The sequence below is a fragment of the Maribacter sp. BPC-D8 genome (assembly GCF_035207705.1).
Lineage (GTDB): Bacteria > Bacteroidota > Bacteroidia > Flavobacteriales > Flavobacteriaceae > Maribacter.
In genome coordinates this window covers 115,344-230,686 of the sequence record NZ_CP128187.1, presented here as the reverse complement: position 1 = coordinate 230,686, position 115,343 = coordinate 115,344, and the positions used below count along the sequence as shown (strand labels likewise).

At 35.3% G+C, this 115,343-nt stretch carries 90 protein-coding genes and 5 tRNA genes (1 of these 95 only partly in view); 44 read left to right on the top strand and 51 right to left on the bottom strand.

Annotation, left to right across the window (positions count from 1 at the left end):
- The 8 genes from QSV08_RS00920 to QSV08_RS00885 form a co-directional block, all read left to right on the top strand.
- Positions 1–125 carry the end of a transglycosylase domain-containing protein gene (locus QSV08_RS00920; RefSeq protein WP_324025750.1) on the top strand. Its footprint begins 2,134 nt before the window's first position, so 125 of the gene's 2,259 nt are visible here — the last part of the coding sequence; its start codon lies beyond the left edge, outside the window; the stop codon is at positions 123–125.
- Positions 126–211: 86 nt separating this feature from the next.
- Complete coding sequence (locus tag QSV08_RS00915) at positions 212–1,063, top strand: SPFH domain-containing protein (RefSeq protein ID WP_324025749.1); 852 nt, start codon at positions 212–214, stop codon at positions 1,061–1,063.
- 32 nt (positions 1,064–1,095) lie between these two features.
- On the top strand, positions 1,096–1,263 hold the full coding sequence (locus tag QSV08_RS00910) for an Arc family DNA-binding protein (protein WP_073245861.1): 168 nt from the start codon (positions 1,096–1,098) through the stop codon (positions 1,261–1,263).
- Positions 1,264–1,325: 62 nt separating this feature from the next.
- The gene (locus QSV08_RS00905; protein ID WP_324025748.1) at positions 1,326–3,524 is read left to right on the top strand and encodes a DUF5916 domain-containing protein; all 2,199 of its coding nucleotides are present in this window, start codon (positions 1,326–1,328) and stop codon (positions 3,522–3,524) included.
- Position 3,525: 1 nt separating this feature from the next.
- A complete protein-coding gene (locus QSV08_RS00900; protein WP_324025747.1) occupies positions 3,526–4,329 on the top strand; it encodes a Cof-type HAD-IIB family hydrolase in 804 nt (267 codons plus the stop codon).
- A gap of 34 nt (positions 4,330–4,363) precedes the next feature.
- Positions 4,364–5,638 (top strand): DUF819 domain-containing protein, encoded by a 1,275-nt coding sequence (locus tag QSV08_RS00895; RefSeq protein WP_324025746.1) that lies wholly within the window; start codon positions 4,364–4,366, stop codon positions 5,636–5,638.
- 25 nt (positions 5,639–5,663) lie between these two features.
- A complete protein-coding gene (locus QSV08_RS00890; protein ID WP_324025745.1) occupies positions 5,664–6,242 on the top strand; it encodes a hypothetical protein in 579 nt (192 codons plus the stop codon).
- 240 nt (positions 6,243–6,482) lie between these two features.
- Positions 6,483–7,178 (top strand): DUF4369 domain-containing protein, encoded by a 696-nt coding sequence (locus QSV08_RS00885; protein ID WP_324025744.1) that lies wholly within the window; start codon positions 6,483–6,485, stop codon positions 7,176–7,178.
- Positions 7,179–7,257: 79 nt separating this feature from the next.
- Here QSV08_RS00885 and QSV08_RS00880 read toward each other — a convergent pair whose 3' ends face one another.
- From QSV08_RS00880 to QSV08_RS00820, 13 genes are all read right to left on the bottom strand, one after another.
- A complete protein-coding gene (locus QSV08_RS00880) occupies positions 7,258–7,527 on the bottom strand; it encodes a hypothetical protein (RefSeq protein WP_324025743.1) in 270 nt (89 codons plus the stop codon).
- Positions 7,528–7,586: 59 nt separating this feature from the next.
- Complete coding sequence (locus tag QSV08_RS00875) at positions 7,587–8,549, bottom strand: type I phosphomannose isomerase catalytic subunit (protein WP_324028338.1); 963 nt, start codon at positions 8,547–8,549, stop codon at positions 7,587–7,589.
- Between the two features lie 81 nt (positions 8,550–8,630).
- Positions 8,631–9,038, bottom strand: coding sequence for a 6-pyruvoyl trahydropterin synthase family protein (locus QSV08_RS00870; RefSeq protein WP_324025742.1), 408 nt, complete (start codon positions 9,036–9,038; stop codon positions 8,631–8,633).
- Entirely contained in the window at positions 9,038–9,568 is a 531-nt protein-coding gene (gene idi, locus QSV08_RS00865) for an isopentenyl-diphosphate Delta-isomerase (protein ID WP_324025741.1), read from the bottom strand. Before idi ends, QSV08_RS00870 begins: the two co-directional genes overlap by 1 nt.
- A gap of 60 nt (positions 9,569–9,628) precedes the next feature.
- Positions 9,629–10,582 (bottom strand): type IX secretion system membrane protein PorP/SprF, encoded by a 954-nt coding sequence (locus QSV08_RS00860; protein ID WP_324025740.1) that lies wholly within the window; start codon positions 10,580–10,582, stop codon positions 9,629–9,631.
- 5 nt (positions 10,583–10,587) lie between these two features.
- Complete coding sequence (locus QSV08_RS00855; RefSeq protein WP_324025739.1) at positions 10,588–12,609, bottom strand: gliding motility-associated C-terminal domain-containing protein; 2,022 nt, start codon at positions 12,607–12,609, stop codon at positions 10,588–10,590.
- A gap of 32 nt (positions 12,610–12,641) precedes the next feature.
- Positions 12,642–22,940, bottom strand: coding sequence for a beta strand repeat-containing protein (locus QSV08_RS00850; RefSeq protein WP_324025738.1), 10,299 nt, complete (start codon positions 22,938–22,940; stop codon positions 12,642–12,644).
- Positions 22,941–23,393: 453 nt separating this feature from the next.
- Positions 23,394–27,605, bottom strand: coding sequence for an FG-GAP-like repeat-containing protein (locus QSV08_RS00845; RefSeq protein WP_324025737.1), 4,212 nt, complete (start codon positions 27,603–27,605; stop codon positions 23,394–23,396).
- Between the two features lie 237 nt (positions 27,606–27,842).
- Positions 27,843–32,225: a Calx-beta domain-containing protein gene (locus QSV08_RS00840; RefSeq protein WP_324025736.1), complete on the bottom strand. Its 4,383-nt coding sequence runs from the start codon at positions 32,223–32,225 to the stop codon at positions 27,843–27,845.
- Between the two features lie 405 nt (positions 32,226–32,630).
- Positions 32,631–38,198, bottom strand: a complete 5,568-nt coding sequence (locus QSV08_RS00835) for a hypothetical protein (RefSeq protein ID WP_324025735.1) — start codon at positions 38,196–38,198, stop codon at positions 32,631–32,633.
- A 281-nt stretch (positions 38,199–38,479) separates the two neighbouring features.
- Positions 38,480–40,420, bottom strand: a complete 1,941-nt coding sequence (locus QSV08_RS00830) for an OmpA family protein (protein WP_324025734.1) — start codon at positions 40,418–40,420, stop codon at positions 38,480–38,482.
- A 15-nt stretch (positions 40,421–40,435) separates the two neighbouring features.
- On the bottom strand, positions 40,436–41,389 hold the full coding sequence (locus QSV08_RS00825) for a type IX secretion system membrane protein PorP/SprF (protein WP_324025733.1): 954 nt from the start codon (positions 41,387–41,389) through the stop codon (positions 40,436–40,438).
- 13 nt (positions 41,390–41,402) lie between these two features.
- Positions 41,403–44,972 (bottom strand): Ig-like domain-containing protein, encoded by a 3,570-nt coding sequence (locus QSV08_RS00820; protein ID WP_324025732.1) that lies wholly within the window; start codon positions 44,970–44,972, stop codon positions 41,403–41,405.
- 378 nt (positions 44,973–45,350) lie between these two features.
- Between QSV08_RS00820 and QSV08_RS00815 the strand changes: the two genes are divergently transcribed.
- On the top strand, positions 45,351–46,940 hold the full coding sequence (locus QSV08_RS00815; protein ID WP_324025731.1) for a peptide chain release factor 3: 1,590 nt from the start codon (positions 45,351–45,353) through the stop codon (positions 46,938–46,940).
- 32 nt (positions 46,941–46,972) lie between these two features.
- On the opposite strand, the gene QSV08_RS00810 is transcribed toward QSV08_RS00815, so the two are convergent.
- From QSV08_RS00810 to QSV08_RS00690, 25 genes are all read right to left on the bottom strand, one after another.
- The gene (locus tag QSV08_RS00810) at positions 46,973–47,287 is read right to left on the bottom strand and encodes a DUF3467 domain-containing protein (protein WP_073247363.1); all 315 of its coding nucleotides are present in this window, start codon (positions 47,285–47,287) and stop codon (positions 46,973–46,975) included.
- 56 nt (positions 47,288–47,343) lie between these two features.
- Positions 47,344–51,642, bottom strand: a complete 4,299-nt coding sequence (gene rpoC, locus QSV08_RS00805; RefSeq protein WP_324025730.1) for a DNA-directed RNA polymerase subunit beta' — start codon at positions 51,640–51,642, stop codon at positions 47,344–47,346.
- A 63-nt stretch (positions 51,643–51,705) separates the two neighbouring features.
- Entirely contained in the window at positions 51,706–55,515 is a 3,810-nt protein-coding gene (gene rpoB, locus QSV08_RS00800; protein ID WP_324025729.1) for a DNA-directed RNA polymerase subunit beta, read from the bottom strand.
- Between the two features lie 132 nt (positions 55,516–55,647).
- Positions 55,648–56,025 (bottom strand): 50S ribosomal protein L7/L12, encoded by a 378-nt coding sequence (rplL, locus tag QSV08_RS00795; protein WP_324025728.1) that lies wholly within the window; start codon positions 56,023–56,025, stop codon positions 55,648–55,650.
- Positions 56,026–56,076: 51 nt separating this feature from the next.
- Positions 56,077–56,592, bottom strand: a complete 516-nt coding sequence (gene rplJ / locus QSV08_RS00790) for a 50S ribosomal protein L10 (RefSeq protein WP_073247354.1) — start codon at positions 56,590–56,592, stop codon at positions 56,077–56,079.
- A gap of 25 nt (positions 56,593–56,617) precedes the next feature.
- Positions 56,618–57,307 (bottom strand): 50S ribosomal protein L1, encoded by a 690-nt coding sequence (gene rplA / locus QSV08_RS00785; protein WP_324025727.1) that lies wholly within the window; start codon positions 57,305–57,307, stop codon positions 56,618–56,620.
- Between the two features lie 18 nt (positions 57,308–57,325).
- Positions 57,326–57,763: a 50S ribosomal protein L11 gene (gene rplK / locus QSV08_RS00780; RefSeq protein ID WP_027067854.1), complete on the bottom strand. Its 438-nt coding sequence runs from the start codon at positions 57,761–57,763 to the stop codon at positions 57,326–57,328.
- A 78-nt stretch (positions 57,764–57,841) separates the two neighbouring features.
- Positions 57,842–58,393 carry a transcription termination/antitermination protein NusG gene (gene nusG, locus QSV08_RS00775; RefSeq protein WP_073247351.1) on the bottom strand — a complete coding sequence of 184 codons (552 nt, stop codon included), beginning with the start codon at positions 58,391–58,393 and terminating at the stop codon, positions 57,842–57,844.
- A gap of 8 nt (positions 58,394–58,401) precedes the next feature.
- Positions 58,402–58,590 (bottom strand): preprotein translocase subunit SecE, encoded by a 189-nt coding sequence (secE, locus tag QSV08_RS00770; protein WP_036155945.1) that lies wholly within the window; start codon positions 58,588–58,590, stop codon positions 58,402–58,404.
- A gap of 55 nt (positions 58,591–58,645) precedes the next feature.
- Positions 58,646–58,721: transfer RNA gene (locus QSV08_RS00765), tRNA-Trp, on the bottom strand.
- 99 nt (positions 58,722–58,820) lie between these two features.
- Positions 58,821–60,008, bottom strand: a complete 1,188-nt coding sequence (gene tuf, locus QSV08_RS00760; protein ID WP_324025726.1) for an elongation factor Tu — start codon at positions 60,006–60,008, stop codon at positions 58,821–58,823.
- A 55-nt stretch (positions 60,009–60,063) separates the two neighbouring features.
- Positions 60,064–60,135, bottom strand: a tRNA-Thr gene (locus tag QSV08_RS00755).
- 71 nt (positions 60,136–60,206) lie between these two features.
- Positions 60,207–60,279, bottom strand: a tRNA-Gly gene (locus QSV08_RS00750).
- Positions 60,280–60,326: 47 nt separating this feature from the next.
- A tRNA-Tyr gene (locus tag QSV08_RS00745) sits at positions 60,327–60,408 on the bottom strand.
- Positions 60,409–60,435: 27 nt separating this feature from the next.
- Positions 60,436–60,509, bottom strand: a tRNA-Thr gene (locus QSV08_RS00740).
- A 104-nt stretch (positions 60,510–60,613) separates the two neighbouring features.
- Positions 60,614–60,916, bottom strand: a complete 303-nt coding sequence (gene hpf / locus QSV08_RS00735; protein ID WP_324025725.1) for a ribosome hibernation-promoting factor, HPF/YfiA family — start codon at positions 60,914–60,916, stop codon at positions 60,614–60,616.
- Between the two features lie 47 nt (positions 60,917–60,963).
- The gene (locus QSV08_RS00730) at positions 60,964–61,857 is read right to left on the bottom strand and encodes a tyrosine-type recombinase/integrase (protein ID WP_416382044.1); all 894 of its coding nucleotides are present in this window, start codon (positions 61,855–61,857) and stop codon (positions 60,964–60,966) included.
- An 86-nt stretch (positions 61,858–61,943) separates the two neighbouring features.
- On the bottom strand, positions 61,944–62,138 hold the full coding sequence (gene rpsU, locus QSV08_RS00725) for a 30S ribosomal protein S21 (protein WP_027067859.1): 195 nt from the start codon (positions 62,136–62,138) through the stop codon (positions 61,944–61,946).
- Positions 62,139–62,238: 100 nt separating this feature from the next.
- Entirely contained in the window at positions 62,239–63,408 is a 1,170-nt protein-coding gene (locus QSV08_RS00720; RefSeq protein WP_324025724.1) for an acyl-CoA dehydrogenase family protein, read from the bottom strand.
- Positions 63,409–63,418: 10 nt separating this feature from the next.
- Entirely contained in the window at positions 63,419–64,288 is an 870-nt protein-coding gene (locus tag QSV08_RS00715) for a ComEA family DNA-binding protein (protein ID WP_324025723.1), read from the bottom strand.
- Between the two features lie 8 nt (positions 64,289–64,296).
- The gene (locus QSV08_RS00710) at positions 64,297–65,985 is read right to left on the bottom strand and encodes an alanine/glycine:cation symporter family protein (RefSeq protein ID WP_324025722.1); all 1,689 of its coding nucleotides are present in this window, start codon (positions 65,983–65,985) and stop codon (positions 64,297–64,299) included.
- A gap of 89 nt (positions 65,986–66,074) precedes the next feature.
- Positions 66,075–67,082: a potassium channel family protein gene (locus tag QSV08_RS00705; protein WP_303600436.1), complete on the bottom strand. Its 1,008-nt coding sequence runs from the start codon at positions 67,080–67,082 to the stop codon at positions 66,075–66,077.
- Between the two features lie 3 nt (positions 67,083–67,085).
- Entirely contained in the window at positions 67,086–67,313 is a 228-nt protein-coding gene (locus QSV08_RS00700; RefSeq protein WP_073247339.1) for a PspC domain-containing protein, read from the bottom strand.
- Positions 67,314–67,324: 11 nt separating this feature from the next.
- Positions 67,325–68,602: a DUF2851 family protein gene (locus QSV08_RS00695; protein ID WP_324025721.1), complete on the bottom strand. Its 1,278-nt coding sequence runs from the start codon at positions 68,600–68,602 to the stop codon at positions 67,325–67,327.
- A gap of 56 nt (positions 68,603–68,658) precedes the next feature.
- A complete protein-coding gene (locus QSV08_RS00690) occupies positions 68,659–68,967 on the bottom strand; it encodes a rhodanese-like domain-containing protein (protein ID WP_324025720.1) in 309 nt (102 codons plus the stop codon).
- 139 nt (positions 68,968–69,106) lie between these two features.
- Between QSV08_RS00690 and QSV08_RS00685 the strand changes: the two genes are divergently transcribed.
- From QSV08_RS00685 to QSV08_RS00620, 14 genes are all read left to right on the top strand, one after another.
- Positions 69,107–69,553 (top strand): MarR family winged helix-turn-helix transcriptional regulator, encoded by a 447-nt coding sequence (locus QSV08_RS00685; RefSeq protein WP_324025719.1) that lies wholly within the window; start codon positions 69,107–69,109, stop codon positions 69,551–69,553.
- Between the two features lie 9 nt (positions 69,554–69,562).
- Positions 69,563–70,195, top strand: coding sequence for an NAD(P)H-dependent oxidoreductase (locus QSV08_RS00680; RefSeq protein WP_324025718.1), 633 nt, complete (start codon positions 69,563–69,565; stop codon positions 70,193–70,195).
- A 29-nt stretch (positions 70,196–70,224) separates the two neighbouring features.
- On the top strand, positions 70,225–70,806 hold the full coding sequence (locus QSV08_RS00675; protein WP_324025717.1) for a YceI family protein: 582 nt from the start codon (positions 70,225–70,227) through the stop codon (positions 70,804–70,806).
- 252 nt (positions 70,807–71,058) lie between these two features.
- The gene (locus QSV08_RS00670; protein WP_324025716.1) at positions 71,059–72,456 is read left to right on the top strand and encodes an anthranilate synthase component I family protein; all 1,398 of its coding nucleotides are present in this window, start codon (positions 71,059–71,061) and stop codon (positions 72,454–72,456) included.
- Between the two features lies 1 nt (position 72,457).
- A complete protein-coding gene (locus tag QSV08_RS00665; RefSeq protein WP_324025715.1) occupies positions 72,458–73,027 on the top strand; it encodes an anthranilate synthase component II in 570 nt (189 codons plus the stop codon).
- Between the two features lie 74 nt (positions 73,028–73,101).
- Positions 73,102–74,097 (top strand): anthranilate phosphoribosyltransferase, encoded by a 996-nt coding sequence (gene trpD / locus QSV08_RS00660; RefSeq protein WP_324025714.1) that lies wholly within the window; start codon positions 73,102–73,104, stop codon positions 74,095–74,097.
- A 49-nt stretch (positions 74,098–74,146) separates the two neighbouring features.
- Positions 74,147–74,932: an indole-3-glycerol phosphate synthase TrpC gene (gene trpC, locus QSV08_RS00655; RefSeq protein ID WP_324025713.1), complete on the top strand. Its 786-nt coding sequence runs from the start codon at positions 74,147–74,149 to the stop codon at positions 74,930–74,932.
- Positions 74,932–75,558, top strand: a complete 627-nt coding sequence (locus QSV08_RS00650; protein ID WP_324025712.1) for a phosphoribosylanthranilate isomerase — start codon at positions 74,932–74,934, stop codon at positions 75,556–75,558. Before trpC ends, QSV08_RS00650 begins: the two co-directional genes overlap by 1 nt.
- A complete protein-coding gene (gene trpB, locus QSV08_RS00645; protein WP_324025711.1) occupies positions 75,555–76,739 on the top strand; it encodes a tryptophan synthase subunit beta in 1,185 nt (394 codons plus the stop codon). The genes QSV08_RS00650 and trpB overlap by 4 nt, the downstream gene beginning before the upstream one ends.
- Before the next feature lie 6 nt (positions 76,740–76,745).
- Positions 76,746–77,510, top strand: coding sequence for a tryptophan synthase subunit alpha (gene trpA, locus QSV08_RS00640; RefSeq protein ID WP_324025710.1), 765 nt, complete (start codon positions 76,746–76,748; stop codon positions 77,508–77,510).
- A gap of 1 nt (position 77,511) precedes the next feature.
- Positions 77,512–77,742, top strand: coding sequence for a hypothetical protein (locus QSV08_RS00635; protein WP_324025709.1), 231 nt, complete (start codon positions 77,512–77,514; stop codon positions 77,740–77,742).
- 298 nt (positions 77,743–78,040) lie between these two features.
- Positions 78,041–79,534, top strand: coding sequence for a M20/M25/M40 family metallo-hydrolase (locus QSV08_RS00630; protein ID WP_324025708.1), 1,494 nt, complete (start codon positions 78,041–78,043; stop codon positions 79,532–79,534).
- 106 nt (positions 79,535–79,640) lie between these two features.
- Positions 79,641–80,081 (top strand): hypothetical protein, encoded by a 441-nt coding sequence (locus QSV08_RS00625; protein WP_324025707.1) that lies wholly within the window; start codon positions 79,641–79,643, stop codon positions 80,079–80,081.
- A 187-nt stretch (positions 80,082–80,268) separates the two neighbouring features.
- Positions 80,269–82,353 carry a hypothetical protein gene (locus tag QSV08_RS00620; protein ID WP_324025706.1) on the top strand — a complete coding sequence of 695 codons (2,085 nt, stop codon included), beginning with the start codon at positions 80,269–80,271 and terminating at the stop codon, positions 82,351–82,353.
- A 74-nt stretch (positions 82,354–82,427) separates the two neighbouring features.
- On the opposite strand, the gene QSV08_RS00615 is transcribed toward QSV08_RS00620, so the two are convergent.
- Both QSV08_RS00615 and QSV08_RS00610 read right to left on the bottom strand, forming a co-directional pair.
- Positions 82,428–84,974, bottom strand: a complete 2,547-nt coding sequence (locus QSV08_RS00615; protein WP_324025705.1) for a phosphoenolpyruvate carboxylase — start codon at positions 84,972–84,974, stop codon at positions 82,428–82,430.
- A 297-nt stretch (positions 84,975–85,271) separates the two neighbouring features.
- Positions 85,272–85,940, bottom strand: a complete 669-nt coding sequence (locus QSV08_RS00610) for a uracil-DNA glycosylase family protein (protein ID WP_324025704.1) — start codon at positions 85,938–85,940, stop codon at positions 85,272–85,274.
- A gap of 83 nt (positions 85,941–86,023) precedes the next feature.
- Here QSV08_RS00610 and QSV08_RS00605 point away from each other — a divergent pair, with 83 nt between their 5' ends.
- Positions 86,024–86,152, top strand: a complete 129-nt coding sequence (locus QSV08_RS00605) for a 30S ribosomal protein THX (protein WP_081819477.1) — start codon at positions 86,024–86,026, stop codon at positions 86,150–86,152.
- Between the two features lie 2 nt (positions 86,153–86,154).
- On the opposite strand, the gene QSV08_RS00600 is transcribed toward QSV08_RS00605, so the two are convergent.
- From QSV08_RS00600 to QSV08_RS00585, 4 genes are all read right to left on the bottom strand, one after another.
- Positions 86,155–86,520: a hypothetical protein gene (locus tag QSV08_RS00600; protein WP_324025703.1), complete on the bottom strand. Its 366-nt coding sequence runs from the start codon at positions 86,518–86,520 to the stop codon at positions 86,155–86,157.
- Positions 86,521–86,565: 45 nt separating this feature from the next.
- Positions 86,566–87,327: a peroxide stress protein YaaA gene (gene yaaA / locus QSV08_RS00595; protein ID WP_324025702.1), complete on the bottom strand. Its 762-nt coding sequence runs from the start codon at positions 87,325–87,327 to the stop codon at positions 86,566–86,568.
- A gap of 90 nt (positions 87,328–87,417) precedes the next feature.
- Positions 87,418–88,449: an RluA family pseudouridine synthase gene (locus QSV08_RS00590; RefSeq protein WP_324025701.1), complete on the bottom strand. Its 1,032-nt coding sequence runs from the start codon at positions 88,447–88,449 to the stop codon at positions 87,418–87,420.
- A complete protein-coding gene (locus QSV08_RS00585) occupies positions 88,450–89,040 on the bottom strand; it encodes a PASTA domain-containing protein (RefSeq protein WP_324025700.1) in 591 nt (196 codons plus the stop codon). It lies immediately after the preceding gene.
- 175 nt (positions 89,041–89,215) lie between these two features.
- Between QSV08_RS00585 and QSV08_RS00580 the strand changes: the two genes are divergently transcribed.
- The 6 genes from QSV08_RS00580 to QSV08_RS00555 all read left to right on the top strand — a co-directional run bounded on the left by QSV08_RS00580 (position 89,216) and on the right by QSV08_RS00555 (position 96,808).
- On the top strand, positions 89,216–90,190 hold the full coding sequence (locus tag QSV08_RS00580) for a D-alanine--D-alanine ligase (protein ID WP_324025699.1): 975 nt from the start codon (positions 89,216–89,218) through the stop codon (positions 90,188–90,190).
- A 31-nt stretch (positions 90,191–90,221) separates the two neighbouring features.
- Entirely contained in the window at positions 90,222–90,674 is a 453-nt protein-coding gene (gene coaD, locus QSV08_RS00575; protein WP_324025698.1) for a pantetheine-phosphate adenylyltransferase, read from the top strand.
- A gap of 123 nt (positions 90,675–90,797) precedes the next feature.
- Entirely contained in the window at positions 90,798–92,639 is a 1,842-nt protein-coding gene (locus QSV08_RS00570) for an ATP-binding protein (protein ID WP_324025697.1), read from the top strand.
- Positions 92,640–92,753: 114 nt separating this feature from the next.
- Complete coding sequence (locus tag QSV08_RS00565) at positions 92,754–94,607, top strand: PAS domain S-box protein (protein ID WP_324025696.1); 1,854 nt, start codon at positions 92,754–92,756, stop codon at positions 94,605–94,607.
- Positions 94,594–94,998: a response regulator gene (locus tag QSV08_RS00560; protein ID WP_324025695.1), complete on the top strand. Its 405-nt coding sequence runs from the start codon at positions 94,594–94,596 to the stop codon at positions 94,996–94,998. The genes QSV08_RS00565 and QSV08_RS00560 overlap by 14 nt, the downstream gene beginning before the upstream one ends.
- A gap of 67 nt (positions 94,999–95,065) precedes the next feature.
- Positions 95,066–96,808 carry a M14 family metallopeptidase gene (locus tag QSV08_RS00555; RefSeq protein WP_324025694.1) on the top strand — a complete coding sequence of 581 codons (1,743 nt, stop codon included), beginning with the start codon at positions 95,066–95,068 and terminating at the stop codon, positions 96,806–96,808.
- 3 nt (positions 96,809–96,811) lie between these two features.
- Here the strand turns inward: QSV08_RS00555 and QSV08_RS00550 are convergent, their stop codons facing one another.
- Positions 96,812–97,402 (bottom strand): NUDIX hydrolase, encoded by a 591-nt coding sequence (locus QSV08_RS00550; RefSeq protein WP_324025693.1) that lies wholly within the window; start codon positions 97,400–97,402, stop codon positions 96,812–96,814.
- 7 nt (positions 97,403–97,409) lie between these two features.
- On the opposite strand from QSV08_RS00550, the gene pyrE reads away from it, so the two are divergent.
- Entirely contained in the window at positions 97,410–98,054 is a 645-nt protein-coding gene (pyrE, locus tag QSV08_RS00545) for an orotate phosphoribosyltransferase (RefSeq protein ID WP_073247283.1), read from the top strand.
- A gap of 2 nt (positions 98,055–98,056) precedes the next feature.
- A complete protein-coding gene (locus QSV08_RS00540; RefSeq protein WP_324025692.1) occupies positions 98,057–98,449 on the top strand; it encodes an SRPBCC family protein in 393 nt (130 codons plus the stop codon).
- Here the strand turns inward: QSV08_RS00540 and QSV08_RS00535 are convergent.
- Positions 98,446–99,177 (bottom strand): biotin--[acetyl-CoA-carboxylase] ligase, encoded by a 732-nt coding sequence (locus tag QSV08_RS00535; RefSeq protein ID WP_324025691.1) that lies wholly within the window; start codon positions 99,175–99,177, stop codon positions 98,446–98,448. The two genes, QSV08_RS00540 and QSV08_RS00535, sit on opposite strands and share 4 nt — an antisense overlap.
- Positions 99,178–99,270: 93 nt before the next feature.
- Between QSV08_RS00535 and rsfS the strand changes: the two genes are divergently transcribed.
- The 7 genes from rsfS (at position 99,271) to QSV08_RS00500 (ending at position 104,608) form a co-directional block, all read left to right on the top strand.
- A complete protein-coding gene (gene rsfS, locus QSV08_RS00530; RefSeq protein WP_324025690.1) occupies positions 99,271–99,645 on the top strand; it encodes a ribosome silencing factor in 375 nt (124 codons plus the stop codon).
- Between the two features lie 12 nt (positions 99,646–99,657).
- The gene (gene ftsH, locus QSV08_RS00525) at positions 99,658–101,694 is read left to right on the top strand and encodes an ATP-dependent zinc metalloprotease FtsH (protein ID WP_324025689.1); all 2,037 of its coding nucleotides are present in this window, start codon (positions 99,658–99,660) and stop codon (positions 101,692–101,694) included.
- Positions 101,695–101,735: 41 nt separating this feature from the next.
- Positions 101,736–102,347 (top strand): LUD domain-containing protein, encoded by a 612-nt coding sequence (locus QSV08_RS00520; RefSeq protein WP_324025688.1) that lies wholly within the window; start codon positions 101,736–101,738, stop codon positions 102,345–102,347.
- 1 nt (position 102,348) lies between these two features.
- The gene (locus QSV08_RS00515) at positions 102,349–103,152 is read left to right on the top strand and encodes a phosphatidate cytidylyltransferase (RefSeq protein WP_324025687.1); all 804 of its coding nucleotides are present in this window, start codon (positions 102,349–102,351) and stop codon (positions 103,150–103,152) included.
- Positions 103,142–103,825, top strand: a complete 684-nt coding sequence (locus tag QSV08_RS00510) for a phosphatidylserine decarboxylase family protein (RefSeq protein WP_299325769.1) — start codon at positions 103,142–103,144, stop codon at positions 103,823–103,825. The genes QSV08_RS00515 and QSV08_RS00510 overlap by 11 nt, the downstream gene beginning before the upstream one ends.
- Positions 103,806–104,057, top strand: coding sequence for an acyl-CoA-binding protein (locus QSV08_RS00505; protein ID WP_324025686.1), 252 nt, complete (start codon positions 103,806–103,808; stop codon positions 104,055–104,057). Before QSV08_RS00510 ends, QSV08_RS00505 begins: the two co-directional genes overlap by 20 nt.
- 80 nt (positions 104,058–104,137) lie before the next feature.
- Positions 104,138–104,608 carry a doxx family protein gene (locus QSV08_RS00500; RefSeq protein ID WP_324025685.1) on the top strand — a complete coding sequence of 157 codons (471 nt, stop codon included), beginning with the start codon at positions 104,138–104,140 and terminating at the stop codon, positions 104,606–104,608.
- Here the strand turns inward: QSV08_RS00500 and QSV08_RS00495 are convergent.
- From QSV08_RS00495 to QSV08_RS00480, 4 genes are all read right to left on the bottom strand, one after another.
- Entirely contained in the window at positions 104,605–105,369 is a 765-nt protein-coding gene (locus QSV08_RS00495; RefSeq protein WP_324025684.1) for a creatininase family protein, read from the bottom strand. The genes QSV08_RS00500 and QSV08_RS00495 overlap by 4 nt on opposite strands.
- Positions 105,370–105,461: 92 nt before the next feature.
- Positions 105,462–105,629: a lmo0937 family membrane protein gene (locus QSV08_RS00490; RefSeq protein WP_027067903.1), complete on the bottom strand. Its 168-nt coding sequence runs from the start codon at positions 105,627–105,629 to the stop codon at positions 105,462–105,464.
- A 141-nt stretch (positions 105,630–105,770) separates the two neighbouring features.
- Positions 105,771–106,655 (bottom strand): dienelactone hydrolase family protein, encoded by an 885-nt coding sequence (locus QSV08_RS00485; protein WP_324025683.1) that lies wholly within the window; start codon positions 106,653–106,655, stop codon positions 105,771–105,773.
- Positions 106,656–106,784: 129 nt separating this feature from the next.
- A complete protein-coding gene (locus tag QSV08_RS00480; RefSeq protein WP_324025682.1) occupies positions 106,785–109,415 on the bottom strand; it encodes a valine--tRNA ligase in 2,631 nt (876 codons plus the stop codon).
- Positions 109,416–109,609: 194 nt separating this feature from the next.
- Between QSV08_RS00480 and QSV08_RS00475 the strand changes: the two genes are divergently transcribed.
- Entirely contained in the window at positions 109,610–110,002 is a 393-nt protein-coding gene (locus QSV08_RS00475; protein ID WP_348353160.1) for a DUF1573 domain-containing protein, read from the top strand.
- Between the two features lie 56 nt (positions 110,003–110,058).
- On the opposite strand, the gene QSV08_RS00470 is transcribed toward QSV08_RS00475, so the two are convergent.
- Positions 110,059–111,396, bottom strand: a complete 1,338-nt coding sequence (locus tag QSV08_RS00470) for an aspartyl protease family protein (protein ID WP_324025681.1) — start codon at positions 111,394–111,396, stop codon at positions 110,059–110,061.
- 148 nt (positions 111,397–111,544) lie between these two features.
- Here QSV08_RS00470 and QSV08_RS00465 point away from each other — a divergent pair, with 148 nt between their 5' ends.
- The 4 genes from QSV08_RS00465 (at position 111,545) to QSV08_RS00450 (ending at position 115,273) form a co-directional block, all read left to right on the top strand.
- Positions 111,545–112,735, top strand: coding sequence for a pyridoxal phosphate-dependent aminotransferase (locus QSV08_RS00465; RefSeq protein WP_324025680.1), 1,191 nt, complete (start codon positions 111,545–111,547; stop codon positions 112,733–112,735).
- The gene (gene murB, locus QSV08_RS00460; RefSeq protein WP_324025679.1) at positions 112,735–113,751 is read left to right on the top strand and encodes a UDP-N-acetylmuramate dehydrogenase; all 1,017 of its coding nucleotides are present in this window, start codon (positions 112,735–112,737) and stop codon (positions 113,749–113,751) included. Before QSV08_RS00465 ends, murB begins: the two co-directional genes overlap by 1 nt.
- 203 nt (positions 113,752–113,954) lie before the next feature.
- Complete coding sequence (locus QSV08_RS00455; RefSeq protein WP_324025678.1) at positions 113,955–114,518, top strand: RNA polymerase sigma factor; 564 nt, start codon at positions 113,955–113,957, stop codon at positions 114,516–114,518.
- On the top strand, positions 114,515–115,273 hold the full coding sequence (locus tag QSV08_RS00450) for an anti-sigma factor domain-containing protein (RefSeq protein ID WP_324025677.1): 759 nt from the start codon (positions 114,515–114,517) through the stop codon (positions 115,271–115,273). Before QSV08_RS00455 ends, QSV08_RS00450 begins: the two co-directional genes overlap by 4 nt.
- Positions 115,274–115,343 lie beyond the last annotated feature (70 nt).

Here is a 115,343-nt window from a genome sequence, read left to right as displayed (position 1 = left end):
ATTTTCCGAAACCTTCTGCTTCCGTATTAGAGGCATTGAATTGCGACCCTGTTAAACGTGACGGATTCTTTAAACGTCTCTTTAAAAATCCGAATAAAAAGAAGAACAAAAAGTTTAATGGATAATCGATTTTTCAGTCAAATTTTACCTCAATCGTAATTGGTGTTATTTATTTTGATATATTTATGATATCATTTTAATATCATAAATTATGAAAGTAGAGAAAATTCACAAAGCACAAAATGGCTACATAATGCTTTTTGTCGCCTTAGTACTGTTAGTTGGGGGTATTGCACTTCTTAGAATCTATGTTGGTGCCTTTATGATTTTTGCCGCATTATTTATGTGTGCAGGGTTTGTACTGGTGAATCCGAATAGCTCAAGAGTTTTACTTCTATTTGGTAAGTACGTAGGTACAATTAAAGAGAATGGTCTGTTTTGGGCGAATCCTTTATACACTAAAAAAAGAATTTCATTAAGAGCTAGCAATTTTGATAGCGAACGATTAAAGGTTAATGACAAGCTGGGTAACCCAGTAATGATCAGTACCATTCTTGTTTGGCGAGTTACCAACACCTATAAAGCTGCTTTCGATGTTGATGATTATCAAAATTTTGTACGTGTACAGACCGATGCCGCAGTTCGAAAACTAGCAAGTATGTACCCTTATGATAATTTTGCAGATGAAGGACTTGATGAAGATATTACACTAAGATCTAGCGTTAACGAAGTAAGTGAAGCGCTTGAGAAAGAACTTCAAGAGCGCCTTTCTATGGCAGGTTTAGAAGTACTTGAAGCACGCATCGGGTATTTGGCATATGCACAAGAAATTGCAAATGCCATGCTGCGAAGACAACAGGCCACAGCCATTGTTGCTGCAAGACATAAAATAGTTGAAGGTGCCGTAAGTATGGTAGAAATGGCTTTAGAAGAATTGAGTAAAAAGAATTTGGTAGATTTAGATGACGAAAGAAAATCTGCAATGGTCAGCAACCTAATGGTCGTTCTATGTTCAGATAAAGATGTTTCACCTATTGTAAATACCGGTACCTTAAATCATTAGACTAGGGCTACAATTCATATTTTTGTTATTAGATGAGTAAGAAAAAACCTTTTGCACTACGTGTCAACGAAGAAATGCTGCAGGCTATTGAAAAATGGGCTGCAGATGAGTTTCGTAGTACCAATGGGCAAATTGAGTGGATCTTAATGAAGGCTTTAAAAGAAGCTAAAAGAGAACCCAAATCAAATAAACCAAAATGAGTTTGGCATTTATTTAACAAAACAAAATCTTAAATTTGGTCATCTACCAAACCATGACCAAAATGACCAAATACTTAGGTACCCTAGTACTTATACTTTTTTGCTATTCTTTACATGCGCAAATTTCAGATAAATCATTTGTAGTAAAAGAAACAAATGATAAAATTACCCCAGACGGAATTTTAGATGAACCAAGTTGGGAAACTGCTGATCAAGCAAACGAGTTTTGGCAATATTTCCCCTTAGACACGGTACAGTCAAAAAAGCAGACCGATATAAAGATGATGTATGACAACAACAATCTTTATGTGGGTATTACTGTATACACAGCTGGTAACGACTATTCCATTCAATCTTTAAAACGAGATTTTAGAGCTGGCAATAGTGACAATATCACTTTGCTTTTTGATACGTTCAACGATGGTAACAATGCATTCCTTTTTGGTATCAATCCGTATGGAGTTCGGCGTGAAGGTCTAGTTTCTGGTGGCGGTCTAAATCTAAACGGATTTACCATTTCATGGGATGTTAAGTGGCGCGGAGATTCTAAAATTTATGATGGTTACTACACCGCAGAAATGGTCATCCCCTTAACCGCATTCAAATTTAAAGAAGGGGAAACCAAATGGCGTTTCAATAGCTATAGATTCGACACACAATCTAACGAAAATAGTACGTGGACAAATATTCCGCAAAATCAGAACATATACGGACTCACCTTTATGGGTGATATGATTTTTGAGAAACCGTTAGGTAAATACAGTACTCCCCTAACTATTATCCCTTATGTAAATATGGGTTCTCAAAAAGACTTTGAACTAAACGAGGGCAACACGAAAGTTAATGTCGGTGGCGATGCCAAAATTGCTATAGGTAATAGTATGAATTTAGATGTTACGGTAAATCCAGATTTCTCTCAAGTTGAAGTTGACAATCAGGTAACCAACTTAACTCGTTTTGAAGTTTCATTACCAGAAAAAAGACAATTTTTTATTGACAACAGCGATTTATTCGGCAGTTTTGGTGGTGGTAGAGATGCTAATCCGTTTTTCTCTAGACGAATAGGTATCGCCAAAGATACTGCTGACAATTCTATCGAAAATAAAATTATTGGTGGTGTTCGTTTAAGTGGTAAAGTAAATAAAGGACTTAGACTAGGCTTTCTAACTCTACAGACTGCTGAAGACCTAGATGAAAAGATAGCCTCCAATAATAATACAATGTTGGCATTACAACAAAATGTATTCGGGCGATCTAACATTGGTATGTTCTTTATCAATAGACAAACTTTTGAAGATTACGAATTTCAAGATCCTGATGACCGCTATAATAGAGTTGCAGGTATAGATTACAACCTTATTTCTGATAACAATGTCTGGAACGGTAAATTCTATTTACATAAATCTTTTGCCCACAATGCCGGGAAAGCAAATCTTTCTTCGGGTGCATTTATGCAGTATAATTCAAGAAACTGGAACTTTTTTGAAGATGTGGTTTACATCGGTGAAGATTTTAGGTCTGACCTTGGCTTTATTCGTAGAACAGATATTTTTAAATCGGCAACAATGATCGAGCGTGTTTTCTGGCCAGAAGATAGCGCCTTGCAAAGCCATAGTTTTCAGTTCTTCCCGGTTATGACATGGAGCCCCGAAAATGATTTTCTTCATACAGATTATGATTTAATGGGTGCTTGGGAATCGAAATTTAACGACCAATCAGAAATTAATGTTTCTTATACGCATTCATATACCTATCTTTTTGATGAATTTGACCCAACCGATTTAGATGATGCCATTCCCCTACCCAATGAAGTTGGCTATCATTACAACTATGTTTCATTAGAATATCAATCTGATAGCAGAAAGCGATTTGCATATTCTATATCACCAACAATGGGTAGCTTTTTCAATGGTGATAGATTCTCTGTAGGGGCAGAAATGTACTTGAGGTTTCAACCCAAGGTATTTTTATCGTTAGCAATGAACTATGATAAAATATCGCTACCAGAACCGTATTCAAGCACCGATATTTGGCTTATTAGCCCTAAAATAGACGTTACTTTTAGTAAATCTATTTTTTGGTCAACCCTGGTTCAGTATAGTAATCAACGTGATAATCTCGGTTTTAATTCTAGATTACAATGGCGTTTTGCTCCTTTGTCTGATTTATTTATTGTTTATAACGATAATTACTTTGTCAACTCTTTCGAACCAAAATATAGATCTATCAATCTTAAACTTACCTACTGGTTAAATATCTAATATGAAGTATAAAATTTTGTGTTCAGATTTAGATGGCACACTACTTTCAACAAAAAGTGATGTTTCGCTAAATGCTATCGAACAAATACGTAAAATAAAAAATGAAACCAAAATCATACTTGTTTCTGCAAGAATGCCCAGTGCCATGTGGTACATACAAGAAGACCTAGGTATTACAGACCAACCCATCATTTGCTATAATGGGGCGTTGGTTTTATCAGGTAATAAAGAACTTAATTCGGTGTTTATCCCAATTGATATTTTAAATACGATTTACGAGTTGTGCGCGGAACTAGAAGCTGATTTAGGGTTGTACTATAGTAATGAATGGTATGTACCAAAAACCTCTTTACGAGTAGAAAAAGAAATCAAATACACAAAATCTAACCCTGTATTTCAAGATACCGAGCAAACATTACAAAATTGGCAAGAGCGTAAAATCGGTGCTCACAAAATCATGTTGATGTGTACAAAAACAAGTGCAGATTTATTAATGCCAATTCTACAAGAAAAACTAGGTGATTCGCTCAACCTATACCGTTCTAATGATACCCTTATCGAAATTGCACCAGAATCGGTATCGAAACTTTCTGCAATTAAACTACTCATGCAAGAGCATGAATTGCTATCAGACATCATTGCCTTTGGTGATAATTACAATGATATTGAAATGCTTGAAAATGTAGGTTGCGGTGTTGCCGTTGCTAATGCACGAGATGAAGTCAAAGCGATTTCAAATTATATAACATTAGAGAATACAGCAGACGGAGTAGCACATTACATAGCCAATAACTTGGTTTATTAACTATATTTGAAACTAGCAACGTATCATACTATTTATGCCATATCTTTTTGCACAACCTTTAATTACTAACGATACCGTAGTATTCGGATTATTGGCGCTATGCCTAGGTTTCATCTTTTACACCTCAAGTTTAAAAACCGGGTTTTGGAGTAAGTTCTACTCTATTGTGCCGGCTGTACTGATGTGTTATCTATTACCAGCAATATTGACCAGCACCGGTATTGTCTCTGATGAGATTTCAAATTTATACTTTATGGCAAGTAGGTATTTACTACCTGCAGCACTTGTTTTGATGACTTTAAGTATAGACATTAAAGCAATTTCCAATTTAGGATCAAAAGCTATTATTATGTTTTTGACCGGTAGCGCAGGTATCATTATCGGCGGGCCAATTGCTATTCTTATTGTTTCTATATTTTCTCCCGATACCGTTGGTGGCAATGATTTTGATGCTATTTGGAGGGGTTTATCTACTATCGCAGGTAGTTGGATCGGTGGTGGTGCCAACCAAGCTGCTATGTTAGAAATTTTTCAATACAATCCTGAAAAATATGGAGGGATGGTATTGATTGATATCGTTGTTGCCAATGTGTGGATGGCTATTGTTCTTTTAGGTGTTGGTAAGACCAAACAGATTGACAAATGGTTAAAGGCGGATACTTCTGCTATTGAAACATTAAAAATAAAAGTAACGGAGTTTACCGAGAAAATTACTCGTGTACCTACTCTAAACGATTACATAATCATGCTATCGTTAGCCTTTACAGCAGTTGGTCTAGCACATTTTTTCGGAGACAATATCAGTTCCTTTCTTACCAAGAATTTTGAATCTGTAAGCGACCAAAAAAGTTTTCTTTCGTTCTTAGGCTCTGCTTTCTTTTGGATGGTGGTTATTGCCACCGGTTTAGGTATAGCGCTATCATTTACCAAAGCAAAAAATTACGAAGGTGCAGGTGCCAGTAAAATTGGCAGTGTGTTTATTTATATATTGGTAGCTACCATCGGTATGAAAATGGATTTAAACAAAGTACTTGAAAACCCAGGATTGATTGCTGTTGGTTTTATTTGGATTACAATTCATGCCGGATTAATGATATTGGTTGCAAAACTCATAAGAGCTCCATATTTCTTTTTAGCGGTAGGTAGTCAAGCGAATGTTGGCGGTGCGGCATCTGCACCTGTAGTAGCTGCTGAATTTCACCCGTCATTAACTTCTGTAGGTGTTCTATTAGCAGTTTTAGGGTATGTTGTAGGTACAGGTGGCGCTTTACTTTGTGCCTATTTAATGGAGGTAGCATCTAGCTTATAGGTAAGTTTTACTTAATACAAAAAAAATGAAATTCATAGGAAAATTTATTATTCTGATTTTAGTTTTTTCTTGTTCATCCAAAGAAAATAGTTTGGAACAATATGCAAATCACCCAGTGAAATTTGCTAAGCAGAAAATTGATTATCCTAATAATGATTTTTCAATATTTATTCCAAAAAATTGGGAATGGATAGCCCCATATAAAGAGAATGATAATGATTTACTAGGACTTTTTGCAAATTCAAAACCAAATAAAAATGGTATCAAAAGTATTATTCTTGTTAAAAAATATAAAAGCAGTCAGAAAAGCAAGGATTTGAAATCCGAATTTGAATATTTGTCCAAACAGATTCAAAATCATTCACAAATTAAAGAAATCGTGGATTTTGGTCCTACAGATATATTTAATCAAGAATCTTATTTTTTTCACACAAAGTCTAAGAGTGATAATAATGGAGATTCAGAGGTTTTAAATTTCTTAATAAATGGAAATAAAGAAGGAATTTACTATAATTTAACTTTATCCACACCAAAAGCAAAAGACTTCAATACTGACATGGCTATGTTAGTACAATCTCTAAGAACATTTGAGATATTAAAATAACTAGGAATTTAAAAAGATATAATTCGTGTGTGTGTGTGTGTGTGTGTTTATTGAACATTAACTAGTCTTTTCATTTGAGTCTATAGCAAAATTTAAAAAATGAGCTTATGTCCAATCCGAAATTATACACTTATTTATTTTTGTACTTCATATAATCGAATTGCTATATTTAATAACAAAATAAAGGTTGGCGTCCTTTATTATCAAATTTTATAGATATTTGCGCCCTAAATAATAAGAATGAAGAAAATACTATTCGTTATTACCGCACTATTGGCATTAAGCTCATGTGGCGATAACCCAGAAGAGACGATGATCGTAAACGGTAAAATAAAAGGACTAAAAAAAGGGACTCTTTATTTACAACATGTACCTGACTCTGTTCTAGTTACTGTTGATTCGGTTGCCATAAACGGAGATGGAAATTTTTCTTTCAAGACCAAATTAATGAGTCCTGAGATATTCTACTTATACCTAGATAAAAAGGACAATAACGACATTAACGACCGTATTACTTTCTTTGCTGAACCAGGCACAACTACTATCAATACAGACTGGAACACCTTTGATACTACTGCTAAAATAACAGGTTCTGAATCTCAAGAAAAATTTGAAGAATACAAGCAGACCATGACAGGCATCAATAAAAGGAATGTTGAAATAATGATGAAGGCTGCCCAACCAGAAAATCAAACTAGCCAATTAAGCATAGATTCTTTGGCGAATATTAGCAATAGAAATACGCAAAGAGGTTATGCGTTTGCGATTAACTTTGCCTTAAACAATAAATCGTCGTTTATAGCGCCTTACATAGCGTTAAAAGAAATACCCGATGCAAATATCAAATACTTAGATTCTATCTACAGCGTGCTTTCACCAGAGGTTGCTGAATCGAAATATGGTAAAGAATTGGCTGAAGCATTGAAAAAAAACTAAATTGAACAAACTAACTTAGTACAAATAAAAAAGCATCCTAAATTATTAGGATGCTTTTTTATTTTAAGGAAGAGGTAAACTATACTAACTTGTTAAGGTCATCGACCAATTTAGTTGCTTTTGTTTCCAAATCTTTTCTTACTTCTTTGAAATGTGCCTTCTTGTTCTCAACATCATTTTGGTTGACTTTAGCAACCAACTCATCAAAAGATGAAATTGCATTATCTATAATTGCAGAACCTTCTTTTGAATGCGTAGTTCCATTAGCAGCCTCAACTATATAAACACCTTCTATAATGTCACCAAGAACATTATTAATATCTTTCTTTAAATTTTTAATACTTGCCATCTCTAATTATTTTTTTTGCAAAAATACAATATTTGAACTGCCGTACAGTTAATTAGACCTTAAATAGTAACTTCTAATAGTTTTGCACCGGTAGACTTTAAAGAAATCTTCTGTGTTGAAGCAGGTAATAATGCCGTTTCTCCACTTTTTATAGAGACTTCTCCTTCAGCAGTACTGATTTTAGCCTCACCACCAACACACATAAATATTGTAAATGAATCTCTTTGTGTAGTGTCTAAATCTAAATTCTCTGTAAGCTCTATGAAGTTAGTTTTGAAATAAGGACAATCTACCATGGTATTCACCTCATTCTTTTCATGACCGTAAGAAACTTTAAAATCGTCTTTCTTCTCGTAATCAACGGCATCTAGTGCTAGTTCTGTATGTAATTCTCGAAGGTTACCATCTTTATCTTTTCTATTAAAATCAAAAACACGATAGGTAACATCAGATGTTTGTTGAATTTCTGCCAACATCACCCCTGCCCCAATAGCATGAATTTTACCTGTATTTATAAAAAAGGTATCACCTTCTTTAACTTCCTCATAATTAAGAAGATCAAGCAAGGTATCATTATCAATACTTTCAGCGTATTCTTCTTTGGTAACATCTTTGTTAAAACCAACAATTAGTTCTGCTTTAGGGTCAGCATCCATAATGTACCACATCTCAGTCTTACCGAAAGAATTATGACGTTCTTTCGCCAAGGCATCATTTGGGTGCAGTTGAATAGACAAATCTTGTTTGGCGTCGATAAACTTTATCAGAATAGGAAATTCTTTTCCGAAGCGTTCTACAACACTTTTACCCAAAAGCTCTTCTGCATTCGATTCTATAAGATCTTGAAGTGACTTGCCTGCTAAGCTGCCATTGGCAACAACAGAAATATCACCTTTAACCGTAGACAACTCCCAACTTTCGCCGGTAATATCACTTTCTATAGGTTTACCAAAAACTTCTTTAAGCTTGGTACCGCCCCAAAGTCTTTCTTTTAAAATTGGTCTAAATTTCAGAGGATGTATCATTGTATATCTTATTTGTTGGTCAATTAATTCAGGTTTATAACGATAATTAAGGATTTTTCTTACATTTTGCTATTTGAATTATCCAGAGAAGGTTACAAAATTTCTTGGCGTTTCATAAAGCACCACTTCTAAATCGTGTGATTTTTGAATATGTGGTCTTAACTTCTGCCATATGATTACCGAAATGTTTTCTGCTGTTGGATTTAAAGTTTTAAACTCGGGTACTTCAATATTTAAATTCTTATGGTCTAAATAGTCTTCAATCTCTACTTTGATCAGATCTTTTAACACCTTCATATCCATAACAAAACCGGTTTCAGCATCTATCTCACCAGTAACGCTTACAACTAGTTCATAATTGTGTCCGTGGAAATTAGGGTTATTACATTTACCAAAAATTTCAGTGTTCTTATTGTCGTCCCAATCTTTTCTATATAAACGATGGGCTGCGTTAAAATGTGCTTTTCTACTTACTTTTACTTTCATTATTTCGCTGGCATTTTAAATAAATGTTCGTAAAACTTATCAAAGATAATCTTAAACCAAGCCGTGTATTCCTTAGGATTATTAGAGATATCTTCTTTTATAGCCTCAGGTGACATCCATTTCCATGCCTCTACTTCATCAGGATTAATGTTTGGTTCTGCATTATAACTACCGATCATTACATGATCTAATTCATGTTCGGTTAAACCATTATCGAAAGGAGCTTTATAAATGAAGGAAAATAATTCTTTTAATTCTGCCTGAAACCCCATTTCTTCTTGAAGTCTACGTTTACCTGCTTCAATATTAGTTTCACCTACACGTTGATGACTACAACATGTATTTGTCCATAATAACGGAGAATGATATTTAGATGCCGCTCGTTGTTGCAGCATAATTTCACCGTTATCATTTGTAATAAATACTGAGAATGCCCTATGCAAAACTGCCTTTTCATGGGCTTCCATTTTGGCCATAGTGCCTATTTGCTCGTTATTTTCGTTTACGAGAATTACCTGTTCTTCCTTCATTAGGTAAAAATAAGGCGTTTTAGGTATTTTACGTAATGATGAATATATAAAAAGAAAAATCTAGAAGAAACGAGGAGATTTTAAGTTGTTCTTGGTCATAATGAAATCGTATCTGAAAATGATTTCAAAAGAGCCATCATTGAAAGCAGTATTACCAAGGTCTGTAGTTTCCTTATCATACGCTAAACCAATTAAGAATTTATTAGATACATTGAAACCTACCATACCACTAAATGCGGCATCCCATCTGTAGGCAGCTCCTAAAATAAACTTTTCGTTAAACATAAAGTTTGCCGATAAATCTAATTGTAAGGGTGCTCCTTGTACCACCTTGGTAAGCAATGCCGGTTTAAACTTTACAGACTCATTCAAATCCCAAACATAACCAGTTATTAAATAAAGGTTCATTTGTTCTTTAGCCGTAGAAAGGTTGGTTTCTTGAAAATGTGATGTTTCTAAAAATCGAGGTACGGATAAACCTGCATAGAATCTTTCGGTATGATAATAAATACCCGCTCCAATATTTGGTGAAAGTCTATTATCGATATCTTGTTGTAAGGTTGGATCTGTTGTATACTGGTTTAATTCTGAAAACCTAACATCTAATAAGTTAGCGCTGGCTTTCAATCCGAAACTTAATCTACCTTCTTCCGATGTCCATACCGTATATGAGAAATCAATATCAAAATTAGTTTCTGAAGTGGGCCCTATTTCGTCATTAACTATCGACAAGCCTAAACCTACACCTCTATACCCAATAGGTGAATGCACATTAATAGTTTGCGTAGTTGGCGCACCATCTAAACCTACCCATTGAGAACGATGCAAAGCACCCATACTAATATGCCCTCTAGAACCCGCGTATGCAGGGTTTACACTTATAGTATTATACATATACTGTGTATACTGTGCATCTTGCTGCCCATAAGAAAATACTCCAAAACAAACTGCCACTATAGCAACAGCTCGTTTTAGAAAATTCTTTTTAAGTATGGTTATATATGTGTTCAACATTCTTATTATCTATTTATATATATGTAACCAGACAAGGTTTTTGTTTCTCCGTTCGGTAATTCATAATCTAGAATATAGAAATATGTACCTACTGGTAATTTACTGTCCATATCAACGGTTACCCTACCTTCAGACGTTCCATCAAAGACATTACCTTCGGTATCATATGCTTTTGTCATATACACCGCAATACCCCATCTGTTATAGACTTTCAATGTATTGTTCGGGTAATTCTGTAAACCGTCTATTCTAAGAACATCATGAATGCCATCACCATTAGGTGTAATAACGTTGAAAATTTCAATTTCTTCTTCTAGCTGACCTAAATCTGAATCTAAGTAGTTTGGTATACCATCATCGTCAGAATCATCATCAACGTAATCTCCATTAAGGTTGACGTCTTCATCTCTTGTTTCGATACCATCATCGTCATCATCGGTATCTCTATAATCTGATTCTTCATCACTATCTGTATTTGGCAATTGTGCGTATGGATCATCTATTTCATCATTGACGTCAATATCAACTGAAATTGCACCTTCATAGCCATCATCTAGACCGTCATTGTCCTTATCTGAACCAATCATAACAACATCTGCAATACCATCATGATCATAGTCATGAGCTTCGATTGCATCTAACACATTATCGTTATCACTATCCTCATCTAAATAATCAGGTAGATTATCTCCATCTGTATCCACAGGGAATAATCCAGTTAAACCATTAGCTTCATACGCATCATCTAACCCGTTGGTATTCGCGTCGATCCCTGAAGGCGGAATGTAATCTGCCGTCGCTTGAGCTTCAACATTATCTGGTATACCATCACCATCTGCATCGATATCTAAATAATCTGGGAAGCCGTCACCATCAGAATCTGTTGGATCGGTAGATGGGTCATTATCGCCATCTAAATTAAGATCTTCAAAGCTATCAACGATACCATCATCATCACTATCCATATCAACACCTAAAGGATTGATAAGAATTGTTATGGTCGATGTACTACAGTTGCCAACAGCATCACAAACAGTATAATCAAAAGCATCTGTGCCTAAGTAATTATTATTCGGGAAGTATGTCGGAATATCATCGGATGGATCATTCGGTGTACCATTATCATCAACAGTTACCGAACCATTCGTTGGTTGCGTTACGCTAAACGTACCATCTGTAGGTAAATCATTATCGTTTACCTGCCAAGTATCTATAGCTGTAATTGCATTGATATCAATAGCGATAGAATCATCGTTAGTATCTAATATTGGCAATACCTCTATGGTTACCGTAGCGGTACTACAATCACCATAAGCATTACAAATTGTATAATCGAAAGTGTCTGTACCGTTAAAATCTTCATCAGGAGTATAAGTAACAATATCATCCAACGGATTGTTTGGTGTACCACCATCATCAATTGTTACCGTACCATTTGCCGGATCTGTGGTTGTTAAAGCACCTACATCTGGTAAATCGGCATCATTGCCATAAATATCTATAATAACCGGTACTTCTTCATCTGTAGTTACCAAGTCATCTTCTAAATCTGCAGCTTCAGGTAAACACACTACCGTGAAATTTGGTAGACTAAAAGTATTACCTGCTTTTGTAACCATTGCCGTATATCTTACCACAGCATCGGTAGCAATAACCATGGGGCTTAATTGATCACCAGGTAATGGCGGACTCCAACTTACCGAAGCAGTGCTTGGTACGTTAGAAGTAATATCCATCGTTACTTCATTATCTGGATTATTACAATCGGTTACAATAAAGTAACCTGTTGCATTAGAACCACATAAGGTACCATCGTATGTTGCAAAGTAAATACCTGGTTGGGTTACTTCGTAAAAAGAATCTGTACCTAGTACCGTTGCCGTATCTGAAGCTTCATACCAACGAAAGTTATTTTGATCACTATCCGTAGGTGCCTGAAGTAAGAACTGGGCATTAGATACCAATACCCCCAGTATCGTAGTAACGATACTGAGAAATATGGTTTTATATATATGCGTTTTTTTCAAATCGATTTGGAATCTATGCTTTAATTAGCTAATTATTTAACTACAAATACCACATTTATTAATGTATTATAGTCAGTAGGCGCTGCAATAACATCATATTGCATAATACCTGTTGCACTAACTGTTACATTGGCAAATACTGTAGTATCATAATACGTAACATAGTAGTATAACTCAGTGTTTGTATACGTTGGTATTGCTCCCGGTGCACCTGCACTACTAACTGCTGGAGTACCATATTGACTAATATATTCATCATGTAAATCTATTGTTCTTCCCGTACCTGTTGTTGCTACATCAACTTCTATAGAAGGTGGATAAAATATACGTGCCGCTTTAGATGTTATAGGTGCAATTGCTTGAATTACTTCTTCTACCGTAGTTTCATTGGTAGGAGATGCTACACCACCCTCATCAACATCAATTGGAGTCCTCAATAATACTTCATCATCAAATTGATCATCTGTATTCGCCAATGAAGCCAAACTAACCGTTTGAGAAGAACCATCTTCTATACCTACCGTCAATGTTGTGCCCGATAAACCTAAGTTTTTGATGCTTTGATTATCTGCTAGTGCTGCTAAACTTACCGTATCAGAACTACCGTCTTCAATACCTACCGTTAAAGTATTACCTGAAAATGTTAGATTTCTAATACTTTGGTTATCAGTCCCTGAATTATCTAAATGAGATAGATTAACAGTTTGACTATTACCATCTTCAATACCAACCGTAAGCACATTTGAACTTGTATTTATTGCAAGGTTTTCAATATTTTGATTATCGCTACTCGCTGGGAAATTAACTTCTAAGTCGTAATCATTTCCTGAAGGTGTTAAAGTAATAGAACCATCACTAGACGTTAAAGTCTGAATCTCGTTCGTTGCATTTGAATCGGCATCATTTACATTTAAAGTAATTGCATTACCTCCAGTAATTGATATTTGACCAGCTGTACCTGTTGTTGCTAATGTTTGATCATCAGTTGCAGGATCACCTGCTGGACCTGTTGCGCCTGGTGCGCCATTAGTACCATTCGTTCCGTTTGTTCCATCTGCTCCGTCTGCTCCCGGCGCACCTGTTGCCCCATCGGCACCGTTCGTTCCATTAGTCCCATCTGCTCCCGGAGCACCTGTTGCCCCATCGGCACCGTTCGTTCCGTTTATTCCATCGGCTCCATCTGCTCCCGGAGCACCTGTCGCCCCATCGGCACCGTTCGTTCCATTAGTCCCATCTGCTCCCGGAGCACCTGTTGCCCCATCGGCACCGTTCGTTCCGTTTATTCCATCGGCTCCATCTGCTCCCGGAGCACCTGTCGCCCCATCGGCACCGTTCGTTCCATTAGTCCCATCTGCTCCCGGAGCACCTGTTGCCCCATCGGCACCGTTCGTTCCATTAGTCCCATCTGCTCCCGGAGCACCTGTCGCCCCATCGGCACCGTTCGTTCCGTTTGTTCCATCTGCTCCCGGAGCACCTGTTGCCCCATCGGCACCGTTCGTTCCGTTTATTCCATCGGCTCCGTCTGCTCCCGGAGCACCTGTTGCCCCATCGGCACCGTTCGTTCCGTTTGTTCCATCGGCTCCGTCTGCTCCCGGAGCACCTGTTGCCCCATCGGCACCGTTCGTTCCGTTTGTTCCATCGGCTCCGTCTGCTCCCGGCGCACCTGTTGCCCCATCGGCACCGTTTGTTCCGTTTATTCCATCGGCTCCGTCTGCTCCCGGAGCACCTGTTGCCCCATCGGCACCGTTTGTTCCGTTTATTCCATCGGCTCCGTCTGCTCCCGGCGCACCTGTTGCCCCATCGGCACCGTTTGTTCCATCCGCTCCCGGAGCACCTGTTGCCCCATCGGTACCGTTTGTTCCGTTTATTCCATCGGCTCCGTCTGCTCCCGGCGCACCTGTTGCCCCATCGGCACCGTTTGTTCCATCCGCTCCCGGAGCACCTGTTGCCCCATCGGTACCGTTCGTTCCATCTGCTCCCGGAGCACCTGTTGCCCCATCGGCACCGTTCGTTCCGTTTGTTCCATCGGCTCCGTCTGCTCCCGGCGCACCTGTTGCCCCATCGGCACCGTTCGTTCCGTTCGTTCCATCGGCTCCGTCTACTCCCGGAGCACCTGTTGCCCCATCGGCACCGTTCGTTCCGTTTATTCCATCGGCTCCCGGAGCACCTGTTGCCCCATCGGCACCGTTCGTTCCGTTCGTTCCGTTTGTTCCATTCGTACCGTTTGTTCCTGCAGTTCCCTGAGGTCCTGTTAAGTCGGATGTTGTAAATGTGGAACCGTCATCGTAAGTCAATGTAAATGTTCCATCTCCATTATCCAAAGTAGAAGCTATTCCGTTCCCATCATCGCCATCTGTACCGTTCGTACCATTGGTTCCTGCAGTTCCCTGTGGACCTGTATCTGCATCAACCCATGTATATGTTCCCGAACCGTCTGTGGACAAAACTTGTCCGTTAGTACCACCTATTGGTAATTCTATTTCGTTAAATGGATTGTTATCTGCATCGTCTACATTATCGATTCCATCATTATCTAAAATGATAGATCCTCCATCTGCTAATGCAACCGTTGATGTTCCATCACCATTATTTGTTATTGTTGATGCTTGGAATGATACAGGTGCTCCGCTTTCATTTGTATACGTAAAGCTACCATCTCCATTATCCGCAAGGGTTGTTACAGTTTCTGATATTGTTACAGAAGCTACATTTAAATACAATGCACCATCTGTACCAAAGGCTAAATCGTTATTAGCATTAGTACTGATAAGATTAACCGATTCAGTTCCGCCACCATCGGTAATTTCTAAACTACCGTCTGTAATAGCACTTCCTGTGTTGTATTCGTTTCCGATTTCTGAATCCGCATCATCAACATTATCTACTCCGTCGTTATCTACAGTGATTGTTCCTCCATCGGCTAAAACAATTGTGGATGTTCCATCTAAATTATCGGTAATTGTTGACGCTCTAAACAATACTGGAGTACCGCTTTCATTTGTATAGGTAAAACTACCATCACCATTATCTACCAATGTAGTTACCGTATTGTTGGTATCTACTACTGCTGAGTTTCCTGAGTCATCTGTGATTGTAAATGTTCCATCACCGTTATCTAAAACCGTAGAACGTTTAGCGTCAAATGTAGTTACTACTCCGTCTTCATTTGTATAGGTAAATGTTCCGTCTGCATTATCTACTAAAGTCGATAATGTTTCCGTAAATGTCGTTACTGTACCATCTTCTGATGTGTACGTGAAACTACCATCACCATTATTAACTAAGGTTGTTACTGTATTGTTGGTATCTACGGTTGCTGAGTTTCCTGAGTCATCTGTGATTGTAAATGTACCATCACCATTATCTAATACTGTTGAACGTTTAGCGTCAAATGTAGTTACTACTCCGTCTTCATTTGTATAGGTAAATGTTCCGTCTGCATTATCTACTAAAGTCGATAATGTTTCCGTAAATGTCGTTACTGTACCATCTTCTGATGTGTACGTGAAACTACCATCACCATTATTTACCAATGTAGTTACCGTATTGTTGGTATCTACTATTGCCGAGTTACCTGAATCATCTGTGATTGTAAATGTTCCATCTCCATTATCTAATACCGTAGAACGTTTTGCATCAAATGCCGTTACTACACCATCTTCATTTGTGTATGTAAATGTTCCGTCTGCATTATCTACTAGTGTAGATAGTGTCTCTGTAAATGTTGTTACCGTACCATCTTCTGATGTGTACGTGAAACTACCATCACCATTATTTACCAATGTAGTTACCGTATTGTTGGTATCTACTACTGCTGAGTTACCAGAGTCATCTGTGATTGTAAATGTTCCATCACCGTTATCTAATACTGTTGAACGCTTTGCATCAAATGTCGTCGTTACTCCGTCTTCATTAGTGTATGTAAATGTTCCGTCCGCGTTGTCTACTAAAGTTGATAACGTTTCTGTAAATGTCGTTACTGTACCATCTTCTGATGTATACGTGAAACTACCATCACCATTGTCTACCAATGTAGTTACCGTATTGTTAGTATCTACTACTGCCGAGTTTCCTGAATCGTCCGTGATTGTAAAAGTACCATCGCCATTATCTAAAACTGTAGAACGCTTAGCATCGAATGTAGTTACTACTCCGTCTTCATTAGTGTATGTAAATGTTCCGTCCGCATTATCTACTAAAGTTGATAATGTTTCTGTAAATGTTGTTACCGTACCATCTTCTGATGTGTACGTAAAACTACCATCTCCATTATTTACCAATGTAGTTACCGTATTGTTGGTATCTACTGTTGCTGAGTTTCCTGAATCGTCCGTGATTGTGAATGTACCATCTCCATTATCTAAAACTGTAGAACGCTTAGCATCGAATGTAGTTACTACTCCGTCTTCATTAGTGTATGTAAATGTTCCGTCCGCATTGTCTAATAAAGTTGATAATGTTTCTGTAAATGTTGCTACCGTACCATCTTCTGATGTATACGTGAAACTACCATCACCATTATTAACTAAGGTTGTTACTGTATTGTTAGTATCTACTGTTGCTGAGTTTCCTGAATCATCTGTGATTGTAAATGTTCCGTCTCCGTTATCTAATACGGTAGAACGTTTAGCATCAAATATAGTTACAACTCCGTCTTCATTTGTATATGTAAATGTTCCGTCTGCATTGTCTACTAAAGTTGATAATGTTTCTGTAAATGTTGTTACTGTACCATCTTCTGATGTATACGTGAAACTACCATCACCATTGTCTACCAATGTAGTTACCGTATTGTTAGTATCTACTACTGCCGAGTTTCCTGAATCGTCCGTGATTGTAAAAGTACCATCGCCATTATCTAAAACTGTAGAACGTTTTGCATCGAATGTAGTTACTACGCCATCTTCATTGGTATAGGTAAATGTTCCGTCCGCATTGTCTACTAAAGTTGATAATGTTTCATCAATTGTAACAGATGCTACATTTAAGTATAAACCACCATCTGTTCCAACTTGGATATCATTATTAGCATTAGCACTTACCAAACCTAAAGTTTGAGAAGAACCTGTACCATCTGTATATGTTATAGTACCATCGTTATTATTAACTAATGATCCTGCAACCTGATTTGTATCAATAGTTGCAGCATTACCAGAGTCATCCGTGATCGTAAAAGTACCATCGCCATTATCTAAAACTGTAGAACGCTTTGCATCGAATGTAGTTACTATGCCATCTTCATTTGTATACGTAAATGTTCCGTCAGCATTATCTACTAAAGTTGATAATGTTTCTGTGAATGTTGTTACTGTACCATCTTCTGATGTATACGTGAAACTACCATCACCATTATTAACTAAGGTTGTTACTGTATTGTTAGTATCTATTGTTGCGGAATTTCCTGAATCATCTGTGATTGTAAATGTTCCGTCTCCGTTATCTAATACGGTAGAACGCTTAGCATCGAATGTAGTTACAACTCCGTCTTCATTTGTATATGTAAATGTTCCGTCTGCATTATCTACTAAAGTTGATAATGTTTCTGTAAATGTTGTTACTGTACCATCTTCTGATGTATACGTGAAACTACCATCTCCATTATTAACTAAGGTTGTTACTGTATTGTTAGTATCTACTGTTGCTGAGTTTCCTGAATCGTCCGTGATTGTAAATGTACCATCTCCATTATCTAAAACTGTAGAACGCTTAGCATCGAATGTAGTTACTACTCCGTCTTCATTAGTGTATGTAAATGTTCCGTCCGCATTATCTACTAAAGTTGATAATGTTTCTGTAAATGTTGTTACCGTACCATCTTCTGATGTGTACGTGAAACTACCATCTCCATTATTTACCAATGTAGTTACCGTATTGTTGGTATCTACTGTTGCTGAGTTTCCTGAATCATCTGTGATTGTAAATGTTCCGTCTCCGTTATCTAATACGGTAGAACGTTTAGCATCAAATATAGTTACAACTCCGTCTTCATTAGTGTATGTAAATGTTCCGTCCGCATTGTCTACTAAAGTTGATAATGTTTCTGTAAATGTTGTTACTGTACCATCTTCTGATGTATACGTGAAACTACCATCACCATTGTCTACCAATGTAGTTACCGTATTGTTAGTATCTACTACTGCCGAGTTACCAGAATCATCTGTGATTGTGAATGTACCATCTCCATTATCTAAAACTGTAGAACGCTTAGCATCGAATGTAGTTACTACTCCGTCTTCATTAGTGTATGTAAATGTTCCGTCCGCATTATCTACTAAAGTTGATAATGTTTCTGTAAATGTTGTTACCGTACCATCTTCTGATGTGTACGTGAAACTACCATCTCCATTATTTACCAATGTAGTTACCGTATTGTTGGTATCTACTGTTGCTGAGTTTCCTGAATCATCTGTGATTGTAAATGTTCCGTCTCCGTTATCTAATACGGTAGAACGTTTAGCATCAAATATAGTTACAACTCCGTCTTCATTAGTGTATGTAAATGTTCCGTCCGCATTGTCTACTAAAGTTGATAATGTTTCTGTAAATGTTGTTACTGTACCATCTTCTGATGTATACGTGAAACTACCATCACCATTGTCTACCAATGTAGTTACCGTATTGTTAGTATCTACTACTGCCGAGTTACCAGAATCATCTGTGATTGTGAATGTACCATCTCCATTATCTAAAACCGTAGAACGCTTAGCATCGAATGTAGTTACAACTCCGTCTTCATTTGTATATGTAAATGTTCCGTCTGCATTGTCTACTAAAGTTGATAATGTTTCTGTAAATGTTGTTACTGTACCATCTTCTGATGTATACGTGAAACTACCATCACCATTATTAACTAAGGTTGTTACTGTATTGTTAGTATCTACTGTTGCTGAGTTTCCTGAATCATCCGTAATGGTAAAAGTTCCATCGCCATTATCTAAAACTGTAGAACGTTTAGCGTCAAATGTAGTTACTACTCCGTCTTCATTTGTATATGTAAATGTTCCGTCTGCATTATCTACTAAAGTTGATAATGTTTCTGTAAAAGTAGTTACCGTACCATTTTCTGAGGTATAGGTAAAGCTACCGTCTCCATTATCAACCAATGTGGTTACCGTATTGTTTGTATCTACTACTGCCGAGTTTCCTGAATCATCTGTGATCGTAAAAGTACCATCGCCATTATCTAATACGGTAGAACGTTTAGCATCAAATATAGTTACTACGCCATCTTCATTTGTATAGGTAAATGTTCCGTCTGCATTGTCTGTTAGAGATGTGATAGTTTCTGAAATCGTTACCGAAGCTACATTTAAGTATAAACCACCATCTGCTCCAACTTGAATATCATTATTTGCAACATTACTTACTAAATCTATAGTTTGATCTACTCCATCTTCATTAGTATACGTGATAGTTCCGTCATTATTATTAACAATATTGGTCAAGGTCTCCAGATCAGTTACATCGATAATGGTATCAACGCCATCTTCATCAGTATACGTAAACGTACCGTCCGTGTTGGCCACTACCGTAGTCAACGCTTCCAGGTTCGCTACGATAGCCGTTAGATCCAATTGCGTAACTACGCCGTCCTCATCCGTATAATCGATATTCGTATTGTCCGCATTTAAAGCGATTGTCGTCAAGGTCTCCAAATCGGTAACATCGATAATCGTATCAACGCCATCTTCATCGGTATACGTAAACGTACCGTCCGTGTTGGCTACTACCGTAGTCAACGCTTCCAAGTTCGCAACGATCGCAGATAGATCCAATTGCGTAACTATGCCGTCTTCATCAGTATAATCGATATTCGTATTATCCGCATTTAAAGCGATTGTCGTCAAGGTCTCCAAATCGGTAACATCGATAATCGTATCAACGCCATCTTCATCTGTATACGTAAACGTACCGTCCGTATTGGCTACTACCGTAGTCAATGCTTCCAAGTTCGCTACGATTGCAGATAAATCTAACTGGGTTACCAATCCGTCTTCATCAGTATAATCGATATTCGTATTATCCGCATTTAAAGCGATTGTTGTCAAAGTCTCTAGATCCGCTACATCGATAATCGTATCAATACCATCTTCATCGGTATATGTGAACGTTCCGTCCGTGTTGGCCACTACCGTAGTCAACGCTTCCAGGTTCGCTACGATCGCAGATAGATCTAATTGGGTTACCAATCCGTCTTCATCAGTATAATCTATATTCGTATCATCCGCATTTAAAGCGATTGTTGTCAAAGTCTCTAGATCCGCTACATCGATAATCGTATCAACGCCATCTTCATCTGTATACGTAAACGTACCGTCCGTATTGGCTACCACTGTAGTCAATGCTTCCAAGTTCGCTACGATCGCAGATAGATCTAATTGGGTTACCAATCCGTCTTCATCAGTATAATCGATATTCGTATCATCCGCATTTAAAGTGATTGTTGTCAAGGTCTCTAGATCGGTAACATCGATAATCGTATCAACGCCATCTTCATCAGTATATGTGAACGTACCATCCGTATTGGCTACTACCGTAGTCAAAGCTTCCAAGTTCGCTACGATTGCCGATAGATCCAATTGCGTAACTACACCATCTTCATCCGTATAATCGATATTCGTATTATCCGCATTTAAAGCGATTGTTGTCAATGTCTCCAGATCCGTTACATCGATAATTGTATCAACGCCATCTTCATCGGTATATGTGAACGTTCCGTCCGTGTTGGCCACTACCGTAGTCAACGCTTCCAGGTTCGCTACGATCGCAGATAAATCTAATTGGGTTACCAATCCGTCTTCATCCGTATAATCGATATTCGTATCATCCGCATTTAAAGCGATTGTTGTCAAAGTCTCTAGATCCGCTACATCGATAATCGTATCAACGCCATCTTCATCTGTATACGTAAACGTACCGTCCGTATTGGCTACCACTGTAGTCAATGCTTCCAAGTTCGCTACGATCGCAGATAGATCTAATTGGGTTACCAATCCGTCTTCATCAGTATAATCGATATTCGTATCATCCGCATTTAAAGCGATTGTTGTCAAGGTCTCTAGATCGGTAACATCGATAATCGTATCAACGCCATCTTCATCAGTATATGTGAACGTACCATCCGTATTGGCTACTACCGTAGTCAAAGCTTCCAAGTTCGCTACGATAGCCGATAGATCCAATTGCGTAACTACACCATCTTCATCCGTATAATCGATATTCGTATTATCCGCATTTAAAGCGATTGTTGTCAATGTCTCCAGATCCGTTACATCGATAATTGTATCAACGCCATCTTCATCAGTATATGTGAACGTACCGTCAGTATTGGCTACTACCGTAGTCAATGCTTCCAAGTTCGCTACGATTGCCGATAGATCCAATTGCGTAACTACACCATCTTCATCCGTATAATCGATATTTGTATTATCCGCATTTAAAGCGATTGTTGTCAATGTCTCTAGATCCGTTACATCGATGATTGTATCAACGCCATCTTCATCCGTATATGTGAACGTACCGTCCGTATTGGCTACTACCGTAGTCAACGCTTCCAAGTTCGCAACGATTGCCGATAGATCTAATTGGGTTACCAATCCGTCTTCATCCGTATAATCGATATTCGTATTATCCGCATTTAAAGCGATTGTTGTCAATGTTTCTAAATCAGTTACATCGATAATTGTATCAATGCCATCTTCATCCGTATATGTGAACGTACCGTCCGTATTGGCTACCACTGTAGTCAACGCTTCCAAGTTCGCTACGATCGCAGATAGATCTAATTGCGTAACTACACCATCTTCATCAGTATAATCGATATTCGTATTGTCCGCATTTAAAGCGATTGTTGTCAAAGTCTCTAGATCCGTTACATCGATGATCGTATCAACGCCATCTTCATCGGTATACGTAAACGTACCGTCCGTATTGGTAATAATAGTAGTTAAGGTTTCCACTAGATTAAGACTCGATAAATCTGCAGTTACTATATTACCATTTTCGATTTCTAGAGATAAGATATTCGTCAAGGCATCAAAAGTGAAATTTTGTAATTGCTGATCATCCGTAGATGTTAACTCCCATGTAGTTCCATTCCAATAGTAAATAGTTCCGGTATCTGTATTTACATACAGATCTCCTAAATCTGCACCTGCCGGAGTTGCGACTCCGGGTGCTGATACATCGGTACCCTGCAGTACTTCACAATTACATTGGTCTTCTAAAGTCACAGTGGTCTGTGCCATAGAGATACCTGATATTAGTAAAGTAAATAGTACCATTATAAATTTAATGGCATTACTTAGTGTTGTATTAGTTTGACTCTTCATACTTTTAATATTCAATTTCATCTTCAATAATTCGATGGCCATATAGGTTTTTCAAAATGTTATTTCCAATGCTCGCTTATCTTAAATTTCAAAAAAGCGGATCAATGGTAATCACAACACACAAATATTGATTAAAAGTAGTGGTCCTTAAAATAAATGTTGTGTAGACCAATATTTACGCTATATACTACTATAAAGATGAGGTTTGGGTTTGTTAATTATTCATAATTAAAGATGGTTGTTCGTCGAAGATGCACTGTTGTTCAAGTACTTTTCTTAAATATGAAAAACCATAGACTTTTTATATTTTTGGTAAAATCTGCACGAATGTCCTTTTCAAAAACTTTCTATTTACGGCTGATTTTCTGGTATATTATAAATGTTTTTTTTTCGAGGAAATCATATAAAAATTCTTCTTATGTACTACTTAATTAAAAAAATATGATGTTTTTTTTAGTTCGGTTTTATACGATATGTAATTCTCTTATTTGTAATTACAGTTCTAACTTTTACAAATAGTAATGCTGCATTAGAAGCTACTTCTGCGCATGTATTACTCGAATTAGAAGCGAGTAATCTATATGAATATCCTTCCTTTTGTTTTGGTACATTCAAAACCGTCAAAGTTGAAGTTTCCGTACCTGAATACTCTGAATCATTTACCAGATTAGTATAATTTACACCGTCTATACTAACTTGCCATTGATAGTTGTCTGCATTAGTAACAGTTGATGTAAAAATTGCATCTTCTCCTGTAAATACAGTTTGATTTTGTGGTTGATCTGTAACTACTAGAGCTGTTGTAACTTGTAAAAAATCATATATACCATTAGAATCACCATCTGCTGGAGATTCATAGGATGCCGCTATAACAGATCCATCAGAATTTACTGCTGGTGAACCTGAACCATACATGCCATTATTATCAGAATCTGCAGAGGTGTTTGCGTAAGCTTCATCTGCATCATTACAACCATCGCCGTCACTATCATCATCAAGATGATTTGGTAAGCCATCGCCGTCTAAATTATTACTTCTACAAGCTGTAAAAACAAAAGCTACATCATCAAAAACCGAATACGTTTGTGAAGAGTCGTCTAATTGACCATACGCGAAAAATCTAAAGACATACTTAGTATTTGCCTCTAAATAGACCGAACCATTTGCCATATGTTGAAATGTTGCGTAGCTACCTCCATTATCTGTATGTAAAACATCTGTAGATAATGTAGACCATGCGTTCGACCCCGCTTTTTTATAAGCCGTTGCCGTACGGTACGAGTCTCCTTGATTTGGCTGATACCAACCTGATCTGATCTCTCTTAATTCAAAAGAAGAAAGCTCAGTACCTGTTGTAAAGGAAATCTCAACATACTCTCCTTTAGCTAAGGCATCTTCTTTGCTAATTGATGCTAATGGCTGAATGTGTAAATTACTGCCATTAGCATAAAAACTTGGGGTATTTAACAGCATGGCATCTGTGCTGTCTAAAATCCAATCATTTACTTCTGGTGTGTAATTGGTATCCATATTAAGGTTCCCTGCAGGACTATTCAAGGTCCATGCAAACTCATTTCTTATACTCTCTGAAGATTCATCGCAATCAGTAACACCGTCATTATCATCATCTACATCACAACCATCTGGCACACCATCATTATCACTATCAATGGCATCATCAAAATAGGGACACTTGTCATTCGCATTGTTTACCCCGTCACCATCATCATCACACAAATTTGAGGTAAAGGTATAATCTCTTGCACTACCTTTTCCTTGCCCTCCACTTACAGCGGTAGGTACACCATTGGCATCAACAGCTCCAGAAATACTGCCATCTCCGTTTAAATCTGCAAAATCTAAGCTATCATTTCCTTCCAAGGCATCAAAACATCCATCACCATCGCTATCTAAATCTAACGCATCTGGGGTGCCATCACCATCAGTATCTAAACATTGTGTTATTGGCGCTATACTAATCAAATCTATAGCTGCACCATTAGATGTACCATCTGGAATGGCATAAAATTGTATTGTTGTGGTTGTAGTGGTCGCAACAAAATTACGTTCGTAATAAAACCATTGCTTGGGTCCTCTTATACCTGCAACCAAGCCCTCTGCTGTATAATTTAGGGTTTCGTTAATAAGGTGACTATTACCCGAATCTATAATGTCTATATCTAATGTTACTGGTGCCCCCTCTTCATGCCCAATATCTTCGCCCCAATGAAAGGAGACGGTATAGGTTGTACCAATTACTGTATTTACTTCTTGAGAAATCGTATTATTTATACCTCCTGTAACATTATTATTACCAGTAACATCTACATATTGATTTCCATGATATGCTGGTGCATAAATATCTGGAGTCCAAGAAGGACTACCTAAACCTACCCAACCATCTAAATTGGTCGTGTAGTCCCAGCCTGTTAATTGATTTGAATTATATGTAGCGCCTATAAACGTTCCTGACCCATCTGTAAATCCATCTGGAAAAGCTGCCGGATCCGTAAAATCTTGCATCTCAAAAGAAGGATTGATGATTAAATTACCACAACCTTCATCAAAATCAAGAATACCATCATTATCATTATCAAGATCACATACATCATTTATTCCATCCCCATCAGTATCTATCCCTGATGGATCTGTACATCGCTCAATAATACGTACCGTAGCCGAATCACTTTTACCCAAAGAAGGACAAAGGGAGTCTGCCGAATCTGTTATAGTGTAGTCAAAACTAGTTGTACCAGGAAACGGTGTAACTCCAGTATACGTGTAGGTTACAATACCATTTTCGGCATCATCGACAACAACAGTACCGACAGGTGGCTGCGTTATGTTTTCAATTGAAAAATTTTCGCCATCTGGTTCAGAATCGTTTATAAATAGGTGAATTTGAACAGAAACAGAATTTCCATAGGCTACTCGCACTTCGTCATCTTCTGCAATAGGGGCATTAGGGTTTTCTATAGCTTCCGCATCAGTAGTAGTAAGTGTATAATGGTTTGTACCTGCAATTGTACTTGGTTGTGCAATGGCGGTGGCTACCAATCTGGAAATACCGGTTCCACTGGAAGAATCATAAAAATTGGGATAATGAACTTCTATAATATAGGTTTCATTTTCACCTAAAGGCAAACCAAAATGTACTTCTTCTGGTTGTTGCGTACCATGACCATATACTCCATTTACCTGTCGCAAACCGCTGACTATATTACCAGAACAATCTCTAATTAAAACGTTTGTTCCAATAGCTACTCTACCTAAGAAACCTCCTGTAGAGCCATTGGCACCCCTATCTTCAGTAACATCTATAAGTAGGTGGTTATTTCTATTTGCCGCAGGTAAATTATTAATATATAGTTGATTGCTATTATTATTTATATTGATATAAATATCTAAATCGCCATCATCATCAACATCTACCATGGTGGTACCCTCACCATCTCTACCTGAGTTAAATTGCTGAGAATCTAAAGAAAAACTCATTGCCGAACCACTACCTATTACCCCAGGTGCGGGTGTAGGACTATTCAGTTGATTGATGTATAAATAACTTCTACTATTACCTACCAGAATAATATCGATATCGCCATCATTATCGATATCGCCCCCAGCCAATGCATCAATTCTGGCACCTGAACTACCATTATTTAAATTACCCGGTTGTGGTAAACCAGGAAAAGACACTGCACCTAATGCCGTAAATACTCCGCCTCCATCATTTCTATGAATCTGGGTTTGTCCGTTTTCTGTCCATACAGCATCTAAATCTCCATCATTATCTAAATCCCAAAGTCCGTTACCACCTTTGTTATTATTTGCTGCTTGCCCTAAATCTGCACCATTAGAAAAATTACCACCTTGATTTAAGAAAAAGTCATTTTCATCTCGCTTACGCATAAAAATATCTACCCAACCATCATCGTTAACATCTGCCGCTGTACCATAATCACCATCTGTAGCAAATTGATTTAACCCAAACTCAGTGACCCCACTTCCATTACCTGTTGTGATATGGGTAAATAAAACATTAGGGGCTGGGTTAACTACTGTATGGCTAGTGTGGTCTATAAAATTATTTCGTAATAATTCTATACCCATATCATGATTATCAAAGAAAATATCTAAATCACCATCTCCTTCAAAATCAAAGAAACCGACTCCTTCAGAATTAACCCCTGGCACAACTATGGTCGCACCTGATCTACCTATGGTTATTGGAGCTGAACCACCTATACCATCACCAAAGGTGCCATTAGCGTTCTGAATAAAAATTTGTATTGCTTTTCTAGCATTGTTATTACCTGAAGAGTTTATTAAAAAATCTGGTCTGCCATCATTATTAATGTCTCCCCATGCAGCTTGTCTTTCTGCCCAGTCACCTAACAGACCAGGTACTAAGGTAGGTTGCACATTGGTAAACGTGTTGTTACCATTGTTACGCATTAAAAAACTTTTTACTCCGCTATTATTATTATTCTCTAGAACGAGAACATCTAAATCTCCATCATTGTCAAAATCTGACCAAGCATGACCACCATCTTTTGGTTGACCTAAATCTAAACCAAACGAAGCTGCACTTTCAGTGAAAGTTGTTTGTGCTTGTATTTTTAAACTTGATAATAAGACTATTATAATAAAGCCTATATAACTCAAATTTATCCTCTTAATAAGAGAGACCCCCATGGAAATATTTTTATAATGCCAATAAGGGGGAATTATTTAGCATGATTTCTTATTATAAAAATCCGCTGTTTTTAGAAGGCTAGGAAATTAATGTTGCCAATGAAGACAAGGGTAAGGTTAACTAGTCAAAAAATGTGGTTTAATCTTTAAACCTCAATAAAACACAGAGCTAACAAGCTTTTTTTGTAGGAATTATCTGTATTAATTTTAATTACTTTTTATACGATACGTAATATTTCTATTGGTAATTACCGTATAAGTCTTAATTACAACTTCTGGTGAGAACTCTGAAGTTGAATTTGACCTTGTTCCTGTAGTGGTTATTAAATCTCCTACAGCAGTACCTGATGGTAAAGGGAATACGAACTTATATTTATTTGTATTATCAGTATTTCCATCATCGTCAAGATATAATGATGATGTTGCATCTTGATCATCTGAACTACCTTCTATCGCTTTACCTATAAAAATTTGACCTTCACCATAATCTTGAGTTAATCCAAATTGATTATCACCTAAAACAGCTGTGCCTTCGTTTATATCAGTAAAAAATACCTCAACGGTTGACCCTGATGAAGTCCACCCGGTTACGACTAGATTGGTTCCAGAAATAAAAGCAGAGTTAATAACAGGGAAATTTTCTAAATTATTAGGACCTGAATCTGAATCTGAAGTATCATTTAATGTTACACCGTCCATATCTAAATCTATACCTAAACTTGGCGTTACTGTACCATTTGCGTAAATAGAATTTTGACTTATAGTATTTGAAGTTCCTGAAAGTACCGCAATACCTTCACTACCATTTGAAAATATTCTATTTTGATTAATTAGTGCACCGTTACCATTTAATTTTATTGCCATTCCATCATAACTTATGGTGCAATTACCTCCATTTTGTCCAGAAGTAGATATACTATTATTTGTGACTACTACATCATTTACATTATTAATTTCAATACCTGAAGAAGCTGAGTTTTCAATTAAATTATTTTGTACAATAATGGTACTGCCATCTTCAATTAAAATATTATCAGAGCAAGCGGTATCTCCATTATTTTCAAGATGATTAAGTTCAATGTTACTTCTTGTGCCTCCATCAATATAAATACCCGCAACAGTGTTAGATGCTATATAATTAGATGCTATTGTAGCTTCACCACCAGTTTGTTCTACACCGTAATCAATATTACCAGAAGTGGTACCTAGAGCATTTACACCTATTAAATTGTTGGTTACGCTTGCTGTTCCTCCTAAGACCTGAATACCTGCATTACTATTAGAATAAACCGAAATATTTCTAACGGTAACATTATCTCCATTTAATTTAAAAACGTCGCCATTTGTTCTATTTACTTGTATTTCTGGTCTGTCATAATTTGTCAATGCAGTATTTGAAACACCTACACCTGTGCCTCCAGCCCCAACAGTACCAGTGTTTGTATCTCCAGAGAATGCTGTTTGTGTTCTTCCATCAATAATAGTATTTGTACCAATTACTGTAGATAAAGTCGTAGAATTACTTACAATAAAATCGAAATATCCACCAGCATTATAATTTACATCTGCTGTTCTACCAAAACTATCACTTGTTGGTGGTATCATGAAAATAGAGACATCTTCTTCCACTGCTGGGTCAAATATTGAATTAGCCTCTATATCAAGACCTGTTTCTCCTAATGTATTACTGTTCAAAATAAATTGCTCAAGAGAGCCTTGACCAAATTCGTTTGTATTTACAATAGTATTAAAATTGAATCCGAAATCTATATTGGCTACACCACTACTAGCTATACTTACCAATGATAAACTTTGTGAATCGTCAAAGACTCCAAGAGCAGAATCTGAAATTGCTGATGGATCAGTACCTCCTATTTCAGTTAAAACCTCAATAGTATTTGTAACATCGCCATACGTTCTAAAAGTTTGTACAGGAACGCAGGTAGTACAGTTTATACCGTTGGCCCTAGTTGATCTAACAGTAGAGTTTACCAATTTTACATAGTAATTGCCATCTGCCATACCACCAAAACTATAATCCCCACTTACTTTTGAGTTCGTTCTTCTTACGAAAGTACCATCGCTTTCGTATAATTCAACAATAGCACTAGATATACCAACGCCATTGGCATTTGTCATATTTCTACCTTGCCCACCACCGTAGTTGACATCTTCAAAAACAGTACCTGCAATTAAGTTCGATGGCACTTTTAATACTACCGCTGCAGAAATTAAGAAATCTTGCCCTACATCTACATTTGCTGTTACCTGGGAATCTCCAGGGGATATATAGGTAGAAATATCATATGTATCTAAATCTACACCATATGTTGTATTTACATTATAATCTGGTGTTGTAGTATTATCATACATAGTAGAATTATAGGCATTATTTCCTGTTTGACCACCATCTCCCGATAATACAAAAGGTGGTTGATTTGCCTGATTTGTAATAGATAATCTTTCTCCATTAGGGTTGGTTGTTCCAGAACTGTTACCATCTAAGGTTGAATCTCCTTCCCATGATAAAAATGATGCTTTTGCACCAGCACCGGCAATGGCATAAAAACCATCCAATGTAAATGAATTTCCGTCATTACTTAAACCATCAAAACCTTGATACAGGTTAATGTTTACAGCAGGAAGGTTAGGATCTTCGTAGAAAACGAACAATGTCCAACCTCCTAATACAGTTGCCGATGAGCAATACGTATTTGAGTTATCTATAGACAACCCTGAAAAATCAAAAACATTGGTGGATGGATCTGCTACACCTGCCACTATATCTGTAACATCACTTACATAACCATAGAAATTTCTATTGGTAAGTGTTGTTTGGTATTGATAATTAGCATTTACCGTTTGCCCTTCAAAAGTAACTGCACCATCAACTACTGTACTTGAATGCGCCCAGTATAAATATGCTTTTTTAATAGTACCTGTATTTGGTATAGGTGCAATCAACGTATTTGATGACGATGTTGTTATTGAACATGCATCTGTGTTGTTATCATTTGTTCTTAATGATCCACCTGTTGTAGAATAGTCATAATAACCATCAAATTCTTGAAATAAAGTTAATGGGTCATTTGCTAAAATTTGCGAGTTAATATAACCATCTGCAGTGTCGCTATAATCTACAGAAGCATATTGGGCTGTAGCGTCTGAAAAACCAACGGTAAAATACTCCACTAATTCAGGTACACCATCATCTACAATAGGTACTGAAAAAGTTTGAACATTGCCCACCTCACCTGTAAAAGTAAGTGTACCGTTTACTGATATATAATCACTACCATTACTAGCTGTACCATCGCTTACCATATAATTTACGGTAAACGGTGTTTCAATAAAACCAAAAAACCAGCTGTATCCATGACGATCACGTACGTGGGTTACAGTAAAAATTGCACTACCAGAATCTTCATCTACATAAACATCTTCTACAACAATTTTTGGTCCTGGTGGTGAACAACTAACAGTTGCTTGCCAACCATTACCTGTAGTATTATTATTGGATGTAAATCTAAAAGTTAGACAACCATTAGCATTCGTCGCAAAAATTTGGGTAGGTATATTGTCATTATCATATTGCCCTAATAAAGTAGCACCGGTATTATTACCATCATACACATAAAGAATATCTCCGGGTATAACGTCGAACTGATCAAAACTTACCTGCGTGTAATTATTAGCCGTATCTGGACAGATAGTATACACTTTATCTTCATTATCAGAATAATTACTTATACCTCCAGAATCTAAAAATATGTCATCACAAGTTGTTGCAGAGCCTCCATCTGTTATAATTAAAGCATCATTGGCTAAAATTGTACCAATCGCCGTATCTGTAATATCTATATTAGAATCTGAAGTTGACGTAAATGAAAATTGAAATGTTTCATCGCCTTCAAATATAGTATCATCTGTAATAAAAATAGTTATGGTTTCGGTATCAAAAATGGTACCGTCAAAATTTAAAGTTCCACTTGATGCCGTATAATCTTGACCCGCAATCGCAGATATATTCGAAGTTGTATAATTTACACTATAAGGTCCGCTTGCCGCACTACCACCGTGCCTTACGGTAAATGTTGCAGTTCCAGCATTTTCATTAACGGTAACATCATCTACTAGTACTTCTGACCCAAAAGTGGCACTAAACTGTACATTATCTATATAAATGGCATCATTTGTTTGCCAACTAGTATCACCACGATAAAATATAATTGCAGGATTTGATGCTATTTGCGCAGCGGTTAAATTATAGGTTAATGAACCTGTTCCACTATTAATTCTTTGAACAAAACCCCATTGGTTGCTGTCGGCATTATAAATATATACATCGATTGCCTCACCCCCTGCAGAATTGGCATCATAATCTAAAGTTAAGGTTGCAGATGAAGCCCCTGCCAAAGGAACAAATCTATAAATGTATCTATTATCTATATCTCTAAAACGTAACTGACCACCAGTAATTTGTATACGACCACCCCAGGCATTACCGTCATCTCCAATTTCAATCCAATCAGAACTAAAATTTTGTGTCCCTTCATTACTACCGTAAAAAGTACTGGTAAATGTATCCAAGTAAGTTTCTTGGGCATAGAAACTTGTGGCACACAATAGAACTAATAAATAACAAAAATGTCTTAATCTCATAATCAAATTAATGGGGGCATTGAAATGCAAAAACAATCTATAATGCATATCATCTGTAAAAATAACTAGGAGTTGAGGTCATCCCTAAAATTTGTTGTGAAGTAAGGCTATTAGCAAGTGTACGCCTAAAATACTGCTGTTAAGCCTTTTAAAATTACTGTTTAAATTGCTTTTTATGCTTGCATTTAATCTATTAGACACCTAAAAATATGATACTAACAGCGACTTGATTAAATAGTAATCACTTTAAACGCACTTGAGTTTTAGGTAATCTAAAAAGGTGATACTACACTTGTAAATAGTGTCAAAAAATTATTAAACTAGAACTAAAGATCAATTCAATTTTACACGATACGTTATTCTTTTGTTGGTAATCACAGATTTAACTTGAACCGTTAGCAAAGCTGCATTTGAGATTTGAGCATCACAAGAGGTAGCAGCATTTGAAGCTAAGATTCTATATTGATAATTATTTTGAGTTAAGTCTACCCCAATAACATTTAAGGTTTCTGTTTGAGTACCTGTATAATTAGGTCCATTAGAAATATCATTAAATGTAACCCCGCCATCTATGCTTACTTGCCATTGAAAAGTGTCTGCATTAGTCGTATTCACGCTAAAAACAGCATTGTTATTTACAAAAACAAACTGTGTTACTGGTTGTATATCAATGGTAGATTCTGGGATATCAGAAATAATATGCTCCCCTAAATCTACCGGACATTGGTTATTACCCCACCTCGCCCATAAATGATATGTACCAGAGGCTAAATTAGAATATGTAACAGAGCCGCTATTATCTGGAACTGATGATTGATAAGAAACCTGATTATCCAAACTAAACTCTATCGAAGATCTATTTGAATTATCAGGAAAAGCAAAGTTAATTTCACCATTAGTTAAATTACAACTAGACGCTGTAATATTAACGGTAGGATTTGGTGAAGGATATACTTTTACTTGTACATCATCTGACATAGTACAACCATTAGGCAATGTTGCGGTAACCGTATATATTAAATTAGTTGTAATTGTAAGATCTGCTCCTGAATATGTAAAAATTGGTTGTGCTGCGCCTATATTGTCTAAATAAGCTGTCTCAACGGCCGTTGCACCTGACCATGTATAACTATAATTTGGATTTGATGTTTCACCTATTTGAATAGCATCTGATACTTCGCAAACTGTTACGTTCGATCCCGCTAAACCTGAAAGAACTGTAGGAGGAATCATTTCTGTTTCTGATGTAGTACAAGCACATGAGTTATCTAATGATTCAATTACAATTAAAATATTACAAACCCTATTTGGTGACGTAGTAAAGTCAATAGCACCATTAACAGTACTAGTCGCTGGAACCTGAACTGTCATAGTTTCAGTACCTATTAAAATATCTCCAGCGGAGAAAACCCCGTTAGCATCAGCGTCATAATATGCTGAAACAATAGTACCAGTAGGCATTGTTGTACCGGAAGTATTTTCAATGGAAAAATTAGCAGTGATATTCTGATCATTACCACTGACTGTAGCAACTGTAGATGTTGAACTTATAACCAAATTAGATTTTTCTACGGAAATAGTTTCATCGGTCTGCGCTGTAACACTTTGAACTACCGGACAACTTGGTCCACCTGAACCTGAACAATCAATACTTTGTTCTATTCGCGTAGCTACATTTAAATCATAATTTTGACAACTAACATCTTCAGGTGAAACAACTTCAATTTCAAAATCGAAGGCAATAAGAGATGTGACCCCAACTCCATCAGGGATTTGCCATTTTAATACACGAGTTCCCGCTACTGCATCGGTTGATACCGTGGGCTCTGCGGAAGGACCGTTAGTGCCAGCTACATACGAACCTGATACGTAATTAAATGCATCGTCAATTGTAGCAACAATAAATTCTATATCCCCATCACTTTCAATACCCTGGTTGGTTATTTCTACTGAAATACCTTCAGTATCATTACAAGCTTGAACAGCATTATCGTTTGAAATGACCGAAATGTCATAATCAATATTAGAAGGTACCTGAGTGACATTTACTGGGTTGGTCTTAATTTCACTTTGTCCATCATTAGGATCAATGGGTTGTTGACAACCAGACTCTGCATTTATTTGCGTGATTATCTTACTGCCAGATACATAATCGCAAGTAAACGCTAATTCAAAATTCACATTAAATTCATTAGGCTCTGGAACAGATACACCTGGTAGACCATTAGCACCACTAATAGGACTACCAACAATTGCAGAAATATCTATTGAATATGTATTTGTACCCGCATTAAATATTATTAGACCTGAACCTATTGCATAATCTACTGCGTTATAAGTCAAAACCCCTGAAGTATTATCGAGTACCATGCCTACAGGTAATTTTATATCGGCAGCCAAGGCATAAGCAAAACCGTTGGCAGCATTATTCACGTCTATTGAATAAGGTACAACATCGCAAAAATCATAAGTTGCCGGAGGTACGCCAAGAGCGGTAGTTACATTTATAGAAGGATTTTGAGTACTTAACGAAAGTTGAATCACTTCTTCTTTACAGATATAATTACTACCAGAACTCCCTAAAGGGTATCCCGTATCGGGGTCAATAGGATACTGACTACAATTTTGACCTACTCGAATATCAAAACTATCTGTACCGCAAACAGTGAAATCGTCTGACCGAATTTCTAATTGTTTACCAGCACTAGAAATGTCTCCCACTTGCGCCCAATATTTTCCAGTACCATAGCCGATAAGAGGGATCTCTGTTGTATTATCCCAAAGGGTTGGTACAATGTTATTATTTGTAATCTCTATGGCAATCCACGTGTTTTGTAGAGAAGCCCCGCCCGATGTCGTATTATTAATATCAACCACCCATGCTGCATTTTGCGTATTTGTAGAAATTGTAGGTGTAGGTGAACTTACGGTATAACTTAGGGGCAAATACTGTGTATTTCTCACGTTGGTCAATCTTTGCATATTGATAGACCTACCTGGTATGCTTACATTTCTAAAAATTTCAAACTCAGTACTTGGCAAAACAATAATACCCAATCTTTCACCAGAAAAAGACCAATCTTCAATTGTACAATTTGCAACAACATTAAAATTAACATCTTTAATTGCGTAACTAGCAGAAGCTTTTTCTTTTGACCAAGAGCCATCATTCGTCCATCTGTACCTATGAAACCCAGGTTCTGCATTATAAGTTATAACAGGGTCTGTAATGTCATGTATAAACTCTCCATAACCTCTATAACTTGAAGTACCAGGTACATAATCTACGCCTACCGGAACTAGAATATCTACTACTTTAGGTATAGCAAAATTTCGAAATTCATTAGGAAAAAGATCTCCTAAAATCGAATAGGTTGCATGATGAAACCGTATTCCCATTCCAAATTCATTACAACCATCAATGGTTAAACTTTGTTGAACCACTTGTGTGGTCGGCACATCTTTATAAGCTAAGATTCCAAATTCTTCCGTAAGAAAATTACAAGTATGTTCAGTTGAATTAGCCGTAGAAGTTACAGGAGATGAAACCAAAATTCCGGTCATTGGCATATACCTAGTATAAGATATAGAACTATTTTCAGAAACTTTTAAATCTACATCAATGATGTATTTATCACCAAGTCCTGGTATAATTGCTGAAAAATCGCCACCTAATATATCTACTGAATGATTACTTTTCCCACCATTATTCTGAATATAAGAATACTGACCTAAATTATTTGATATTGTTGATGACCCTCCACCATTTGGAAGGTATTCTACTTGTATTGCTTTTATACCTCCATCCGATTGTGTACCAAACCAATTATTAGTATCATATTCAAGAAGTGCTTTAGCAGAAGAAAGATTTGTTTCATTCACATCAATCTCAACATGCCATCTAACCATATCCCCTTCCAGAACATGATCTAAGCGAAGACCGGGCGTGTTTATTGAAATAGGCGTGGTCTCGCTCATATCAGTATACCCCAACGTAGTACGATCAAGTGAAAAGTTAGATACGCAAACCGATGGTCCACCACTTGGGCAAGTAACTGTAAACGTAGGACCGTCTTCACAAATGTGAATAGGTTCATATGTGGAATCACCTTTTAAATGATATTCGTAAGATATGCCTCCAGCAAAACTACCCGAACAGGTTGGATCAACCATTAATGGAACCTGAGGATTTCTACTAATTAAATAACCATACGTAGGTGCTGAATTAGAGGAATATATAGCAAGACCAGTACCTGAATCGAAACTTAGTAAGTTAAAAGGCTCTGAACCCCATAATCCATTACCATTAGGTATAATACCTGGGGGCAAGGTATAGTGAACTTCCCAATGCATACCAGGAATACTGGTTGTCGTTGGTGTTTGACTACTTGAAGTACTTATATAAAAATCAAAAGTATCTCCAGGACCAAAATTAGCACTTCCGCTAGATGAATTAATATTAGTTGCTATCGATTGCGTATTATAAAAACTCCAAGGTCGCCAAGTATTCAATCCATTATTCGGCACATTTAAACTTGTTGCATTACCACATTGATCTGTGTATTCATAAGCCCAACGTACCATCGAATAACCTGCATTCATGCGATCACAAGCGGTGTCATTATTTGAATCTAATAAATAATTATATGCTAACTCCGCCTCTAAAATCAATGAATTACCAACTGGCAGATCATCAAAAAAACCATCACCGTCTAAATCTTCTAAACCTACTCCTGCCCCATCAGGATCTGTTGTCAATTGAAAATCTGCAAAACTACCTTCTGCTCCCTGATTGGGAAAAGATTTTCCATCTACATTGAAATTAGACCAAGTATAAATATTATAATCCGTCGGAATATAGGTCGCACCTCCATTACTAAAACCTAAATCAAGCGTAAGGTTATAGATGTCACCAGCACCTGTACCATCATTCCGCAATAAAAATTCAGCGGTATCGGTAGTGGACAATCCTGGCCAGGCTCTTTTGACTACTCTAGTATATAAATCTGGTGCTCCAGAAGCCAAGGCTATCCCTGAGGTAGAGGTATTACCTGTTTCGCAAGAATCAGCACCTGTAATACAACCACCATAGGCTGATTGGTATGTAATTGTTTCTCCTGCACCAGATGGGCAATTGAGAAGTTTAGCCTTTACAGTTATTGAAATATTCTCATTTTCTTCAAAGCGAGAATCATTATCCCCTATAGCCGAAATCTCTCCAGCATTTAATTCTAAAGTATCTGTGACCATATCCCCTACCGATATACCTTGAGAAAAATTTCCCGTACCATCATATGTGATAGAAATATTGTCAGAATGTTCAATATAAGCCAGAACATTATTACTGTAGGCATTAGAATTTACTGGGGAGTTACCAATTGTAAAGGTAAACTCTTGAGTTTCATTAATTCTTAATGAACCCGACAGAGGTATAATAGCATTATCGACTTCTAAAGAAGAATACAACACTGATGGATAATCAACAGTAGTTGAAATAGAAGAGTTACTGACAAGTGTATGTTCAATTTCAGGATCGACCATTGCCGAACACCCTGTCTGAACTGTGTATGATATATCTATAAAACTTATAGAACCAATTAGCGGCGTACTAACAGTAAATACCGGTTTATTAGGATTAGATGAATCTACAATAACCCCTGCTAAAGGTGAAGTAAGCCCTAAAAATTCAGATTGACTAGGCAACTGAACACTCACTTGTTCATTGCCAGAGGTAGTGCCATATAACCTAAAACTAAATGTTGACGCATCACCACAAGCGATAACCTCAGTTGGAAGATCAGTTGATGGGTTGACAACAATATTCTGAGCTCTTAGATTTAGCGTACAGAAAAAAAGTACTGATACTAAAACGTAAAAGAATTTTACTGGGTTATACAACATGCTATAGACCTTCAAATAACTAAGCTTATTCGCCAACAGATTTTATTGACGCTATTCCTAGGTAAATATATTTAGACTTAAGTTGTTATGAGAAAAAGTGTTGTGTAGCGCCTAATATTAGATGTAACTACTGTTCTTTTCATTGTAAGTAGATATCTAAATATGCCCCAAACACGTGTAAACATAATACCTGATCGATTAAATGCAAATCAAAGCAAACAAGTATAAACAGAAAAGGCAGCTATAGATATAGCTGCCTTTTCTGTAGTATATATAAAAATTTATTCTAAAATTATAAATTCTGATCTTCTATTAATATCGTGTTTAGCTGCCGAACATTTAACACCATCTGAACATTCATTTAGCAATTTAGTCTCACCGAAACCTTCACTTACCAATCTGTCTTTCGATATGCCCTTTTTGATCATATAATTTACAGTTGACTCTGCTCTTTTTTGAGATAACCAAAGATTATAAGCTGCAGGACCTCGACTATCTGTATGAGAATTCACCTTTAATTTCAAACTTGGGTATTTCTCCATCGCTGCTATTACCTTTTCTATCTCTACTTCTGAAACTTTTTTAATGTCATATTTATCGAAATCAAAATATATCGTGCTTAATTGCAGAAGTTTCGCTAAATCATCGCCAAACCCAGCGGTGATATTATCTCTTTCAAGATAAAAATCAATAATTTTTGGTTTTCCATCAGATACGCCAATATACTCTTCAAAAGGCACATAACCCTCCATCAAGGCTCTTACAAAATTTCCTTTATTACAATCTAATTCCAAATCATAGTTTCCATCGGAATCTGTAATGGTAGCTAATACCTCTTCATTATTCTCGTCGATAACCTTAATAGTTGCTCCAACTAAAACTTCATTAGATATTTTATCTCTTACAGTACCATTAATTTTTTGAATACAATCAAATTCTAAAGGTCGTGTTTCTGTAAAACTATAAATATCATCATATCCCATACCGCCTTCACGATTTGAGGCAACATAACCAGTTCTTAACTCCTCATCGAAAATAAAAGTAAAATCATCACTATTACTATTTACAGGTTTTCCTATATTTAATACCTTACCTGAGAAATCTTGTCTTTTTATTTTAGTTGCAAAAACATCTAAACCACCTAAACCCGGATGCCCATCTGAAGAAAAATACAATACTTCATCGCTTGTAATATAAGGGAAAGTCTCTCTTGCTTCTGTATTTATATTTGAACCTAAATTTTGAGGTGTACCAAATGAACGATCTTCATTAATAGCAACCATAAATAAATCTGATTCTCCTAACGTGCCAGGCATGTCTGAAGCAAAGTATAATATCTTCTCATCAGGACTCAAAGCAGGGTTTGCAACAGAATAAGAATCACTATTAAAAGGTAACTCCTCAACCTCTCCCCAAATACCCTCATCGGTTAATACAGCCCTTAAAACCTTTAATCTTACAATACCTTTATCATCTTTTACGGTTTTCCTCTTTTCAGAGTTGTTTCGTGTAAAATACATTGTCTGACCATCTTTTGTAACTATAGATGTAGATTCATGATAGCGTGTATTTACATTTTCATCTAATTTTTTCACATGACCTACAGATGAACTATCTGCGTTTACTTCATATAGATCTAAAAAATCTTTTGCATTCCAAGTATGACGATATCTAGCAAAATTACCCGTATCTCTATCGGAAGAAAAGATTAATCCTTCTTTGTAGAATGAAGGTGCAAAATCTGAATAAGGTGAATTATACTCAAAAGGACCTAAATTATATCTAGCAGAATTTTGCTCTATTTCTGACATGAAATCACGGTCTTCATTAAATGCGTTAGCACGACCATCACTTTTCGTGATCTCTAAAAATTTATTCATTACACCCGTAGAAGCATCATAATCTCCCAAGGTTTTAAGCGACTGCGCATACTTAAAATAGTCTTCTGCAGTAACTTCCTCCGAATAATCTGAAACGAGTTGTTTGTAAGTTTCAGCGGCTTCTTTATAATCGGCATTATAATAGTATGAATTACCTAACTTTCTAAGTAAATCTGCAGATACATAACCCTTATCTAAGACCTTTTTATAAATATCTATTGCCGGACTAAAAGAATACGAATCGAAATTCTCATTTCCTTTTTGAATTAGTCGTTCTTGAGCTTCAGTTAATCCGTGAAAGAACATCAAGAATATTAAAATAAATTTAACTTTATGTTTCATATATAAGTTTGCCATTTAGAAAAAACGAGGTGAAACCAATCTTTGAAAAGATTTTACCAATTCATATCTCAAGAGAACTTCAAATGATCCGTCGTTAAATTGAGTACCTCCTAAATCTGTTGTTTCTCTATCGTATGCTAAACCAATCATTAATTGATCTGAAATTTGGAAGCCGGCCATTGCACTTACTGCTGCATCCCATCTATATGCTGCACCAAAAGTAAATTTCTCATTAAACATGAAGTTTGCAGAAAAATCAACCTGTAATGGTGCTCCACCAACCACTTTTGTAAGTAAAGCTGGTTTAAATTTTAAATTTCCATTTAAATCAAAAACGTACCCTGTTATTAAATAAAAATTAATTCTCTCTTTAGACAAAAACTGAACACTGTTAGCATCTCTTTGAGAGTTATCAAAATGTTCCGTTTGAAATAAATTCGGAGCTGAAAGTCCTGCATAAAAAGCATTGGAATGATAATAAAGACCCACACCCACATTTGGTGAGAATCTATTTTCAATATTATCAGAATCTACAGGTTCCGAATCAAAATTACGGAGCTGGTTAAAATCTAAATTTAACAAGTTACCCCCTGCTTTTAATCCAAAGGACAATTTACCCTCTGCCGATACATCTATTGTATAAGATATAACAGCATCGAAGTATGTTTCTTGAACAACGCCGTTTCCTATCTCATCATTTACAATCGATAAACCATAACCTAGCTTACTATTTCTAATAGGAGATTGTATATTTAGTGTTTGTGTTTTGGGCGCTCCTTCCAAACCGACCCATTGCGATCGATATAACCCTGTTATACTTAACTGACCTCTAGAGCCTGCATATGCAGGATTGACGCTCATTGTATTGAACATATACTGAGTATACTGCGCATCTTGCTGGGCATTGGCGCTACTAAACATTAGCAACAAACCTCCAAACAGGATTAAAAACTTATTTTTAATATTCATATTTTATAAACTATTATCTACTAATATAAAGATATTCACTATCTACTTTGCTTTCTCCTTCAAAGGTAGTATAATCAAATATATAGAAATATATTCCAGCTGGAAGATAATCATCAGTGCTTAACGTAGATCTACCTCTTGATCTACCATCAAATACATTATTTTGATTATTATAATTTTCACCTTCATAGACTGCAACACCCCATCTATTAAAAATCTTTAAAGTACTACTACGAATTTTATCTACACCTCTAATGAATAAGAACTCATTTCTACCATCACCATTTGGCGTTACCATTTGATTCACTTCGATAGGGTTGTCATCTGTTTCTGTAGGATTATTGTCTACAATTGTAATTTCTACCGTTGCCGTATCACAGTTTCCTTCCGTATCACATACAGTATACTCTATTACATCGGTTCCTTCAAAACCATCGTTCGGTGTATATGTAATCGTATCATCTGAAATATCATCGGGAGTTCCCCCATCATTGATTTCAACAGTACCATTTGATGGATCCGTTACAGTCAGCGTACCATCGCTAGGAATACCAAAATCATTATCTAAAATATCTATTTCGATTGGAGTATCTATCGGTGTAGATACAGAATCATCTACAACATCTAGAGCTACCGGTTCTCCTACAGTAATTGTAACAGTTGCCGTATCACAGTTTCCTTCCGCATCACATACAATATACTCTATTACATCGGTTCCTTCAAAACCATCGTTCGGTGTATATGTAATCGTATCATCTGAAATATCATCAGGAGTTCCTCCATCATTGATTTCAACGGTTCCATTTGATGGATCTGTTACAGTTAACGTACCATCGCTAGGAATACCAAAATCATTATCTAAAATATCTATTTCGATTGGAGTATCTATCGGTGTAGATACAGAATCATCTACAACATCTAGAGCTACCGGTTCTCCTACAGTAATTGTAACAGTTGCCGTATCACAGTTTCCTTCCGCATCACATACAATATACTCTATTACATCGGTTCCTTCAAAACCATCGTTCGGTGTATATGTAATCGTATCATCTGAAATATCATCAGGAGTTCCTCCATCATTGATTTCAACGGTTCCATTTGATGGATCTGTTACAGTTAACGTACCATCGCTAGGGATACCAAAATCGTTATCTAAAATATCTATTTCGATTGGAGTATCTATCGGTGTAGATACAGAATCGTCTACAACATCTAGAGCTACCGGTTCTCCTACAGTAATTGTAACAGTTGCCGTATCACAGTTTCCTTCCGCATCACATACAGTATACTCTATTACATCGGTTCCTTCAAAACCATCGTTCGGTGTATATGTAATGGTATCATCTGAAATATCATCGGGAGTTCCTCCATCATTAATTTCAACAGTACCATTTGATGGATCCGTTACAGTCAGCGTACCATCGGCAGGAATACCAAAATCATTATCTAAAATATCTATTTCTACTGGAGAATCGATAGGTGTTGCTACAGAATCGTCTACGACATCTAAAGTAACTGGAGTACCACTATCTGGATCTAAATAATCAGGAGTACCATCATTATCACTATCGTCGTTGGTAGGGTCACCATCGTTGTTCGCATCCTCGTCAGGTGTATTAATTCCATCACCGTCATCGTCCAAATCCCTATAGTTTACATCGTCTGTACCATCGGTATCAGGTAGATCGTTAGCTGGGTCGTTGATCTCATCGTTGACATCGAAACCGTCGTTTACATCTGAACCTTCATAACCATCGTCCAAACCATCACCATCAGTATCGACACCTGTATAGCTTTGATCAGGGATTCCATCAAAGTTAAAATCATTGCCTTCGTTGTTATCAGGAACAGAATCATTATCACTGTCCAAATCAATATAATCTTCATTATCCGTTCCATCTGTATTTACAGGTGTAAGTCCATCTGGATAAGCACTATTTACACCATCGTTAGATGCATATGTTGCAGCATCGTCATCGTTAGGTGCTATATAACCATCAGTAGTCTGTGCCTCAACATTATCTGGAATTCCATCGTTATCACTATCGATATCCAAATGGTTAGGTATTCCATCATCATCGCTATCCAATGGATTAGTTAACGGATTGTTGTCACCATCTAAATTAGGATCCTCAACACTATCCAATATACCATCGTTGTCATCATCAAGATCAGCACTATCGGCTACTCCATCGCCATCAGTATCTGGACCAGGATTACTGTCTGGGTCTAAATAATCAGGAGTACCATCATTATCACTATCGTCGTTGGTAGGGTCACCATCGTTGTTCGCATCCTCGTCAGGTGTATTAATTCCATCACCGTCATCGTCCAAATCCCTATAGTTTACATCGTCTGTACCATCGGTATCAGGTAGATCGTTAGCTGGGTCGTTGATCTCATCGTTGACATCGAAACCGTCGTTTACATCTGAACCTTCATAACCATCGTCCAAACCATCACCATCAGTATCGACACCTGTATAGCTTTGATCAGGGATTCCATCAAAATTAAAATCATTGCCTTCGTTGTTATCAGGTACAGAATCGTTATCACTATCTAAATCAAGATAGTCTACATTATCGGCATCATCCGTATTAACAGGTGTAAGACCATCTGGATAAGCACTGTTAACACCATCGTTAGATGCATATGTTGCAGCATCGTCCTCGTTAGGCGCTATATAACCATCAGTAGTCTGTGCCTCTACATTATCTGGAATTCCGTCATTGTCACTATCGATATCCAAATGGTTAGGTATTCCATCATCATCGCTATCCAATGGATTAGTTAACGGATTGTTGTCACCATCTAAATTAGGATCCTCAACACTATCCAATATACCATCGTTGTCATCATCAAGATCAGTACTGTCAGGAACTCCGTCCCCGTCGGTATCAAGATTAGTTTGACATACCAAAGGTTTTAAACTTAAAAAAACAGCACTATGAAAAGGAGAAGTTGTATAAAACTCAATATGATTAGCAACTGAATTAGACTCCCATGTAAACCTTTCATGTTCATCAATAATATGACTTGTATTATTTTGAATATAATAATTATCACTCTCAATATTAGAAGTTAAACCACTTGCTAAAACAGCAGTAGTGAAATCATAATCCACACCATCCAAAGAAACTATTCCATCTCTACTATTTGAAGCAGTTAGCTCTGAATGCTTAGCTTCAATGTAAACCGGGACTGACCCTGATATTGTAAAAGTGGTATTTAACCCATCACGAACCATAAGTAATCCTGAATTAAAAGTACTACCTCCAGTCATAGAGACAATAACACTTCCAATGGGTAATCCCCACTTGTGACTTACATCTACATTATTTGCAACCAAACTACCATCATAAATACCGTAAACGATGCCTAAGTCTTCAGCACGAATCTCCTTCGAGCCAAGTTCATTGCAAGTTTCTGTTAAAACTGTATAATCAATAGTATCTCCATTTATCTTTTCAGCCTTAAAGCCAAATAAATTCAGTGTAAATAAAAATGATACAAGACAAATGTTAAACAATTTAGATTTATTCAACAAAAATCCATTAGATTTTAAAAAAGTAATTTTACCCATAAGTGTTAGTGTTTTACTAATCACCATGGCATTCGGTAGGGATTTTTTAATATTGGCTTGTAAGAAAGTGGGGCAATCTTATTAAACGTTGCTAAGATAAATCATAATTGAATCAACTCAAATTATTTTTCGATTAACCAAGGAATTAAATAGGTGATCGACAGAAAAAGCAGTCTTTTTAATTAAGAATATTTAACATTTCAATTTTATTTACGATGAAATCTTAGTAAAAGATCATAGAATATTGAAAACATTAACCTGTACAAACCTAACACCCATTTAATCAAATAAATACAAATAATAATAATTTAAAATTATCATACCTACACTCTAAATGTTAAGAATTGAATTTATATTACTTTTGCACAAATTTTGTATATGACCTTTAAGCAAGAAATAGAACGTAGAAGAACCTTCGGAATAATTTCTCACCCAGATGCAGGTAAAACTACACTAACTGAAAAATTATTACTTTTTGGTGGTGCGATTCAAGAAGCAGGCGCTGTTAAGAATAATAAAATTAAAAAGACAGCAACTAGTGATTTCATGGAAATTGAAAGACAAAGAGGTATTTCGGTTGCCACTTCTGTTCTTGCATTTAACTACAAGGATAAAAAAATCAACATACTAGATACGCCTGGTCATAAGGATTTCGCTGAAGATACTTTTAGAACATTAACTGCAGTAGATAGTGTTATTGTTGTAATCGATGTTGCAAAAGGTGTTGAGGAACAAACAGTTAAATTGGTTGAAGTTTGTCGAATGCGTAAAATACCAATATTGGTGTTTATAAATAAAATGGACAGGGAAGGTCAAGATGCTTTTGACCTACTTGACGAATTAGAACAAAAACTAGGTCTTTCTGTAACTCCGCTAAGTTTCCCTATTGGTATGGGATATGACTTTAAAGGCATTTACAATATTTTCGAAAAGAATATTAATCTATTTAGTGGCGATAATAAAAAGAACATTGAAGAAACAATAGCATTTGATGATGTAACTAATCCTGAATTGGATAAAATTATAGGAAACAAGGCCGCAACTGAACTAAGAGAAAACCTAGAATTGGTTTGGGGTGTCTACCCAAGTTTCGATAAAGAGCTTTATTTAAAAGGAGAACAGCAACCTGTATTTTTTGGTTCTGCATTAAATAACTTCGGAGTAAGAGAGCTCTTAGATTGCTTTATTCAAATTGCCCCTACTCCACGTTCAAAGAATGCTGAAGAACGACTTGTAGCAGCGAACGAAAAAGAAATGACAGGGTTTGTCTTTAAAATTCACGCCAATATGGACCCCAAGCACAGAGACCGTCTTGCATTTATAAAAATTGTCTCTGGTACTTTTGAACGTAACAAACCATATTTACATGTAAGAAATGGTAAAAACTTAAAATTCTCTAGTCCGAATGCATTTTTTGCCGAAAAGAAAGAAATAGTAGACATCTCATACCCTGGAGACATTGTAGGGCTTCATGACACTGGTAATTTTAAAATAGGTGATACATTAACCGAAGGAGAAATTTTGCACTACAAAGGTATTCCTAGCTTCTCTCCTGAACACTTTAGATATATCAACAATGCTGACCCTATGAAGTCTAAACAACTTAATAAGGGCATTGACCAGTTGATGGATGAAGGTGTCGCACAATTATTCACCTTAGAACTAAATGGAAGAAAAATAATTGGAACTGTCGGTGCTTTACAGTTTGAAGTGATACAATATAGGCTTGAGCATGAATATGGAGCTAAATGTAGCTACGAAAACTTTAATGTACACAAAGCCTGTTGGGTAGGTACTGAAAATAGAAAAACAGATGAATTCAAAGAATTTGAACGCGTAAAGCAAAAATTCTTAGCAAAGGACAAAAAAGGACAACTGGTTTTTCTAGCAGACTCTCAATTTTCTTTGCAAATGACACAGCAAAAATATCCATCGGTAAAATTTCATTTTACTTCTGAATTTGAATAAAAAAAAGCCCAACTTTTAAAGTTGGGCTTTTTTTATGCTTCTCCAGTCGGACCAAAATTCATAGGTATCGAAGGTTGTTCATAATCCTTTATAGTACCATTAGCTTTTTCAAACCGTTGTACATTATCATTCAATGCTTTTAAAAACTTTTTAGCATGTTGCGGGGTAAGTATAATTCTACTCTTCACCTTAGCCTTTGGAGCTCCAGGCATCATACTTATGAAATCAACTACAAATTCAGAAACTGAATGATTAATAATGGCTAGATTGGAATAAATACCTTCTGCCATCTTCTCATCCAATTCAATATTAATTTGTTTTTGATTCGGATTTTTATTGTCACTCATAATATAGTTTTATTAAAAAAATAACCCCCAAATAAAATTTGAGGGTTACTATAAAGTTAGAATCTTAATGCCTCTTTTCTGGCCATTATTTCATCATATTCTTCTTTGGATCCAACGATAATGCTTTCGTAGTCTCTCATACCCGTACCAGCCGGAATTTTATGACCAACGATTACATTTTCCTTAAGACCTTCTAATGTATCAATCTTACCACTTACAGCAGCTTCATTCAACACTTTAGTCGTTTCTTGGAACGATGCAGCAGAGATAAATGATTTCGTCTGTAACGATGCTCTAGTAATACCTTGTAGAATCGGAGTAGCAGTTGCTGATACAGCATCTCTTGCTTCAACCAATGCCTTATCACCACGTCTCAATAAAGAATTTTCATCTCTCAACTCTCTTGGAGTTACAATTTGACCTGGTTTAAGGTTATCAGAATCACCTGCTTCCATTACTACTTTCTTACCAAAGATTCCATCATTCTCCATTATGAAATCATCTTTATGAATCAATTGATTCTCTAAGAAGATAGTATCACCCGGATCTTGAATTCTTACTTTACGCATCATCTGTCTAACAACTACTTCGAAATGCTTATCATTAATCTTCACACCTTGAAGTCTATAAACTTCCTGAACTTCGTTTACTAAGTACTGCTGTACTGCAGAAGGACCTTTAATTTTCAAGATATCTTCTGGAGTAATTGAACCATCTGATAATGGCATACCTGCTCGTACATAATCGTTCTCTTGAACTAAGATTTGATTAGAAAGTTTCACTAGATATTTCTTCACCTCACCTAATTTAGACTCAATGATGATTTCTCTATTACCTCTCTTTATCTTACCAAAAGAAACAACACCGTCAATTTCAGATACAACAGCTGGGTTTGATGGATTTCTCGCTTCGAATAATTCAGTAACTCTTGGAAGACCCCCAGTAATATCACCTGCTTTTGCAGATTTACGTGGAATCTTAACCAATATTTTACCTTCTTTAATCTTATCGCCATCATCTACCATAATGTGAGAACCTACAGGTAGGTTATACGAACGTAATGTTTCACCTTTAGCATCTTGAATCAATAATGTTGGAATCAACTTCTTGTTTCTAGATTCAGAAATTACTTTCTCTTGGAAACCAGTTTGCTCATCAATTTCAACTTGATAAGTAATACCTTGCTCAATATTCTCATAAGCTATCTTACCTGGGAATTCTGAAACGATAACACCGTTATATGGATCCCAAGAACAAATAACATCACCCTTAGTAACCTTAGCTCCGTTTTCAACAAATAATTGAGAACCGTAAGGAATATTACTTGTACTTAAAGTAATACCTGTTTTAGCATCTACTACTTTTATTTCACTAGTTCTAGAAATTACGATTACAGCAGGTTTACCGTCTGAACCTTCTCCAGTTACTGTTCTTAAATCTTCGATCTCAGCAACACCAGAGAATCTTACTTCTAGTTTATTATCTTCAGAAATGTTACCTGCAATACCACCTACGTGGAATGTTCTAAGTGTAAGTTGTGTACCTGGCTCCCCAATTGATTGAGCAGCAACAACACCAACAGCTTCACCTCTTTGAACCATCTTATTAGTAGAAAGGTTTCTACCATAACATTTAGCACAAATTCCTTTTTCAGCCTCACATGTAAGTGCTGAGCGAACTTCGATTTTTTCAACCGGAGAAGCTTCAACTCTTTTAACATCAACTTCCATAATTTGCTGACCCGCTTGAAGAATTAACTCTTCAGTCATTGGGTTATACACATCATGTAATGAAACACGACCTAAAATTCTTTCTCCTAAAGTTTCAACAATCTCTTCATTCTTCTTAAGCGCCTTAACTTCTACACCTCTTAGAGTTTCACAATCTTCAGTGTTAATAATAACATCTTGAGAAACATCAACTAGTCTTCTAGTTAAATAACCCGCATCCGCCGTTTTCAAAGCTGTATCGGCAAGACCCTTACGAGCACCGTGAGTAGAAATAAAGTATTCAAGAATTGAAAGACCTTCCTTAAAGTTAGAAAGAATCGGGTTTTCAATAATTTCACCACCACCGGCAGTAGATTTTTTAGGCTTAGCCATCAAACCACGCATACCTGTTAATTGACGAATTTGCTCCTTAGAACCCCTTGCACCAGAATCAAGCATCATATACACTGAGTTGAAACCTTGTTGATCCTCACGGATACGTTTCATAGCCAACTCTGTTAACTGAGCGTTAGTTGATGTCCAAACATCAATAACTTGATTATATCTCTCGTTGTTGGTTATTAGACCCATATTATAGTTAGCCATAATACCATCAACTTGAACATTGGCTTCACCAATCATATCCATCTTCTCAGCAGGAATAATAATATCCCCTAAACTAAAGGACAATCCACCTTTAAAAGCGAATTCATAACCCATAGTTTTAATCTTATCTAAGAATGCAGCTGTAACCGGTACACTTGTTACTGCTAAAATATCTCCAATGATATTTCTTAAGGCTTTCTTATTTAAAACCTGGTTAATATAACCAGCTGCTTCAGGTACATGATTATTAAATAATACACGACCAACAGTGGTAGGTATTATTTGATAAACCAACTCACCCTCTTCATTAAAATCTTTTGCTCTAACTTTTATTCCTGCATTAAGATTTACCATGCCTTCATTGAAAGCAATCTCAACCTCTTCTGCTGAATAAAAAGTCAAACCTTCACCTTTAACTGGAACTTCTGGTGTTGATTTACGCTCTTTGGTCATGTAATACAGACCCAAGACCATATCCTGTGATGGTACCGTAATTGGTGAACCATTCGCAGGGTTTAATATATTCTGAGAAGCAAGCATTAACAATTGCGCTTCTAAGATTGCCTCTGGCCCTAATGGTAAGTGAACCGCCATTTGATCCCCATCAAAATCCGCATTAAATGCAGTACATGCTAATGGGTGAAGACGAATCGCTTTACCTTCTATTAATTTAGGCTGGAAAGCTTGAATACCTAAACGGTGTAATGTAGGAGCCCTGTTTAATAAAACCGGGTGACCTTTCAATACATTCTCTAAGATATCCCAAACTACAGGCTCTTTTTTATCTATAATTTTCTTCGCAGATTTAACTGTTTTTACAATTCCTCTTTCAATTAGTTTTCTAATTACGAAAGGTTTGTACAATTCAGCTGCCATATCTTTTGGAAGACCACATTCGAACAAGTTCAATTCTGGTCCAACAACAATTACCGAACGTGCAGAATAATCAACACGCTTACCAAGTAAGTTTTGACGGAAACGACCTTGCTTACCTTTCAAAGAATCTGAAAGTGATTTTAATGGTCTGTTAGATTCAGTTTTTACAGCAGATGCCTTTCTTGTGTTATCAAACAAAGAATCGACAGCTTCCTGAAGCATACGTTTTTCATTACGTAAAATTACCTCTGGCGCCTTTATCTCTACTAATCTTTTAAGACGGTTATTACGAATAATTACCCTTCTATAAAGATCATTTAAATCTGAAGTCGCAAAACGACCACCATCTAATGGAACTAATGGACGCAATTCTGGTGGTATAACCGGAATTACTTTCATAATCATCCACTCTGGCTCGTTTTCTCTATTCTCTTGAGATTCTCTTAATGCCTCTACAACCTGTAAACGTTTTAAGGCTTCAGTTTTACGTTGCTTAGACGTTTCAGTATTTGCCTTATGTCTTAACTCGAAAGAAAGTTCTTTAAGATCTATTCTACCTAATAAATCAATTAAACACTCTGCTCCCATTTTAGCAATAAACTTGTTTGGGTCAGAATCTTCTAAATATTGATTCTCTTGAGGAATAGTATCAATAATATTTAAATACTCTTCTTCAGTTAAGAAATCCATTTTTTGAATTTCTTCACCTTCAGGACCTTTAGCAATACCTGGTTGAATTACTACATAACGCTCGTAGTAAATAATCATATCCAATTTCTTGGATGGCAAACCTAATAAGTATCCTATTTTGTTCGGTAAAGAACGGAAATACCAAATATGAGCAACTGGTACTACCAAGTTAATATGACCTACACGGTCTCTTCGTACTTTTTTCTCAGTAACCTCTACACCACAACGGTCACATACGATACCACGGTAACGTATACGTTTATATTTACCACAAGCACATTCATAATCCTTTACAGGACCGAAAATACGCTCACAGAACAAACCATCGCGTTCTGGTTTGTGAGTTCTATAGTTAATTGTTTCAGGCTTTAAAACTTCACCTCTAGACTCTGCCAAAATAGATTCTGGCGAAGCTAATCCTATTGAAATTTTATCGAACCTTTTTATTGGGTTATTATCTTTTATTCTAGCCATAATAGCGTGCTGATAATGTTTTAATTTGTTTTACTTAATAGTTCTTCAATATAAAATATTGAACTATTCCTCAAGTCTAATATCCAAACCTAATCCCTTAAGTTCGTGCATTAAAACGTTGAAAGATTCTGGTAAACCAGGCTCAGGCATAGTTTCACCTTTAACGATAGATTCATAGGTTTTAGCTCTTCCGATAACATCATCAGATTTAACCGTTAAAATCTCACGTAAAGTTGCCGATGCACCATATGCTTCAAGTGCCCATACTTCCATCTCTCCAAAACGCTGACCACCAAATTGAGCTTTACCACCCAATGGTTGTTGTGTAATTAATGAATATGGTCCTATAGAACGTGCATGCATCTTATCATCTACCATGTGTCCAAGTTTCAACATATAGATTACACCTACTGTTGCTGGTTGATCAAAACGTTGTCCCGTACCACCATCATATAAGTATGTATGTCCAAATCTTGGAATACCCGCTTCGTCAGTATAAGCATTAATTTGATCTAATGTAGCACCATCAAAAATAGGTGTTGCATACTTTCTACCAAGCTTAAGACCTGCCCAACCTAATACGGTTTCGTAAATTTGACCAATGTTCATACGAGAAGGTACACCCAATGGATTAAGAACGATATCAACAGGAGTTCCATCTTCTAAGAATGGCATATCTTCATGACGTACTATTCTTGATACAATACCTTTGTTACCGTGTCTACCTGCCATCTTATCACCAACTTTCAGCTTACGCTTCTTAGCAATATAAACTTTAGCCAACTTCATAATACCAGCTGGTAATTCATCACCAACAGATATTGTAAACTTATCTCTTCTCAAGTTACCTTGTAAATCGTTAAGTTTAATCTTATAGTTATGAAGTAAATCTGCTACTAATGAATTAGTCTCGTTATCTGTAGTCCAGCTTCCACCAACTAAGTGAGCGAAATCATCAACAGAATTTAACATCTTCATTGTATACTTCTTACCCTTAGGTAATACCTCTTCACCTAAATCATTAAGAACACCTTGAGAAGTTTTACCATTAACTATAGTAAATAATTTCTCAACAAGAACATCTTTCAATTCTTGGAATTTTACTTCATATTCTAATTCTAATTTAGAAAGCTCTTCTTTATCTTCCGAACGTTTTCTCTTATCTTTTACAGATCTAGAGAATAATTTCTTATCAATAACAACACCTCTTAAAGAAGGAGAAGCTTTTAAAGAAGCATCTTTTACATCACCAGCTTTGTCACCAAAAATAGCACGTAATAATTTTTCTTCAGGAGTTGGATCAGATTCACCTTTTGGAGTAATCTTACCAATTAGAATATCACCAGGCTTAACCTCTGCACCAATTCTAATCATACCATTTTCATCAAGGTCTTTTGTAGCCTCTTCAGAAACGTTTGGTATATCATGTGTAAGCTCTTCAGCTCCTAATTTAGTATCTCTAACATCTAAAGAATATTCATCAACATGAATAGAAGTAAATATATCTTCACGAACAACTTTTTCAGAAATTACAATTGCATCCTCAAAGTTATATCCTTTCCAAGGCATGAACGCTACTACTAAGTTTCTACCTAGTGCCAACTCTCCTTTTTCAGTTGCATAACCTTCACAAAGAACTTGTCCTTTCTTAACTCTATCTCCTTTTTGTACAATAGGTTTTAGGTTAATGTTAGTACCTTGGTTAGTTTTTCTAAACTTAACTAAGAAATACGTTTTGCTATCATCTTCAAAGCTGATTAATCTTTCGTTATCAGTTCTATCATATTTGATAGTAACTTTCTGAGCATCTACATACTCTATAACCCCATCACCTTCTGCATTAATCAATACTCTAGAATCTGAAGCAACTTGGCGCTCTAAACCTGTACCAACAATCGGTGATTGTGGTTTCAATAAAGGAACTGCCTGACGCATCATGTTAGATCCCATCAAAGCCCTGTTCGCATCATCATGTTCCAAGAAAGGAATTAAAGATGCAGAAATAGATGCAATTTGATTAGGAGCAACATCTGTATATTGAATTTCTGATGGATCTACAACAGGGAAATCACCTTCTTCTCTAGCAATAACCTTTTCAGCATCAATAGTACCATCTTCTTTCATAGGAATGTTTGCTTGCGCAATCTTCATTCCTTCTTCTTCCTCTGCACTTAAATAAGTAAAGTTCTTATAATCAACAACAGAATCTGTAACTTTTCTATAAGGTGTCTCTAAGAAGCCCATTGGGTTTACTTTCGCAAACACAGATAATGAAGATATCAAACCAATGTTCGGACCTTCAGGAGTTTCAATAGGACATAAACGACCGTAGTGTGTATAGTGAACATCACGTACTTCGAAACCAGCACGCTCTCTAGATAAACCACCTGGACCTAATGCCGATAGTCTTCTCTTGTGCGTAATCTCTGCTAGTGGATTCGTTTGATCCATAAACTGAGATAACTGATTCGTACCAAAGAAAGAATTAATAACAGAAGACAATGTCTTCGCATTAATCAAATCTATAGGTGTAAATACTTCGTTATCACGAACGTTCATACGCTCACGAATTGTTCTTGCCATACGCGCAAGACCAACACCAAACTGAGAAGATAATTGTTCACCTACTGTTCTAACACGACGGTTAGATAAGTGATCAATATCATCAATCTCTGCTTTTGAGTTAATTAACTCAATTAAATATTTTATTATAGTAATGATATCTATTTTGGTCAAGACTTGCTTGTCCATACCAATATCCAACTGTAATTTCTTATTCATTCTATAACGACCAACTTCACCTAAGTTGTAACGTTGATCAGAAAAGAATAATTTATCAATAATACCACGTGCTGTCTCCTCATCTGGCGGCTCAGCATTTCTTAATTGACGATAAATATGCTCAACGGCTTCTTTTTCAGAGTTCGTTGGATCTTTTTGTAATGTATTATGTATAATTGCGTAATCAGATTGCGCATTATTTTCTTTATGTAAAAGAACAGTCTTTACATCTGCATCAATAATCTCTGCAATATGTTCTTTTTCTAAAATAGTATCACGATCTAGAACAATTTCATTACGCTCAATAGATACTACCTCACCAGTATCCTCATCAACGAAATCTTCATGCCATGTATTCAAAACTCTAGCCGCTAATTTACGACCAAGTACTTTTTTAAGTCCGGCATTAGAAACCTTTACTTCTTCCGATAGGTCGAAAATCTCTAATATATCTTTATCACGTTCGAAGCCAATAGCTCTAAACAATGTAGTAACCGGTAATTTTTTCTTTCTATCGATATAAGCATACATAACGCCATTAATATCGGTAGCAAATTCTATCCAAGAACCTTTGAAAGGTATTACTCTTGCAGAATATAATTTTGTTCCATTTGCATGGAAAGACTGTCCAAAGAATACACCAGGAGAACGGTGTAACTGAGAAACAACAACCCTTTCTGCTCCATTGATAACGAAAGTACCACTTGGAGTCATATAAGGAATCGTACCTAAATACACATCTTGTACAATTGTTTCGAAATCCTCATGCTCAGGATCCGTACAATACAATTTTAAACGTGCTTTTAAAGGAACGCTGTAAGTAAGACCACGTTCGATACATTCTTGAATAGAATATCTTGGTGGATCTATGAAATAATCTAAAAATTCCAATACAAACTGATTTCTAGTATCAGTGATTGGAAAGTTTTCCATGAAGGTGTTATAAAGACCTTCATTACCTCTTTCATCTGATTTAGTCTCTAGTTGAAAAAAGTCTTGGAAAGATTTAATCTGAATATCTAAGAAATCCGGGTAATCCGGTGTGTTTCTTGCGGAAGCGAAGCTTATTCTTTCAGTATTATTTGTGAACATCTACGGACAGTGTTTTGATCGTGAGTACTAAATGAGTAGTATACCTCTTAATATACCTAATTCTATAAAATGGCTTAGGTCTAAACGCAAAAAGCGCAAAGACCTAAACCAAAAGTAATATGGTTGTTGCTATTATTTAAGCTCAACTTCTGCTCCAGCTTCTTCCAATGATTTTTTGATACCTTCAGCTTCATCTTTAGTAACAGCTTCTTTAACAGCTTTTGGTGCGCTATCAACGATATCTTTCGCATCTTTCAAACCTAAACCAGTTAATTCTTTAACCAATTTAACAACTGCTAATTTAGAAGCACCTGCTGCTTTCAAAATTACATCAAATTCAGTTTTTTCTTCTGCTGCTTCACCAGCGTCAGCACCACCACCGGCAGCTACTGCTACAGCTGCTGCTGCAGGCTCAATACCGTATTCATCTTTTAATATATCAGCTAACTCGTTTACTTCTTTAACTGTTAAGTTAACTAATTGTTCTGCGAAATCTTTTAAATCTGCCATTTTCTATCGTTTAATAAAATTTTTAAAATATACTTAGTTTATTGTGCGTTCTTATCTTTCAGATAATGTTTTAAGGATACCAGCGATTTTTCCACCACCAGATTTAAGACCAGAAATAACATTCTTGGCTGGAGATTGTAACAATCCAATAATTTCGCCAATCATCTCTTCTTTAGACTTAATGCTAACTAAAGCATCCAAGTTTTCATCACCTATGTAAATTGCTTCTTCAACAAAAGCTCCTTTTAATAAAGGTTTCTTAGATTTTTTTCTAAAATTCTTTATCAATTTTGCAGGAGCATTGGCTACATCAGAAAACATAAGAGAAGTATTCCCTTTTAATGTCTCTGGTAATTCACCAAATTCTTTCTCAGAAGCTTCCATCGCTTTTGCAAGCAATGTATTCTTAACTACAGCTAGTCTAATATTAGCTTTGAAACAAGCTCTTCTTAAATCAGAAGTTGTACCTGCGTCTAAACCTGAAATATCAGCCACATATATTGTGGTGCTATCTGCCAACTGCGTAGTCAAATCTTTTATAACCGTTGCTTTTTCTTCTCTTGTCATACTTTTAATTTTTAACTACCAGCTATTAAACTGACTTTGGATCTAATTGCAAACTAGGACTCATTGTGCTAGACATGAAAATTGATTTCATGTAAACACCTTTAGACGCAGTTGGCTTCATCTTATTCAAAGTATCTAACAACTCATTAGCATTATCTGCTATTTTATCAGCAGAAAAAGAAGCCTTACCTATCGCAGCGTGTACAATACCAGTTTTATCAACTTTAAAATCTATTTTACCTGCCTTTACTTCAGATACAGCTTTTGCTACATCCATAGTTACAGTTCCTGTTTTTGGATTCGGCATTAAACCTCTTGGTCCTAATACTCGACCTAAAGGACCTAATTTACCCATTACACTTGGCATAGTGATGATAACATCAACATCTGTCCAACCGTTTTTTATTTTTTCCAAATACTCATCTAACCCAACATAATCAGCACCTGCTTCTTGAGCCTCTGCTTCTTTGTCTGGTGTTACCAAAGCCAAAACCTTAACATCTTTACCAGTTCCGTGAGGTAATGTTACCACACCACGAACCATTTGATTAGCTTTTCTTGGATCTACACCCAAACGAATCGCTAAATCTACAGATGCGTCAAATTTTGTATTGGTTATCTCTTTAATTAAAGCTGAAGCTTCAGTAACAGAGTATAATTTATCTTTCTCTATTTTAGAATGCGCTTCTTTTTGCTTCTTAGTTAACTTTGCCATTTAATTACTTTTAAGATTTTAAAAAGGTTTCTTTCCTGCTACCTTCATACCCATAGAACGTGCAGTACCAGCTATCATACTCATAGCAGATTCTACTGTAAATGCGTTAAGGTCAACCATTTTATCTTCGGCGATTGCCTTGATTTGGTCCCAGGTAACACTACCTAATTTTACTCTGTTAGGTTCGCCAGATCCTTTTTTAATCTTAGCCGCTTCCAATAGCTGAATTGCCGCCGGTGGAGTTTTTACAACAAAGTCGAAAGACTTGTCCTTGTAAACGGTGATAACAACTGGTAATATCTTACCTGGTTTATCCTGTGTACGAGCATTAAACTGCTTACAGAATTCCATAATGTTAACACCAGCAGCTCCTAAGGCAGGTCCAACCGGTGGCGATGGATTCGCTGCACCTCCCTTAACTTGTAGTTTAACTACTTTACCTATTTCTTTTGCCATTGTTTAAAATTAAATTAAAAGTGTGTTTACGGAAGCAACACTACTTTAATTATATGTATGTAACACTTACTCTAATACTTATACTTTTTCTACTTGCATGTAACTAAGCTCTAAAGGTGTTTTTCTTCCGAAAATTTTCACCATAACCTCAAGCTTACGTTTTTCTTCATTTATCTTCTCAACAGTACCATTGAAGCCATTAAAAGGACCATCAATTACTTTTACCGTTTCACCAAATACAAATGGGATAGCAACACTATCTGTATTAACAGCTAGTTCATCTACCTTACCAAGCATTCTATTTACTTCATTCTTTCTTAAAGGAACAGGATCCCCTCCTTTTGTTTCCCCTAAAAAACCAATAACATTAGTTATAGATCTAATAATATGCACCATTTCTCCACCTAAATTAGCTTTGATCATGATATAACCAGGAAAATAAACTCTTTCTTTATTTATCTTCTTGCCATTTCTAATCTGAATAACCTTTTCAGTAGGAACAAGAACATCTTCTAAATAGTCAGAGAAACCATGACGCTCTACTTCACTTTCAATGTATCCTTTGATCTTATTCTCTTGACCACTGACAGCTCTTACAACGTACCATTTTTTATCCAATACTTCTGACATAGTCCTATCTAGTTTAAAACGAAGTTGAAATAAGATTTAATCACTTTACTAAAGACCGTATCTACTCCCCAAGTTGCCAAAGCAAAAAGGATAGAAAACACAGCTACAATAACCATCAAGTTAGATGATTCTGCACGTGACGGAAGAGTAACATTATTCCTTAACTCTTCAACGGATTCTTTTATATATGTGAACATTTAAATTCTTTTTACAATTTCAACAAATAGGATACCTATATTCCAAATTCTATTGTGGCACGGGAGGAGAGACTCGAACTCCCGACACCTGGTTTTGGAGACCAGTGCTCTACCAACTGAGCTACACCCGTATGAATAGTGATAATTAAATCACCTATTCTATTATTTGCATGTAAAGGTGTCCCGCTTGAGCAAGACACCCTTAAACACAATACTCTTTTAGATTAAAATTAATCTATAATCTTAGTTACCTGACCAGCACCTACTGTTCTACCACCTTCACGGATAGCGAAACGTAAACCAATACTCAAAGCAATAGGCTGAATAAGATCCACTGTAATAGTAAGGTTATCACCTGGCATTACCATTTCAACTCCTGAAGGAAGAGAAATGTTACCAGTTACATCTGTAGTTCTTACATAGAACTGTGGACGATAATTATTATGAAATGGTGTATGACGACCACCTTCTTCTTTTTTCAATACATAAACCTCAGCTTCAAACTTAGCATGTGGCTTAACAGAACCTGGCTTACAGATTACCATTCCACGGCTAATTTGTGACTTTTCAACACCTCTTAACAAGATACCTACGTTATCACCAGCCTCACCTCTATCTAAAATCTTACGGAACATTTCAACACCAGTAACAGTAGAAGTCAATTTCTCAGCTCCCATACCGATAATCTCAACTGGATCACCTGTATTTGCTACACCAGTTTCAATACGACCAGTTGCAACAGTACCACGACCAGTAATTGTAAATACATCTTCAACAGGCATTAAGAAATCTTTTTCAACATCTCTCTTAGGTAATTCGATCCAGCTATCAACAGCATCCATCAATTCCATTACCGTATCAACCCATTTTTGCTCACCGTTCAATGCACCTAATGCAGAACCAGCGATTACAGGTCCATTATCACCATCATACTCATAAAAAGAAAGTAATTCTCTTACTTCCATCTCAACAAGCTCGATTAATTCCTCATCATCAACCATATCCACTTTATTCATGAATACAACCATTCTTGGAATACCTACCTGACGACCTAATAAGATATGCTCACGAGTTTGTGGCATAGGACCATCTGTAGCAGCAACAACTAATATAGCACCATCCATTTGAGCAGCACCAGTAACCATGTTCTTCACATAATCCGCGTGACCAGGACAGTCAACGTGTGCGTAGTGACGATTAGCTGTAGAGTACTCTACGTGTGATGTGTTAATTGTAATACCTCTTTCTTTTTCCTCAGGAGCGTTATCGATAGAATCGAAACTTCTCAATTCAGAAAGGCCTGCATTTGCCAAAACAGTAGTAATAGCAGCAGTCAATGTAGTTTTACCGTGATCCACGTGTCCAATAGTACCTATATTTAAGTGCGGTTTGGAACGATCGAAAGTTTCCTTTGCCATGTTTAATGTATTTTATTCTTAGTTTATATTAGTGTACAAATTTATACCATAATTGAGCCAATGACGAGAATTGAACTCGTGACCTCTTCCTTACCAAGGAAACGCTCTACCCCTGAGCTACACCGGCGTAAAGTGTCGAACCCACCCAAAAGATAGATTCCTGCCTTCGCAGGGATAACATTACTGTCAAATTTATAGAGCGGGAGACCGGGTTCGAACCGGCGACATTCAGCTTGGAAGGCTGACGCTCTACCAACTGAGCTACTCCCGCTTATAATATTACAATATTTCAATAAAATTCTTTAGAAAATAGTTTTGTGGGGAGAGCAGGATTCGAACCTGCGAAGACGTAGTCAGCAGATTTACAGTCTGCCCTCGTTGGCCGCTTGAGTATCTCCCCTCAAACTAATATTTTAAAGAACTTAAGAGCCGATGGAGGGACTCGAACCCACGACCTGCTGATTACAAATCAGCTGCTCTAGCCAGCTGAGCTACATCGGCTTGTTTTATAACTTTTATCGTCATAAAAAAGCCCGCTATTTCTAACGGACTGCAAATGTATACTAGTTTTTTGTTTATTCAAAACAAATTTTGAAAAATTTTCATCAAGCTTGTAATCTTATTTTCTCTTTTTGTTTTATTAGCCTACGTTCCAGCGCACTACATGCAGAGTCTACAGCCTCTTCAAATGATTTACATTGCTTTTTTACAACAAATTTATCCTTAGGTATCGTAATCTTAATTTCTACTATTTTATTTTCTTTAGCACTAGTCTTCTCTACTTTCATATAAACATCTGAGCTAATTACCTTAGAATAAAAGGTTTCCACCTTATCAAGCCTATTTTGAAGGAAATCAATCAACTTATCGTCTGCATTAAAATTTACCGATTGCGTATTTACTTTCATAGTCAGAAAATTTATGGCTTTAAGAATTTAGCCTGATTATACAATAATTATTTGTTTCCCCTAGGATGAGCCTTTGCATGAACCTTTTTCAACTCTGCTATACTGTTATGTGTATACACCTGAGTAGATGCCAAACTAGAATGACCCAACAACTCTTTAACAGCATTTAAATCTGCACCCTTATTCAAAAGATGTGTTGCAAAGGTGTGCCTAAGAATATGCGGGCTCGTCTTTACCTTTGAGGACACCTCTCTAAAGTACTTTTTTATTAATCTATAAACAAGAGTTTCATACAATTTATTGCCTGATTTCGTTAAGAACATAAATTTATCGTCGACCACCTCATTCAGTTTTTTATGATCTAATAGATATTTTATAAATTTTTCTTTGGTTTCAGCTAGCATAGGTATAATTCTCTCTTTATTACGCTTACCCAAAATTTTTATAGTCATTGTTTCAAAATCTACATCTGACACTTTCAAGGCAATAACCTCTGCCCTACGCATACCCGTAACATACAGAACATGTATTAACAACTCATCTCTTATGCCCTCAAAATCTTGTGTATATTCTATTTGTGAAAGCACATTTTCCATTTCTACTTCAGAAAAAGGAATCTCAACTTTCTTTGCAGTCTTTAAAGCCCTATGCTTACTCAATGGATTAATCTCAGATACCTCAATTTTTTGAAGAAACTTGAAATAAGCTTTTAATGACGATATTTTTCGATTTATAGATCTATTGTTGATTTTTCTTTCTGATAATTCAACAATCCAAAATCGAACAATGTTATATTCCACGATATCAATATCGCTTATATCGTAATTAGACAAGCAGAAAGTACTAAATTCAAGAATATCATTCTCGTACGCCTTTGTAGTATGCGTAGAATAATTTTTCTCTAAGTCTAGATAAGAAATAAACTCTGTTAAAAACATCATCTAAAGGTATCAAAGTTTTAGGTCTGTTGAGATTTGAGCAAAAAAAATCCCGCAATTTGCGGGATTTTTATTTTATAAAACAAAATTTAGATTTCTTCTTGATCTCTAAGACCTTGAATGTACTCTGCTTTTTGTATCTGTGCTCTACGAACAACTGACGGCTTATTAAACTGTTGACGCTTACGTAACTGTCTCATTGTACCTGTCTTATCGAACTTACGTTTGAAACGCTTTAAAGCTCTATCGATGTTTTCTCCTTCTTTTACTGGTATTATTAACATGGGCTAAACCTCCTCTCTTTTGTGATTAAGGCTGCAAATATAACAACTATATTGAAACAGGCAACCTTTAAACTGATTTTTAAAATTTTAATTAAGCTAACTATACTGTAGCTGGCTTATATTCTTTCTTATCTATAATAATTTTAGAAATAATTTCTCTCAATATTTCTGATGTTCCACCACCAATAGGTCCTAATCTACTATCTCTAAAGTTACGTGCCATCGGGTAATCTTCAATATAACCGTAACCACCTAAAAACTGTAAACATTCGTAAGCAACCTCGTCTGCAACCTTAGTTGATTTTAATTTAGAGATTGTAGCTTCTTTAACTACATACTGCCCCTTATCTAAGCGGTAAGCTACAGAGTAGTTATACTCTTTACACATATCTATATCTGCATGAAGATCTACGACTCTATGTCTTAATGCCTGAAATTGATTGATAGACTTACCAAAAGCCTCTCTTTCTGACATATAATTTAAAGCATAGTCTAAAACATGCTCTGACCTTGCATGAGCATTAACACCCATTATCAATCGTTCTAATGAGAAATGCTCCATTATATATGAAAAACCCATGTTTTCATCACCCATAAGGTTCTCTGCAGGTATTTTTACATTATCAAATGCCAACTCGGCAGTATCTGATGCTCTCCAACCTAGTTTATTCAATTTATTTGCAGTTACACCTTCACTATTTCTGTCTACTGCGAAAATACTGATACCCTTATTGCCTAACTCAGGATTTGTTTTTGCCGCCACAATCATGTAATCAGCATATACACCATTGGTAATAAATGTTTTTGAACCATTCAACACATAATGATCACCTTGCTTTACAGCAGTGGTTCTCATAGCAGCAACATCACTACCGCCAAAAGGTTCTGATATACAAAGACAACCAATTTTATCGCCGTCTACACTAGGTCGTAAGTACTTCTCCTTTAAGAAAGAATCCGCTTCTTTATTTAAATGTGTCATTGCCAAGTATGCATGAGCCCACATTGCAGCTGCGAAACCACCAGAATTCACCTTTTGTAATTCTTCTAAAAAAATAATAGTATAAAAAAGATCAAGACCAAGACCACCATCTTCTTCAGGAGTTAATAGACCGAAATAGCCCATATCACCGAATTTCTTCCAAATGAACCTTTCTATTGTTCCAGTTTCTTCCCATTTATCAATATAAGGAACTACTTCTTTCTGTAAAAAATCTTTTAGGCTGTTCCTAAATAATTGATGTTCTTCTGTGAAGTACATACTTTGCATAGCGTTTTTTTTATAATGACAAATATAAAGCAATTCTATTAATACGCTCTGCCGGAAATTCCTCAATTTTTACTAATTCGTTCAAAGAATTGATACTTCCGTTGAGATTACGATAATTTACTATGCTCTCAGCGACGTGTTTTTGCAGATATATCAATTTAGACAATTCTTCTGCCGTTGCGGTATTTACATTTATTTTTACAATATCTGGCTTCGTTATTATCTTAAACTGCTTTAAAGCTCTTTCAACAACATCTGCCTCGAGCCCATAAACATCATATAATTGGTCATCTATTAAAAAGCCACCCAAGCGGTCTCTAAATTTTATTATTCTAGCGGATAACTTCTCCCCTATTCCACTAATCTTTTTTAAATCTTCGGCCGTTGCTGTATTCAAATCTTTCCAAATAACTTTCTTAGCCTTATAACTAGACGTTGATGTATTTGAAGGTTTAGTTTTTCTATTTTGAGTCCAGGCTGGAAACTTAAAATATGGAGAGATCGTATTAAGTAACGAGTCGGAAACTTTTGTGACGTTTTGAAATTCTATTGCAGAATTAACAAATTCATCTTTCTTTCTAATATCATGTAATCTATCTATTTCTTCAACCGACATACCAAGTGTATAGCCCTTAAAATCGGTAATGAAATTCGGATTAAATGGATACACACGAACTGTATCCATTTTTAGACTTATAGCTTTCAAGGAATCTATTTCAGCTTGTACAACCGCATCATGCTGTATTGGTGAAGGTTGATTTTCTGTATTAGATTGGTACAGATAATACCCCAACTGAACACTAATTATAAAAAATAATAAAAAGAAAATCCCACTTCGTTCTTGCTTATTGAACTTGAAGTGGGATTTAAATGAAGTCATATTAAAACTTAATTATCTATAGCATCATATTTTAGTTTGATAGCATCTAAGTATCTAGTCAATTGCTTTTTCACTACTGGGAACAAGAAGAACAGACCTACCATATTAGGGAATACCATTGCAAATATCATTGCATCTGAGAAATCCCAAATAGACTTCATACTTGCTGCTGCGCCAATAACAATAAACGTAAGAAACAACAACTTATAAACGATATCAGCCGTTTTACCTCTTCCGAACAAATATTTCCAAGACTGTAATCCGTAATAAGACCAAGATATCATTGTAGACACTGCAAATAATACAACAGCGATAGTCAAAAATACGTTTGAGTAAGGAATGTATTCCGCGAAAGCTACAGCTGTAATACCTGCACCTTCATAAGCTACACCATCAATTAAAACTGAACCAGTACCATCACCACCATAAGTGAATGCTCCACCAAAATTAAAGATTATAATAACTATAGCTGTCATTGAACAGATAACTACAGTATCAATAAACGGCTCTAATAAAGCTACTAAACCTTCAGAGGCAGAATATTTTGTTCTAACAGCAGAGTGCGCAATTGAAGCAGAACCTGCACCAGCTTCATTTGAGAATGCCGCTCTTTTAAAACCTACCAATAATACGCCTATAAGACTACCAACACCTATCGCAGTCGGCTTAAATGCTTCATCAACAATTAAAGCTATAGCGTCATCTACTAATGTATAGTTACTTATAATAATATATAAACAAGCAACAACATACATTATAGCCATAAATGGAACTACTTTTTCAGTTACTTGAGCTATACGTTTTATACCTCCAATTATAATCACACCAACAAGAATAGCTAACACAACACCCACTATTGCGCCGGCCGCAGTACTTTGCCAGTTAAAAAGTTCTTTTATAACAATTGTCGCTTGATTAGATTGAGCTGCGTTACCACCTCCAAAAGAGCCTCCAATACAAAAAATGGCAAAAATAACTGCCGCTACTTTACCTAAGTTTTTAAAACCTTTTTCTTTTAAACCTTTACTTATATAGTACATAGGTCCGCCATAAACAGTACCATCTTCACCTACATCTCTATACTGAACCCCTAGTGTACATTCAACAAATTTTGTTGACATACCAAGAAGACCGCAAACAATCATCCAAAAAGTAGCTCCTGGACCACCAAGTGCAATTGCTAATGCAACACCTGCTATGTTACCATTACCTACTGTACCAGAAACTGCAGTTGCCAATGCTTGAAAATGACTCACCTCACCATCAGTACTTTCATCTCTAATAGTATCAATGATATCACCACTAACGGCAAGGTCATTTTCCATACTTACAAGATGGTCTTCAATATCAACATTTGATAAATCTTGACCCTGAGCAACACCATCTTCACCATAAAGATTTTGAGCACCATGTTTTTCAATATCTTCATATTTACCTCGAACTGTATTTATGGCTTTACCAAAAAATCTAACGTTAGGAAAACCAAAATATATAGTAAAAAACAAAGCACTACCTACCAATAATACCAATACAAATGGTATATCTGGATCGTGCCAAACATTGAAGAAAATAACTGCTGAGAAGAAATCTGAAATAGGCTTAAAGGCTTGATCTATTTGTTGATCTAATCCTACTTCTTGAGAAAAAATTAAAAAGGGAAATAAAAAGGTAAACAGGGTTAGAAGTTTATACTTCATAAGTTTAAAATTTATTTTGAATTAGTTAGTTAGTCTAGCAATATCCTAAAAATAATGGATGCAATCAAATATAAACGATAGAAAGATCATTATTCAATATTGAACATTTCGTTCAATTTCTTTATTTGCTCAGGTCTGCCCAATACTATGACCTTACTTTTAGGCTGTAGTTTCATATCTGCTTCTGGGTTTATGGTGTAGTCACCATCAGGAGAAATGTAACCTATAATTGTACACCCGGTTTTTCTTCGTAAATCTAGATCCCTCAACGAATTACAGTCTATCTGATTGGCAAAATCTTCAATAGCCACTTCTTCTAAATTAGTCGTATGTTCGCCTTCCATCGAAAGCTTATCCATAAATGTGATAAGATCTGGCATAACTACCAATGATGCCATATGATCACCTCCAATTTTATCTGGCATGATAACTTTATTTGCTCCTGCCAAGATTAATTTTTTCTGAGAATTAACTAATGATGCCCTACTAATGATAAAAAGATTTTTTTTCATTTGTCTGGCTGACAAAACAACAAATAAATTTGCAGCATCATCTGGCAAGGTGGCAATTAAATACTTAGACCTCTCAATACCAGCTTCCAATAACACATCATCATCATTTGCATCACCTTCGATAAATAAAACATCTTCTTCATATCGTTCTATTACCTCTTTATCTTTTTCAATAACTACAAATGGTCTTTTATATGCTTTTAGCCGCTCTGCTGCCTGCATGCCATTTCGACCAAAGCCACAGACGATTACATGCTGATTTAAATTTGCGATGGCATTCTTCATTTTTTTCTTTTTTAGCAGTTCTACTGAATTTCTTGAGAGTAGGTATTCGGTAACGATTGATATAGCGAAACCAACTATAAATACACTTGTAACAATAAGAATAATTGTAAATATCTTTCCTTCAGGTCCCATTGGCCTAACCTCTGAAAAACCTACGGTGGTTACTGTAATTATGGTCATATAAAAAGCATCGACCCAAGAATAGTCGGCAACAATTCTATAACCGAGCACACCAAAAGTCAAAACCATTAGCATTAACGCCAATGCCAAATAAATTTTAGACCGAAATAATTGCATCATATATTACAAATCAAAAACAGAATTTCGTTTCGTATAAATCAAATCTTTTATTCTTAACCAGAAAGCCAAAAATAAGTAAAGCGCGAACCCGAAGCCTACAGTTACAAAAGTGAGATAAATAAACGATGTTCTTACTACTCTAGCACGTATACCTAAACGTTCAGCAATTCTACCACAAACCTCATACCCTCGCTTCTGAAAATAGTGCAGTAATTTATAGAATACGTTCATGGGGTATAAAATTAGACTTTTATATTCATTAAAGAAGCTCCTACAGCACAATCTAAACATTTGTCTTTTGCGCAATAATTTGTATACAGCTGTAGATATGTTTGAGAATCTTTTGCACTTTTAATAGCTGTACCCAATTTACCAAAGTTAGCTATAATACTGTTTTCTTCTTTTTTAATTTCTGACATCATCTTTAGAAACTTCTCATTCTCTAAACCACCTTTATATCGGCTGTACGCAAACTTCAAAGGAATTATAGTATTTATCATCAAAAGGTCTAAAAATGAATTTGATATTCCCTTTTTGCTCTTTTTTGAAATTTTACCAAAATTAAAATGGGTTTCCCAATAGTCACTAGTTCCCGAATTTAGGACTTCAGAAAAATTAGGGGCATCATTTTCTATCAACACATGAAATAAATTATTGTTCTTAGAATAAATAGCGCTTAATTGAGCTAATCGAATAGTAGGAAAATTTGATGGTCTCAACCTGAAGAACTCTGGAGACTTGTATGTCGCAGTCAAATTAAACTTATGTTGTAAAAATTGATATTCCTTTTTCAACTCATTATAATACATATCACCTTCAATAGCCGCACTTAATAAATTTGCCTGCCCTAAAAACAAGCTTTCCATTTGAAGTGGCTTATCATTTAGTTTTCTAATTATAGAAAAATCAATTGATTTACCGATATCAATAAATGCATCTCTATTTATTTTGGACCCAAAAGTTTTTAAAAGCATTAAGAACAAGACTTGCTCCCAGTCATTATTAGTATAATCTAAGAGCTCTTTAATAAAGATAGATTTCTGCTCTAACCGTTCTACAAACAAACGATCCAACCAATTGTTCTTTATAAACTCATCAACCTTATTAAACTCGTTTTCACAATTAATGAATTGGTAATTCTTACTATCAAAAAGGCTTTGATAATTATTCAGCAACGCTAAGGGTATATATTCTTTTAAAGATAAAGTTGGTATTTCACTCCCGTCTTTTCTATATACGGCGATATCGTCTTCCCAAACAACATGTAAGATTACATTATCATAATTAGCATCATCTTGGTGATGATGCGCATACCAGTCTGAAGATTTTATATGAATCTCTACATTACCAGCCCACAATTGCCCATTCAACTCTATTTGAGCATTGAAGAAATCTGGTCCACTTAAATGATTATGCATACCTGTCTTAACCACATGCACAGCTTCACCAGATGTAGACATGAGTCCGTTAACAGGATACTTTTTATACTTCCATATAAAATGAAGCAAATCTTCCTTCATTTTATAAAAATAAAAAACCCGCCGTTAAGCGGGTCTATTTTCTGAAAGAAATAAAATTATGCAGTCTCTCCTTCCCAATTCATAAACCCACCTTGAAGGTTAAATGCCTTGTCAAAACCTAAGCTATTCATTATCGTACATGCCTGCCCGCTTCTTGCGCCAGACCTGCAATACACGTAATAATTTTTTGTCTTGTCAAGTTTCTCTAGTTCTTCAACAAACTCTTGACCTTTATAAATATCAATATTTATAGAATTCGGAATTATACCCTCTTCTACTTCTTCTTCTGTTCTTACATCGAGAATTACTGCATTAGAATCTTTCTCTAATTGCGCTTCCCAATCTTGTTGTGATAAATCTGCCATAGTATAAATTATATGCTGTAAAAATAATCGATTTTTATTTATCTGATTGTCTTATATGTTTTTAACAAATATTTAATTAACTCAGGCATTTAGATAATTAAAATAGGATTACATTTGTATATACAATTATTGTATCGACATGAATGTAGAAGAAATCATTAAAACAAACCAAAGCATGCCATTGCCAAAACGGACATTAATACATATGGCATTGGTTGCAAATAAAATTGACGAAGAAATAGCAACGGTACTTAAACCTTTTGATATTTCAATTCAACAGTTTAATGTTTTAAGAATTTTAAGAGGTCAGAACGGTAACCCTGCTAATCTTTCTACTATAAATGAGCGCATGGTTACTAAAATGAGTAACACTACCCGCTTGGTCGATAAATTAATTTTAAAAGGTTTTGTCAATAGAACTGTTTGCTTAAAAAACAGAAGAAAGGTTGAAATAGTAATCACCGAAGGTGGTTTAAATATGCTAAATGAAATTGATGGAATACTTTTTGAAGCAGAGAAGAGAATACTTAAAAACTTCGCCGAAGCCGAATTAAACGAACTCAATGAACTATTAAATAAATTTTAAGTTTTACCAATGAATTCAATATTAGAAAAATTAAACTGGCGTTATGCCACTAAAAAATTCGACAGCTCCAAAAAAGTGAGCAAAGAGAATTTAGAAACCTTATTAGACGCTGCTAATTTAACAGCTTCTTCTTACGGGTTACAACCTTATGAAATTTATGTAATTGAAGATGCAGACACCAGAACAAAACTAAGAGCTGCCTCGTATGACCAATCGCAAATAACTGATGCATCATATGTTATTGTTTTAGCCAATAAGCCTACTTTTGACGGCACTATGATTGATGATTACATTAATAACATCATGAAAATTAGAGGACTATCTAAAGATGATCTTGAAGGGTTTTCGCAAATTATGAAATCTACGCTGTTAGATTTACCTGATGCTTACAAGAACACTTGGACATCTAACCAAGCCTATATTGTATTAGGTAATTTAATGACTATAGCCGCTGAAATGGAAATTGACACCTGCCCAATGGAAGGTTTTGACAAAGCGCAGTACAATGAAATTTTAGGTCTCACCGATAAAGGCTTAAATGCTGCAGTAGTTTTAGCTGTAGGCTATAGATCTGCTGAAGATGACACCCAAAATCACCCAAAGGTTAGATATTCTAAAGAACAAATTATTACGCATATATAAATTAAACACAATCATTTAAAATTAGAAACATGAAAAAGTCATTATTAAGTTTAGCATTCGTAGCCGTTTTCGGATTTAGCGCTACAGCCTCTACACCAATTGATGGAGAGAAAAAAGAAATTAAAGTTAGCGAAAGCACTGTTACTTGGAAAGGTTACAAAGTTACCGGAGCACACAATGGTAGCATCAACCTAAAATCTGGTCATTTAGAAATGAACGGAAAAAAATTAACTGGCGGTGAATTTGTTGTTGATATGACTTCAATTAGCGTTAGTGATTTAGAAGCAGGACAAGGAAAAGAAAAATTAGAAGGTCACTTACAGTCTGCCGATTTCTTTGGTGTTGAAAGCAACCCGACTGCTAAATTAGTTTTTACTTCTGTTAAAGCTATGAACGATAACTCATATACAGTTACCGGAGATTTAACTATTAAAGGTATTACCAAGCCAGTAACCTTAGTAGTTTCTATGTTTGAAAACAAAGCAACTGCAACTGTGAAAATTGATAGAACTAAATTTGATATTAAATATGGTTCAGGAAGCTTTTTTGATGATTTAGGAGACAAAGCTATCTATGATGATTTTGACTTAGTGGTAGACTTAGCACTATAATCGTTTTAAAACAATCGAATTACAACAATTTAAAATCCCTTTGATAAATTTCAAAGGGATTTTTATTTTTGACTAGGTAAAGTTTGATAGTTTAAATTTCCTCTTTATATTTGATGCTCAATGAAAAATTTAATCGCAAATACTTGGTGGTGGAACAACTTACGAAAAACATCGTGAGCAAAGCATCATTGTAGTAAAACTATATAAAGGCTTGTCATCACGACAAGCCTTCTTTATTTTATAAAAGTACCTATGACCTATCAATTTAAGACATATCATAAAAAAATTCTTGCCGATACCATGACGCCGGTAAGCGTTTATTTGAAAATAAGAGACCGCTTTCCTAATAGTATTTTATTAGAGAGTAGTGATTATCACGCTAATAATAATAGCTTTTCGTACATCTGCTGCAACCCAATTGCATCTATTAAAGTGGAGAATGAAATTATTACAAAGCAGTTTCCTGATGGTACTGTTGAAGAGACTCAAATTACGGCAGACACTAATGTTGTTGCTGTTATTGATACGTTCAGCAAAACTTTCAAGGCAGATACTAACGACTTTAAATTTATAAATAATGGCCTGTTCGGTTATATGGCTTATGATGCAGTTCGTTACTTTGAAGATGTAGATATATCGGTTAAAGATGACTCGGTTCATATTCCAGATATTTACTATGCAGTTTATCAAAACATCATTGCTATAAACCATTATAAGAACGAAGCTTATCTTTTTGCGCACTGTTATAACACAGAGAATAATATTCCTGAATTAGAGCAACTGTTAAGTATTAGAAATTTTGCTACCTATAATTTTAAAATAGAAGGCGATAGAGAATCTAATTTAGAAGATGAAGAATATAGAGAACAGGTTGCTTTAGCCAAAAAGCATTGTCAACGTGGCGATGTTTTTCAATTGGTATTAAGCCGTCGTTTTTCTCAAGGTTTTAAAGGTGATGAGTTTAATGTTTACAGAGCCTTACGTTCTGTTAATCCGTCACCATATTTATTCTATTTCGATTATGGAGATTTTAAAATATTCGGTAGTTCGCCAGAAGCACAACTAATTGTTAGCGATGGCAAAGCTGAAATTCACCCTATAGCTGGTACTTTTAAAAGAACCGGAAATGATGAACAAGATGCGCAACTTGCAAAAGAATTAAAGACCGACGATAAGGAAAACAGTGAGCACGTAATGTTAGTAGATCTTGCTCGTAACGACCTTAGTAGAAATGGTAATGTGGTCAAAGTAGAAAACTATAGAGAAGTACAATTTTTCTCTCATGTAATTCACCTCGTATCTAAGGTTACCGGAATGAAAAAAAATGATATACCTACCATGAAAGTGGTAGCTGATACTTTTCCTGCCGGTACATTAAGTGGCGCGCCTAAACATATGGCAATGCAGCTTATTGAAAAATATGAAAAAACGAGTCGTGGGTATTATGGTGGCGCTATAGGGTTCATGGATTTCTCAGGAAATTTCAACCACGCTATCATGATCAGAACTTTTTTAAGTAAAAATCATAAACTACATTATCAGGCTGGCGCCGGATTGGTGGCTGCATCAAACCCTGAAAGCGAACTACAAGAAACATATAACAAACTAGGCGCTTTGACCAAGGCATTAGAAATAGCTGAAGACATTTAAGATGAAGAAAATATTAGTTATAGACAATTACGATAGTTTCACTTATAATCTAGTGCATTATTTAGAGGAATTAGGTTGCGAGGTTATTGTAAAACGTAATGACCAACTTACGCTAGAAGAGGTTGATGCTTTTGATAAAATAGTACTTTCTCCAGGTCCTGGTATTCCTGATGAAGCGGGATTATTAAAACAAATCATCGAAAAATACGCACCTACCAAAAGTATATTCGGTGTTTGTTTAGGGCAGCAGGCTATTGCTGAAGTTTTTGGTGGTTCTCTAATAAACCTAGATGAAGTATATCACGGTATTGCAACTAAAATAAAAATCACTAAAGATGACGTGATTTTTGAAGGACTACCTAAAGAAATTGAAGTAGGCAGATACCATTCTTGGGTGGTGAATCCTAATTTACCAGAAGTTTTAGAGGCTACCTCTTTAGATGAAAACGGTCAAATTATGTCGCTTCGTCATAAAACTTTTGATGTTCGAGCAGTACAATTTCACCCAGAATCAGTGCTTACTCCACAAGGAAAAAAGATGCTAGAGAACTGGTTAAATGCTAAAGTATAGTAAAGAGTATAAAGTAGTGAGATTATCAAAGACTTCTATGTACGATATACTAACTAGGTAATACTATTAAAAAAATGAAAGAGACATTAAATAAACTTATAAATCACGAAATACTTTCCAAAGAAGATGCTAAACGCATTTTGGTAAATATTGCAAAAGGTGATTACAATACTAGTCAGATTGCGGCATTTTTAACCGTGTATATGATGCGTAGTATTACTATTGAAGAACTTGAAGGATTTAGAGATGCATTACTAGATTTATGTTTGGCAGTAGATTTATCGGCGTACAACCCAATTGACCTGTGTGGTACTGGTGGTGATGGTAAAGACACGTTTAACATTTCAACTTTGGCTTCTTTCGTTACCGCAGGTGCGGGAGTAAAAGTTACAAAACATGGTAACTACGGAGTATCTTCTAAATGCGGTAGTAGTAATGTCATGGAATTTCTAGGGATAAAATTCAGCAATGATGCTGGCTTCCTAGAAAAATGTATTGATGAAGCAGGTATTTGTGTTTTACACGCTCCCCTATTTCACCCTGCCATGAAAAATGTGGCTCCTATTCGTAAAGATTTAGGAGTAAAAACGTTTTTTAATATGTTAGGCCCTATGGTGAATCCTGCTTTTCCTAAAAATCAAATGGTTGGTGTTTTCAACTTAGAGCTTGCCCGTATGTACGGATACCTCTATCAGAAAACCGATAAGAATTTTACTGTGCTACATGCTTTAGATGGTTATGATGAAATTTCTTTAACCGGAAGCACTAAAACTATTTCTAACCATACTGAAAGCATGCTAAAACCATCTGATTTTGGTGTAAAACAAATTAAGCAAAGTGATATTGTAGGCGGAGATTCTATTGATACTTCTGCTCAAATTTTCCTTAATGTTTTGCAAGGCAGAGGTACTGAACCACAGAATAACGTTGTGTGTGCTAATGCTGGTATTGCAATTGCGACAGTAAACAACCTAACACCTCTAGAAGGTTTTGAAAAAGCAAAAGAATCATTGTTAGGCGGACACGGACTAGCAACTTTAAAGAAAATACAAGAGTTGAGTAAAAATTAAAAAAAGCTTTGTCCTCAAATTGACGATGTTACAAAAGAAGATATATTTCATGAACATTCTAGATAAAATAGTAGCTGATAAACGTAAAGAAGTTGAGTTGAAGAAATCTATTATTTCGGTTTCTCAATATGAGGCTTCCGTGCTTTTTGAAAGAAAAACGAATTCTTTGGCTCAAGCACTTAAAAATAGTGATACAGGTATTATTGCTGAATTTAAACGTAGGTCTCCGTCCAAAGAAAGCATTAATCAAAATGCAAATGTTGGGCAGGTTGCTAAAGGTTATGAGAATGCCGGAGTTTGTGGCATGAGCGTGCTTACAGATATTAAATATTTTGGTGGTTCTATTGAAGATTTAATATTAGCACGTGCATCGGTAAAACTTCCGTTGCTACGTAAAGAGTTTATCATTAGCGAATATCAAATAATCGAAGCCAAAGCAAATGGCGCCGATGTTATTTTACTTATTGCAGCAATTCTAACAAAGCAAGAAATTAAAACCTTTTCTGAACTTGCCAAAAGCTTAGGGTTAGATGTATTATTAGAGGTACATAATGAAGCCGAACTTCATAAATCTATTATGCCAAGTTTAGATATGTTAGGTGTAAACAATAGAAATCTAAAGACATTTGAGGTTAGTTTAGAGACCAGTAAAGTACTTTCTACACTGATACCCGATGATTTTGTAAAAGTATCTGAAAGCGGAATAAGCTCTGTTGATGCTATCAAAGAATTAAAACCTTTTGGCTACCAAGGTTTCTTAATTGGAGAGAATTTTATGAAGACAGATAACCCTGGTAAAAGTGCGATTGAATTCATCAAAAACTTGAAGAACTAATGAAACTAAAGATTTGCGGAATGAAACTGAATACAGCTGAAGTTGCACAATTGCGACCAGACTATTTAGGTTTTATTTTCTGGGAATCTTCTTCTCGTTTTTTTGAAGGTGAAATTCCCGAACTTCCGCATACCATAAGTAAAGTCGGAGTTTTTGTTGATGCTGACCTTGATTATGTTATTGATATGGTAAGTAAACATCAATTGCAAGGCTTACAATTACACGGTCATGAAACGCCAGAATACTGCATTAAAATTGCAGCTGAACTAAAGAAATTAAATCAGAAAGTAGATATCATTAAAGTCTTCTCTATAAAAGGAGAATTCGATTTTGATGTTTTGAAGCCCTATGAAAATGTGTGCGACTATTTTCTTTTTGATACCAAAGGAAAATTACCAGGTGGTAATGGATATACATTCGACTGGTCTGTTTTAAAAAATTACCCCTCTACCAAACCTTATTTTTTAAGTGGAGGTATTGGTTTAAATAATCTTGATAAGATTAATGAGTTTATGAAAATGCCTGAATCAAAATATTGCTATGCCATTGATGTCAATAGCTCTTTTGAAATAGAACCAGGATTGAAAAATATTGAAGAATTACAAAAGTTTAAAGAAGCGCTATGAATTATAATGCTGACGAAAAAGGTTACTACGGTGAATTTGGCGGTGCCTTTATACCCGAAATGTTGTACCCAAATGTAGAAGAGTTACGACAGAATTATTTAAAACTGATGTATGAAGATTCTTTTCAGAAAGAATTTAATCAGCTTTTAAAAGACTATGTTGGTAGACCTTCTCCCCTATATTTTGCTAAACGCCTTTCTGAAAAGCACGGTTGTAAAATATATTTAAAAAGAGAAGACCTTAACCATACTGGTGCCCACAAGATCAATAATACTATCGGTCAGATTCTAATGGCTCAAAAATTGGGCAAAACTAGAATTATTGCCGAAACTGGTGCTGGTCAGCATGGTGTGGCTACCGCTACTGTTTGTGCTTTAATGGGTATGGAATGTATCGTTTACATGGGTGAAATTGATATTGCCCGTCAAGCCCCGAATGTTGCCCGTATGAAAATGCTTGGCGCAGAAGTACGACCTGCAAAATCTGGTAGTAGAACATTAAAAGATGCTACCAACGAAGCTATTAGAGATTGGATCAACAACCCTGTAGACACCCATTACATTATTGGTTCTGCAATTGGTCCACACCCATACCCAGATATGGTTACGCGTTTTCAATCTATAATATCTGAAGAGATAAAATGGCAACTAAAAGAACATGAAGGGCGAGAAAATCCTGATTATGTGGTGGCTTGTATTGGTGGTGGCAGTAATGCCGCTGGTACTTATTACCACTTCTTAGACGAACCCGAAGTTGGTATTATTGCTGTTGAAGCTGCTGGTAAAGGAATAAATTCTGGCGAAAGTGCTGCAACATCTGCACTTGGTAAAGTAGGTATTATTCATGGTTGCAAAACTATGCTGATGCAAACAACAGATGGTCAAATTACAGAACCCTACTCTATTTCTGCGGGATTAGATTATCCTGGTGTGGGCCCTATGCATTCTCATTTATTCAAATCTGGTCGTGCAGAATTTTATTCGGCTACCGATGATGAAGCTATGGAGGCAGGTTTAGAATTATCGCAATTAGAAGGTATTATTCCTGCAATTGAAACAGGGCATGCGTTTGCAATTTTCGAACATAAAAAATTCAAGAAAGATGACGTTGTCGTTATCAGCCTTTCTGGTCGTGGCGATAAAGATTTGAACACATATATTGATTATTTTAAGCTAGCATAACCTATTATGAGCAATAGAATTACAACAAAGTTACAAGAAGACAAAAAGCTTCTTTCTATATATTTCACTGCTGGTTACCCTGCATTGAACGATACCGTTCAAATCATTCAAGATTTGGAAAAGAACGGCGTAGATATGATTGAAATAGGATTACCATTTAGTGATCCTCTTGCAGACGGACCTACAATTCAAGAAAGCTCTACCGCTGCATTGAAAAACGGAATGACTACCGAAATACTTTTTAACCAATTAAAAGATATTCGTAAAACAGTTTCTATTCCTTTAATTATCATGGGATATTTCAATCCGATGTTACAATACGGAGTTGAGGCTTTCTGTAAAAAATGTCAAGAAATTGGTATTGACGGGCTCATTTTACCTGACCTTCCGCTTGATGTGTATCAGGATGAGTACGAGGCTATTTTTAAGAAATACGGACTCAAAAATGTTTTTCTAATTACCCCGCAAACGAGTGATATGCGTATTCTCCAAATTGACAATGCTTCTGACGGATTCATTTATATGGTCAGTTCAGCTAGTGTAACAGGTTCAAAATCGGGCTTTGGTCAAGAACAAGAAAGTTATTTTGAGCGTATTGCCGCAATGAATTTAAAGAACCCACAAATAGTAGGTTTCGGTATTAAAGATGAAGAGACTTTTAAGCAGGCTACCAAAACTGCTAAAGGTGCAATAATAGGCTCTGCTTTTATTAAGTATTTGACCGCTAATGGAACTGATAAAACCGCTGAGTTCACAAAACTAATACGTTAATTTGAAAGAGTTCATAAATAACTGGAAACTAATTATTCTACTATGCCTAACCTTAGGCTTAGCACCGTTTTTTCCTGAACCTCATATTTGGGGTAAACTGAAATGGATTGTTGGTGGAGCAAAGGGAATGGTCTTTATGGATTGGTTTGATGTTGTATTACATGGATTTCCGTTTATACTTTTAATCCGTGTTATTATTATAAAAATAGTCAGCTTAAAAGCTAGCAAATAAATCTACGATTCCAATTCTGTTGATATTCAATATTTTAAATTACTAATAAGTATTATTCAATACTTCAAATAATAAAAAGGTTGCCAAAATTGGCAACCTTTTTTATTGAAACTTACTCCCAAAAAACACATAACTAACTGACTTTGTATTGCTACCATAAATGATACACAACAACTAAACTTGATTTCTCGGTACAATCATTTTGAATAAAGAAAACCTTAACAACTACCACAATCTAAATAGAGCTCAAATCCCCGCATTTTGCTTACATTTAAAGAATATATTCACAAGAACGAACATGAAAAAATTACTAACGCTTCTATTAATTATATCTCTTTATTCTGGCTACTCACAAGACACTATTCTAATAAAATCTAAAGTTGCCAATGCTATTGCAGAATTAAGAGAATTTGTTGCCATACCTAATGATGCCTTAAACGCAGATGATATAGACACTAACCTCTATTGGCTCAGAAAAAAGTTTACCGAACGCGGCTTCAATAGTACTATTTTAGAAACAGAAGGTTTACCACTTTTCTTTGCTGCCCTACCGATGGATGACAATAAACCTACCATCTTATTTTATATGCATTTAGATGGTCAATCTGTTGATGCTAAAAAATGGGACCAACCTGACCCTTACAAAGTAGTACTGAAATCTAAAACCGATAATGGCTGGAAAAAGGAAGCATTTTCAGATTTAGAAGATGATATTAATTATGATTGGCGACTTTTTGGAAGATCTACTTCTGACGATAAAGGACCTATTGTTATGTTTTTAAATGCCATTGATGCACTTAAAAAAGACGGTATTGAAATACCTTATAACGTAAAAGTCATTTTAGATAGTGAAGAAGAAAAAAGTAGCGCTCCCTTACCACAAGCTGTGCGCACCTACAAAGATTTACTTAAAGCTGACTTCTTAGTTATCAATGATGGTCCGGTGCATGTTTCTGGCAAACCGACCGTTGTTTATGGTTGTAGAGGTATTACTACGTTGTCTATCACAACTCACGGACCAATAAAACCTCAGCACAGTGGGCATTACGGAAACTACGCTCCTAACCCTGGTTTTCAATTAGCGCAACTTTTAGCTACTATGAAAGATGCTGATGGCAGAGTTTTAATCAAAGGATATTATGACGGAATAACTTTGGATGAAGCAACATTAGAAATTATAAAAAGTGTACCAGATAATATCGAAGAGATCAATAAAAATTTAGCAATTTCTACTCCTGAAAAAGTAGGTAGCTTTTACCAAGAAGCTTTACAATACCCTTCTTTGAATATTCGCGGATTAGGTTCTGGATGGATCGGTGATCAGGCTAGAACAATTTTACCGGCTACAGCCACTGCAGAATTAGACTTAAGGCTAGTACCAGAATCTGATGGTACCAGACTTAAAAAATTAGTAAAAGAGCATATTAAAAATCAAGGCTTTCATGTAATGAGTACCGAGCCTACCATGGAAGACCGTTTGAAATATGACAGAATAGTTACCATTAAAGAAGGTACTGTTACAGATGCCTTTCGTACAGATTTGAATAATCCCTTTGGGAATAGCATTGTAAAAACTATGGAAACTAAATTCGGAGAAAAGCCTGTTCAAATAAGAATCATGGGTGGTACAGTTCCTATTTCTCCATTCATCAATGAATTGAAAATTCCGGCATTTATTGTACCAATGGTCAACGCAGATAACAATCAACACAGCCCGAACGAGAATTTAAAAATTGGACAAATTGCTTATGGTATCGAAACATTTTATGCGCTATTAAGTTCTAAAATGTAATATTCTGCCACATTAGAAATTATTTACAGTCTTTATATATATAAATGCCGATTCTTCTGCCTTCAACCAGCAAAATTATCGGCATAATAATTGAATAAAGATTGTTATGATATTTAAAAAGCAACTTTGGTTATTCCTATTTTCTATTTTCATATTAACTACAAGTTTTAAAGTAGACCATTCTATAGTAACTGCGGATAATACATACTCATCAGAGCGTATGCCGACAATGGTTGAAATGTTACAACATGGCGAACATTATACCATTCAAATTACTTCTATTGGTTGTTTTCATGGCAAGCGCCAAACAATTACTATTTTAAATAAAGAAGGTATTTTAACTGCAAGCTTAAATAACAAAAGAAAAATTCTATCTCCATCCGATGTTAATGAGCTTATTCATTTTGAACTTCAACTGAGAGAAATTCCATTAGGTGCTTGCACGACTATAGACACTTATAGCATCAGTAATGATTACGAAACTTTTACAACTAGCGATGGCACTTGCAGCTGGCAAGGGTATAAATCACTACTTGCCATTTTTTAGATGGACTAGCCACAAAAGCAAACATCACACTAATAGTCAACATATTACCGTGACACCTATTGAAATAGGGAATACTCCATAAATATCACGAAAGTATCACAAGAGTTATCACAATAAGTTGATATTCTTGTGATTACATTGTTATATGAATTTTATTCATTTGCCTGTAACCAAAAAAACAGAACATATGAAAAATTTCAACTTTTTATCAATTTTAATGCTCTTGCTAGTTATGGCAAGTTGCTCAGATGACGATAATGCCGTCTCTAATGTAATCATACCTGCATCGGGTGACATAGCCGGCGGACCCTTTACTTTTTGTGTTGACGGCATACCTGATATGGTAAATAGCATTGCCCTAAACAGCGAAAGCGCTGCTGGTAGCATGAGTACATGGGTAATTACTGATGACCAAAATAACATCCTTGGTCTTCCTCCAACTTTAGATGCTGTATATGGAGTTGATTTTGACGCTGCAGGAGCGGGTACTTGCTTTATTTGGTATCTACGTTATGAAGAAGGGCTAACCGGACTAGAAATGGGTTTGAACACCAATGGTTTTGAAGGCTCTTTTGATTTATCGAATTCCATCGAGGTGCAAAGGAATGAAACTATGGCAGGTGTACTTTCTGGCGGACCTTATGAATTCACCGTAGATGGCACTGCCGATTTTGTTACCGATATTTCTTTAGATAGCGAAAATGCATTAGGTAGTAACAGCACTTTTGTAATTACTGATGATCAATTGAATATTCTTGGATTACCACCTACATTAGATGCAGTTAAGGAAGTTGATTTTGATATGGCTGGAGCCGGAGTTTGTCTTATCTGGTACTTACGATATGAAGATGATTTAGTTGGTGCCGAAGCTGGTATGAACGCAGGTGAACTTGAAGGTTGCTTTAGCTTATCTAACGCTATTCAAGTTACTCGTTTAGATGCCGCAAATGCAGGAACAATTTCTGGCGGACCTTTTAATTTTTGTGTTGACGGTGAAGTAGACAATGTTTATGGAATTACTTTAGATAGCTCAGAATCTAATGGAAGTAATAGTAGCTGGGTCATTACAGATGACCAAGGAAAAATACTTGGGTTACCACCTACTCTTGATGCAGTAGAAGGCGTGAATTTTGATGGCGCTGGTGCCGGCACTTGCTTAATATGGTATTTACGCTACGAAGGTGAATTGAATGGACTAGCGGTTGATATGAATGCAAATGACCTACAGGGTAATTTTAATTTATCTAATTCAATTGAAGTAGTTAGAAGTAAAACAGAAGCGGGAGTTTTAACTGGTGGACCATATAAATTCTATGTAGATGGTGAAGCTGATCATGTAACCGACATTATGCTAGATGCCTCTCAAGCTTCAGGAACAAATAGTACATGGGTTATTACCGATGAAGAATTGAATATTCTTGGTCTTCCACCAACAATAGATGCCGTTAAAGGCGTAAACTTTGATGCTGCCGGTGTTGGCACTTGTTTAATCTGGTATTTAAGATATGAAGATGGTTTAGAAGGTGCAGCCATGGGCAATAACGCTGCAGACTTAACTGGATGCTTTGATTTATCTAACCCTATTGAAGTTCAAAGAGTACAGGGCGTAAATGCAGGTACTTTAGCTGGAGGTCCATTTAGCTTTTGTGTTGATGGTATAGTAGACAATGTATATGGTATTACATTAGACAATTCTAATGCTTCGGGTACTCAAAACACTTGGGTAATTACCGATGACCAAGGAAAAATTCTAGGGCTACCTCCTACTCTAGAAGCTGTAGAAGGTGTCAATTTTGATGGTGCAGGAGCAGGAACTTGCCTAATTTGGTATGCTCGTTACGAAGGTGAAATTACGGGACTTGCAGTAGATATGAATGCAAATAACGTTACAGGGAATTTTGCGCTATCCAACCCATTGACAGTAGTTAGAACAAAACCGGAAGCCGGTACAATTACCGGAGGTCCGTTTGAATTTATTGTCGATGAAACTGCTGATTTTGTAACTGGTATTTCTCTAACTAATGAAAATGCTTCTGGAGCAAATAGTTCTTGGATTATTACCGATGAATCTGGTAAAATACTTGGCATACCACCAACGCTGGCCGATTTAAAATCAGTTGATTTCAATGCTGCAGGTGAAGGCACTTGTTTTATCTACTACATTAGATATGAAGATGGACTAACAGGCATGGAACCTGGCTGGACATTTGATGAATTCAATGGTTGTTTTGATCTTTCAAACAATATAAAAGTGGTTCGCAAGGTTCATTAAGCCCTAAAACATTTGCAATAAAAAAAGGCTCTGTAATTTTACTTACAGAGCCTTTTTAAATTTTACTAAAGATATTATGCCGAGTTTCTACTTGCATTAATATTACCATAAAGAGAACGAGTTACAATTTTCTCATATAACTCTTTATACTCCGTACCCTCTCCTATTCTTTGAAGGGCATATTGCTGTATAACCAATAACGGTAAAACAATATTCTCTCTAATCTTAATAGACTCTCTAGAAATTGCTTCTTTTTGCATTAAAATTTCCATTCCTGATAATTTCAACAACATTGCTTTAGAAAGCTGGTATTCTGCCAATAAAATCTCCCAGAATGCCCCGTACTCTTCATTCTCTTTCATATAACTGGTCAATTCAAAATAACATTTAGAAAGACTCATCATACTATTCATCATTAAAGCTTGAAAAAATGGCACTTCATTGTAAAGCTTCTGTGCTTCAGCAAATCTTCCGCTGTCTTCTAAGTTTTTTAACGCTGTACCAATACCATAATACCCTGGTACGTTTTGCTTTAATTGACTCCATGATCCTACAAAAGAAATGGCGCGTAAATCTGACAGTTCTAACTTAGCTTTATTACCTCTTTTACCTGGTCTACTACCAATATTAGCTTTTGTATAATACTTAAGCGTACTCATATTTTCTAAATATGACATAAACTTATCATGATGCTTTAAATCGTCGTACTTTTTAAAACTCATTTCAGATAATTCTTCTATCAGTTCTCTATCTGAATCTGATATAACAATTTCCTTTTCAAGTATTGTATTTGACAAACCTGCTGTCAATAACTGCTCACTGTTATAAATGAACTGTTCTTTTGTACCGTAAGTACTAGTAATAGTCTGCCCCTGAATGGTAAGTTGAATTTCGTTATTCGCAACTTTATTTGTCTGTGCTGCATAAAAACGATGTGTTTTACCACCACCTCTTGCTGGTGGTCCACCTCTACCGTCAAAGAATATAGCTGCGATACCATGTTCATCGCAAACTTCTGAAAGTTCTTCTTTTGTTTTCAAAATAGACCAGTTCGCTTTTAAGTAACCGCCATCTTTTGTACCATCAGAAAAACCAAGCATTATAGTCTGCTTATCATTTCTATTTTTAACGTGAGCTTTATATTCTGGTAAATTGAATAAAAACTGCATGGTAGCCTGCGCATTGTCCATACCGTTCATGGTTTCAAATAAGGGTACGATATCGAAAGTAATATCCTTACCTGCCCAACCACACCATCTGAACAGTGCATAAACGAAAAGGATAGAGAATACATCTTCAGAATTACTAATAATGTATCTATTACAACCTTCTTCGCCATTCTTATCTTGTATGGTCTGTAGTTGAAGAATGTTCTTAACAGTATCTTTTACAATATCATCTTCATAATCATCTGCTACCAAATTCAAATTCTCATGTAAAAGAATATCAATCAATTTTTCTTCAGATAATTCACTTAGGTCTTCTTTGATCAATCCGTTCTTTTTCAAGACCTCAACCATCACCTTAGTATGCATACTATGGTCTTGACGAATATCGATTGTGGCAAAGTGGACTTTAAAGATTTTCACCTTATCAATTAACAGCTCTAAATCTTTTAAATAAAGGCTTTGATATTTTTCTATAAGTATTAATCTGATTTCTTCTAAGGGTATAATTAAATCTTCATAACCAATATCTTTAGAACTATCGAACATAGCGGTATAAAGATTAGACCTTAGCTTTTGTAATGGCTCTTGTACATCTTTAAAGGTAAGCTTATGAACCAGCCCTTTTAAATCGTTGTAATAACACTTCATTAAAGTTAAACGAAGTTCGTTCATTACATCTCTAGTAATATCTGCAGTTACGAAAGGATTACCATCACGGTCACCACCAGGCCAAAAACCTAATTTTACTATATCATGATTTTCAAATGCTTTAGATCCTACACTACCTTTTATATAAGCATACATTTCACCAATAGCATCATAATAAACATGTCTTAATGTATAAATAATGTTTTTAGCTTCATCTAAAGGTGTAGGCTTCTTAGCGTTTATTAAAGATGTGAGTCCTAATTGCTGCAATCCAACATCGATTTCATCTATTTTATCTTCTAAAATTAATGTTCTAAGGTTGGTAATGATATCTAAAACCGCAGGTGTGTAGAACTGTGTTGGGTGTGCTGTTAGTACTATTCTAGCACTGAAATTACTCAGTTTATCCCAAATAGTATCCCATGAATTATTTTTCTCAACCAACTGAAAATAATCTTTCAATGACAAAGAACTAGAATGTTTTTGCAATTTCGGGAATGCAGCATCTTCTACACTATCATAAAGCACAACTTGGCGTTCTACGTATTGAATAATACGGAACATAAAATCTATCTGTTCTTTTTCTGATTTTATTTCTACAAAGTTCTCAAAAAAGTTTTCTAGAATCTCTTTCGGATTAAGACCTTCGCTCAACCCCTTTTCAGATTGATTCAGCAATAACGGAATCAACATACCCACATTCTCAATATTCTTATAGGGTAGGTTTAAAAAAAGACTGTTATAGACATTAAATTTATTTTGGACAGATTTCTTAAACTCTGCCAACCTTTCTTGTTGTTGCATATATTAAAAACTTTGGGCCATACCGTTATGGCAAACTTGCTAAAATTCGATTATAAATATCGCTAATCCAAGAGAATTTGGAGAATGATTTTTGTGAAATATCATATTCATAGAAGTATACCACAAAATAATGCATATTGACAACAAATATTCCATAATACGTGATATGCTATCTATCTTTACAGTGTAAATAAGTAATAAAAATTTTTCATTTTCATATAGTGTTCTCGTAAAAGAGTCTTGTTTTAAAAGCAAGACTCTTTTTAGTTTCAAGAAGTTTTGAAAATATCTTTTTGGTCAGAAATAATCTTTATACTGCAGCCCTCTATAATCTAACGTATTAAACGAAGGATTTTCTTTCTTCATTCTCTTATAACTTTCAAGACTACCAACCGCCCTATTTGCAGCACCTGAAGGAGCAATTAAAGAAACTGTTTTAATTATTGTTTTTGTAATAGGATGTGTAAATTGATGAATTCTAGGCACCTCATCAGAAATTCTTACTAATGACACCGAGTACTCTTTTAAATGCTTTCTAAAAAAATATTCCGGACCATTTTTGCTATTTCCCCCTGTAAATAAAAGCGTATGTACTTTGGTATACTTTTCTAAATAACTCAATACATCTCTTAATTCAATATTTTGCATACCAACATCTGAGGCATCTATTTTCGTACGTTCTGCGGAAGCTACTATATCACATACTCCGATCTTTCTACCTATCAAAAATGCTTTTCGTTGTTTTATTGCTTTAGCAGTGGTTTCAAACACTAAGCTTAAATCGAATATTTCATTTAGAATAGGCCATAATTGTCCGTCTCTACTACCATAACAAAAATCAACATCACCTTTCTTCAACTCCCCTGTTGTAAAACGTGGCGGTGGTAATGTACCAACAATTAATTTTTCGGTAATATGGTCAATAAATGGTTCGTAAGGATGCGTATGCTTAAATACGTATTGCATTAGAGATTTATTTTCATGAGTCTATTATACAGGCAAATGATTTCTAAATTACTAACTTTAAAAGAAACCTAATAAAACGAGTTATGGGAAAAGGAGATAAAAAATCGAAAAAAGGAAAAATATCTAATAATTCTTACGGCGCAAGACGACCACGTAAAATTAAAAAGAGACCTACTATTGAAGAAAAAATAAAGATTAATAAAAAGAAATAATCTTAATCATCTATTCTAAATGTCAACCCTACTTGATTTTCTTCATCTAAAGTAATCTCATAGGTATAAAAGCCTAATGGCAGTGAGTCTGAAGATACTTCTGCAGGGGTATAGTTTAAGCTAGTTGAATCTGTAAGAATTGATATTGTAGTATTGGCATAGCCAGTTTCAAATTCCATATACTCAGAAAACTTACCAGCTTCTACATTTTCATAAACAGTATCTTTCTGCGCTACACGAACTTCTGTAAACAAAAGTTCTGTACTATTTAGAATACGAATATTAACCATGTTAAACTCGTCATCTCTATCTGTACAAGACAACAATACAACAACACAAATTACAGAAAGTAATAGAACCCTTTTCATAGACGTATTTTATATAGCTAAGAACGAAAAAGAGTAGATTATATTTTATCTAATAAAGACTGGTTGATTTTCTTTTAAGGTATGCTCTTGACTAAATTCATAATCGTCTAGATTAAAACCTTTTATATCTGTAAGGGTTTTTGCGTCCGAGTCTAAAATATACCTCACCATAGCACCTCTGGCTTTCTTTGCAAAGAAGCTAATAATTTTCAATTTATCATTTTTCCAATCTTTAAAAATCGGAGTGATAATTTCTGCTTTAATATGCTTTGGTTGTAGCGCACTGTAATATTCGTTACTCGCCAAATTAACAAGCAACTCTCCTTCGGTCATTTCATCATTTAAATGATCGGTAAGCCTAGTGCCCCAATATTCATATAGATTTTTATTTCTGCCTACTTTTAATGAAGTCCCCATTTCTAAGCGATAAGGTTGCATAAGATCTAAAGGTTTTAGCATACCATATTGTCCCGATAAAATTCTAAGGCTTTCCTGTAGCTTATCCATTTTTTCTTCAGATAAGGTATAAGCATCTAAGCCTGTATAAACATCACCACTAAAGGCATAAATTGCAGGTCTAGAATTCTCTGGTGTAAACGGTGTCGTAAAATCTTGATTACGCCGCCAGTTCAACTGTGCTAAATTGTCTGAAATAGACATCAATTCTGAAAGTGCTGCCGGCTTCTTTTTCTTCAGAATTTTATTAAGCTTTTCAGCATCTTCTATAAATTCTGGGGAAGTAAATTTAGCCATCGGAAGTTCACTCTCGTAATTCAATGACTTAGCCGGAGAAATAACAATTTTCATAGTGCAATTTTAGATTCCCAAAAATAAACAGGATAAATAGGAAGACCTACAAAAGATAAAAAAGAGTTTAAATAGCGGTATCGAAGAAACTTATTCTGTGCTGTTTTTGGTATAACCACGCCATTTTTCAATAGCACTGGTCATATCTTCTGGCACTTCTGAATCGAACCTCATATGCTCACCGGTTACTGGGTGTACAAAACCTAATGTCTTTGCATGTAATGCTTGCCTAGGTAATAATTTAAAAGTGTTGTCTACAAATTGCTTGTATTTTGTAAAGGTTGTTCCTTTTAAAATTTTCTCACCACCATAACGCTCATCATTAAATAACGTGTGGCCAATGTACTTCATATGCACACGAATTTGATGTGTTCTACCGGTCTCTAATTTACATGACACAAGTGTAACATAGCCTAATCTTTCTAATACCTTAAAGTGAGTAACGGCTGCTTTACCTTCTTCCCCTTCAGGAAAAACGTGCATCTGTAGACGGTTTTTAGGGTTTCTACCTACATGACCAACTACTGTACCTTCGTCTTCTTCTACATTACCCCAAACTAAAGCTACATACTCTCGCTCAGAAGTTTTATCAAAAAATTGTTTTGCCAAATGGGTCATTGCAGCTTCGGTCTTTGCTACTACTAACAAACCAGAGGTATCTTTATCTATACGATGTACCAAACCTGGTCTCTCATTACTATTTGCCGGTAAATTATCGGTATGAAAAATTAAGGCATTTATCAACGTACCCGAATAATTACCATGACCTGGGTGTACCACCATACCTGCAGGTTTATTGACAACCATTAATACATCATCTTCATAGACAATATCTAATGGAATATCTTCTGGCACCAACAAAAACTCATGTGGCGGATGTTCAAATAACACCTTCACCTCATCGCCTGCCTTGACCTTATAATTCGATTTTACAATCTCATCATTAACCCAAACATGACCGCCTTTTGCAGATTGTTGTATTTTATTTCTTGTAGCATTTTCAATGAAATTCATTAAAAATTTATCTACGCGTAATGGCTCTTGCCCTTTAGACGCTACTACCCTATGGTGCTCAAAAAGCTCTCCATCTTCATTCTCTGGCTGCTCAATATTCTCCTCCATCTAATCTTCAGATTCCGATTTAATTACTGCTCTTTCCGTAATACTACCATTACCACAAATCAACTCTATTTTAGAAGTTTTGGGTAACTTATCGCCAGGCTTAATATACTTGCCCTTAAATTTTATCTGGTATACCATATCCTTACCCAATTCGTCTACATAGGTTACCCTTTGTACATCTAAGCCAACGGCTTTCAACATAGAAGAGGCATTACGCTTAGTTACTTGAATAATTTTAGGAACGGTTACTTTTTTATATCCTGACGGATTAACGGTAAAATATATTTTTCTATTCTCCTTTACTTTTGAACCCGCTGTAGGGTTTTGCTCAATAATCGAAAACCTAGGGTAATCTGGATTGTAATTTGCAGAATCAAGCACTTCATATCTCAACCCAGCTTCTTCAATAGATTTTCTCATATCCATAACAGATTTTTTAGAAAAGTCTGGCACTTCCACAAACTCACCATGGTTGGTAGTACTGTTCAGGTATCTTAATGTGACAAAAATCACAATAATCAATACCAATACCGCAAGACCAAGCTGAATTAAAAAAGTCTTACTTTTTAAAAAATTGAAAAAATTCTTCATACATATTATTTGACCCGACAAATATAGTAAATGCCCACATACCTTTTAGCTGCTTCGGTTTATAGTTACATCTTACTTAAAAAATTAATTCAATTTGCATGAATGCTGTTCGTTTTCTTTTTTATTTTATTTCAATACTTCATCTTTGCTTTTACATTCTTAATAGACCATACAAATGAAAAAAAATATAGCAATTATAATGGGTGGGTATTCTAGTGAATATAAAATATCGCTTAAAAGTGGAAATGTGGTCTATGATTACCTGAATAAAGAAAAATTTAATCTTTACAGAATACATATTTTTAAGAATAAATGGGTCTATGTAGATAATGCTGGTAATGAAACGCCAGTTGACCGAAATGACTTCTCTATCCCTTTAAACAATACCTCTATAACATTTGATTGTGTTTTTAATGCGATACATGGTTCGCCTGGTGAAGACGGCCTTATGCAAGCATATTTCGAATTGTTAGGTATAAAACACACCTCTTGCGATTTTTATCAAGCAGCACTTACATTCAACAAAAGAGATTTACTAAGTGTATTAAAACCTTACGGAATTAAAGCGGCACCTTCTTATTACCTAAACTTAGGTGATGAAATAAATGAAACTGAAATCATTGATAAGGTAAAGCTACCTTGTTTTGTAAAGGCTAATAAGTCTGGTAGTAGTTTCGGTATTACTAAAGTTTATAAAGCTGAAGAATTAAAAGGTGCTATAGAAACTGCCTATAAAGAAGATGACGAAATTATTATTGAAGGTTTTCTTGATGGTACAGAAGTATCTGTGGGTGTACTAAAACTAAATGGCAAAACAACAGTTTTCCCTATTACAGAAATTGTTTCTGAAAATGACTTCTTCGACTACCAAGCAAAATATGAAGGTAAATCGCAAGAGATTACTCCCGCAAGAATAAATCCTGAACAAGTAGAAAAAGTAACCATCGCATCGAAAAGAATATATGATGTGCTAAAAATGACGGGCTTTTCTAGAAGTGAATTTATATTTATCGGTAACGAACCTTTCTTATTAGAGATGAACACTACACCTGGTTTAACCACAGAGAGTATATTGCCACAACAAGCTAAAGAAGCTGGTATTGAGCTAGGTATGTTATTTGAGTATGCAATTACCGAGGCATTAGCTTAATTTAACTATATTTAAAACGTAAAACCCACCTATGAGACGCGCAATTTTTCCTGGTTCTTTTGATCCTTTAACATTAGGGCATCATGATATTATTATGCGTGGCATAACTTTGTTCGATGAAATAATTATCGCAATCGGTAAAAATGCCGACAAAAAATATATGTTCAGTCTTGAGCAACGTATATCATTTATAGAAGAAGCGTTTAAAGATGTGCCTTCTATTTCGGTAAAATCATATGTAGGACTAACAGTTGACTTTTGTAAGAAAGAAGACGCTAATTTTATTTTAAGGGGATTACGTAATCCTGGTGATTTTGAATTCGAGAAGGCAATTGCCCATACAAACCGTAAGTTATCTGAGATAGAAACCGTGTTTTTATTGACCTCATCGGGCAAATCATACATAAGCTCATCTATTGTAAGAGACGTAATACGCAACGGTGGTGATTATACGGGTTTAGTACCCGATTCTGTAAGAAAATAGATGTAGTTCATCGGCCTCACAACAACATAGGCCACTTCAACCACACTTTTAGGCAAAAACACAACAAAAGGCAAGCATAAACTAGAATATTCCTATAAATTAGTAGGAAAATTCAACACACCTATGTTTAAATCACAAAATAGTTCATCTTTTTCTTTAGATTGGATAAATCAGATTCCGTCATCTATAGTCATCATTGATACAGATTTTAAACTGATCAGTGCTTCACCTAGATGGCAGGCAAATTTTGAATTGGATTTGAATGATATTGAAGGGAAGCTCTTTCTTGATCTTTTTCCTGAATTATCTCAAGATTTAAAATCTAGACTTAAATATAGCTTAGAGGGATTAAGAGATATTAAGTTTAAATATAATGCTAAAGACTGTCAGTATTCTTCTAAAGATTCTATTTGGCATCTAAACCCTTGGAAAGATGGTTATGGCAACATTATAGGTGTTATTATTAAAGTTGAACCAATTTCAAAAACTCAAGAGATTGAAATTGAACTTAATAAGACCAAACGTATTCTAAATCAAAAAAGTTCTGTTGCTAAAATAGGTAGCTGGGAATTTGATGTACTAAAAGAAGAATTACATTGGACACCAGTTGTAAACAAAATATACGGTTTACCTTCTGAATTTAAACCTAGTTTAGAACAAGCTATAGGTTTCTATGCAGAAGCTTCTAGAGAAGTTATCAAAAAGGTTGTATTAGAAGCTATAAACTCTGGTAAACCCTGGAATGAAAAGGCGCAACTTAAAAGAGAAGATGGCACCATAATTAGTGTCAACACCATCGGTAGGCCAAAATTTAAAGATGGTAAGTGTACTAGAATAATTGGTACAATTCAACATATACAAAATGAAACTAAACCAATTACAGAGGTAAACGAAAACATATTAATTGAATACCCTTTGTTTGAAAAGGTACCTTTTGGACTTGCAATTATCGATTTTACAAATGGTAATCTTTTAGATGTAAATGAACAATTTACAAAGCTTACCTCTTTTAACAAAGAACATTTTATAGGTCATAATTTTAAAAACTTTATTAAGGACAATATCATAAGTAAAAGCGCTGAACTTAAAACTCAATTAGAAGAACATGGTTCTTTTAAACCAGTTAAGTTCACATATACTAATCAAAAGAAGCATAACATCAACATAAAGATGACTGGTACTTTAGTTGAAGGCACTTCTGGAATAAAAAGTATACTATGCACCTTTGAAAATATAACCTCACAAACAAAATTAGAGAAGAACCTGAAAAATACTATTGCATCGGCAAGAGAGAAAAATGAGCAATTATTGAATTTTGCCCACATGGTATCTCATAACCTGAAAACGCATGCAACAAACTTTTCTCTTTTACTTAATTTTTTAAATGATGAGGCTGGTAAAAATCAGCGTAACAAATACATGAATATGTTGTTCAGCGCTTCAGATAACTTATCTGAAACCATAAAAGGACTTCGAGAGATTGTAGCTGTAAAGTCTAGCATTAATGAAGAGAAAAAATTACTTTCTTTAAATGAAAGCCTATTTGTTGTTGAACAAAACGTCGCTGGCTTATTAAAAGAAACACATGGTAAAATTATTAATGAAATACCAGAGACAACTCAAGTAAAGGCTTTACCGGCATATCTTAATAGTATTTTGACCAATTGTATTACCAACTCTATTAAATATAGAAGTCATGATAAAAAGCCCATTATAATATTGAGTGTTGAAGAGAATAAAAACTACACTATTTTAAGTATTGAAGATAATGGTCTAGGTATCGATTTAGACAAATATGGTAATCAGCTATTTGGACTTTACAAAACCTTTCATAGAAATAAGGATTCTAGAGGTATTGGTCTATACATTACAAAAAACCAAATGGAAGCTATGAAAGGAAATATAACTGTTGAGAGCAAGCCAAATGAAGGGACTACTTTTAGGTTTCACTTCAACAAAAAATAAAAACTAATTGAATAATTAGTTTATTGATTGTTTTACAACGTAAATGACAACATTCACAACAATTATAAACTGAATTACAGCAATCCCCCTACATTCGTAGGAAATTACATCGGTATGATAAAAGTTCCCCAGGTATCTAATACCTCGTACCTAATTAGACAATTGCCAACACCAACGGCTTTCGTAGACACTAATTATAACATTGTTCAGACATCTGACAAGTGGACGAGTATTTTTAATGAAAATGACGAGTATAGTAACTCTAGAAGCTTATTTACGGTTTTTCCGAATTTAAGTGAAAAATGGAAAATGGTATTAGAGAATTGTTTTAAAGGCAACCCTCAACCTATGGGTATTCATAAAACTATAGACGCTAAAAATAATGAACTTTGGTTCGAATGGATTAATGCGCCTTGGTATGACAACAATGAGAATATTGTAGGAGCAATAATTCAATTAAATAATATTACCGACGCCGTTAACAATGAACTAGAGCTTAATAAAAAGGATTTATTATTACAGCAACAAGCAGAAATTACCAAAATTGGAAGGTGGGAATATAATATGGAAGACAACCAATTATTTTGGTGTTCTACAACAAAAACTATTCACGAGGTATCACCAGATTTTAATCCCCATATTGAAACGGCACTTTTTTACTATAAAGAAGGTCATAGCAGAAATGCTATTTCTATGGCACTTTTTGAAGCGCAAGAAAGTGGTAAATCTTGGAGCAATTTAAAACTTCAAATTATAACCGCTACTGGAAAGGAAAAGTGGGTTATGGCTGGGGGAAAACCAATATTTAACAAAGGTAAAGTAGTCGGTTTAATTGGTACTTTTCAAGACATACACGAACAGGTAGAAGCTGACATTAAAACTATTGACAACGAAAAACTATTAAGAACATTAATCGATAATTTACCGGTCAATGTTTATATAAAAGATACTGAATCTAGAAAAATTTTAATCAATAGAGCAGAATGTGAGTATTTAGGGGTTAACGACCCAAAAATGATTTTAGGTAAAACTGATTTTGAACTCTACCCTTATGATGCTGCAGAAAAGTCTAGAGAAGAAGATTTAAAAGTAATGAATACCCTTAAACCTGTAATTGGAAAAGAAACAGTTAAAACCACTATAGATGGCAAACAAACTTCTTTTTTGAGTTCTAAAATACCCTTGTTAAATAATAAAGGTATTGCTTATGGTCTTGTGGGTATTAGCCTAGATATTTCTAAACTAAAAGAAAAAGAAAAAGAGCTTCGAAATATTATAAATATTGCATCGGTACAGAACAAAAAGCTTTTAAACTTTGCACATATTGTTTCGCATAATTTACGTTCTCACTCGGCTAATTTTTCAATGCTTTTAAACTTTTTAGAAACCGAAAAAGATGAGAAAGAAAAGAAAAATATCGTTTCTATGCTTACTACAGCTTCAAATAATCTATTAGAAACATTAGATAACCTTAATGAAGTAGTTTCAATAAATACGAATACAAATATTGCAATCAAAGAAATAAATCTAAATAGTAAAGTAGTTGATGCTTGTGATAATCTATCTCCTTTTATTTCAGTTAACAGTGGTAGAATTGTAAATAATATTCCGGCTAATTTCAACATAAAATCGGTTCCAGCATATTTAGATAGCATATTAACGAACTTTATCACCAACGCAATAAAATACAAACACCCTGATAGAGAAGCTCTAGTAATTTTAAACGCAGAGAAAAAGGGAGGTTATTCTATATTAACCATTACAGATAACGGTTTAGGTATTGATTTAGATAAGTATGGAAAAAAACTATTTGGCATGTACAACACATTTCATGAACATAAAGATGCTCGTGGTATCGGTTTATACCTTACCAAAAATCAAATTGATGCCATGAACGGTAAAGTTGAAGTAACTAGCGAAATTGAAAAAGGAACAGAATTTAAAATTTTCTTTAATGACAAAAATTAGTGACATTACTATAATCGATGACGATACTATTACGGTCTTCGGTTTACGTAAATTAATAGCTTCAAGTGTTGAATGTAATACTATTGAGTCTTATGCCAATGGTAAAATTGCATTAGACGCAATGACAGCTTTTTTTAATAATAACCAGCAAATACCTCAGATAATATTTTTAGATATTAATATGCCTATTATGGATGGGTGGGAATTTCTAAAAGAATTTCTTGAGCTTCCCATTACCCAAACTATTAGAATAAACATTGTAACATCATCAATCGACCCACGCGATTATAAACAATGGGAGTTTTTTAAAAATAAAAGCCACCATTTAATTACTTTCAATCAAAAACCAATAGACAGAAATAAAATAACAGAAATTACTCAACTAGCTTAATGCTATAAAGTAATCGCTATTTTTACAATCAATTATTGGCAATAATCACCTCTTTAATTGTTTGTATATGAAAAATATATTTCTCTTCTTTTTAGCTATTTTATTTTTCTCATGCGAGAGTAAAGTTGAAAATACGAAGACCGATTTCCCCACTCCTTTCGAAACTTCGAATAAGACAGAAACTGCTACCTATGATCAGGTAATAGATTTTTATCTAAAACTATCACAAGAATTCTCAACTATAAATATACAGACCATTGGCACAACCGATAGCGGTAAACCATTACATGTGGTCACCTATAGTTCAAAGGGTGATTTTGACTTTAAAAAATTAGGTAAAAACAATACCATGATGTTGATTAACAATGGTATTCACCCAGGTGAAAGTGATGGCATCGATGCTACCATGCTACTTTTTCGCGATTTGGCAAGCAATGAAATTGAAACTCCGAAAGAGACGATTATTTCTACCATACCTGTTTACAACGTTGGTGGTGCATTAAACAGAAATAGCACTTCTAGAGCCAACCAAAACGGACCCTTGGAATACGGATTTAGAGGTAATGCCAAAAATTATGATCTCAATAGAGATTTCATTAAAACCGATACCAAAAACGCTGCTACTTTTGCCGAAATATTTCATCTTATAAATCCGGATGTATTTATAGACAACCATGTTAGCAATGGTGCCGATTACCAATATACACTAACCCATCTATTTACCCAACATAATAAATTAGGCGGAAAATTAGGTGAATACATTCATGATTCATTGATGCCTCAATTACAAGATTCATTAGCAAAATCGAATTGGGATATTACTCCGTATGTGAATGTATTTAATACTCCCCCAGAAAAGGGATTTCAACAATTTATAGATCACCCAAGATATTCTACTGGTTATACTACACTGTTCAATACTGTAGGTATGATGGTTGAGACACATATGTTAAAACCATACGACAAGCGTGTAGCAGGTACTTATGAATTGATGCGAAAAATGATTTCCATAACTGAAAAAGATGGCGGTAAAATCAGAAATCTACGCGATGCCGCTTTATCATCTTATGACAAAAAGGAATATTACCCCACAGCTTGGACAATCGATACAACCAAAGTTTCTAATTATATTTTTAAAGGTTTTAAGGCAGATACTATTATCAGTGCCGTTACCGGTTTAAAAAGACTAAAATACAACCGAGAGATGCCGATTGAAACCGAAGTCGCTTATCAAGATTATTATACACCATCAGATTCCGTTAAAATTCCTGAAGCATATATTTTAGGTAGACAATGGCAAAATGTGATTGAAAAATTAGATTTAAATAAAATTACATACACCACGCTTCAAAAAGATTCTACAATTGCCGTAGAGTCTTATAAAATAAATGACTACAATACTTATACATCGCCCTATGAAGGTCACTACCCACATTATAACACTACCGTAAACACAACAAATAGCACTATAGAATTTCATACGGGAGATATCATAATACCGACTAATCAACCAGGTTTTAGATATCTTATAGAAACATTAGAACCCGCTGCAGTTGACTCCTTTTTTAACTGGAATTTCTTTGACACCATACTACAGCAAAAAGAAGGATTTTCACCTTATGTGTTTGAAGATACTGCCTTAAAAATGTTAGAAAATGATTCTATTTTAAAAGCCAAATTTGAGGATAAAAAAATGCTTGATTCAGATTTCAATGAAAACTGGTACAAGCAATTAGATTGGCTCTTTAAACAAAGTGATCTTTATGAAAAGGCACATTTACAATATCCGGTGTATCGAATCAAAAAATAAAATTTAATCTTCACCGAACAAAATTTTAATATTTACGTAAGAATTTTGAAGAGCCTTTTGAATTTTAGCTGGTCCTTTCCATTTGACCTTAAATATTCCTTCTTTTTTTTCAGGTTTTAATTTACCTTCAAAATCGGTACTCATAGCATACCAATATACTTGCTTCAGTTTATTGACTCCGTTACGTTTAAAAATGTGATATGTGGTACGTATATAATTATCAATAACAAGATTTCTTACGCCAGTTTCTTCTTCAACCTCGCGAATAGCACATTCTTCTATTGACTCACCCTTATCTAATTTACCTTTTGGCAAATCCCATTTATCATTTCTATAGATAAAAAGAACTTTTCCTTTCTTATTTTTAACCACGCCACCACCAGCAATGACCAAAGGAATTTCTTTAGTAAACTTCTTTAAAATTTCATCGTGGTTAGGGTGATAAATGAACGCTTCTTTCAACTTTCCCTTCCTCAATGAACTTATGGCCTCTTCTATAGATTCTTGATTTAACAAAAAATACTCCCCATTTCTAGTTTCTGAGAGTTTATTTGTCAAAATCAAAGGCAATTCATTAACAAAAACTTTATACATTTGCGTCATGGTTTTAGACAAAAACACTGCAAAAAAAACAGCAGAGCTTCTCTTGCAAATTAATGCAATAAAATTGAAACCCGAAAATCCTTTTACTTGGGCTTCGGGTTGGAAATCTCCAATATATTGCGACAATAGAATTTTACTCTCTTATCCTATCATCAGAAACTACATTCGCGATGAAATGGCAAAGCAAGTAGAACAACTTTATGGCAAGCCAGATTGTATCGTTGGGGTAGCTACAGGAGCAATAGGAATAGGAGCTCTAGTAGCTGATAAACTTAATTTACCTTTCGTATATGTAAGGCCTGAACCTAAATCTCATGGGCGTCAAAATCAGATAGAGGGTCATTTAGAAGCACACCAAACAGTTGTAGTCATAGAAGATTTGATTAGTACTGGTAAAAGTAGTTTAAACGCTGTAGATGCTTTAAGAGCTATTGATGCGAAAGTAAAAGGTATGTTAGCCGTTTTTACTTACGGTTTTGAAACCGCCGCAAATAACTTTAAAGAAAAGAATACCGAGCTTCACACTTTAAGTAGCTACGAATATCTTATTGAACAAGCATCTGATACAGGTTACGTTAAAGAAGAGCAGTTAATTACATTAATGGAATGGAGGAAAGATCCTTCAAAATGGACAAATAAATAGTTATGTTAATAGAAACACCAAAGACACAAGTATCTAAAAGCACTGAAGATACTTTCAACTTTTTGAATGACCTGCCTAATTTTAGACAGTTAATGCCAGAGAACATTGACAAATTTGAAGTTTTGAACGAGAATAGATTTCTTTTTGCTTTAAAAGGAATGCCAGAAATTGTTTTGGAGAAAAAAGAACAGACACCTTTTAGTCAAATTGTTTTAGGTGCTGCCAGTGAAAAATTACCTTTTACGTTAACTGCAGATATTATTGAAATAGAAAGCGGCAAAAGTGAGGTTGTTTTAAGTTTTAATGGCGAATTCAATGCTATGATGGCAATGATGATAAAAAAACCTATCACGAATTTTATAAATACACTATCAACGAATTTGGGTGCAGTTTAATACAACAGCTGTATTTCTTTTAACCCGTACTCTTGATAATCACCATTTTCATGTTTCACTATTAGCTTACCGCTACTAGAGACTTTTTCTATTGTTCCTGTAAATAGTGTATCATGTTGGTTCTTAAAAGTACTCTTCTCCCCTATTTTAAATAATTGAGAATGATATTGAGCGTACAATTCATTCTCTAGAGATTGTATTGGCTTATTTAAATAGCTATGCAATTGTTCTATTAAAGAATAAAATACCGAATCAAGATCAAATTCAGTACCCACAATATTTTTTAATGAAGACGCATTTGGAGCTTTTTCGAACACTTCTTGATTCACATTCAAGCCAAAACCAACTATACTTCGTTTTATTTTAGAGCCAGATAAAATATTTTCAATAAGAATACCTCCTATTTTATTATTACCTGACAGAATGTCGTTAGGCCATTTTATACTCAAATCAGGTATTCCTAAACGTTTTAAACCATCTATTATCGCAAGAGACATACAAACACTTACCAAAAAAACCTCTTTAATAGGCACATCAATATTATTCTTCAATATACTGAAAGCTAGGTTTTTACCCGGTTCAGACTCCCATTTTGCATTCATTTGACCCCTGCCCGAGGTTTGATCTCTAGTGGTAATTATAGTAAAATCTTCCAATTCTTTTTCAAATGACAACTCCTTTAAATAGGTGTTTGTAGATTGCGTGGCATCAAGTTTGATTATTTGCATTTACTGTTCTTATTGTGATTCTATAATCTATTGTTAAAAACTAGTCATAAAAGAACAAAAAAATAATAACTTTGTAAAAACTAAAATTTTTGAATGCAGGAAAGTAAAACTAGCCAAGATGAGTTAATTGCATTAATAATTCAGGGAATTGACGAAGTAAAAGGTCATAACATTAACCTACTAGATTTAAGAGAAATTGAGAATACCGTTTGTGATTACTTCATAATTTGTAACGGTACTTCAAATACGCATGTAAATGCTATTGTAGGTTCAATCCAAAAAACAGTAAGTAAAGCGATTCAAGATAAACCTTGGCACGTAGAAGGCGAAGACAATGCCGAATGGGTATTAATGGACTACGTTAATGTAGTTGTTCATGTATTCCAAAAGCAAGTACGAGATTTTTATGACATAGAAGGTTTATGGGGAGATGCAAAATTCACAACCATAGAAAGTAGCGTAAACTAATAAAAAATTAAAATGGCAAAAGAAAACAAAACAAATCCGAAAAAACCAAAATTTAGCTCTTGGTGGATTTATGGATTAGTAGCAGTCTTACTAATTGGATTTCAACTATTCAATAGTGATGATTTAGCTAACACCAATAAAACGACTACTTCAGAATTACAACAGTACTTAAGAAATGGTGATGTAAAGAAGATTCTAATTATTACAAACACCAATCAAGCAAAGGTCTTTTTAAAAGATGAAGCTATTGCTAAAGATGTACATAAAGATTTGAATGAAAAATCATTTCTTCCATCTTCAGGTAATTTACCACAGTATACTTTAGACTATGGTGATCTTCAAATATTTCAAAATGAAATAACTGAAATCAAAAAAGAAAATAATTTAGATACGATTATTGAATTTGGTAAAGAATCTACAGCCATTTTAGATTTCTTGCTATCCTTATTACCATTTGTATTAATCATTGGTATATGGATATATTTAATGCGTAGAATGTCTGGCGGCGGCGGCGGCGGTGCTGGAGGTCAAATATTTAATATTGGTAAGTCTAAAGCCAAGTTATTTGACGAAAAAACAGATACAAGAACGTCTTTTAAAGATGTTGCCGGTCTAGAAGGTGCAAAAGAAGAAGTTGAAGAGATTGTAGATTTCTTAAGAAACCCAGACAAATACACGTCATTAGGTGGTAAAATTCCTAAAGGTGCTTTATTAGTAGGTCCTCCAGGAACAGGTAAAACTCTTTTAGCAAAAGCCGTTGCAGGTGAAGCTAAAGTGCCTTTCTTTTCTCTTTCAGGTTCAGATTTCGTTGAAATGTTCGTAGGTGTTGGTGCTTCTAGAGTACGTGACCTTTTCAAACAAGCAAAAGACAAATCGCCAGCAATTATCTTTATTGATGAGATTGATGCTATTGGTAGAGCTAGAGGTAAAAATAACTTTACCGGTTCTAACGATGAGCGTGAAAATACATTGAACCAATTATTAACTGAGATGGATGGTTTCGGTACAAATACAAATGTTATTGTACTTGCAGCAACCAACCGTGCAGATGTATTGGATAAGGCTTTAATGCGTGCTGGTAGATTTGATAGACAGATATATGTTGATTTACCAGACATACGTGAGCGTAAAGAAATTTTTGAAGTACACCTAAGACCTATTAAAACAGCAGAAACTTTAGATACTGAATTTTTAGCAAGACAAACTCCTGGTTTCTCTGGTGCAGACATAGCTAATGTTTGTAATGAGGCTGCTTTAATAGCTGCTAGAAAAGAGAAGAAAGCTGTTTCTAAACAAGATTTCTTAGATGCTGTTGACAGAATCGTTGGTGGTCTAGAGAAGAAAAATAAAATTATTACTCCTGGTGAAAAAGAAACTATAGCTTATCATGAGGCTGGTCATGCAACCACTAGTTGGATGTTAGAGCATGCCGCTCCTTTAGTAAAAGTGACCATAGTACCAAGAGGACAATCTTTAGGTGCCGCATGGTATCTACCAGAAGAGCGTTTAATAGTTAGACCAGAACAAATGTTGGACGAAATGTGTGCAACAATGGGCGGTAGAGCTGCAGAGAAAGTTATTTTTAATAAAATATCTACTGGCGCATTAAGTGATTTAGAAAAAGTTACTAAACAAGCTAGAGCCATGGTAACTATCTATGGTCTTAATGATGAAATAGGAAACATAACTTATTATGATTCTGCCGGACAAGATTCTTATGGTTTTTCAAAACCTTACAGTGAAGATACCGCTCGAAAAATAGATGCTGAAATATCTAAAATAATAGAAGAGCAGTACCAAAGAGCGATTAAAGTACTTACAGACAATAAGGACAAATTAACGACTTTGGCTGAACGATTATTAGAGAAAGAAGTTATCTTTAAAGAAGATTTAGAAAAAATATTTGGTGTAAGAAATTTTGAAAAAGATATTCTAGCCTTAGAAAATAAAAAAAATCTTGAAAAGTTAAAAGATTCAGACGCTGACTCAGATTCAGATTCAGATTCAGATTCAAAAACGGAAGAGGAAGAAATTACAGAGAATAAATAAAATTGCTGTACTTTAGTTTAGCAATTATTTCAACAACGTAAATGGGGTTTTTAGATATTTTATTTGGTGGTGGTAAGAAGAAAGTTTCGAAAGAAACTGCGGAAACGCGTGGCGACCATATGCCTGATTTAAATATTCCTGTTGATGAAAAATTTACTATCCATTTTAAGCAAAATGGCGGTAAGTTTATTTACTGTGATTCTGATGTAGAAGTTTCAAGAGCAATTCAAAATATTGTTACAGAAAATAATTGGGAGAGTGAGCCTTTCTTTGTTCTCAATGAAAGGCTAGCCCAAAAATTTTCAAATGAGCCTATCACTTTTACTAATAAATCTCGTGATAGTGAAGTCTTTTTTACTACCTGCGAGCATCTTATCGCTCAAAATGGAAGTATTCTTGTATGTTCTAATCAACTACACGAGAAAAAAGTAAATGAGCTACCAAGCAACGTTGTAGTTTTCGCTACAACCAGCCAACTGGTAGAGTCTATAGGTGAAGGTCTAAAGACCATCAAGAAAAAATATGGTCAAAAAATACCGGCCAATATCACTACATTAAAACACTTTAAAGCTACCGAAGAAAATTCAGATGATTTTCTAACATATGGTAGTAGTACTAAAAATCTTTATCTTTTACTTCTGGAAGATTTATAGTATGAAAGAAATTTTAAGAAGGTCACTAACGGGGGCTGTCTACATTATATTATTATTGTCAGCAGTCTTTTTAAGTTCTGATGCTTTCGATTTTTTATTCATGACCTTTGGTTTGGCTTGTTTATACGAGTATAAAAAATTGGTACACTTAAAAGGCTATCACATTTTTGCTGCGTATTTGGCATTATGGTGGGCTTTTATTTATTTGGTGAAAGACCAACAACTCATCAATATTTTAATGGTGATTACCATAGTTGTTGACATCTACCTTTTGATCAACCTTTTCACTAAAAAACCGATTAAATTCAATACTCCGATGAAGTTTATAGTCGGACTATTCTATATAGGCGGTGGATGCATCTTTCTAACAATGATACCTTACAAGAATGATGCCTTTGCCAAATTGTTAATCATGGGTATCTTTATTCTGATATGGGTAAATGATTCATTTGCCTATTTGGTAGGTAAGAGCATAGGCAGAACAAAATTATTTCCTTCAGTTTCCCCTAAGAAAACCATTGAAGGTACCTTAGGAGGCTTTATATTTGCACTTATAGCCGCATATTTAATGGCTACCTTTGAAGCTTTAATTAGCCCAATTCAATGGATGATTCTTGCAACTGTTATTGTTGTTGCCGGTAGTTTGGGCGATTTAATAGAATCGAAATTAAAAAGAGCAGCTGGTGTCAAAGACAGTGGCGCTATATTACCAGGCCATGGTGGCATGTTAGATCGCTTAGATAGTTTGGTCTTTGCAGCTCCATTTGCTTATTTAACCTTAAATATATTTAGTTATGTTTCATAAAGAGGGACAAAAAATTATATTGTTTTCTTTTTGTTTAGTTGGAATCAGCGTACTCTTAGCTCATTTCTTCATTGATATATCTTGGTTAAAACTGACCATTCAATTACTGGGTTTAATACTGTTGATAATCATTCTTCAGTTTTTCAGAAACCCTAAAAGAGTAGCTGCAAAAGATTTCAACGAAATTCTGTCTCCTGTAGATGGTAAAGTCGTTGTTATTGAAGAAGTTTTTGAAAAAGAATTCTTTAAAGAAAAGAGAAGACAGGTTTCTATTTTTATGTCTCCTGTAAATGTTCACGTAACAAGATACCCAGCTAGTGGTAGCATTATTTTTTCTAAATACCACCCCGGTAAATTTCTAGTTGCGTGGCACCCTAAATCTAGTGAAGAAAACGAAAGAACTACTGTAGTAATAAAGACTCCAAAATTTGGCGAAATTTTATATCGACAAATAGCAGGTGCATTAGCTAGACGTATTGTTAATTACGCAGAAAAAGGGGAAAGTGTACAACAAGGTGATGATGCAGGGTTTATAAAATTTGGATCTAGAGTTGATTTATTTTTACCTTTAGATTGTCAAATCAATGTAAAGCTAAACCAAAAGGTTAAAGGTGCAGAGACTTGTATAGCAACTTTTGTTGACCCAAACGAGAATGAAGAAATTACGTATTGAATTTGAGGAAACCGTTGCTTTGGTCAATAACTTTACCGAACCGATCCCAGCAGATATACTTTTAAAGTTGTATGCTTATTACAAAATAGCCAATGACAATTTTGACAACCCTGGCAGTAAAACTCCCTTAATTAATGCGTTTAAAGCAAATGCATTGATTCAAGCCAAGAACATGAGCAAGAAAAAAGCGATGCAATCTTATATTGATTTAGTCACCAAAGAACTAAAATGATAATTATCGATTATCTAAATATTAGTTGATGTCGTGTCTATATGGTTTAAAATAATTAGTAAACAATTGACCAACATTCGATGAAAAGATTAGAAAAGATAAAGACCAATATTCTTCGTATTTCTATCGGTGTTGTGTATCTAATTTTTGGCTTTATAAAATTTATTCCACACTTGAGTCCGGCCGAAGATCTAGCCACTGACACAATTAGTATTTTAACTTTAGGAATTTTACCCTCGCAGATAGCCTTAATCTCATTAGCAATAGGAGAAACTTTGATAGGCATCTTTCTTATAGCAAACTGGAAACCTAGATTATTTATTGGTATCGCTATAATTCATATACTATTTACATTTAGCCCACTATTCTTATTACCTGAAGAAATTTTTGGCAAAGGCGAATTAGTATTCACCCTAGCAGGACAGTACATTTTTAAAAATATCATTATTTTAAGTGCTTTAGTATCCTTGAAAATTGATTTGGATATTAATCTAAGAAGAAAAGCATCTCTAGCATCATCTTCAAATAAATTAGTAGCCATTAAAAATTAATGATATAAATCTTTTAAGTCGGCGTCGCAAAGGGAACAAAACAAATCATTTAATTTTTGGCAAACGTCATTAAAAAAACGTTCTCCTTTTTCTGCAGTAGCAAACTCCGGATTACCAATACCGGTATCGCTACTCACCTTAGACCATTGTCTTTCTGCCCAAGCCCAACCTTCATTAAATGCTTCTATTTTGAATGACTTAGCACTACCACTACCCCATTTCTCTTTTGGCTGAACTAAATCGGGTCTTAAATAAAGCATCAAACTTGTTTCCATTTCATCGGCATGATCACCTTTTTCTTGAAAATATTTAGATTTATCTAGCATTGGCGGAAAAAAGCAAAAGCTTATAAACATCTCAGGAAACAACAAGCCCAACTCTCTTACAATAGGTTTAAAATTATTACCACCATGACCATTAAAAAGCAATAACTTTTTAATGCCTTGCCTATTTAATACTGTCACCAAATCTTTAAGAATAGCCAATTGCGTTGACGGATTTAAGTTCATATCTAAATAAATGTCACTCTGACCTGTGTTTACACCATAAGGAATGGTTGGTAGAACAATCACCTTCTTACCTTTGCTCCATGCTATTTTAGCAGCCGATTCAACCATACTTTGCGCTTGATAATTATCTGTACCGTATGGCAAATGATAATTATGCGCCTCTGTAGCACCCCAAGGCAAAACTGCCAATTCTATTTGTTCTTCTTTTAAATGCTCCCAATTCGTTTCGGCAAGTACATAAGGTCTAATCATAGTATTAAAGATACTATTTAAGCATAAAAAAACCCTTGAAATTAATCAAGGGTTCATATATTTTTTGATAAATATGGTTTCTTAAATCTGACTTACAAGACTTTCTTACCTGATATGATATTGTATAGAATAACAATAACTGCAATCACCAATAGAATATGTACTAAACTACCGGTTGCAAGACCAGGAACAATACCTAACATTCCCAATAACCATATAATTATACAAATAACTGCTACTAACCATAATAGACTTCTCATAATGTGTTTTTTTTTAGATTGTTTATATGACAAAAATAAAGGGATTACCTCTGTATGCTTAACTCAAAGCAATTGATTACTAGCTCAAAATCAGAGCGATAATCAACACACAAACAATTAAAAACACTGATAATCAGCAATTTAAACTAAATTTTCTTTAAAAAACTCAATAGTACGTGACCAAGCTAGTTCTGCCGCAGGCTCATCATATCTTGGTGTAGATGTATTATGAAAGCCATGATTTACCTCTGGGTAGAAATAGGCAACATTCTCTTTACCAAGTTCATTTAAAGTCTTTTCATAAGCCGGCCATCCGGCGTTTACACGTTCGTCTAAACCTGCATACTGAAACATCAAAGGCGCATTTATATTTTCTATACCTTCTGTTGGCTGACCACCATAGAAAGGTACAGCAGCTGCCAAATCTGGTACTTTTACTGCCATCATGTTAGAAATCCATCCTCCGAAACAAAAACCTACAACTCCTATTTTACCATTGCAGCTTTCATGATTTTTCAAATAATCAAATGCCGCTATAAAATCTTCTAACATTTCATCTCTATCTCGCGTTTTCTGCATCTCTCTACCTTCATCGTCATTACCCGGATAACCACCTAACGGACTCAAAGCATCTGGAGCAATGGTTACAAAACCTGCCAAAGCTGCTCTTCGCGCTGTATCTTCTACATACGGATTCAAGCCTCTATTTTCATGAACCACAACAATACCTGGCAATTTACCATCTGCCGATTTTGGTTTTGAAAACAATGCCTTTATTTCGCCACCACCCTTAGAAGAATCATAAGTAATAAAACCCGAATCTAAATCTGGATTATCTTTAGCTACTAAAAAAGTATTTTTATAATCAGGCATTAAAAAGCTCATCAACGAAGGTACTGTGAGACCGCCAACGGCATATACCGATAGTTTCTGAACAAAGTCTCGACGCTCTAATTTATTATGTGCATAAGCGTCATAAAGGTCGAATACCTCTTGCTTAATATCTTCTTTTTTTAGTGGTTTCATTTTTCTAGCTTTTTTGTTCTATTTAAAAGTACGAAAACAACATGACTGCCTAAATACTTTTATCAATAGAAAAAGCCTCATTCCCAATTAAATAGGAATGAGGCTTTACTAATTTATACGATTAAAGTACTAGCTTAAACTTGCTAAACTCTTTTCTAAAGTTTCAATTTTAGCTTCAGCATCTGCCAATTTTTGGCGCTCTATAGCAATTACCTTTTCGGGTGCATTACTAACAAAACGTTCATTAGAAAGTTTCTTTTGAACAGATATTAAGAAGCCTTTGGTATACTTCAGCTCTTCTTTTATTTTAATGATTTCAGCTTCTACATCTATAGCCCCTTCCATTGGCACAAAGTATTCGTTACTTTTTACACGGAACGTTAATGCACCTTCTAACTGCTCTTTTATATAACTGATTTCAGATACATTGGTCAATTTTGAAATAACTACATCCCAACGGCTACTTGCTTCCTCAGAATTTAGAACTGATAATTCTAACGATTCTTTCATCGGAATATTCTTGTTTTTCCTAATGGTTCTAACTCCTGCAATTACCTCAGCGGCAAAATCGAACTGGGCTATTAACTCTTCATCAATTTTACCTACGGTAGGCCATTTGGCTATCACCAATGCCTCACTCTTGTCTCTTTTTGCAATATGCTGCCAAACTTCTTCTGTCAAAAATGGCATAAATGGGTGCAATAACTTCAAGTTTTGCTCAAATAATTGAATCACCTTGTCATAAGTTGCTCTATCTATTGGCTGTTGGTAGGCAGGTTTTATAATCTCTAATAATGAAGAGCTATAATCGTCCCAAACCAATTTATAAATAGACATTAAAGCATCTGAAATACGGAATTTTTCGAAATGATCTTCTATCTCTAGTAAGGTCTTATTGAGCTTAGACTCGTACCACTCTAAACCAAGCTTTGAAGCTTCTGGCTGAGGAATATCAGCAATTTCCCAACCTTGTACTAATCTAAAGCCGTTCCAAATTTTATTGGCAAAGTTTTTTCCTTGCTGACAAAGATCTTCATCGAACATTAAATCGTTACCTGCAGCTGCAGACATCAACATACCTACACGAACTCCGTCGGCACCATATTCCTTAATTAGCTCAAGAGCATCTGGGGAATTACCTAATTGCTTAGACATTTTTCTACGTTGCTTATCTCTAACCAATCCGGTGAAATAAACATTTTCAAAAGGCTTCTCTCCTCTAAACTCATACCCGGCAACAATCATTCTAGCTACCCAGAAAAATAAAATATCTGGACCAGTTACTAAATCGTTTGTTGGGTAGTAATAGTTTATCTCTTCATTATCTGGCTCTAGAATACCGCCAAATACACTCATTGGCCATAACCAGGATGAAAACCAAGTATCTAGAACATCGGCATCTTGTCGCAAGTCACTTTCTTGTAAATCTGATTTGCCTGATTTTTCTTTTGCAAGTTTTAATGCATCTGCTACGTTAGCCGCTACAACAAAATCTTCTTGACCGTCACCAAAGTAGAAAGCTGGTATTTGCTGACCCCACCATAATTGTCTAGAAATATTCCAATCGCGAACATTCTCCATCCAATGACGGTATGTGTTTTCAAATTTCTTTGGATGCAACTTAACATCGCCAGTCTCCATCACCGCTTCTAAAGCCGGTTTCGCCAAATCTTCCATTTTCAAGAACCACTGATCTGACAATTTCGGTTCAATAACAGCCTTGGTTCTTTCTGAAGTACCTACTTTATTAATATGAGTCTCGGTCTTAACCAGAACACCTAATTCTTCTAATTCTTTAGAGATTTCTTTTCTTACTACGAAACGATCTTTACCCTCATAATGCAACCCGAAACTATTTAAGCTCGCATCATCATTGAAAATATCAATAGTTTCTAAATTGTGTTTTTCACCAAGTGCTTTATCATTGATATCGTGTGCAGGTGTTACTTTTAAACATCCTGTACCGAATTCAATATCTACATACTCATCTTCAATTATTGGTATTACCCTATTGCAAATAGGAACAATTACCTTTTTACCTTTAAGGTGCGTAAATCGTTCATCATTCGGATTAATACATATGGCAGTGTCACCTAAAATTGTTTCTGGTCTTGTGGTTGCAATGGTTACTTTTTCGTCTGAACCCTCAATAGCATAAGACAAGTAATATAACAGTCCTTGCTTTTCTTCATAAATAACTTCTTCATCTGACAAAGTTGTTTGAGCCTCTGGATCCCAATTCACCATTCTATACCCACGGTAGATCAATCCTTTATTATAAAGATCGATAAATACCTTGATAACGCTATCATAGCGCTCTTGATCCATAGTGAACGCAGTACGGTCCCAATCGCAAGAACAACCTAACTTCTTTAATTGCTCAAGAATGATTCCGCCATATTCATTTGTCCAATCCCAAGCATGCTTTAAAAACTCATCTCTTGTAAGATCGTTTTTATTGATACCTTGTTCTTTTAATTTAGCTACAACTTTCGCTTCTGTAGCAATTGAGGCATGGTCTGTACCAGGTACCCAACATGCATTTTTACCTAAAAGACGAGCTCTTCTGATCAATACATCTTGTATGGTATTGTTCAGCATGTGTCCCATGTGCAATATGCCCGTTACGTTTGGCGGTGGTATTACAATACTATAAGGTTCTCTGTCATCTGGTACAGAATGAAAGTAACCGTTTTTCATCCAGTAATCATACCAATGAGATTCTGTGGACTGCGGATTATATTTTGAAGGAATTTCCATTTTTTGGAACAGTTTTTGAATAATAATAAAATGGGTTATTAAAAATAAAGCCGAATTGACATTCTAACGGTCATTTCAGCTGAATTTTACCCAAAGATAAATACGAAACAAAAATAAGTAACGTTAGAGTATAACAAAAGGATTTTGAGGTTGATCTGAAAAGATTTAATTTTGACATCCACCCAAAATTAGAAATGATGAAAAAAATAGTACTTGTATTATTTGTAGGCTTACTAGGATTTAGCTTAACAGCACAAGATGCTGCTGCCAAAATAGAGTTTAAATCTGAAACTGTTGATTACGGCGAAATTGCTAAAGGATCTGACGGAGTAAGAGTTTTTGAATTTACAAACACAGGAACTGCGCCACTTATCGTGAGCAAAGTAAGTTCTAGTTGTGGTTGTACAATTCCGAAAAAACCAGAAGACCCAATTTTACCAGGTAAGACTGGTGAGATTCAGGTAAAATATGATACCAATAGAGTTGGACCTATCCGTAAAGCAATTACGGTAATATCTAACGCTGACACTCCTACTAAGGTTTTAAAAATCAAAGGAGAAGTTCAAGCTGCTACTGGTACCAAATAAAAGAACTTTTTAGAAAACAAAAAGCCCAACTGAGAAGTTGGGCTTTTTTTTATGCGCTATTGTTCATCAAACAACGGTTTTAGAACAAAACTAAAAAGCAGATCATTATCATATCGCTCTACTAACACCTTAACGCGTTTATCTTTTTTGAAATTTAGCATATGCATAATCTCTTGTAATTTATACCTGTGGATGCGTTTGCCATTCACTGCCAAAATAACATCACCTTCACGTAAACCTGCCGAATGCGCCGGACTCCCCTGGCGTATTCCGGAAACAATTATTTCTGGTACCAAACTTAATCTTGTAGCGCCCTGAAGTATAATTTGCACATCGCCATATGTTTTTGCATCACTATTAACCACACCATTCGAATCGGTAATTCTTTCTGACACATAACGCATACCAGCATGTTGCAAATCAATTCCGCTAATATTATACTGAAAGAGCTTACCGAAATTGGTGTTCTTGGTCATTATCAATTTTTCATTTCTATAATCGAATACTACATTAAACCGTTTTATAACCTCGCCACCCAAGCTTCCGTTTCTACCTCCAAAATCTGAAATTGTTGTAAACGTCTCCATATCAGGGAAAGCAGCTTTAGCATCACTCAGTATAAAATCTGCAATCTTTAAATGACTGATTTTTGTTCTCTTTCCATAAATATTACCAGCAAGACCTTTGCCTAAAAAATCTTGATAATGCTTTTCGGGCAACTGAATTCTTTCATCTTCAAATAACCATACTGCATCGCTACTACCGGTATCCAATAACATTTTTACAGGTATTTCCTCATTCTTATTAATCATAACAAATGCATCTAAATATGCCTTCTTTCTAATAACCGACATATCTACAACCCTAGTATTCTTAGACTTTTTGTATTTATATAGCTCTGGGTCATGAAATTTGATGGTTTGCTTTATGTAATTTATATCAACTATAAAATCTCGAAACAAATCGTAACCTATAATACCATGTATAGGTATACCTAAACTTGGCGAAAAGTTTATACCAGCATCCATTACAACATAAATGTTTTGTGAGACATTCTTAACATTCCCCAACTGAACAAAATTTCCAGTTGATTTTAATGCGTTAATAGGGTCGCCATCCCCTAACCCATTAATTGTAATTTCTGTAACGTTATTTAACTGAATAGAATCTTGATCAGCTAAATTGAATAATATGGGTGTACCAACCCCAGAATCTAACACGAAAGACAGCTCCGTTCCATTAACATCAATAGGTATGACCATTAGGTTATTAATGAGCTCAAACTTGACTTTATGAAATTTCTTTCCGGCAGGTAATTGATAGGTTTGTGCTATTCCTGAAAAGGAAAAACAACAAGACAAAAGAAATAAAAGAACAGTGTATTTTCGTAACATAATCTGTATGAATTAGTTAACCCTTTTTAAGATACACAATAATTTGATACAGTACCTAATTTTAACACGATAGGCAAAACCAAATAAAAGCCTAATTACTTTGTAAGAACCATAATCATTTATCACTTTTGTGTAAAATTCAATTTATATGCCATCTGTTTCAAACAAGGGGCTTACCATGCCTCAATCGCCCATAAGAAAGTTAGTTCCGTTTGCCGAAAGTGCAAAAAAGAGAGGAATTAATGTCATTCATTTGAACATTGGGCAACCAGATATAAAAACGCCCCAACAAGCTTTAGACGCTGTAAAAAATAATAACATTAATGTATTAGAATACAGTCGTACCGAAGGCTCAGAGGAGTTTCGAACAAAAATTGCAAAGTATTATCTTAAAAATGATATAGCTGTAAGTGCAACAGATATTATCGTTACTACCGGTGGCTCTGAAGCTTTGTCTTTTGCAATGAATACCATTGCAGATACCGATGACGAGATTATAATTCCTGAACCTTTTTACGCGAATTATAATGGGTTTGCCACTGCTTGTGGTGTAACGGTTGTTCCTGTAGTTTCAAAAATTGAAGATAATTTTGCTCTTCCTCCAGTAGAAGATTTTGAAAAATTAATTACACCTAGAACTAAAGCTATATTAATATGCAACCCTGGTAACCCAACGGGATACTTATACAGCAAAGAAGAAATTCAAAAATTAGCTGCACTAGTTAAAAAGCACAATATTTATCTAGTTGCCGATGAAGTTTATAGAGAATTTACCTATGATGATAAAACTCATGCTTCTATATTAAAAGAAGAAGGTTTAGAGGAACACGCCATTGTTATTGATTCGGTTTCTAAACGTTACAGCATGTGTGGCGCACGTATTGGCTACCTAGTATCAAAGAACAAAGAATTTATTGCAACGGCTATGAAATTTGCACAGGCAAGATTATCGCCACCTACCTATGCACAAATAGCAAGTGAGGCAGCTTTAGATACCCCAGATAGCTATTTTGCCGAAGTAAAAACAGAATACGTTGCCAGAAGAAATATACTTATTGCGGAGTTAGAAAAGATTGAAGGTATTAAAATAGCAAGACCTCAAGGTGCATTTTACTGTATAGCCGAATTACCTATTAAAGACGCCGATCACTTTGCACAGTGGTTGTTAGAAGATTTCAACATAGACAACGAAACAGTTATGGTAGCGCCTGCAGCAGGATTCTATGCCACTGAGGGTTTAGGCAAAAACCAAATAAGAATTGCCTATGTTCTTGATCAAGAAAGTTTAAAAAGAGCTGTTTTTATTTTAAAAGAAGCGCTTAAAAGCTACAAGGGCTAATGATTGTACATGAACACTTTTCTCTAAAAAACTACAATACTTTCGGTATTGATGCTACAGCAAGATTCTTTGTTGAAGTAAGCTCTGTCGAAGAATTACAAGATGTGTTAGGCAACCAAGATTATGATAGAAAAATTGTAATTGGCGGTGGCAGTAACATGTTGCTTTCGGACCGTATAGAGGCATTGTTTATTCATGTAGCTTTAAAAGGAAAGAAAATTATATCAGAATCTACCGACAGCGTACAAGTTGAGGTAATGGCAGGTGAGAATTGGCATGAGTTGGTCATGTGGACACTTGATCATAATTTTGGGGGATTAGAGAATATGTCTTTAATACCTGGTAACACAGGTACTGCACCTATACAAAATATTGGCGCCTATGGTGTTGAATTAAAAGATTGCTTTGTTAGCTGTGAAGCTATAAGAATTGAAGACCAACAGTTGGTCACGTTAACTAAAGAAGAATGTAAATTCGGTTACCGAGATTCGTTTTTCAAAAATGAAGGAAAAGATCAATTCGTTATCACATCGGTCACTTTTACATTTACCAAAACACATCACAAAATAAATTCTGGTTATGGAGCAATTGAAGGGCAATTAGAAAAAGAGTCGATAGCAAACCCGACCATTAGAGATATTTCTAATGCAGTTATCGCTATTAGACAGCAAAAATTACCTGACCCGAAAGTATTAGGTAATAGTGGTAGCTTTTTTAAAAACCCAATAGTCGAAAAAGAAATATTCGAAGATTTTGCTTTAAAAAATCCTGATGCTCCTTTTTATAAGGTAACTGATGATTTATATAAAATTCCGGCAGGTTGGTTGATTGAACAATGCGGATTTAAAGGAAAACGCTTTGGTGACGCTGGGGTTCATAAGAATCAAGCTTTAGTACTTGTAAATTATGACAATGCAACCGGAAAAGATATTCTAGATTTAGCAGCAAATATTATTGATGCCGTGAAAACGAAATTCAATATTGAAATAAGTCCAGAGGTTAATTTAATAAAATAACCCCTGTAAAAAATTACAAGGGTTATTACCAAACCAAACCAACCAAAACAAAGTGGGCAGTTACCAGCCGACCACTTATTCAATATATATTTTCATAAAACGCATCGTTAACAATCAATTTTATAATTTAGCGTTTAATCATATACGGTTCAATCTTTGCATTTGGATGTCCATTATAAAAAAATATGTACATCTTTTTAATTATGAGCACTCTATTAGAAAAACATATTGTTGAATTATTACAAGAAAGAAACGAAAAAGCGATTTCTCTCTTGTACGATAATTATGCCGACACCTTACTGGGTGTAGCGAACAAGGTTGTGCGTGATCCCGATTTGGCTCAAGATGTAGTTCAAGAATCTTTTGTGAAGATTTGGAAAAAAGCGGATTCATACGATCCTAAAAAAGCAAAACTTTTTACTTGGCTCTTTAGAATTACGAGAAATACAGCTATTGACAAATTAAGAAGTGTCAACACAAAATCTGATAAAGAAATCCAAATAGACGTTTCTGACGTATATACCTTAGGCGTAGAAAGTACAAGGCCTGAGTTAATGGATGTAAGAGAACATCTAGACAAAATTGAAGATAAATATCAAATTGTTTTAGAAGCTCTTTTCTTTCAAGGTATGACCCAACAAGAAGCAAGTGATGAGTTGGATATTCCTTTAGGAACTATTAAATCTAGACTTAAAATTGGATTACGCGAATTAGGTAAAATCTATGGTCCTGCCGTAGTTGCCATGTTATTAAATTTCGTATTATGAAAGACAAAATAAGAATTTTCCTTGATTCTGATTTATTAGAAAAGTATCTATTGGGAACAACTACCGAGTTGGAAAGTCTTCAGGTAGAGCGCTATATTGCTATGTACCCAGAGGTTAGGGAAACATATAGTGAATTGCAGGATAATCTTGAAATTTTCGCCAAGCTTCACGCAATTGAAGCACCACAGGGCTTAAAAGACAAAATTAACTCTAGAATTAAAGCTGAGCGTAAGGGCAGAAAAAGATTCTATAGTTATGCTATCGCAGCAAGTATTACAGCTATTATGTTTATCGGTATCTCTACCTTTTTCTGGAATCAAAACCAGAGTTTACAAGAAGAGAACAGTGTTGTTAGCAATAAGATAAAATTGCTTGAAGAGAACATGAAAGAGCAGTTAGAAGATGTACGTAACCAGTTTATCGTTCTAAACAATCCTCAAACTAAAAAATACAACGTTAAGGGAAATCAAAAAGCAAAAGACTTAAAAGCTGTTGCTTACATAAACCCTGTTAAGAAGTTATCATATATCAACGTTAGTAAATTGCCACATATTCCAGAAAGTCAATGTTTTCAAATGTGGGCTGAAGTTAATGGCAAAATGATAAACCTTGGTATTATCGAAGAAGCTGGTGATCAACAAAAATTATTGGCATTACCATATGCAGAAAATGCAGTTGGTTATATTACAATTGAGCAAAAAGGTGGTAATCATGCACCTAGTGTAGAAAACATAGTGGCGAATATAGCTTACTAAATCTAACACACATAAAGTATTCTTAAAGCCCCATTTTTGGGGCTTTATTTTTTATCTTTGTTTAAAATTT

Bases quoted from the DNA above. Each gene is read 5' to 3' on its own strand.
- QSV08_RS00915 (WP_324025749.1), top strand. From the start codon at position 212: ATGAAAGTAGAGAAAATTCACAAAGCACAAAATGGCTACATAATGCTT.
- QSV08_RS00910 (WP_073245861.1), top strand. From the start codon at position 1,096: ATGAGTAAGAAAAAACCTTTTGCACTACGTGTCAACGAAGAAATGCTG.
- QSV08_RS00905 (WP_324025748.1), top strand. From the start codon at position 1,326: ATGACCAAATACTTAGGTACCCTAGTACTTATACTTTTTTGCTATTCT.
- QSV08_RS00900 (WP_324025747.1), top strand. From the start codon at position 3,526: ATGAAGTATAAAATTTTGTGTTCAGATTTAGATGGCACACTACTTTCA.
- QSV08_RS00895 (WP_324025746.1), top strand. From the start codon at position 4,364: ATGCCATATCTTTTTGCACAACCTTTAATTACTAACGATACCGTAGTA.
- QSV08_RS00890 (WP_324025745.1), top strand. From the start codon at position 5,664: ATGAAATTCATAGGAAAATTTATTATTCTGATTTTAGTTTTTTCTTGT.
- QSV08_RS00885 (WP_324025744.1), top strand. From the start codon at position 6,483: ATGAAGAAAATACTATTCGTTATTACCGCACTATTGGCATTAAGCTCA.
- QSV08_RS00880 (WP_324025743.1), bottom strand. From the start codon at position 7,527: ATGGCAAGTATTAAAAATTTAAAGAAAGATATTAATAATGTTCTTGGT.
- QSV08_RS00870 (WP_324025742.1), bottom strand. From the start codon at position 9,038: ATGAAAGTAAAAGTAAGTAGAAAAGCACATTTTAACGCAGCCCATCGT.
- idi (WP_324025741.1), bottom strand. From the start codon at position 9,568: ATGAAGGAAGAACAGGTAATTCTCGTAAACGAAAATAACGAGCAAATA.
- QSV08_RS00860 (WP_324025740.1), bottom strand. From the start codon at position 10,582: ATGTTGAACACATATATAACCATACTTAAAAAGAATTTTCTAAAACGA.
- QSV08_RS00850 (WP_324025738.1), bottom strand. From the start codon at position 22,940: ATGAAGAGTCAAACTAATACAACACTAAGTAATGCCATTAAATTTATA.
- QSV08_RS00835 (WP_324025735.1), bottom strand. From the start codon at position 38,198: ATGTTGTATAACCCAGTAAAATTCTTTTACGTTTTAGTATCAGTACTT.
- QSV08_RS00830 (WP_324025734.1), bottom strand. From the start codon at position 40,420: ATGAAACATAAAGTTAAATTTATTTTAATATTCTTGATGTTCTTTCAC.
- QSV08_RS00825 (WP_324025733.1), bottom strand. From the start codon at position 41,389: ATGAATATTAAAAATAAGTTTTTAATCCTGTTTGGAGGTTTGTTGCTA.
- QSV08_RS00820 (WP_324025732.1), bottom strand. From the start codon at position 44,972: ATGGGTAAAATTACTTTTTTAAAATCTAATGGATTTTTGTTGAATAAA.
- QSV08_RS00815 (WP_324025731.1), top strand. From the start codon at position 45,351: ATGACCTTTAAGCAAGAAATAGAACGTAGAAGAACCTTCGGAATAATT.
- QSV08_RS00810 (WP_073247363.1), bottom strand. From the start codon at position 47,287: ATGAGTGACAATAAAAATCCGAATCAAAAACAAATTAATATTGAATTG.
- rpoC (WP_324025730.1), bottom strand. From the start codon at position 51,642: ATGGCTAGAATAAAAGATAATAACCCAATAAAAAGGTTCGATAAAATT.
- rpoB (WP_324025729.1), bottom strand. From the start codon at position 55,515: ATGTTCACAAATAATACTGAAAGAATAAGCTTCGCTTCCGCAAGAAAC.
- rplL (WP_324025728.1), bottom strand. From the start codon at position 56,025: ATGGCAGATTTAAAAGATTTCGCAGAACAATTAGTTAACTTAACAGTT.
- rplJ (WP_073247354.1), bottom strand. From the start codon at position 56,592: ATGACAAGAGAAGAAAAAGCAACGGTTATAAAAGATTTGACTACGCAG.
- rplA (WP_324025727.1), bottom strand. From the start codon at position 57,307: ATGGCAAAGTTAACTAAGAAGCAAAAAGAAGCGCATTCTAAAATAGAG.
- rplK (WP_027067854.1), bottom strand. From the start codon at position 57,763: ATGGCAAAAGAAATAGGTAAAGTAGTTAAACTACAAGTTAAGGGAGGT.
- nusG (WP_073247351.1), bottom strand. From the start codon at position 58,393: ATGTCAGAAGTATTGGATAAAAAATGGTACGTTGTAAGAGCTGTCAGT.
- secE (WP_036155945.1), bottom strand. From the start codon at position 58,590: ATGTTCACATATATAAAAGAATCCGTTGAAGAGTTAAGGAATAATGTT.
- tuf (WP_324025726.1), bottom strand. From the start codon at position 60,008: ATGGCAAAGGAAACTTTCGATCGTTCCAAACCGCACTTAAATATAGGT.
- hpf (WP_324025725.1), bottom strand. From the start codon at position 60,916: ATGAAAGTAAATACGCAATCGGTAAATTTTAATGCAGACGATAAGTTG.
- QSV08_RS00730 (WP_416382044.1), bottom strand. From the start codon at position 61,857: ATGATGTTTTTAACAGAGTTTATTTCTTATCTAGACTTAGAGAAAAAT.
- rpsU (WP_027067859.1), bottom strand. From the start codon at position 62,138: ATGTTAATAATACCAGTAAAAGAAGGAGAAAACATCGATAGAGCTTTA.
- QSV08_RS00720 (WP_324025724.1), bottom strand. From the start codon at position 63,408: ATGCAAAGTATGTACTTCACAGAAGAACATCAATTATTTAGGAACAGC.
- QSV08_RS00715 (WP_324025723.1), bottom strand. From the start codon at position 64,288: ATGACTTCATTTAAATCCCACTTCAAGTTCAATAAGCAAGAACGAAGT.
- QSV08_RS00710 (WP_324025722.1), bottom strand. From the start codon at position 65,985: ATGAAGTATAAACTTCTAACCCTGTTTACCTTTTTATTTCCCTTTTTA.
- QSV08_RS00705 (WP_303600436.1), bottom strand. From the start codon at position 67,082: ATGATGCAATTATTTCGGTCTAAAATTTATTTGGCATTGGCGTTAATG.
- QSV08_RS00700 (WP_073247339.1), bottom strand. From the start codon at position 67,313: ATGAACGTATTCTATAAATTACTGCACTATTTTCAGAAGCGAGGGTAT.
- QSV08_RS00695 (WP_324025721.1), bottom strand. From the start codon at position 68,602: ATGAAGGAAGATTTGCTTCATTTTATATGGAAGTATAAAAAGTATCCT.
- QSV08_RS00690 (WP_324025720.1), bottom strand. From the start codon at position 68,967: ATGGCAGATTTATCACAACAAGATTGGGAAGCGCAATTAGAGAAAGAT.
- QSV08_RS00685 (WP_324025719.1), top strand. From the start codon at position 69,107: ATGAATGTAGAAGAAATCATTAAAACAAACCAAAGCATGCCATTGCCA.
- QSV08_RS00680 (WP_324025718.1), top strand. From the start codon at position 69,563: ATGAATTCAATATTAGAAAAATTAAACTGGCGTTATGCCACTAAAAAA.
- QSV08_RS00675 (WP_324025717.1), top strand. From the start codon at position 70,225: ATGAAAAAGTCATTATTAAGTTTAGCATTCGTAGCCGTTTTCGGATTT.
- QSV08_RS00670 (WP_324025716.1), top strand. From the start codon at position 71,059: ATGACCTATCAATTTAAGACATATCATAAAAAAATTCTTGCCGATACC.
- QSV08_RS00665 (WP_324025715.1), top strand. From the start codon at position 72,458: ATGAAGAAAATATTAGTTATAGACAATTACGATAGTTTCACTTATAAT.
- trpD (WP_324025714.1), top strand. From the start codon at position 73,102: ATGAAAGAGACATTAAATAAACTTATAAATCACGAAATACTTTCCAAA.
- trpC (WP_324025713.1), top strand. From the start codon at position 74,147: ATGAACATTCTAGATAAAATAGTAGCTGATAAACGTAAAGAAGTTGAG.
- QSV08_RS00650 (WP_324025712.1), top strand. From the start codon at position 74,932: ATGAAACTAAAGATTTGCGGAATGAAACTGAATACAGCTGAAGTTGCA.
- trpB (WP_324025711.1), top strand. From the start codon at position 75,555: ATGAATTATAATGCTGACGAAAAAGGTTACTACGGTGAATTTGGCGGT.
- trpA (WP_324025710.1), top strand. From the start codon at position 76,746: ATGAGCAATAGAATTACAACAAAGTTACAAGAAGACAAAAAGCTTCTT.
- QSV08_RS00630 (WP_324025708.1), top strand. From the start codon at position 78,041: ATGAAAAAATTACTAACGCTTCTATTAATTATATCTCTTTATTCTGGC.
- QSV08_RS00625 (WP_324025707.1), top strand. From the start codon at position 79,641: ATGATATTTAAAAAGCAACTTTGGTTATTCCTATTTTCTATTTTCATA.
- QSV08_RS00620 (WP_324025706.1), top strand. From the start codon at position 80,269: ATGAAAAATTTCAACTTTTTATCAATTTTAATGCTCTTGCTAGTTATG.
- QSV08_RS00615 (WP_324025705.1), bottom strand. From the start codon at position 84,974: ATGCAACAACAAGAAAGGTTGGCAGAGTTTAAGAAATCTGTCCAAAAT.
- QSV08_RS00610 (WP_324025704.1), bottom strand. From the start codon at position 85,940: ATGCAATACGTATTTAAGCATACGCATCCTTACGAACCATTTATTGAC.
- QSV08_RS00605 (WP_081819477.1), top strand. From the start codon at position 86,024: ATGGGAAAAGGAGATAAAAAATCGAAAAAAGGAAAAATATCTAATAAT.
- QSV08_RS00600 (WP_324025703.1), bottom strand. From the start codon at position 86,520: ATGAAAAGGGTTCTATTACTTTCTGTAATTTGTGTTGTTGTATTGTTG.
- yaaA (WP_324025702.1), bottom strand. From the start codon at position 87,327: ATGAAAATTGTTATTTCTCCGGCTAAGTCATTGAATTACGAGAGTGAA.
- QSV08_RS00590 (WP_324025701.1), bottom strand. From the start codon at position 88,449: ATGGAGGAGAATATTGAGCAGCCAGAGAATGAAGATGGAGAGCTTTTT.
- QSV08_RS00585 (WP_324025700.1), bottom strand. From the start codon at position 89,040: ATGAAGAATTTTTTCAATTTTTTAAAAAGTAAGACTTTTTTAATTCAG.
- QSV08_RS00580 (WP_324025699.1), top strand. From the start codon at position 89,216: ATGAAAAAAAATATAGCAATTATAATGGGTGGGTATTCTAGTGAATAT.
- coaD (WP_324025698.1), top strand. From the start codon at position 90,222: ATGAGACGCGCAATTTTTCCTGGTTCTTTTGATCCTTTAACATTAGGG.
- QSV08_RS00570 (WP_324025697.1), top strand. From the start codon at position 90,798: ATGTTTAAATCACAAAATAGTTCATCTTTTTCTTTAGATTGGATAAAT.
- QSV08_RS00565 (WP_324025696.1), top strand. From the start codon at position 92,754: ATGATAAAAGTTCCCCAGGTATCTAATACCTCGTACCTAATTAGACAA.
- QSV08_RS00560 (WP_324025695.1), top strand. From the start codon at position 94,594: ATGACAAAAATTAGTGACATTACTATAATCGATGACGATACTATTACG.
- QSV08_RS00555 (WP_324025694.1), top strand. From the start codon at position 95,066: ATGAAAAATATATTTCTCTTCTTTTTAGCTATTTTATTTTTCTCATGC.
- QSV08_RS00550 (WP_324025693.1), bottom strand. From the start codon at position 97,402: ATGTATAAAGTTTTTGTTAATGAATTGCCTTTGATTTTGACAAATAAA.
- pyrE (WP_073247283.1), top strand. From the start codon at position 97,410: ATGGTTTTAGACAAAAACACTGCAAAAAAAACAGCAGAGCTTCTCTTG.
- QSV08_RS00540 (WP_324025692.1), top strand. From the start codon at position 98,057: ATGTTAATAGAAACACCAAAGACACAAGTATCTAAAAGCACTGAAGAT.
- QSV08_RS00535 (WP_324025691.1), bottom strand. From the start codon at position 99,177: ATGCAAATAATCAAACTTGATGCCACGCAATCTACAAACACCTATTTA.
- rsfS (WP_324025690.1), top strand. From the start codon at position 99,271: ATGCAGGAAAGTAAAACTAGCCAAGATGAGTTAATTGCATTAATAATT.
- ftsH (WP_324025689.1), top strand. From the start codon at position 99,658: ATGGCAAAAGAAAACAAAACAAATCCGAAAAAACCAAAATTTAGCTCT.
- QSV08_RS00520 (WP_324025688.1), top strand. From the start codon at position 101,736: ATGGGGTTTTTAGATATTTTATTTGGTGGTGGTAAGAAGAAAGTTTCG.
- QSV08_RS00515 (WP_324025687.1), top strand. From the start codon at position 102,349: ATGAAAGAAATTTTAAGAAGGTCACTAACGGGGGCTGTCTACATTATA.
- QSV08_RS00510 (WP_299325769.1), top strand. From the start codon at position 103,142: ATGTTTCATAAAGAGGGACAAAAAATTATATTGTTTTCTTTTTGTTTA.
- QSV08_RS00505 (WP_324025686.1), top strand. From the start codon at position 103,806: ATGAAGAAATTACGTATTGAATTTGAGGAAACCGTTGCTTTGGTCAAT.
- QSV08_RS00500 (WP_324025685.1), top strand. From the start codon at position 104,138: ATGAAAAGATTAGAAAAGATAAAGACCAATATTCTTCGTATTTCTATC.
- QSV08_RS00495 (WP_324025684.1), bottom strand. From the start codon at position 105,369: ATGATTAGACCTTATGTACTTGCCGAAACGAATTGGGAGCATTTAAAA.
- QSV08_RS00490 (WP_027067903.1), bottom strand. From the start codon at position 105,629: ATGAGAAGTCTATTATGGTTAGTAGCAGTTATTTGTATAATTATATGG.
- QSV08_RS00485 (WP_324025683.1), bottom strand. From the start codon at position 106,655: ATGAAACCACTAAAAAAAGAAGATATTAAGCAAGAGGTATTCGACCTT.
- QSV08_RS00480 (WP_324025682.1), bottom strand. From the start codon at position 109,415: ATGGAAATTCCTTCAAAATATAATCCGCAGTCCACAGAATCTCATTGG.
- QSV08_RS00475 (WP_348353160.1), top strand. From the start codon at position 109,610: ATGATGAAAAAAATAGTACTTGTATTATTTGTAGGCTTACTAGGATTT.
- QSV08_RS00470 (WP_324025681.1), bottom strand. From the start codon at position 111,396: ATGTTACGAAAATACACTGTTCTTTTATTTCTTTTGTCTTGTTGTTTT.
- QSV08_RS00465 (WP_324025680.1), top strand. From the start codon at position 111,545: ATGCCATCTGTTTCAAACAAGGGGCTTACCATGCCTCAATCGCCCATA.
- murB (WP_324025679.1), top strand. From the start codon at position 112,735: ATGATTGTACATGAACACTTTTCTCTAAAAAACTACAATACTTTCGGT.
- QSV08_RS00455 (WP_324025678.1), top strand. From the start codon at position 113,955: ATGAGCACTCTATTAGAAAAACATATTGTTGAATTATTACAAGAAAGA.
- QSV08_RS00450 (WP_324025677.1), top strand. From the start codon at position 114,515: ATGAAAGACAAAATAAGAATTTTCCTTGATTCTGATTTATTAGAAAAG.